We start from the raw sequence: 115,343 nt of genomic DNA, 5'->3' as shown, positions 1-115,343 counted from the left end.
GCTCGGGGTGCTGGGCTTCAGCGTCCAGAAGGTCTCCGACATGGAGTGGGTCGTCGAGTCGTACAAGAACGCGGTGAAGGAGGCGGAGCCGATCGGCGGCTTCGTCAACGACAACGTGATGGTGACGTCGACGGCGATCTGCGCCGAGACGCACGAGAAGGCGGTCGGGATCGCGGTGGGCGGCGGGCTGAACTACCTGCAGTCGCTGCTCTTCCGCTACCACGACACGTTCCCGCGGCCGGAGGGGATTCCGGAGTGGCCGGAGCTGCTGCCGGAGTACTCGGCGGAGATCATCGAGCTGCTCATCGCGGAGGAGCTGATGATCTGCGGGGATCCGGACGAGGTGCTGCGGCAGTGCAAGCGGTGGGAGCAGGCGGGGGCGGACCAGCTTTCGTTCGGGTTGCCGATCGGGGTGTCGCCGGAGGACACGATGACGACGATCAAGCTGATCGGAGAGCACGTCATCCCGAAGATCGACACGGACCCGGTCCACCGGACGACCCGGTTCCGCCAAGCGACGCGTGGCTGAGCGCCGCGGTGGGTCGCTGCGGGAGGGGCGCGTCCCGGGTCCGGGAAGGGGCGGGTCGGGGAAAGCCCCGCGCAGCGGCACCCGCACCCACCCGCACCCGCACCCACCCGCACCCACCCGCACCCGCACCCACCCGCACCCGCACCGCCCGCAAGGCCACCCACCCCCCACTTCCCCCCCGCTACCCCGAAGGGACTCGCATGCTCGACCACCTCATCCGCGGAGCCACCGTCGTGGACGGCACCGGTGCCCCCGCCCACGTCGCCGACGTCGGCATCCGGGGCGGCCGGATCGCCGTGATCGCCGCGCCCGGCAGCGTCGAGGAGCCGGCCCGTACCGCCGAGAACGCCGAAGGCTTCGTACTCGCCCCCGGTTTCGTCGACCCCCACACCCACTACGACGCCCAGCTCTTCTGGGACCCGTACGCCACCCCGTCCCTCAACCACGGCGTCACCACCGTCGCCGGCGGCAACTGCGGCTTCACCCTCGCGCCGCTGCACCCCGACCGCCCCGAGGACGCCGACTACACGCGCCGCATGATGTCGAAGGTCGAGGGCATGTCCCTCGTCGCCCTCGAAGAAGGCGCCCCCTGGAACTGGCACAGCTTCGGCGAGTACCTCGACGCCCTCGAAGGCCGCATCGCCGTCAACGCCGGCTTCATGGTCGGCCACTGCGCGCTGCGCCGCCACGTCATGGACGAGGCGGCCGTCGGCGGGCACCCCACCGAGCCGCAGATGGCGCGCATGGTGCAGCTCCTCCACGACGCGATGGACGCCGGCGCGTGGGGGCTGTCCACCACCCAGTCGTCCACCCACTCCGACGGCGACGGTCAGCCCGTCGCCTCCCGCCACGCCACGCCCGCCGAACTCATCGCCCTCTCCCGCGCCGTCGGCGAACACGAGGGCACCCAGCTGGAGGCGATCGTCGCCGGCTGCCTCGACCAGTTCACGGACGACGAGATCGACCTCCTCGTCGACATGACCACCACCGCCGGCCGGCCCCTCAACTGGAACGTGCTCACCATCGACGCGGCCGTGCCCGAACGCGTCCCCCGTCAGCTGGCAGCAAGCGAGAGGGCCCGGCAGGCCGGCGGCCGGATCGTCGCCCTCACCATGCCGATCCTGACCCCCATGAACATGTCCCTCGGTACGTTCTGCGCCCTCAACCTCATCCCCGGCTGGGGCGACATCCTCTCCCTCCCCGTCTCGTCCCGCATCGAGAAGCTGCGCGACCCGGACGTACGGAAGGAAATGCTCCGCCGCGCCGACAGCAAGGAGGCCGGCGTCTTCCGGCGCCTCGCCAACTTCGAGCGGTACGTCATCGGCGACACGTACTCGGACGCCAACGAGGGCCTGAGCGGCCGTGTCGTGCGCGACATCGCCGCCGAACGCGGCCAGGACCCCTTCCACTGCCTCGTCGAAATCTGCGCCGCCGACCGGCTCCGCACCGTCCTGTGGCCGATGCCCGCCGACAACGACCCGGCGAGCTGGGCACTGCGGCAGCGCACCTGGCAGCACGAGGACGTCCTGCTCGGCGGTTCGGACGCCGGGGCGCACCTGGACCGGATGTGCGGGGCGCCGTACACCACGCGCTTCATCGGCGACTGCCTGCGCGGCCGCGAGCTGATGCCGCTGGAGCAGGCCGTGAAGATGCTGACCGACGACCCCGCCCAGCTCTTCGGGCTGCGCGAGCGCGGACGTATAGCGGAGGGCTTCCACGCGGACCTCGTCCTGTTCGACCCGGAGCGGATCGCGGCGGGCCCGGCGACGCTCGTGCACGACCTGCCCGGCGACAGTCCGCGCCTCGACTCGAAGGCGATCGGCGTCGTGTCCGTACGCGTCAACGGCGTCGAGGTGATACGCGACGACCAGGTCACGGGTGCGGTGCCGGGCACGGTGTTGCGCTCCGGCCGGGACACGAGGACGGTGGCGACCAATTGACTCCTCCCCCTCCTAATGGAGGGGGATTCCTGGCTCACGTCGCCTGCGGACCGGCGGTCCGTCAGGTCTTGCACGATCAGCACCAGCCGGGTTGAGACCAGCCCGGACCAGCATCACGCGGGCAGAGTTCTTGTCTCTGGGCGAGATGGCTCCGCACGCGGTGCAGGCGTAGGTACGTTCCGAAAGAGGTAGTGCGTGCTTGGTTCTCGCTCCGCACTGCGCACAGTCCATGGTGGTGTGCGCGGGGTGCACAAGATGCACGATGCGCCGGTGTTTGCGCGCCATGCTGATCAGCTCGCGCTTCGTCGCGGAGATTGCCGCGTCGGCCGCCTTGCGCGCCATGGTGGACTTGGCGAGGAACTTCGGACGGAAGTCCTCCACGGCGATCTGGTCGAAGTCGCGGTTGACTGCCTTGGCCCATTTGCGGGCGGTGTCCTGGCGCTGCAGGGCCACCTTCTTGTGCAGCTTCGCCGTCAACTTCTGCGCGGCACGGTAGCCCTTCGATGCCGCCTTGCCTTTGGGGGGTTTCCTGCGGGCCATCATCCGCTGGTGGTGCGCGAGCTTCGCGGCGGCTTGCTTGCCGTGCTCGGCATGTGGAAGGTCGTGGGCGTCGCTGGTGGTGGTCGCGGTCTCCTTCACGCCCCAGTCGATGCCCAGCACGTTGCCCGTCTCGGGAAGCGGTTGGACTTCGGTGGGCACGACGAACGAGGCATACCAGTGCCCGAGGCTGTCCCGGTAGACCCGCACGGACGTCGGGTCGACAGGCAGTTCCCGCGACCACACCACCGTCAAGGCGATTCCGCCGGCGAGACGCAGCTTCCCGTCGTTGATGCGGAAACCGCGCCGCGTGTAGTTCAGGCTTGGGTCCGCCTTGTCCTTCTTCTTACACTTCGGCATCCCGGCCCGCTGCCGCATGGGCAGCCGCGCGTTGATGTCCTTGAGGGCCTTGGCCCGGGACTTTCCGAAATCACGTATGCACTGCTGCTGCGGAACGCTGCTGCCCTCGCGAAGCCACACCAGACTGCTGCGAGCTTCGGTCAGCATCTTGTCCAGCCGCGCCGGACCGCACTTTTCCTCGTCCCGGTGAGCTTTCGTAGACCGGGCGCAGCATTCGTTCCAGATCCACCGGCACCGGTCCCACTCTCCCAACAGCTTGGCGAGTGCGGTCGACGACACGCGAAGCCGGTAGGTGTACCGGGCGTACCCGACCTCCTCCACTTCCTGTGGTGTCGCTATGACACCATCCTGCCACTACGATTGGACGCATGGACCATGAAGTACGCATCACGCTCAGACTCCCCGCAGACCTCCACGCGTGGCTGGCCGCTCAGGCCAAGTCCGCCCGACGGTCCCTCAACTCCGAGATCGTGCACCGCCTGGAGGTCGAGCGCGGCTCTCCCTTGGCAGACGGCGAATCGTCCTGACAGCGATTCACCTCTTTCTGCCACGCCCCGCAGGAGTCAGATTCCTCCCCGGCCTGAGGGTCGGGGCATCCTCGGGGGAACCCGGTGAGCCATTGCGGCGCCGAGCGGCTGTTCATCGGCGGCGCGTGGACCGAGCCCGACGGCGGCCACTACGAGGTCATCGACCCGGCCACGGAAGAAGTGGTGGGGCTCGCCCCCGAGGCGAGCCGCGAGCAGGTGTACGCCGCCGCTTCCGCCGCGCGGGACGCCTTCCCGGCCTGGTCCCGCACCGCTCCCGAGGAACGCGCCGCGCTCCTCGACCGCGCGGCAGACCTGATCCAGCGCGACTGCGCCGCGTACGCCGGACTCGCCCGCGCCGAGACCGGCTCCACCGCCGCGACCGCGCTCGGCATGCAGGTCGCCGTCGGCGCCGCCCGCTTCCGGCGGTACGCGCGGGGGGCGCTGGAGCCGGTCGAGACGGAGCTGCCGCCGCAGGTCAATCCGGCGGGGGCGATGGGGAAGGCGGGGGTGTTCGGGGCCGTGGCCGTACGCCAGCCGGTGGGCGTCGTCACCTGCGTCACGTCGTACAACAACCCCTGGGCCAACGCGGCCGGCAAGGTCGCGCCCGCGCTCGCCATGGGCAACACCGTCGTCGTGAAGCCCGCCCCCCAGGACCCGCTGTCCGTCTACCGCATGGCGGCGGCGCTGGCGGAGGCCGGCGTACCGCCCGGGGTCGTGAACGTCGTCACCGGCTCCGGGCCCGCCGCCGGTGAGGCCGCCGTCGACTCGCCGGACGTCGACATGGTCAGCTTCACCGGGTCGACGGCGGTGGGGCAGCGCATCGCGGAGGTCTGCGGGCGCGGCATGAAGCGTCAGCTCATGGAGCTGGGCGGGAAGGGCGCGGCGGTCGTCTTCGACGACGCCGACCTCGACTCCGCCGTCCTGGGCATCGGTACGACGTTCTCCTTCTACAGCGGGCAGATCTGTACGGCGCCGACGCGCGTGATCGCCCAGCGCGGGATCTACGACCGGCTCGTCGAGAAGCTGACGGGCTACCTGCGTGTCCTGAAGGTCGGCGACCCCGGCGCCCCGGACACGGTCGTCGGCCCGGTGATCTCCGCCGCCCACCGCGACCGCGTCGAGTCGTACATCGACCTGGGCCGGAAGGAGGGCGCCCGGCTGGTCGCGGGCGGCGACAGGCCCTCGTACGAGAAGGGCTTCTACGTCGCCCCCACCCTCTTCGCCGACTGTACGAACGACATGCGCGTCGTCCGGGAGGAGATCTTCGGCCCGGTCGTCGTGGTCGTCCCCTTCGACGGTGACGAGGAAGAAGGCATCGCGCTCGCCAACGACAGCGACTACGGGCTCATCGACTACGTCTGGTCGGGGGATGCGGCCAAGGCCTTCCGGGTCGCGCGGCGACTGCGCGCGGGCGGCGTCGGGGTGAACACCGTCGGGCGCAACATGGAGGCGCCGTTCGGCGGGTTCAAGAAGAGCGGAGTGGGCCGGGACGTCGGCTCGTACGCCCTGCATGCGTACAGCGAGACTCAGGCGATCGTGTGGACCGGATGAGCCCTCCAGAAAACGTTTGGGAAACTTTGGAAACGGGCAAAGCGGACAGCGTTGCGATTTCCGCACCTCGGAAGTATTGGTGTGCAGCCTGGCAATGGCCGCCCTTGGTTCAATGGGAACCTTCAATCCGCAACCATTGAGGCGCTCGACCCGCGAAATTCAAGGATCTCTGAGCGGAGCGTTTGCCTCCGGATGTGGAAAACGCACGGGCTAACGTCCCGCTTATGACTCAGGTAGACATGCGGCCCCAGGCCGGAGACACGGTAAGCGGCGCCTCCTCGGTGGAGAGTGGCGTACGCGAGAAGGGCCTTGGCGGGAATTCCGTCGGGCTCGTGGGCAACGCCGTCATCGGCATCTCCACCGTCGCACCCGTTTACTGCCTCACGGCCACGCTGGGCCCCACGGTCGGTGAGGTCGGGCTGCAGATGCCCGCGATCTTCCTCGCGGGGTTCCTGCCCATGCTGCTGGTGGCCTTCGCGTACCGCGAGCTGAACAAGGCCGTACCCGACTGCGGCACGTCCTTCACCTGGTCGGTGAAGGCCTTCGGCCCCCGCGTCGGCTGGATGTGCGGCTGGGGCCTGCTGGTCGCCACCATCGTGGTGCTCTCCAACCTCGCCGGCGTGGCCACCTCCTTCTTCTACCTGCTTCTCGGAGAACTGCCCGGCGGCGCCGGCCTCGCCGCGCTGGACGACAACAAGTTCGTCCACATCCTCACCACGCTGGCCTTCATCGCCGTCGCCACCGCGATCAGCTACCGGGGCATCACCGCCACCAAGTGGGTCCAGTACGCCCTGGTCGGCCTCCAGCTCGCCGTGCTCGTGATGTTCGTCTACATGGCACTCACCAAGTCCGACGAGGTCGCCAACTCGATCGACTTCTCCTGGTCCTGGATGAACCCGTTCGGCGTCGAGTCCTTCGCCGCCTTCACCGCGGGCCTCTCCCTCTCGATCTTCATCTACTGGGGCTGGGACGCCTGCCTGTCGGTCAACGAGGAGAGCACCGGAAGCGCCAAGACGCCCGGCCGCGCCGCGATGCTCGCCATGGTCGTGATCGTCGTGTCGTACCTGATGGTCGCCATCGCCGCCCAGATGTACGCCGGCGTCGGCGAGAAGGGCACCGGCCTCGGCAACCCGGAGACCTCGGACAACGTCTTCGCCGTCCTCGCCGAGCCGATCATGGGCTCGGGTATGGGCATCCTGCTCTTCGTCGCCGTGGTCGCCTCCGCCGCCGCGAGCCTGCAGACCACCTTCATCCCGGTGGCGCGCACCGCCCTGGCGATGAGCACCTACCAGGCCATGCCGGCCTCCTTCGCCAAGGTCCACCCGCGCTTCAAGACCCCTGGCCGTGCCACGGTCGTCGCGGGCGTCGCGACCGGCGTCTTCTACTCGGTGATGACGCTTGTCAGCGAGAACGTCCTCGTCGACACGATCTACGCGCTGGGCCTGATGATCTGCTTCTACTACGCGATCACCGCCTTCGCCTGCGTCTGGTACTTCCGTGGGGAACTGCGCCACTCCCTGCGCAACCTGATGATCAAGGGGATCTTCCCCGGCGTCGGCGCGCTGATGCTCACCGCGGTCTTCGGCCAGACCCTGTACGACATGTGGGACCCGGCATACGGCAGCGGCAGCTCGCTCTTCGGAGTCGGTTCGGTCTTCGTGATCGGCGTGGGCCTGCTGCTGCTCGGCGCAGTGATCATGATCGTCATGCAGCGCCGCAGCCCGGCGTTCTTCCGCGGCGAGGTGCTGACGACGGACACCCCGGCGCTGGTCGTCGAGGACTGACCCGTCCGAACCCCGCGACATACCTGAGTCACGAGAGGGCCGGGGAAGCCGAACGGCTTCCCCGGCCCTCTGCCGTCGGACCTCATGCTCAACCGGCCGGCCCGCGCCGCGCGCCGCCTGGCGTGAGGCTTTGGATCAGGGCCTGCCAGGTGGTGGGGGTTGTGCTGAGTACGGCGTGGGCGGGGTCCGCGCTCTCGGTGAGGAGGACGGTGCGGCCGTTGGCGGCGACGTGCAGGCAGGACTCGCCTTGTCCGCAGAACGAAGACTTCTGCCACTCAGCGGTTTGCATCAGTTCCCCTTCACAAGTCGTGGGTCAGATTGTGGATGAGGTCGCGTGACGCGGAGGGCCCCAGGGCTACGGCCTCCATGCGTGCCAGCAGCACCCGGTACATCTCCAACTGGGCCTCGGCGTCAACAAGCGCCGGACCGTGCGACTGATCCAGCGACACGGTGTCGAGCTGGGGCACGGGTCCGTGTGCGTACAAGATCGTCTGCCCGGAGCCCGGGTAGGCGCCGATGGTGAACGGGATCACCTGGATGGTGATGTGCTCCCGTTCGCTCTGGTCGAGCAAGTGCTCCAGCTGCCGCTTGGCGACAGACGAGCCGCCGACGGGCATGCGAAGAGCGGCTTCGTGGATGACCGCGTGGAACGGTGTCGGATCTGTTCGGTCAAGCAGCGCCTGTCGCTGGAGCCGGTGGTTCACGCGGTGCTCAACCTCGGCGCGCGAGAACTCTGGGACGACCTGCCGGAAGATTTCGCGGGCGTGATCGGTGATTTGCAGCAGACCCGGAATGTGCGACGTGGTGGCGGACTGCAGCCGGGTCGCGTGGTGTTCCAGCTCGGCAAGGTCCAGCAGTGGCGTCGGGAGTACCTCCCGGAACGTCTCCCACCAGCCACTCTTGCGCTCGGTGGCCAACGCGACGAGGGCCTCAATATAGGCGTCGTCGGAGCAGCGGTAGTTGCGTGCCATCGCGTGCAGACGCTCTGGGCTGACGCCGAACCGGCCGGCCTCGATATTGCTGAGCTGGGCCTGGCTGATGCCGAGCAGTCCGGCACCCTCGGTGGCCGACAGCCCTGCTCGCTCGCGGAGCCGCCGCAGCTCCGTGCCCAGGCGTAGGCGCCGTGCCGTTGGAGTAACCCTCGCGGCCATTCCTCAACTCCCTTTTCGTCCGAGGGTATTCAGTCCGTCACTCACAAGAGGGAAATGCTCACGTAATTGCCGGATCCGCAAACACTTTATGCCGGAAGCTCGCTAGCTTGTGACTCAGGCCACTCGCCCGGAAGTACACCGCTCGACGGAGCGGCAACGTCAACGGGCACCGCACCGCACTGCATCGCGCCGCGCCGCACCATCCATGCGTCACGGTTCAACTCCCCACAGCGATCGGAGACTTCCATGGCCACCGTAAACCCGTCCTGGGCCTACACCCTCCACCTTCCGCACGATCCCCGCGCTCCCGGAATCGCCCGCGCGACCCTGCGTGCCGTACTCGCGACGTACGAGCTGGGCGAACTCACCGACACCGCCGAGCTGTTGGCGTCGGAGCTGGTCACCAACGCCCAGCGGCACACAGACAGCCCGTACTCCTTCCGCCTTCGCCCGGTCGGTCCCGACCGTCTGCGCCTCGCCGTATGGGATGCGGACCCGTTCCTCCCTCCATCCTTCACGGGGACGGCGTCCAGCGAGATGGCGGCTCTCGCCGACGACACCGCCGAAGAGGGCCGGGGTCTCCACCTCGTTCAGGCGTGCGCGGACAGGTGGGGCGGTTACGCGTTCGGCAGTGCGTACTACCCCGGGCGGCCGGGTGGAGGAAAGCTGCTGTGGGCCGAGTGCGGTCGTAAGGCCCGCGAGACGTGGTGAGGCTGCCCGCGCTGTCGGCTGCGGAAGGCGCGCTCTGTCCGTCTTCCGCGTCGTCCGGCGCCATACTGGGGGGTGGGAGCCACGTCCGACTGGAGCGAACCATGAGCGCACAGCCCGAGCACCGCTGGGGAGCGATGCCCCTGCCGGAGATCCGGACCGTGGACGACCTGCGCAGTGCGCTCGATCGCTACGGCTTCCCCGGCGACCGGGAGAAGTTCGAAGCCGAGCTGTCAGCCGCCATAGGGGCATCGCCCACCAACGACTTCGAGGGCGCGGCCGCCGTCGTACGGGCGTACCGTCACCGGGTCCGGATCAGGAATTCGTCCGAGATCATGGCGGCTCTCGAAGACGCACGGTCCGAGGGCAGTGGCTCATGAGCGAGGTCCCGCTGGAAGAGGCCGACTTTGCCAAGAAGGCATTCGCCGACCTCACGGAGGGGGAGCGGGAAGTAGCCCGGGTCGCGCTCGAAGTCATCAGGCGGCATCCTGCGGCCGGGCGGGAGATTCCCGGCTGGCGCCCACCGTCCGTGGAGTACACGTACACCACGCCGATGGCGCGTGATTCGGCCGAAGCGGTCACCGTGGTTTACACGCATACCCCCGGCATGGGCGTGACGGTCGTGTACTACTTCCGTGATCCGCAAGTGGTCGACTGAGCTGTACGTGCCGGGCTCGGCGCCGGGGTCTCGCCCTCGGCTCCCCAGCCTGGGGCGCCCCGCCGCGGCCGCCGGCTGGCTGCACAGAACGCCGAGGCCCCCGAGGAGCTCAACACCCTCTTCGCCGTGCTGCTCGGACCGCAGGTGCCGTTCCTCCCCGAACGCTGGCACGGCCGCCCCGTCTGCGCCGTACTGACCTGCTTCAGCGGCCTCGCCGACAAGGACGACACAGTCCGCGCCCGCCTCGGCGCGCTCGGCCCGGTCATCGGCCAGTACCTCGACCGCATGCCGTACCCCGTGATCAACACCCTGTTCGACGAGGACCTGCCGCCGGGCCTCTACCACTACTGGAAGGGCAACTTCAGCCGCGAACTGACCGACGGAGCCATCGATGTCCACATGAAGTACGGCGCGACCATTCCCTCGATGGAGAGCGACACCGTCATCTTCCCCATCGACGGCGCCTGCCACCGCGTCGGCGGAGAGGACACCGCGTTCGCCTACCGCGACGCCTCCTACTCCGCCGCCTTCGGCGCCAGTTACAAGGACCCCGCCGACACCGGACACAACGTCGCCTGGACCCGCGCGTACGACGCGGCCCTGCGCCCGCACACCGAGGAAGCCGGCTACATCAACTTCATGGACGCCGACGACCAGGCCCGGGTGCGCGCCAACTACCGGCAGAACTACGACCGCCTGCGTGCGGTCAAGCGCCAGTACGACCCCGAGAACGTGTTCCGCATAAACCACAACATCGCACCCTGACCCCTTCAGCCACGGCCGCCGCCGCCCAGGAACACCGGGTTGGTAAGCGCCGCCAGGGCTCCCGGCAGGCCGGGCACCTTCGGCGCATGGCGGACCTCCGCGCGTACGTACGACGCGTATTGCGGCGTCGTACGCCATTCCACCGTGCCCGCCCCGGACTCCGGCAGCGGCGCGGTGTGCAGCGTGCCCTGGTCGGTGACGAAGTGGGCGGTGCAGCCGGGTGCGCCGGTGACCTCCAGGCGGACGGTGACGGGGGTGCCGGCGTCGACGTCCAGCCGGTCCCCGATGCCCGCGTGGCGGGCCCGGCCGCCCGAGGCGCCGAAGGTGAGGGACACGGCGGAGGACTCGGTCATGTAGGAGTGGCCGGCGCGGATGCCGTCGAGGATCGCCTCACGGGTGAGGTCGTCGGCCCGTACGACCGTCTGCGGCATGCCGACGAGCTGCGGCTCGCGGTGGGCGTCGCTGCTGCCCATGGCCGGGGTCCAGCCGCGGCCGCCGGTGAGCGTGTTGTCCCAGGACGCGAGTGCGATCTCGTCCTCGGGGGTGTACGGCCCGTTCCACACCTCCACCGCGTCGGCGTCCCCGAACCCGAACTTCCAGTTGCACCCGATGCAGGTGGCGTGCGGATGCGCGGGTACGACGAGGCCGCCCGCGCGGCGGATCTCGCGGGCGTAGTGCCCGAAGCGGTTCTCGCGGGCGCGGTAGCGCCAGTCGACGAAGGTGCCCGGGTCGGTGCCGACGGCGACGACATGACCGTTACGGGTGGTGACTTCCTCGCCGGTGAGGATGAGCAGGTCGTCACCCCACAGGCCCTGCCAGGCGCTGTGCGCGGCGTGGGTGTTGTGCTCGCTGGTGTTGATGAAGTCGAGCCCGGCGGCGCGGGCGGCGGCGGCGATCTCGGCCGGCGTGCGCTTTCCGTCGGAGAACACGGAGTGCAGGTGGCAGTCGCCCCGGTACCAGGCGCGCCCCCGCCCCTTGGCGCGCTCGGGCGGATGGACGGCGGCGGGGGTCTTGCCCGGGGCGCCGTACCGGAGCGTGATGGTCACGGCGTACGGCAGTCCCTCGGGGGCGGTCGTGTACGGGCCCAGCGCGATGTTCCAGGTCCCCGCCCGGACGGGGCCCGGGATGTACCCGGGCGTCGCCGCGTCCGCGCGGATGAAGAACTCCGACCGCGCCCCGCCGGACCAGCCGCGGAAGCCTCGGCCGCCCAGGCCGGTGCCGCGCTCGTCGAAGATGCCGATGTCGAGGGCGTTGCCCTGGGTGCCGGGGGGTACGGGAATTCTCTCGTACGCGTACGAGACGGCGATCTCCCGTACTCCGCGCGGCACTTCCACGGGCAGGTAGACGTAGTCGGGGGACCCCGGCGGGAGGGTGCCGCGTACGGTCCGGGTCTCCTCGCCGCCGGGGGGCGCGGCATTCGCGAAGCTCACGCTGCCCAAGGTAAGGGCGGCGGCGGCGCCGGTCACGAACAGTCCGCGCCGGCCGATGGATCGGTCGGATCCACTCGTCGGTCCAGTCATGTCGGCATCTCCCAGGGCGGAGCGTCGAGAGGGGCAGGGGGACGGAACTCCATCGGTGGTGCGTCGTGCGTGCGTACGGAGACCCTGGTATTGAGCAGTGAACTCCCCTGTAACGGAAGGGTTCGGCACGACGTAGTTTTGTCGCTCAGCCGGTCACGACGATCATGATGAGGAGCTCCGCATGCGGATTGCCACCACGATCTTTCTCACCGACGAGACGATCACGCCGGTACGGCTCGCACGCGAGCTGGAGCAGCGAGGTTTCGCCGGCCTGTACCTGCCCGAGCACACCCACATCCCGGTGTCGCGCGAGTCGGTGTACCCGGCGGGCGGTGAACTCCCGCGTGAGTACGGCCGCACGCTCGACCCCTTCGTCGCCCTCGCCCAGGCCGCCGCGGTCACCGAACGGCTCGGTCTCGGCACCGGCATCACGCTCGTGGCGCAGCACGACCCGATCGACCTGGCGAAGCAGGTGGCGACGCTGGACCATCTCTCCGGCGGTCGCTTCACGCTCGGTGTGGGCTACGGCTGGAACAAGGAGGAGGCCGCGGACCACGGCGTGGAGTGGACGACCCGCCGTGAGCGGACGCGGGACCGGATGGCGCTGATGCGGGCGCTGTGGTCCGAGGAACCGACGGCGTACGAGGGCGAGTTCGGTGCGGTACGAGCGTCGTACGCCCCTCCCAAGCCGGTGCAGAAGCCACGCGGCCCGGTGACGGGGCCGCGCACGCTGGTGGGCGGGGCGGCGGGTCCGAAGCTGTTCTCGCACATCGTGGAGCACGCGGACGGATGGCTGCCGATCGGCGGCCGGGGCCTGACGGAGTCGGTGCCGGTGCTGCGTACGGCCTGGGAGGAAGCGGGCCGCGATCCCCAGTCGCTGCAAGTGGTCCCGTACGCGGTGAAGCCGAGCCCGGGCAAGGTGGCGCACTACGCGGAGCTGGGCATCGAGGAGCTGGTGCTGCAACTGCCGCCCGCGGGCGAGGCGGAGGTTCTTCGCGTACTGGATGAGTACGCGAGGTTTATCTGACGTTTATGTGGCCAGTACGGTCCGTCCCTCTGTGCCGGGCGCCCGGGCGCCGCTACCTTGGCCTTTCGGCATGGACAGCGCCCGGCCGCCCCGGCCGGACCTCGGGGGAGAGGGAACGCACGTGCAGAAAAGCCCGTTCAGCATTGTCGCGATCATTTTCGGCGTGGTCGCACTGTTCTTCTGCCCGCCGCTCTTCGGCGTCCTCGGCCTGGTATTCGGCGGGATCGCCAAGTCCAAGGACGAGCCTCTCGCGGTTACGGGCCTGATCGTCGCGGGAGCCGGCCTGGCCCTCGGCATGGTGCTGGGGTTCCTGGTCTTCAGCTCGATGTCGACGCCGTGAGGCCCTGAGCCCCGGCCGGGCATCACCGCTCACCGGGGCAGGGCTGGGCCGGACCACCACGGGACGGAGTGCCTGTCCGCGTCGCTCGTATGCTCGGACGCATGACGACGAGCGCGAGCGCACCGCGGGGAAACGGGAACGGGGACGGAAACGGGGACGGACCGAGGTCCGGCTCCGATTCCGTTTCCGCTTCCGGGAGCGGGCAGGAAACCACCGGAGCCGCCACCTCAACACCCCACAGCCACGCCCCTACCCCCAACAGCATGCGGCGCGCCCTGAAACGTGCGCGGGACGGGGTCGCACTCGACGTCGCCGAGGCCGCCGTACTCCTCCAGGCACGCGGTGACGACCTCCTCGACCTCGCCGCCTCCGCCGCGCGCGTACGCGACGCCGGGCTGGACGCCGCCGGGCGTCCCGGCGTCATCACGTACTCGCGCAAGGTCTTCATCCCGCTGACCCGCCTGTGCCGCGACAAGTGCCACTACTGCACCTTCGTGACCGTTCCCGGGAAGCTCCGCCGTGACGGCCACGGCATGTTCCTCTCGCCCGACGAGGTACTGGACATTGCCCGTCGCGGCGCCGCGATGGGCTGCAAGGAAGCGCTGTTCACGCTCGGCGACCGCCCCGAGGAACGCTGGCCCGAAGCGCGTGAGTGGCTGGAGGCCGAGGGGTACGACGACACCCTCGCGTACGTCCGCGCCATGGCCATCCGCGTGCTCGAGGAGACGGGGCTGCTGCCCCACCTCAACCCCGGCGTCATGTCATGGACCGATCTCCAGCGGCTCAAGCCCGTCGCCCCCTCCATGGGCATGATGCTGGAGACGACCGCGACGCGCCTGTGGTCCGAGCCCGGCGGCCCGCACCACGGCTCCCCCGACAAGGAGCCCGCCGTACGCCTGCGGGTCCTCGAAGACGCCGGCCGCTCCAACGTCCCCTTCACCACCGGTCTGCTCATCGGCATCGGCGAGACGTACGAGGAGCGCGCCGACTCCCTCTTCGAGCTCCGTAAGACCGCCCGCGCCTACCACGGCATCCAGGAAGTCATCGTCCAGAACTTCCGCGCCAAGCCGGACACCGCCATGCGCGGCATGCCCGACGCCGAGCTGGAGGAGCTGGCCGCCGCCATCGCCGTGGCCCGCCACATCCTCGGACCGAGCGCCCGCATCCAGGCCCCGCCCAACCTCGTCGACTCGGAGTACGCCCTCCTCATCGGCGCCGGCATCGACGACTGGGGCGGCGTCTCGCCGCTCACCCCCGACCACGTCAACCCCGAGCGCCCCTGGCCGCACATCGACGAGCTCGCCGCGAAGACCGCCTCCGCGGGCTTCGAGCTGCGCGAACGGCTCACCATCTACCCGGAGTTCATCCAGCGCGGCGAGCCCTGGCTCGACCCCCGGCTGCTGCCGCACGTACGGGCGCTCGCCGATCCGGAGACGGGGCTGGCGCGCGAGGACGTACGGCCGACGGGCCTTCCGTGGCAGGAGCCCGACGAGGGTTTCACCGGAACAGCGACCGGACGCACCGACCTCCACCGCACCATCGACACCACCGGACGCACCGGTGACCGCCGCGACGACTTCGACGACGTGTACGGCGACTGGGACGCGCTGCGCGAGGCCGCCGCCCCCGGCATGGTGCCCCAGCGCATCGACACCGACGTACGCCAGGCCCTCGCACAGGCCGCCGACGACCCGGCCAAGCTCACCGACGACGAGGCCCTCGCGCTCCTCCACGCCGACGGCCCCGCCCTGGACGCCCTCGCCCGCATCGCCGACGAGCTGCGCCGTGACGTCGTCGGCGACGACGTCACGTACATCGTCACGCGCAACATCAACTTCACCAACGTCTGCTACACCGGCTGCCGTTTCTGCGCCTTCGCGCAGCGCCGCACCGACGCCGACGCCTACACCCTCTCCCTCTCCCAGGTCGCCGACCGCGCCGAGCAGGCGTGGGACGTCGGCGCGGTCGAGGTCTGCATGCAGGGCGGCATCCACCCCGACCTCCCCGGCACGGCGTACTTCGACATCGCGCGCGCCGTGAAGGAGCGCGTCCCGGGCATGCACGTCCACGCCTTCTCACCGATGGAGATCGTCAACGGCGCGACCCGCACCGGCATGTCGATCCGCGAGTGGCTGACGGCGGCCAAGGAGGCCGGACTCGACTCCATCCCCGGCACCGCCGCCGAGATCCTCGACGACGAGGTGCGCTGGATCCTCACCAAGGGCAAGCTGCCGACCGCGACGTGGATCGACGTCGTGAAGACCGCGCACGAACTCGGCATCAGGTCCTCGTCGACCATGATGTACGGGCATGTCGACCAGCCCCGCCACTGGCTCGGCCACCTGCGCACGCTCGCCCGCGTCCAACAGGAGACGGGCGGCTTCACCGAGTTCGTGACGCTGCCCTTCATCCACACCAACGCGCCCGTCTACCTGGCCGGCATCGCCCGCCCGGGCCCCACCGACCGGGACAACCGGGCCGTCACCGCCATGGCCCGCCTCCTCCTCCACCCCCACATCACCAACATCCAGACCAGCTGGGTGAAGCTGGGCGCGGAGGGAGCGGCCGAGATGCTGCGCTCGGGCGCCAACGACCTCGGGGGGACCCTGATGGAGGAGACCATCTCCCGGATGGCGGGCTCCAGTTACGGTTCGTACCGCTCCATCCAGGACCTCGTCGCGATCGCGGACGCGGCGGGCCGCCCCTCGAAGCCGCGCACGACGCTGTACGGCGACGTACCGCAGGAGCGACAGCAGGCGGCGGCCGCGTCGGACGGCCACCTTCCGGAGTTGCTGCCGGTGCTGGAGTGAAGCGGCATTAAGGGCGCGTCAAGATTGCCGGAACCCGGCAATGTTTTCTGTCAGTCGCGCATGAGACGATCCCTCTGTCAAAAAGATCGGCGCACGCGGGGGAGGCGAGCGGGGATGACGGTTTTTCTCGGTCTCGGCATTGCGGGGATCGTGCTGCTGGCTCTCTCGTTGATCTTCGACGGGATTCTGGAAGGGCTTTTCGGGGGAGTCCTCGACGGCCTTTTCGACGGGCTTCTTTCGCTGCCCGTCATTGCCGGGTTCATGTCGATGTTCGGCTTCGGCGGCGCCATCATGCTCGGCACCACGGGTCTGGGAGCCGGTGCGGCCACGGGGGTCGGGGTGGTGGCGGGGGTCGCGGCCGGCTGGCTCGCGTGGAAGTTCAGCCGCGCGCTGATGCGCGACCAGACCGACGCCACCCCGCGCGGCACCGACCTCGTCGGCACCGCCGGGTCCGTTGTCACCGCGATCCCCGCCGACGGGTACGGCGAGGTGCTGCTGCGGCTCGGCGGCCAGCCGGTCAAACTCGCGGCCAAGAGCGCGGTGCCCGTCGCACGGGGCGCCGAGATCTGGGTGGAGGCGTCACTGTCGAGCACCTCGGTGACGGTGCGCCCCGTCGAACGCTGACACCGGTCCGACCAGCCCTACGCGACCCAACAGTCCTGCTTACGTAACACTCCAACTGCTGCCATCCCCTGGGAAGGCAGGGGGGAATTCATCATGAGTCCAGTCATCATCGCTGTCGTGGGAGTCGTCGTACTCCTCGTCCTGCTGGCCCTTGTCGTCATCACGCGCTACAAGGTCGCCGGCCCCAGCGAGGCCTTCATCATCACCGGCCGCCGCGGAAAGACCTCCGTCGACCCGGTCACCGGCCATACCTCCACCGACAACAGCGGCCAGAAGGTCGTCGTCGGCGGCGGCGTCTTCGTCGTGCCGTTCGTACAGCAGAAGTTCACCCTCGACCTCTCCAGCCGGCACATCCCGATCTCCGTGCGCGGCGCCGTCACCCTGCGCGGTGTGAAGGCCAACCTCGAAGGCGTCGCGATCGTCAAGGTCGGCGGCAGCGAGGACGCCATCAGGGCCGCGGCCCAGCGCTTCCTCCAGCAGCAGGACGGCATCGTCGGCTTCACGCAGGAGGTGCTGTCCGGTGCGCTGCGTGCCATCGTCGGCCGGATGTCGGTCGAGGACATCATCCGTGACCGCGCCGCCTTCGCCGGTCAGGTCGCCGAGGAGGCCGAGGCGAGCCTCTCCGGGCAGGGCCTGATCCTCGACGCCTTCCAGATCCAGGACATCACCACCGAGGGCTCCTACCTGGAGGACCTGGGCCGCCCCGAGGCCGCCCGCGCCCGCCAGGAGGCGGACATCGCCGAGGCCATCGCCAAGCGGGCCTCGGAGCAGGCCAGGCTGAAGGCGGCCGAGGAGATCGCCATCGCCGAGCGGACCTTCTACCTCAAGCAGGCCGAGATCCGCGTCGAGACCGAGGCCGCCGCCGCCAAGGCCAACGCCGCGGGCCCGCTCGCCGACGCCGCACGCCAGCAGGAAGTACTCGCCGAGCAGGAGAAGGTCGCCGAGCGCCAGGCCGCGCTGACCGACCGCGAGCTCGACACGAAGGTCCGCAAGCCGGCCGACGCCGCCCGCTACCAGGCGGAGCAGGAGGCCGAGGCCCGTCGTATCGCGCAGGTCAAGGAGGCCGAGGCGGACGCCGAGCGCTCCCGTCTCACCGGTGAGGGCGAGAAGCTGCACCGCGCGGCGCTCGCCGAGGCCGTACGGATCGAGGGCGAGTCGGAGGCCGCCGCCATCGCCGCGAAGGGCTCGGCCGAGGCCGAGGCGATGCGCAAGAAGGCCGACGCGTTCGCGCAGTACGGTGACGCGGCTGTCCTCCAGATGCTCGTCGAGGTGCTGCCGCAGGTCGTCGCCAAGGCGGCGGAGCCGATGAGCGCCATCGACAAGCTGACCGTGATCTCCACGGACGGCGCGAGCCAGCTGTCCCGTACGGTCACCGACAACGTCGCCCAGGGCATGGAGATGCTCAGCTCCACCACCGGGGTCGACCTCGCCGAGCTGCTCAAGGGCATCACGCAGCGGGGCACGAAGCCGGCGCCGGCCGACGCGAACGGCCAGATCCCGATCACGGACTGAGCCCCTGGGGCGCTGCCCCAGACCCCGCTCCTCAAACGCCGGAGGGGCTGAGAGTTGCCGCAAGCGGCAGCCCAGCCCGTCCGGCGTTTGAGGACACGCCCGTAGGGCGTCCGGGCTCTGGGGGCTTGCCCCCAGTTCGGGAAGGGGCGGGGTGGGGAAAGCCCCGCGCAGCGGAGCCGCCCGCACACCCGTCCCCTGAACACCCCGTTCCCCTTCGGTTACAGTGCTGCGCCAGACGCCACGTCGTTCGTTCGTACGCCGGCACACACGCGAAGGGCAGAAGCGGTGAGCGCACCACTCACATCCGTATGGGGCCGTGCCGAGCAGCAGGACTTCCGCAGCCGGGTACGCGGCTGCCTGCTCGGCGGCGCGGTGGGCGACGCGCTCGGCGCCGGCGTGGCCGCCCTGAGCCTGGACGAGATACGCGCGGCCCACGGCATCGACGCCGTCACCGACCTCGTCCCCGCCTACGGCAGACGCGGCGCCGTCACCGCCGGCACCCAGCTGACGCTCTTCACCGTCGACGGCCTCATACGGGCCCAGGTACGCCGCGACACCGGCGCCTGGCACCCGCCCACCGACGTACACCGCGCCCACCTGCGATGGGCCGTCACCCAGCGCGACTGGGGCCCCGACGAGCGCCGCAAGGACAACGGCTGGCTCGCCCGCGAGGAGTGGCTGTACGCCCGCCGCGACCCGTCCCGCGAGTGCCTGACCGGCCTCGCCGACGAGACCATGGGCACCCTCGACCGGCCCAGGAACCCCACGGCCCGCGACTCCGGCGCCGTCACCCGCTCCGCGCCCTTCGGGCTCCTCGTCGGCTGGGAGCCCCAGCTCGTCTTCCAGCTCGCCGTCGAATGCGCCGCCCAGACCCACGGCCACCCCACCGCGTACCTCTCCGCCGGGGCCTTCGCCGTCATCGTGCACGGCCTGGCGCGCGGCGAGACCGTCGACACCTCGGTCCAGCGCGCCCTCGTCCAGCTCGCCGCCCGCGTCGGCCACCAGCCCGTCACCGACGCGCTCAAGCACGCACTCGGCGCCGTACGCCAGGGGATGCCGTCCCCGGCCCGTGTCGAGTCCCTCGGCGACGGCCGCACCGCCGAGGACGTACTCGGCGTCGCCGTCTACTGCGCCCTCGTCGGCGAGGACATCCGCCACGGCCTGCGCCTCGCCGTCAACCACGGTGGTGCCTCCGAGGCCACCGGCGCGCTGTGCGGCAGCCTGCTCGGCGCCCTGCACGGCGAGACCGCGCTGCCGCCGGGCTGGGTGGCGGAGCTCGAAGGGCGCGCCACGGTCCTCGAACTCGCCGACGACTTCGCGATGGAGATGACCCAGGGCCCCGCCCTGCACGGCCCCGCGATCAACGCTCCGGGCTGGCTGTCCCGTTACCCGAGAGCCTGAGCGCGCCCTTTCCCTTCTCCGGCCGGGGCCGGGATCGCCGCACCCGCCGATGAGCCGTCGCCGCCGCCGTCACTGTCCCCGTCGTCGTCCGAGTTGATGCGCGCCAGCACCGCATCGCGCTCCGGAGTGTCCTCCGGCCTGATGAAGCCGATCACAACGAACAGCACCAGCGAGACGACCAGCGGCACCGACACCTGGTACTGCGTCGCCACGCCGTCCATGCCGTAGTTCACCACCCAGAAGGCGAACAGCCCGCTCGCCCACGACACCAGCGCGGCCGTCGGGCCGGACTTACGGAACCGGGGCAGCAGCCCGAGCATGAACGGGATCGCGATCGGCCCCATCAGGCCCGCGACCCACTTGATGACGATCGTGATGATGTCCTTGAACGCCGGCGAGTTGACCTGCGTCGCGATCGCCATCGACAGCGCCAGGAACGCCACGGTCGACAGTCGGGCGGCCACCAGACCGGCCCGCTGCGACCAGCCGCGCGCCTTCGCGGAGAGGGCGGGCGCGATGTCGCGGGTGAAGACGGCGGCGATGGCGTTGGCGTCCGATGAACACATGGCCATGGTGTGCGAGAAGAAGCCGACGATGACCAGACCCAGCAGGCCGTGCGGCAGCAACTGCTCGGTCATCAGCGCGTACGAGTCCGAGGCGTCCGGCTTCTGCGCGTCGACCAGCAGCGGCGCGCACCACATGGGGAAGAAGAGGACCAGCGGCCACACCAGCCACAGGACCGCGGACAGCCGGGCCGACCGGGTCGCCTCGCGTGCGTTGGCCGTGGCCATGTAGCGCTGGGCCTGGTTCCACATGCCGCCGGAGTACTCGAAGGTCTTGATGAAGAGATAGGCCAGCAGGAACATCATGGTGAAGTCGCCGGTCAGCGGGTCGTTGTGGCTCTCCGGGAGCTTGTCCCACACCGTCCACAGCGAGCTGAATCCGCCGAGCTGCCCCATCACCGCGATGAGCATCGCGAGGCCGGCGAAGAGCTGGATGACGAACTGGCCGAGCTCGGTGAGGGCGTCGGCCCACAGACCGCCGACCGTGCAGTAGATGCCGGTGATGACACCGGTGATCAGGATGCCCTGGTTGAGGGAGATGCCGGTGAAGACGGTCAACAGGGTGGCGATCGCCGCCCACTTGGCCGCCACGTCCACGACCTTCAGCAGGACACCGGACCAGGCGAGCGCCTGCTGGGTGGGCAGGTTGTAGCGGTTCTTGAGGTACTCCAGCGGCGAGGCGACATGGAGCTTGGACCTGAGCCGGTTGAGCCTGGGAGCGAAGAGGCTGGACCCGATCGCGATGCCGATCGCGATCGGGAAGGACCATGTCACGAAGGATGTGACGCCGTACTTGTACGCGATGCCCGCGTAACCGGTGAACATGACGGCGCTGTAGCCGGACATGTGGTGGGAGATGCCGGAGAGCCACCACGGCATCTTCCCGCCGGCCGTGAAGAAGTCGCTGACGTTGTCCACGCGCTTGTGCGACCAGACGCCGATCGCGACCATGATTCCGAAGTAGCCGATGAGCACGGCCCAGTCGAGACTGTTCATGCCCCCTCCAGGGGTCCGCCATGTGAACGGGTTCCTGCTTCGTCAGTACGTCCGATTGGGCGGTGCCCCCGTGCGGGAGCGGGGACTTCGGGGATTGAACCGGTTGTTGGGGCGGCCGGTCAAGGCTTTCTATAGTCAAGTATGTGAACTCGGGTCAGAAAGCAGAACCTCTTTGCCCTTTCTTGACCTTCTGGGTCGTTGTCGTGAACGTGGCGGCAGCCACACGATGGGCGGGCGCTTCGTCAGGCGCCTCACATGCGGCAGCGGCCGCGCGGGATGCGGGTCCCGTGCGGCCGGAAGAAGGAGGAGAGGAGGGGGGAGGAGAGGAGAGGGGAGGAGAGGGGAGGAGGCAGGGCAGCGACTTCTACCGCATCAGCTCGCCCGCGTTGACGAGCAGCGACTGGCCCGTGATCGCGCGGGCCCGGTCCGAGGCCAGGAAGGTCACGGCCTCGGCCACATCGCCGTCCGTGGCCGGCTCGGGCAGCGCCATGCGCTCGGTGAGCCGACCCAGCACCTCCGGCTCGGGCACGCCCTCGGTGCGAGCGGTGAACCGGACGTACGCCTGGACCGGCGGGCCCCACATCCACCCCGGAAGCACGGTGTTGACCCTGATCCGGTGTGGCCCCAGTTCGCGTGCCATCGAGTACATCGCCGAGGTGAGCGCGCCCTTGGAGGCCGCGTACGCCGTCTGCTTCACCTGGGACGGTGCGGCGATCGCCGACTGCGTACCGACGATGACGACCGAGCCGCCCCGCACCTTCAGGGCGGGCAGGCAGGCCCGGGTCATCCGCAGCGTGCCGAGCAGGTTGACGTCGAGCACGCTCTGCCAGGCGGCGAAGTCGGCGTCCTCGACACCGCCGAAGTGACTGTCCCTGGCGGCGACATGGGCGACCGCGTCGATCCGCCCGAAGCGCTCGACGGCGAGCGCGGCCAGCGCCTCGCACTGGTCCTCATGCGTGATGTCGGTGGCCAGGTGGGCCGTGTGCCCGCCCGCCGGGTCGATCTCGGCGGCGCACGTGACGAGGTTCGCCTCCGTGCGGGCGCCGAGCACCGCGTTGCCGCCGTCCCGTACGACGGCCGCGGCGATCCGGTGGCCGAGCCCGGTGCCGACGCCCGACACGACGACGGTCTTCCCCTGAAGGGGCATGAGCGGCACCATCCGTCGCCTCCGCGCTCTGGATATCCATCTGACGAGGCGTCAGAGTAGGGCGGTCCGGCGGCGGAAGGAAGGGGCCAGCGGCATGGACGAGGACACGCGCAGTGAGGTGTACGCGGAACTGGCCGGCGTGGGGCCCTACGGGGTGCGGCCCGGACACGCCCTGATCACCATGGTCGAACCGCACCCGGGCCACGAGTACGCGTACAACCGCTGGTACGAGGACGACCACTACATCGCGGGCGCGATGGCCATGCCCTGGATGTTCGCCGGGCGCCGCTGGGTCGCCACCCGCGACCTCCAGCTCCTGCGCTACCCGGCGAAGTCCGCCGTCGCGCAGCCCGTCACCGCGGGCTGCTACCTCTCGACGTACTGGGTGACGCAGGGGCGTTACGACGAGCACATGAAGTGGACCGTCGGCATCAACCGGCGGCTCAACCGCGACGGGCGCGTGTACCAGGACCGTACGCACGTCTTCACGGCCTTCCAGGACCACGAGGCGACCGTCTACCGCGACGGGGCGGCCGGGCCGCGCGACTTCCACGCGCTCGACCATCCGTACCGGGGGCTGGTGCTGGAAGTCGTCGACGCCGAGGGTCCCGAGCGGCGGGCGGAGCTGCTGGAGTGGCTGCGGAGCGCGCATCTGCCGCAGCGGCTGGCGGGGCCGCCGGACTCCGGCTCACCGGCCGCGATGGTCACGGTCTTCCGGCCGACGCCGCTGCCGGGCGACAGGATGAGTTACGTGAAGCAGGTGGAAGGGGTCGACACCCGGCTGACCCTGCTCTGGTTCCTGGAGGCCGACCCGCGCGAGGCGTGGGAGGAACGCTTCGGCGGGCTGGACAGGGAGGTGGCGGCTTCCGGGCTCGGACGGGTCGAGCTGGTGGCGCCGTTCATCCCGACGGTCCCGGGGACGGACCGCTACGTCGGCCAACTGCGCTGAGGGTGCGGCCGTGTCGCGGCCGAGTCGCGGGTACGCCGGAGCCCCCTCGGCCAGGACGGCGGACCGGTCGAGAGGGCTCACTGCGGTCGTGCTCGGCGCCTCAGCCGAGGTGGAACGTCCCCTGGCCGACTCCGCCCACGAACGCGCTCCAGGAGCCGGGGGCGAAGGTGATCGAAGGGCCCTCGGGCGCCTTCGAGTCCCGCACCGCGACAGCGTGCGCGACCGGGGACTTGACCTCTACACATGCGCCGTTACCCCCGGAGTACGAGGACTTCGTCCAGGTGTCCGTAGCGCCCTGATGGATTGCCATGTTCACTCCGTTTTTGCTGGTCGAGGAGAGTGAGACGCCAACGTTCTTGCTGGCTTGATCGACGCTACTCGCGAACTACCTCACGTGAAGCGGCCGTTCACCCGACCGGATGGCATATTCCATAAGGGGCTTCCGCTGCGGGGCGGCCACGGTGTACCGTTCCGGTTTTTCCGCGGAAGCGCTGCTTCAGCGGGCGTATTCCTTCGCGATGTTCGCGATGAAGTGCCGCGAGGCCTCGACGTTCAGCGCCTGGGCGCGCAGATGCTCGTACATCACGCTGTACTTCTGTACGTCGTTCGCCTTCTCCAGGTACAGGTCGCTCGTCACGCCCTCGATGTAGACGACGCTGGAGTCGGCCGCGTCCGGGAACTCCAGGATCGCGTAGTGGCCGCTGATGCCGGGATGCGCGCCCATGTCGAACGGAAGTATCTGGACCGTCACGTGCGGCAGCTGGGACTGCTCCACCAGATGTTCGAGTTGCTCCCGCATGAGCTGTCTGTCGCCGACGACACGGCGCAGCGCGGCCTCGTCGATGACGGCCCACAGGCGCAGCGGCTGATCGGCCGTGAGGATGCGTTCCTGCCGGCGCAGTCTGACGTTGACCCGTTTCTCGACGTCGGAGACGGCCGTCTCGGGGAGCGCGCCCGTGATGAGCGCCTCGGCGTACTGCGGCGTCTGGAGCAGGCCGGGGACGATCTGCGGGTCGTACACGCGCAGTGAGGCGGCGTCCGTCTCCAGACCGATGTAGACGCTGTACGGGATGTCGCCGAAGGCGTGCCACCAGCCCTGCTGGCGGGAGTCCTTGGCCATCTGCATCAGCGAGTCGACGATACGGTGGTCCTCGACGTCGTACACGCCGCACAGGTCGCGTACGTCGCGCTGGCTGATGGAGCGGCGGCCGTTCTCGAGCCGGCTGATCTTCGACTGGGAGACCAGCAGGCGTTCCGCGACCTCCTCGGCCGTCATGCCCTTGAGCTCGCGGAGCCGGCGGAGCTCTTGGCCGAGTCGGCGTCGCCTGACGGTTGGGTTGACGTTGGACGCCACGGGAACTGCACCTCCGGCTGATGCGTTGTGCGTACGTGCCGCTAGCACGCTCTACTGCGCAGCAGACTGCCACCAATGGTCATGTCCGCGCTGGGAAATGCCCACACAGGGTGCCGACGCGAGCGCGCGGGGTGGCGGCCCGGCCTGTCCAGGATGGCCTGGAGGGCCGGGTCCACTGCCCCGCGCGCTCTGGTGCGGCTCCCGAACCGGGTCTTGGGGACGTCGGTGCGGTGTTGGTCGTACGAGTGCTGCTCAGGTGTTGCTCAGGTGCGGCTCACGTGCTGCCGGTGCTGCTGTCCGTGCCGCGGCGGCGCGGCTCAGTGCGCCGCGACGCGCGCCATGCCGTCGCGGCGTGACGGTGCCTGCCGCGATTGCGACTGCATCGGTACGGCCGACTGGGGCCGGCCACCCGTTGCGGGTGCTCGGCGCGGCTGTGCGGCCACACCGTTCTGGACGTCCATCACGGCATGCGCCACGAGTCCGCCCATGGGGTCGTGCCTGATCAGGTCCCGGAGCCGGGAGCGTGATGAGCGCCCCTCGTTGCCGGGGTACAGGTGCTTGCCGAGCCCCACTGCGTGAGCGAGCGCGGCGAGCGCCGCGGTCCGCGGGTCCGGCGGTACGCCGGTGCGGATCGCGTTGTCCAGCCGGGACCTGATTTCCCGGCAGATCACCGATTCCGTCGCCTGGTAGCGAGTCGTCGGCAGTACTCCGCACATCTGACCCGCCACGGCATGCACCATGCCGCACCGTTCCAGATGCGAGAGATACGTCTGGCGGAGCCCCAGTCGGGGTCCGCCGATCCAGTGGACCGCCCGGACCGGGCTGCCGCGCCTGCGCAGCAGTTCCAGTGCGGAGTCCAATGTCGGATCTCCTGTCGGCCGTGCCATCACCACGGCGATACGATCCCCGTCTGGGGCTATCCGTCCTGCCAGAGCCAGCTCTACTAGCTGTGCCCCGGCCAGGCCGAGGTCGAGCGACTGCGGCTGCGCTGTGGTACCCGTTGTCGGGTCCAGAGCGAGCAGCAGAAGCTCCTCCGGAAGTGTTCTGCGGCTCCTGCCCATCCATGCCTCCCCGCGTGGATGAATGACAGAGTGACCCCTCTCACATTCATCTGTCGAGAGCGCCTGGGTGCTTCGTACGGGAACCGGCAGGTATGTCGTTCTCGTCTAGCGAGGGGGGCCGGGGTCTCAGACAGGACACTGGTACATGGTTCGGACATCGGACCGCGGACAGCGGGCGTATGCGCGAGCGCGTATGAAGGAGGCATCGGTGGCGGGCGAGTCCCCCGACAAGTCGGAGCAGCGGAAGTCGTCGGGGGAGACGGCCCCGGGCGAACGCGATCCGCGGCTCGCCGTTTTCCGGGAATCGGCCGCGAGGCCGGAGCTGGAAGGCAGCGACCGCGTGGATCAGCCGACGGCAGTCTTCAAGCTGCCCCCGGAAGAGCCCTCGCCGGACCCGGAGACCCCGGAGACGCCGGAGGCCACGGGGACGACCCCTGAGGGCGATGCGCGCCTCCGGGCGGCGGTGGTGGCATGGGTCGCCACGACGGACGACGAGGGCTCCGGCGAGGACCGGGCGCCCGAGGCGGGCGGCGACGGCCCGCGGGCGGCTGCCGCGGCCGAGGCGGGCCCTGACGACGGCCACTCGACCGCGGCCGCGGAGAAGAGGCCCGACGCCGCCGAGGGCCCGGCGGGCGCGCCCGACCCGGACGAGAAGGCCGACCAGCCGTCGCCGGCCGACGCCGACGCCGGCGCTTCGGGCGCGGGCCGTGCCGGTGGCCGTGCGGCTGCCGGCGCCGAAGCGCGAGGCGACGGGCGTACGTCGGACACGGCTGAGCCCGCCGCCGAGCCGCTGAGCGACGCCCGGCGTGACGACGCCGAGGCGCCGGTGAGCTCGCCCGACGCGGCCGAGGACACTCCCGGCCCCGACACCGGCCCGCGGGGCGGCACCGACGGTTCGGGCGCGGGCCGTGAGGGTGACCCGGCTGCTGCACGGGCCGAGGATGCGTCCAAGGGTGACGCTGGGGCGCGGAGTGACTCCGACGGCTCCGGTACGGGCCGTGAGGGTGACCGGGCTGCTGCCCAGGCCGACGGCGCGCCCAAGGGTGACGTGGGGCTGCGAGGTGGCTCTGACGGTTCGGGTGCGGGCCGTGAGGGTGACCGGGTGACTGCACCCGGTAGCGATGAGTCGTCGGAGATCGCCGTGGCCGGTGGCGACGAACCGTCGAGGAGCGGGGACGCGAAGTCGCGTGGTGCTGAGCAGGCCGGGGGCGGGGTCGATCAGGCCACTGCCGTGTTCAAGGCTGTGCGGCCGCGGCAGGCCGTGGATGAGCCGACCACCGCGCTGAAGGCCGTGAGCAAGCCCGAGTCCGCCGCCGAGCGCACCAGCAAATTCGTTCCGCTGAAGCGGGACGATGTCAGGCCGCCGGCCGGCAGGCCGCGCAGTACCCCTGCCGCGTCCTCCGCCTCTGCTCCAGCCCCAGCCCCAGCCTCCGCACCGGCGCCCGCACCGGCGCCCGCACCCGCACCGGCGCCGGCTCCCGCGTCCGCCGCCCTGCCGGAGGCGGAACGTACCCGGCAGCAGCCGCTGCCGCCCAAGCCGCCGCTCGACCTGCTGGCCGAGCTGACGAACACCCCGCCCCCGCCGGAGACCCCGGTCAGGACCGCCGTGCGGCGGATCAAGATCTGGGCGCCGCTGCTGGTGCTGCTGGTGATCATCTTTGCGGTCGTGCAGTTCCTGCGGCCGCTTCCCTCGCCGACGCTGGCGCTGACGGCGAAGCCGACGTACACCTTCGGCGGTGACGCCCTCAGCATGCCGTGGCCCGAGCAGGGCCAGTCGGCTGTCGAGGTGCAGGGCGTCGGCAGCATCGGTACGCACGGGGAGCAGAAGCCCGCGCCGATCGCGAGCGTCGCCAAGACGATGACGGCGTACGTGATCCTCAAGGGGCACCCTCTCAAGGACAACGAGACCGGCCCCAAGATCACGGTCGACGCGCAGGCCGAGAAGGAGTCCAAGTACACGGAGGAGTCGATCGCCCCGATCAAGGAGGGGCAGCAGTTCACCGAGCGGCAGATGCTCCAGCTCCTGATGGTCCCGTCGGGCAACAACGCGGCGCGGCTGCTGGCCCGCTGGGATGCCAAGTCCGAGGAGGAGTTCGTCAAGAAGATGAACGACGCCGCCAAGGACCTCGGCATGAAGAACACGACGTACACCGACCCGAGCGGCCTTGAGGCCACCACGGTGAGCACCGCGACCGACCAGCTCAAGCTGGCCAAGGCGGTCATGGAGAACGACGTGTTCCGCGAGATCGTGAACCTGCCCGAGGTCGAGATCCCCGGCATCGACGGGAAGATCTACAACAACAACAACATCCTGCTGCAGCCGGGAGTCAGCGGCATCAAGACCGGGTCCTCCACCCCCGCCGGGGGCAACCTGCTGTGGTCGGCCAACACCGTCGTCGACGGCAAGGAGCGCCGGATCGTCGGTGCGGTGATGGGCCAGGAGGACGCCACGACGCTCGACGGCAAGCTGCAGCTCGCGATCAGCAGGAGCCTCAAGCTGATCCAGGCCGCCCAGCGGGACGTCACGTCGGCGACCGTCGTGAAGAAGGGCGATGTCGTCGGTTACGTCGACGACGGCCTCGGCGGGCAGACGCCGGTCGTGGCGACGAAGGACCTGAAGGCCGTCGGCTGGCCGGGCCTGAAGGTGGAGCTGACGATCTCCGACGCCGGGAAGCCGCTGCCGCACGCCGCGAAGGCGGGTGACGAGGTCGGTCAGGTGACCGTCGGCTCGGGACCGGGTCAGGTCAAGGCGCCGGTCGCGCTCCAGAAGGACCTGGTCGAGCCGGGCTTCGGCGACAAGCTGACCCGCGTCGGCTGAGCCGGCGTTGGGCCGATGAGCGGAGTGCTGCCGCCGGACGCGGGAACCGGCGGCAGCACCGCGCGTACCGCGTGTTAGCGTCCGGGCAACTACGGGGCGCGGGGACGGCGTCCTTGCGCATGTCGGGGGCTGTTGGTACCCGGGGGAGACGGGGAGAGCCGTAATGACCACCGCTGAGCCCACGCGCGCCGAGGGCGGGGACGGGGACGGAAACCTGGACGGGCACGGGCACGAGGGCGGCAGTAACGGGCGTGCCTCCGGTGCGCGGAGCGGTATACAGGTCGGTATACGCCCAGGTGCGGAGCCAGATCCGCGGCAGTCGCAGCAGGCACCGCGCACACAGGTGCGCGCGTCGGCCGGCAGCCGGCCCGCGCAGGACGACGACCGCCCGCGCCGCGCCCTGCGCCACCCCGTGACGGTCGCGACGGCCGCCGCCGCGGTGGCACATGTCGTGTGGTTCTTCTGCTTCGCGAACAGCGGCGGCGACCTCGCCGCGCAGGACGCCTGGGCCGAGTTCGTCGGCCGCCACCCCGACTCCGCGTACAACCTCGCCTGGTACGGCGGGATGCACCCGGTGTCGTACAGCGTGGTCTCGCCGTACCTGATGTCGGTCCTCGGTGTCCGTACGACGATGATGATCGTCGGCACCGTGTCGTCGGCCCTGACCGCGCTGATCCTGGTCCGCGTCAAGGCGGTCCGCAACCCCATGTGGTGCGCGCTCGCCGGGGTCTTCGCCTTCCTCTGCAACGCCCTGTCCGGCCGTGTCACCTTCGGCCTCGGAATGATGTTCGCGATCGGCGCGGTCGCCGCGGTGTTCTGCTGGCCGCGCCGCTGGGCGGCCAACCGGTGGGCGAAGGCGGCCGTCGCCGCCCCGCTGGCCGGGCTCGCCACGGCGAGCAGTCCGGTCGCCGGCCTGTTCCTCGGCGTCGTGGCGGCCGCGCTGTTCCTCAACAAGCGCCGCCCCGGCGCCTACGCGCTCGGCCTGGCGCCGGTCCTCGTCGTCGCCCTGTCCTCCTGGCTGTTCCCGTTCTCCGGTACGCAGCCGATGTCCTTCGCGACGGCTTCGCTGCCGTGCCTGTTCGGCGTACTGGTCCTCGTGCTCGTGCCCGGGGACTGGAAGACGGTCCGCACGGGAGCCGCCGTCTACTCCGTCGGGGTGCTGCTTACCTGGCTGATCGACTCTCAGATCGGCAGCAACGTGTCGCGCCTCCCGATGGTGTTCGCCGGCGTCGTGCTCCTGGCCGCGCTGCCGTTCGCCGTGCCCCGCACGGCCAAGTGGTACGCCCTCGTCGTGGCCTTCACCGGCTTCAACGTCTGGATCGGCTTCAAGACCGTCGACGACGTCATCCGTACCGCTCCGGCGGCGTCCTGGACACGTGAGCTGGCGCCGCTGGTCAACCAGTTGCAGGAGGTCGGCGCGGAGAAGGGCCGGGTCGAGGTGGTCCCGGCCAGCAGCCACCGGGAGGCTTCGGCGCTCGCTCCGTACGTCAATCTCGCGCGCGGCTGGAACCGGCAGGCCGACATGGAGCGCAACCCGCTCTTCTACGACGACACGCTCCACTCCGACACGTACCGGGAGTGGCTGGACCGCTGGGCCGTGCACTACGTCGTCCTGCCGACGGGCGGCGCACCGGACTCCGGCGCCACGCAGGAGTACGAGCTCGTACGCGCCGGGCAGCCGTACCTGGAACGGGTCTGGTCCGACGCCAACTGGCAGCTCTTCCGCGTCGACGACCCGACGCCGCTGGCCGACCCGCCCGCGACCGTGGACCGTGCGGGCGCGGGCGAGCTGACGATCCGGGTGAAGAGCGCGGGCCGGGTGCTGATCCGTATCCCGTACTCCCCGTGGCTCGGCCTGGTCGACGCCGAGGGCGAGCGGGTCGAACCGCCCGTCGAGACCCCCGAGTCCAAGCTGCGCGGGGAAGGGGAGGCGACGCGGGAGTTCACCAACGTGAACGGCTGCCTGATGAAGGCGGAGGAGGACGCGGCCGGCGACGAGTGGACGCAACTGCTGGCGCCGCGGCCCGGCGTGTACCGGCTCGCGGCGCCGTACGGCCTGACCAGGGGCACGGCCTGCCCGGAGGAACTGCGCTGAGCCGCGAACCCCGGAGCCCCGCAGGGGCGTCCGGGGTCCAGGCCCTAGATGCGCTTGGCGCTGCGCAGGGTGCTCGCGTAGTAGCCGTTGCCGTCCAGGCGCGACGTGCCGCCCTTGTCGCCGATGGTCGGGCCGTTGACCTCTTCGCGGCTCGACACGAAGATCTTGTGCCCGTCGGTGTCGTGGCCCATGAAGATGCCGACGTGGTCGATCCGGTCCTTGGTGCGCCCGTCGAGCTTGAAGAACACCAGGTCGCCGGGCTGCAGTACGTCGATGGACTTGGGCCGGGACTCGGGGCCGACCCCCTTCAGCTCGATGACGTCGGTACCGAGCTTCTTGCGGGCCATGCCATTGGCGGTGCGCGGCAGGCCGTCGCCCAGCTTGTCGGTCGCCATCAGCGGGAAGCGGGCACGGTAGCCGAGGACGGTACGGATGAAGCCGGAGCAGTCCATGGAACGGGCGCGTATCGCTTCGGGCTGCATCGTGGTGCCGTTGCGGAAGGTGTACGGGATGCCCAGGTAGTCGTAGAAGTCCGACTCCTCCAGGCGGTAGTCGTTGCCCGGTGTGCCTTCGGGGTTGATGGGGCCGAAGTTGGCGTCACCGGCGTAGGCGATGCCCTCGGAGTCCTTCTTCACGGGCGCCTGGTCGACGTACTGGAAGGCGATCGCGAAGAGGTCGTCCTCCTTGCTGCCGAAGAACTCCTTGAACCAGTCCTTGAACCACTGCTCCCGCTCGGCGCCCTTGCGCCACGGCTCCGGCATCAGCCGGACCCAGTCGTCGGTGACGACGCGGGACTTGGTGCTCGCGGGCTCGGTGAAGGAACGGCTCGGGCCGGTGAGCGTGGCGGTGCGCGCCCCGTCGGTGTCCTGGACGTAGGCACGCGACGGGGTGGAAGGCGCCCCCGCCCGCCCTACTGGACCGCGCCGTAAAGCCCGCCCTGCGGCGCCGCGCAGACCGACGGGACGCGGGGCGTGAGCAGTTCGCGGTGCCGGAGCGTCTCGTCGTCGAGCTGCTGGAGCAGGCCCGACAGCAGCTTCTTGTCCGCCGGCGCCGCGAGGAACTCCAGTACGGCGCGGTGGAAGGCGTCCCGTATCCCCGGCGGCATCGCGTCCGACGCGTCCGCGCACAGCCGCCTCGCGCCCGTCAGCGTCTCGTTGACCGCCCGGTTCGCCCAGGCGTCGCCGTATGACCCGACGGAGACGGGGAAGAACGGCCGGTTGCGCTCGGACACCGCCTTCGCCCAGGTGGCGCGCGCCTGGTCCCCGGTGAGGAAGGTGAGGAGCGCCCGCGCGCCCTCCGTGTCCCGGAACAGCGCCGCCATGTCGCCCGCGACCTCGTACGCGCCGCGCTCGTTGTCGAGCCCGGCGACGGCCTTCGAGGTCGGGACGTACGTGATGTCCTTGCCGTACAGCCGCCGGATGAAGCTGCCCTGGTGCTCGCGCCGGCATCCGTCACCGGACCGTTTCAGCAGCCCCTTGTGGTCGTTGCCGTCGTAGTCGTTGCTGAGAGCGGCGTCGGCCTGCCTCCCGCCGCCGAGCAGCCGGCCCCAGGTCTCCCAGGCCGCGCGGACCTCCGGGCTGCCCCACGGCAGTTCGCCGGTCGCCCACTGTTCGTAGACCGCCGGGCCGGACTTCTGGAGCAGGATGTCCTCGATCCAGTCACTGCCGGGCCACCCCGACGTCGCCCCGGAACCCATGCCGACGCACCAGTCGCCCCGTTGGGCCGAGCGGCCCGGGTAGTGCCACACCACGCTTTTGAGGTCGACCTTGACGGGGGTCCAGTACGTGTTCTTGCGGCCGCGTACGGTGAGTTCGGGAGCCCACGGCTGCGGGGAACGCTCGCGGACCTTCTCGGGAAGCGGTACGAGCACACCCTGGTGCGCGTATTCGGTGAGCTCTCCGAGGCTGTTCAGAATGGCGATGTCGGGCGGCGATCCGGCCTGCACCTGGGCGAGCAGCGTCTCCCTCAAGGACGTCGTTCCCTGGTAGTCGTACGTGATCCCGGACTTCAGCGTGAACTCGTCGAGCACCTTCTCGAAGCTCTCCTCCTCGTCGCCGGTCCAGGGACCGAGCACGCTCACGACCGGAGGCGGCTCCTCGGCGCAGGCGGCTGAGGTCAGCGCGAGCCCCGCGAGGAGGCTGAGGGTCAGCAGCAGCCGGGTGGCCCGGCGGCGGGCGCGGCGCGGGCGGTTCACCGGGGGCCTCCCGTGCGGCGCCGGGGAACGGCGTACTCGTCGAGCAGCGACTGGAGCGTCCACAGGATGACCCCCGCCATCAGCACGGCCGCGAGCGGAATGAACACCGTGCCGCGGGCCCAGACCTCGGTGTTCCCCTCGCCCACGGCCTTCTCCATGCCGGACTCGGCGTCGGTGATGGCCTTCACCTGCGCGTCGGCGGAACCGGTCGGTGTCAGCGGGCCGGCCGCCTCCTGCATCCGGGTCTGGCTCGCGTGCGCCTGCCACGTCCCGAAAGCGAGCACGGGAACGGCCGCCAGCAGCAGCGTCACCGCCGCCAGCGGGATGCTCAGCCGCAGCCGGAAGCGCTGCCGCAGGAACACCTGGATGCCCACCAGCCGTACGCCGAGCAGCACACAGGCCGCGACCGCCACCGGCCAGGCCAGGAGCGGCGCGGCGCCCCAGTCCTCCTGGCGGTCCAGCGCGGCGCTCTGCCGGGCCTGCAGCGCGGCGATCCGGGCGAGGATGCCGGTCTCCCGGGCGTACATCATCCCGCGCGCGTACGCGAGGTTGGCGCTGCTCAGCTTCGGCTGGTTCGACTGGGCCAGCGCCCCGTCGATGCGCAGGACGTAGCTGTCGACGATCCCGGACGCGATGCGCAGCGTCTGCCGGTCCTCGCGGTTCAGGGCGCCGGTGGCGGCGGCCCGCGCGAGGCTGCTCTTCGCCTCGGCGACCTGGGTCCGGTACTCCTCGCCACGCGGCAGGATGTCCGGCCATTGGTGCTTGTGCTTCGCGGTCCGGTAGTCCAGGTGGTCGTCGGCGGTCAGGTGGGCCTTCAGGAGGGAGGCGCGGGCCTTGGCCAGTTCGACGACGGCGGGCCCGGTGCGGTCGCGGATCGCCACCGAGTCGCTGTGGACCTCGTCGTACGCGCCGAAGAGCGCGCCCCCGCCGACGACGGTCAGCGCGACCAGCCACACGAGCTGACGGCGCAGGTACCCGACGGTGCTGACGCCGTCGGCTCCGGTGGCGGAACGCCAGAACTGGCGCGGCAGGTGTCTCATGACTCGCGGTCCTGGGACTCGGGGCCCTGCGGCTCACGGTCCTGGGGCTCGGTGGCCTGCGGCTCGGTGGCCTGCGGCTCGGGGTCCCGGGACTCGCGCCGAGGCTTGCGCCGCTGCGGCAGCATCGTGCTGTGGGCGCGCAGCACCATCGCCGACTTGATGTCGAGCGGCCGGATGTCCGGGCGTACCTCCACCTCACCGGCCGCCGCGTCGATGATCCGCACGACGTCGCCGAGGCGTTGCAGCATGGGCTCGTTGCCCATCGCGTGAGCCCGGCGCACGGCCTCGCCCCAGGCGGCGCGGGCGCGCGGCTCGTCACCGGCGCGCTGGGCGGCGCGGCCCTCTTCGAGGCCGCGGACGAGGGCGTCGTGGTGGGCGTAGTGCGCCACCTTGGGGTCGTACGCGCTGTAGAGGTCGCGATGGCGGGTCCAGTGGACCAGCAGGGGGCGGGCCGGCGGAAGCCGCGGTGACGGCGCGGCCCCGTCCTGCGACGGCTCCTGGACCACCTTCAGGTCGGCCAGCCACAGTGCCCGGTCGACGGGCTCCTGCGGCGTACGGGAAGCGGCGACGCACACCAGGTACTCGCGGGTCTCGTCACCCCACGGCGGCGTACGGAACTCCAGGCACCGCTCGCCGGCCGTCACGCGCTCGGGCAGCAGGTCACGGCGGGTGGGGTGGACCTGCTGGACGGTCAGGGGGGCGCTGCCCGGGCGGTGGGTGAGGCGCAGCCGCAGGCCGGTGAGGTACCGGCCCGCCGACTCGGCGGTGACGGAGCGGAACTCGCCGGGCAGCGCGTCGAGGTCGCGTACGGCGTCGGCCCTGCCGTCGAGGCGGTCGGCGACGAGCTGGAGCTCGTCGGGGTCCCAGTCCTCGCCGATCCCGATCGCGTCACAGGTGAACCGCCCGGCGCAGGCGGTGAGTTCCGCGGCGAGCGCGTCCGGCTGCTCGTGTTCGTTACGGCCGTCGCTGAGCAGCAGCGCGTGCCGGATGGCGGGTCCGGGGCGGCGCCCGAAGAGCTCACGGGCGAGTTCGAGCCAGCTGCCGATCGCCGTACCGCCGCCCGGCACGAGGCGTTCGATGGCGTCCTGGGCCTCCTTGCGGGTGGTGGCGTCGGCACGTACGAGAGACGCCGACTGGCGGGGGCCCCTGGGGTAGACCGGCTCCGCGGTGTGGCGTCCGGCGACGATCGCGAAGTACGTGCCGTCGGGCAGCGCGCGTACCGCCTCCGCCGCCGCGTCCTGGGCGGCCCACAGCTTCTCGCGCGGGTAGCCCATGGAGGCGGAGCAGTCGAGCAGCAGCACCTCGGCCCTGGCCGGGGACGACGGGGGCGGCGCCCCGTCCTGTTCGGCGCCCAGGTCCACCGTCACGGTCACCACCGCGCACATGCGCGTCCCGCCCTCGGCCCCGCGGTCCACCGAGACGTAGGGCTGCTGGCTCACTTCGAGGGAGACGGTTCCCGCCGCTGAAGCTCCTGAGGTTCCTGAGGCGCCTTCCGTGTGTCTCTCGTCTTTCGGATCTGCTGTGCCGTCCTGAGCCATGCGTGCTCCTTGTGTGTCCAGCGCAGTGGCCGAATCCCGTTGGCCAGGTCGAGCAGCGCGTGCGCCCGCACGTCGCCGGCCTGCTGGGAGAGGCTCCGGTACGCCTCCTCCAGGCGTCCGCGCAGCCTGTTCTCGCTGAGTTCCTGGTCCTGGACGCGTTCGCGCAGTTGCTCCAGCCGCCGCGCACTGCCGCCTACGTCCGGGCCGCCGGGCGTCCCGCGGACCCAGTCGAGGACGACCTCCCTGATGTGCGTCTCCAGCCGCAGTACCGCGTGCCGGTCCGTCAGCCCTTCCTCCTCCCGCAGCTGCGTGACGCGGGCGAGCGCGGTGACGATGGAATCCAGCGGCGGCGGCGAACCGTCCGGGGGCCGCCTGCCCGCCAGGATCCGTACGATCGCGGTCCGCGCGGCGGTGCGGTGCCGCGAGTCCTTGGGCACCTGCTCCAGGATGTCCAGGGCCTTCTCCCGCTCCTCCCGCGCGAGATGGATCCGCGCGAGTCCGAAGGCCGCGCTGCCCAGGGAGTGGTTGCGCAGCCACACCGCCTCGTAGTAGTCCCTGGCGCGGTCCGGCGCGCCGAGCCGTTCGTGGCAGTAGCCGAGGGCGAGCTTCGGGGCGTACTCGCCGGGGAGCGAGTCGTAGACGAGGTCGAACTCCTCGCGGGCGTCGGCGATCCGGTCGTCGTCGAGGTGCAGCAGCCCGGTGTGCCAGCGCAGGCGCCAGTCGTGCGGGGCCATGGTGCCGACCAGGTCGGTGGCGAGGGCGAGTTCGGCGCGAGCCCGCTTGTGGTGGTGGACGCGCCCCCCGGTACGGCGGGCGAACTCCCGGCGGGCCAGGCCCAGGTGCAGGCGGCAGCGCAGGAGGTGCAGCTCCGGCGACGGCCTCCAGTCCGCGAGGAGCTGCAGCAGGCCCGGTGCGTCGTACGAGATGCGGGCGAGGGAGGCCGCGTGGGGGTCGTCGGGGTCGGCCTTCGGCACGGGCAGGCCCGCCGCGACCTCGTGGGGGGACGGCCGGGCGGCGTTGAGGGGGAGGCGGTGGGTGCCGTACGCCCAGGTGTCGAGGGCGGGGGCCTGGCCGAGACCACCGTCGAGCGCGGCCGACGCCGGGTCGAAGAGACGGGACGGCTCGAAGGTCTCCGTACCGAGCCGCAGGGAACGCAGCTCGCGGATGACACCGCGCAGCTGGAGTGACATCTCGGCGGCCGTGGCGAACCGCTTGCGCGGCTCGTCGTCGGTGGCGCGGGCGAGCGCGCGGTGCAGCGACTCGGCGCCGAGGCCGGGCGCCGGGTGGTGCGCGGAGTCGGCGAGCTCGCGCAGGGTCTTGCCGACGCTGTAGAGGTCGGACTGGGGGTACGCCCGGCCGTCCTCCTCGACCTCGGGGCCCCTGTAGGGGTCGGTGTACGGTCCTGGCGCGCCGAACTCCCGCACCCCGCCCACGTCGATGATCTTTATGCCGTCGCCGCAGTGCATGACGTTGTCCGGCTTCATGTCGCCGTACACCTTGCGCTCGTGCGTGTGCAGATATCCGAGCGCGTCGAGAATCCGGATCCCGTAACTGACGATGAACTCGTGCACGCGCGGCCCGGCGAACGGTTCCTCGTCGCGCGCGATCCGCTCGGCGATCTGGTGCAGCGCCATGCCGCCGGCGAACTCCATCACGATGTAGTCGGTGCCGGTGGGGCGGTGCGTCGCGTAGTTGATGACCCGGATGATGTCCTTGTGGTTGAGGTCGGTGAGATGCCGCCGCTCGCGCAGCGCGACCTCGCGGGCCAGTGAACTGTGCGGGTTGCGCAGGCCCTTGAGGGCGACGGGCCGGTTGTAGAGCTGGGCGTCCTCGGCGAGATAGACCCAGCCGAGGCCGCCGTGCGCGATGGGCCCGACGACCTGGTACTGGTCGGCGAGTACGTCGTCGCGGGAGAGCTGGGGCTGGAGCGCGTACGGCGTACCGCAGCTGCAGTGTCCCTCGGACGTCACGACGCCGATGAGCTCCCCGCAGTCGGGGTTACCGCACCGCATGACGTGGGAGGAGGACCGGTCCTCGACGGGCTCGACGAGGAGGGCGGGGTCGGGGACCTCGACGACGGGGAGGTCCATGAGGCGGTCGCCCGCGTCGGACAGGACGAACTGGGCGCTGCCGGCGGCCCTTCGCGGCGCCGCCCCAGCCTCCACCGCCGTCTCCACCCCGGCGTCGACGGGAAGGCCCGTGAGATCGCAGAACCCGGTCTCGGTGACCTGTCCGGTGCAGCCGGGGTGCGGACACGGTCTCATTCGTCCCCCTCCGTGCCGGTCGCGAGCGCCTTGCGGGCCTCCTGTATGAACCGGTCGACCGCCGCCTCCGCCACCCTGAGCTCGCACGGCCCGCCGGTCAGCAGCCGCTGCGCCTCCTGGTGCAGGGAGGCCGCCGCCTCGGTGATGCCGTGGGCGGCGAGGCGCGCCTGGTGACCGTCGAGGAGGCCGCGCAGGTCCTGGTGGCGGGCGAGCTGGCGGGTCAGCACCCGGTGGGCGGCCTCCGCCTCCAGAAGGGCGGTCTCCGCGGTCCGTTCGACGTACGACAGCTTGACGAGGAAGCCGGTCGTGCCCTGCCGCGGATCGGCTTCGAGGCGGGCCGCCTTGAGCTCCAGGTCCGGGGCGTAGCGGGGGACGGGCGGGAGGGGAGTGACGCAGGTGGCCGCTCGCCGGCGTAACTCCCGCGCGAGTTCTTCCGTACGGGCGAGAGCGCCGATGCGGCGGCCGACGCGCTCCAGCCAGCGCTGGGGGCGGGCGGGATCGAGGAGGAGTTCGTACGTACGGTCCAGGGCGGGTGATTCGAGCTGCCGGAAGACCAGCAGGAGGCGCCCGCCGCGCCGTACTAGCGTGTGCAGCAGCTCGACCGTCTCCAGCGGCTGCAGGGCGTCGTCCACACCGCGGGCCACGGTGGTCAGCGGCAGGGCGTCGGCCGCGATGCGCGCGGGCATCGGCAGCAGGCCGGGGCCGTCGAGCGCCATGCCCTCGGCGATCTCCTGGGCGATCTGCGCGGGGGTCTTGCCGCTGACGTCGACGGCCAGGTCGAGGCTGCCCGCGCGGGGGGCGGTGCCGGTGTCGTCGGGGCAGGAGGCCGCGATGGAGGTGCGGGGGGACCGCTCGCGGTCGGCGAGGGTGAGGGTGGTGCGCAGCGCGAGGGCGGCGTCCTGGTCCTCGTCCCGTACGAACGTGATCTCCACGTCGGCCAGGTCTTCCTCGCCCGCCAGCCAGCGGGTGAGCCAGCGCGCGAATCCGCGGTCGGGGAAGGGGCGGGGGGCGGGGCGCGGGGTTTCGTCGGTGAGCCCTGGGTGGGCGGGGCTGCCGGGGCTGGTGGTGAGGGCCGCGGCTCGGCCGGGACCGCCGTTGAGGCCGCCGTCGAGACTGCCGTCGAGGGCGGTGGGACCGGCGGCGAGGGTGGCCGGACCGGCTGCGAGGGTGGCGGGGTCGGCCGTGAGGGTGGGCGGGACCGGGGGCCGGCCGCTGACGAAGCGTTCGCGCACGAGGTCGAGGTGCTTGACGATCGTGCCGGTCGGGATCATGTAACCGTGCCGGTAGTGCGCGCCCTCGCGTTCGGAGTCGAGCTTGCTGACGACGATCCCGATGACGCGGCCGGTGCGGTTGTCGACGACTCCGGCGCCGCTGAAGCGCCGCATGAGGGTGTCGGCTTCCGTGACCGGATCGATCTGCACCCACTCGTCGCCGGGCCCGCCGGGGCCCTTGATCAGCGCCTCGGCCCACTTGCCGCCGGTGATGCGCGAGGGGTAACCGGCGAAGTGGACCCGGCGGTTCCAGATGGTCGGCAGCCGGTGGAGGGTGGCGTGCGAGGTGACGGGTGGCGGCCCGGCGAGCTGGAGGAGTGCGAGATCGCCGCTGTGGTCGTCGGCGCGGGGGACCCAGTGTTTCGGTACGACGGTGGCGCGCAGACCGGCCGGATTACCGCCGCCGGAGCCGGGGAACTCGACGATCACGAACGGCTGGTGGTCGTCGGTTCCGGCGATCCTGATGACATGGGCGCAGGTCAGCACGAGTCCGTCGCCGAGCAGCACACCGGCTCCGAGCACCTGGCCGCGCGGGTCGCCCATGCGCAGCCGGACGCGCCAATTCTCTTGATCAGTACGGAAGTTGGTCTCACTGATCGATGCCCCCATGCTGTACCAGCATAGTCGCGGTAGGTGACAATGGGGCCTCGGCTGCAGCGGGGGATGTGAGCAGGTTGAACATGGACGACGCGGCGCAGGGTGTGGAACTGGCGGACGTGATCAGCCAGGTGCGAGCCGATCTGGAGGAGGCTCAGCGCCGGGGCAGGGAGAGCGGGCTGCGTTTCCGGGTGGAGAAGGTGAGCCTGGAATTCACGGTCCAGGTCCGCCGCGAGACCGGCGGCAAGGGCGGCCTGCGCATCGGGGTGGTCACGGCGGACGTGGGCAGGACGACGGCGAACGACACGAGCCACCGCATCCAGGTGGAACTGCAGCCACGGGGCCGGGACGGTGACGGCTTGGTGGACGTGGGCGGCGAGTTGGCAACGGATCCGGAGGACGACTGAGGAGGGGGCGGGGGCGCGGCGCTGAATACCGCGCAACCCCTGTCTAGCACCCGTGACCTCATGCATAGTTGGCGCCTTGAACTACTGGCCGGCCGACTGTTCAGGTGATCCACAAGCTCCACAAGCTCAATTAGCTCGGGCGCGAGAAGGTCCTCATGGTGTGCGAACGGTGCGGTGGCGGACAAAGGGCAGCGCTGCCGGGCATGGGCTGCCCGGTCTGTGGGACAGTCGCGGGCGACGGCCGGGTGGCGAGCGGGTCCTGGGTCGCCCGCGAGACCGTGGTGGGCCGGCTGTCCACACTTTCCCGCACCCGGAAGGCGCTGCTGGCGACGGCAGTTGTCGTCGTACTGGCGGTGCTCGTCACGTCGGCCACGCTGCTGGCCGACACGGACGGCGACAGCGACGGCGGTACGTCGGGCGGCCCGGCGGGCAACGCGGACGACCTGGCCCGCGGAGTACCGACCCGGATCGGCCCGACCGGCCCGCCCGGCACTCCGGCGAAGCCGACCCCGAGCCGGGACCGGAGCAGCCCGCCCGCCAATCCCCGCCCCCCGGAGAAGAAGCCGCCCAAGCCACCGCCCGTCCAGCATCCGCACCCCTCGTACACGGCATGGGCGGGACCCGGCTGCTCCTCCGGCCACTACGAGGAGTCAGGCAGGTTCGAGAACGGTGACGCGGGCTGGTACACGGTCAAGTCCGGCGGGTGGGAAGACCGTTCTTGCGACGGACGCTTCTCCGCCGTCCCCATGTCGGGCTCTCCCGACAAGGACCGCGACAACTCCGCGACCTGGTCCTGGCAGGTCGGCGACAGCTTTGACGAGTGCGCGCTGTCCATGTACGTACCCAAGAGCCATCGCGACACCGACGTGGCGGGCAACCCCACCTTCTACCGGCTGCTCGCCGACCCCGACGACAAGGAGTCGTCGTACGCCGCCTTCGCCGTACGCCAGACCGCCCACCGGGGCAGCCTGGTGTCCGTCGGAAGCTACGAGGTCAAGGACGGCAGGCTCGCGGTACAGCTCCTCGACCGGGGCCGCGACTGGGGCGACGCCGACTTGGTCGGCGCCCACCACGCGGCGGCCCAGATGAAACTGACCTGCCGCGAGTAACAACTCCAGCCACTACCCCACTACCACCCAACCACCACCTCAGCCACCGCTCCCCAGCTGATGCCTCAGACCCCCGACGTGCCGTCGATGCGCTCCCGCACGAGGTCCGCGTGGCCGTTGTGCCGGGCGTACTCCTCGATCAGGTGCACGTAGATCCAGCGGAGGCTCATTTCCTGGTCGCGGTACTGCACCGTCTCCGTCAGTGCCCGCCCGGCACATATCTCACGACCACGGGCGATCTCGTCCCGCCAGACCCGCAACGCGTCGTCGATGCCCCGCCCCTCGACGAGCCCGAACCCCCTGTCGGTCCCATCGCCGTCCGCGCCGTCGTCCTCCCCGTACACCGCCGGGACGTCCAGACCCGCGACCACCCGCTGGAACCAGTTGCGTTCGACCTCGGCCATGTGCTGGACAAGCCCGAGCAGCGTCAACGACGAGGGCGCGACAGACGCCTCCCGCAACCGCCGGTCGTCCAGCCCCTCGCACTTCATGACGAGCGTGGCCCGTTGGAACTCGAGCCAGCCCTCCAGTGTGGTCCGTTCGTCGGCGTTCATGGGCGGGATCGGACGTCCGCCAAATGTGTCGGCATTCATGCACGCAAGCCTGCCACCCACCACTGACAGTCCATGGGCGGCCACCGACACCTGACCGGTTGGCCAACTCGCTCCAGCCCCCTGCGCCCCAGCGCCAAGGCGCGAGGGCGCAGGGGCGGGCCGGTTCCCTACTTCTCCTCCTACTGACTTCTCCTGCTACTGCACGTCGACGTAGTCGCCGGCTGCCGAGACGGCAGGGGTGGTCGTCGTACCGGCGAAGCTCCAGCGCCAGTAACCGTCCGTGGATGCGGTGACGGTAGTTGTGAGACCACCAGTGCTGGAGGTGTTCACGGTCTTGACGGTGCTGTACGTACTGGTGCCGGCCTTGCGGAACTGAAGCTTGACCGGCTGGGCGGTGTAGCCCGCGTAAGCGCCGGTGTCCCAGTTCGCGCGGGACAGCTTGCCGGTCACGGTGAGCGTCTTCCCGCTGGCCACCGGCTCCGGACCCGCGTTGACGGTCAGCGTGGAGTGCCGCTGTACGCGGGTGGTCGTGTAGGCGTCCCTGACAGCCCAGCTGTCGTCCTCGGCCGACACCTCGACACCGACCTTCCACGTCCCGGCGTCGGCGTTGGTGAGCCACCAGTTCGGCTCGAACGTGAACGTCTTGGAGCAGGTGGAGGTGGTCGAGCTGGCGGCGACGCAGTCGGCCGGAGTGGTGTTCTGGTCGGGCGTGATGTAGCCGTCGGGGTTGTCGGGATCGGAGCCGCGCCACAGGTGGAAGTCGGCGTCCCAGATGCCCGAGGGGTCGGTGGCGGTCACCGAAACCATGACCGTGGTGTCGGTGGTGCCAACCACTATGTTCTTGCCGCCGTTGACGGCGACGCCGTTGATCTGGATGTCGCCGACGGTCTCGTCCGCGTACGCCGCAGGGACGGTGAGTCCACCCAGTGCGGCGGCAGCGGTGAGCACAGCGAAGATTGCGCGCTTGCGCATGAATCTCCCCAGAGTATGAAGACGCACCCGCCGGATGCACGACACGGCGAGCGAATGAGCGGCCCACTGTAAACACCCACCCACGCCACCACAACGCCGGGTCAGCGCTACTCGCGCACTGCAACGGCCGAAGGCCGTGGGCCAACGCTCCCCGTTCTCCCCTGGTCAGGGCGCGCAAGCACCTTTGCGCGCCCTGGGTCAATGCAGCCCTTCGACGGCTTTCACTATCAGCGCGCGGGCTGACGCCCCGTACACCGCCATGCCCCGCAGTTCCTCGAACGCCTTCAAGTACATGGTGATCTCGCAGGGCCCGTGCTCGGCCTGCCTGCCGACCGCCGACGATCCTGACGACCGCGGCCCCCTGTTCTCCCTCCGGGGAGGGTAGGGGGCGCTCACCTGCGTTGGTTGCGCGCACCCGTGAGACCCCGGCGCCGGGGGACCAGCTCCTGCTCCGGTCCCTCGTAGCCGGCGATGTGCATAGCGCCGCTTCGCTGGCACCGGATGCGGCAGACCGCCGCCAAGCAGCGCGCGGGGGGAGTCCTGGGATGAGGGCGGGTACGTCTTCGGCACACGCAACGGCCGACCGGTCGAGCCGCGCAACGTGTGCCGCTCCTTCACCCACGTTGCCGAATCCGCCGGCCTCCGCGTGATCCGGCTGCGTGATGCCCGGCACGGCTGTGCGTCGCTGCTCACCGCGGTCGGGGTGGCTCCCCGTGTCGTGATGGAGATCCTCGGGCACAGCCAGAAGAGGCGGCCCGGTCGTGATTGCCCGATGCCGTTGAGTCGAACGTGAATGTCAAAGACCACCCCTCAACGCTGAGGGGTGGTCTTTTCGTTGGTGCCCCCGGCAGGATTCGAACCTGCGACACCCGCTTCAGGAGCGAGGTGAGGCCAGTTGGGCTGTGACCTGCCGCATGACGGCTTCGGCGGATGTCGGCTGCTGTCCCTGCCAGTTACCGGGGCTCCCCGTGACTCCCCGCCCGATCCGGCGCGGTTGTGGCACGGACTGCAGTTGACGGAGCTCTCGTGAGAACGGTCAACAACGGTGGCCCGTCAGCCTCCTGGGTTGAGGGGCCACCGTGAGCGGGCGAATGTCAGGCAGCCGCGGCGGCCAGCTTCGGGTTCGGGCCGTGCTCATTCTCCTCCGGCTTGCCGTCGCTGGCCAGGAAGACCAGCAGGACGATAACTCCCACCAGCGGGACCAGGGCGATGAGCAGCCACCAGCCGGAGCGTCCCGTGTCGTGGAGGCGGCGGACGCTGACTGCGAGGCTGGGGAGCAGGACGGCGAGCTCGTAGATCACGGCGATGACGCCGGTGCCAAGGAGGCTGATGTCGATGGCCATCAGCGCGATATAGATGATCGAGCTGATGAGCGTGAACATCCAGTATTCCTGGCGGCGGGCGCGCCCGCTGAATGCGGCGTACTTCTTGAGGACGTCGATGTACCAGTGCATGGGTCCCCCCAGGGACGAGCGGTGGGGGCCGGTCCGAAAGAACAAGCCAGCGCGGAATGTAGATGGCCTGATGTACACCGGTCAAAAAGTTATCGGGCAGCGGCCGATCGGTGACCAGGGATGGCCCGATAAGCCCCGAGTTCACCTACTTTGAAATTCGTGATTTCGTGACGGATCAGGCCGGTCCCGGCGAGGCAGCCGTCGATGATCTGCTGCGGTACTGGATCTCGCGCACCCCCGGCCGGCGCCGCCGCGCTGTGCGCGGCACCTCTGATCTCTGCATCAGACAGCACCGCTGTTCAGGAGGCCGGGAAAGCAGACGCCTCAAGCGTCAACTGTGGTGTTCTCCCGAGCTTCCACCGCGGTGCCCCGGTGCCGGTGCCCTGGTGTTGTTGCTGCCTTCCGGGGGCCACTCCGGCGCCTTGCGCGAAGGGGAGGAAGCCCTCCCGTGTGGCTGGGCAGTGCTGCGGCGGGCTGGCAGTCGATCGGCTCGCCGCCCGAACCTGGTCGGGCAGCGAGCACTTGATGAAGTAGGGAAACTTCATGGACCGGCTGCTCAAGAGGCGTCCCGGCCCGCAGTGACCGTGCCCGTTGATGTCATCCGTAGATGTCAAAGACCCCCAGCCATGATCGGCTGGGGGTCTTTTCGCTGGTGCCCCCGGCAGGATTCGAACCTGCGACACCCGCTTTAGGAGATTTCCCTGGGCGGGGCTGTGACCTGCGCAAATGTCTGCTGCTAGCTGTCTGGCCTGGGAAAACTCTACTCGGCAGTTCTCACGTGTTCGCGAGGCTTCCCTGCCTCATGTGTGCCGAATCCGTTCCGGCCGGCCACTTGGTTGGGGGCGGTACCTGTTGACGAGGACGACCAGGCGCACGCCGTAAGAACTGCCGCTGTCGCTCGGCGGCCAGGCTGACGGATGCCCCGCCCTCGTCCCAAAGTTGTGAGCGGGCAGGCGGAAACCCGTAACCTGGGACCAGCAGCAGTACGCAGCCCGATGCACGCGGAGGGGATGCCGATGACCACAGCTCCGAGCGGTGTGCCTCACCCGCCGCGCCCGTCGCCGCATCCGCTGCGGACCATCCGTGACATCCGGGAGTCCCTGCCTGAGGACCAGCGTCGGCACTTCGACGCGGAGCTCGCCGACACGGAGATCGAGGCTCTGCCCGAGATGCTGCACCGCTGGGTGACGCTGAGCAACGACGGCTTCGAGGAATTCCTGCTCTCCCGGCCCTTCGAGGGTCTGGAGTTCGGCGCCCGCTCCTACGATGCGCAGACGGACGCCGAGTGATCTACCTGTTCGACACCAATGTCGTCGCCGAGCTCACGACCCGGGCGAAGCCCGACCCGCGCGTCCTGGCCTGGTTCCGGTCCACGGCCCGCCCCAACCGCTTCCTGAGCGTGATCACCGTCGCCGAGATCGAGGCTGGCGTTGCCGCCGCCCCGGACCCCGTTAGGCAAGCCCGCTACGCACAAGCCCTCGCTGCGGTACGGCACGAATTCCGTGACCGCATCGCACCGATCGGCGAACCGGAAGCGGCCGCCTACCTCACCATCCACAAGACGCTCAAGGCCGCCGGCACCAGCATCGACCCACCGGATGCCCTGTGATCGCCGCCACCGCCCTGGCCAGCGGCTGGACGGTGGCCACATGCAACATCAAGCACATGGCCCGAACCGGGGCTCTGGTGGTCAATCCGTGGGAGCAGCAACTGTAGGTGGCCGCGGCGTCGGTGCCGTATGTGTGCTGCCACCGCAGAGGCCCTCCCGTCCGCCGGACGGAAGGGCCTCTGACCTGGTGTTCTGCTGTGCCCCCGGCAGGATTCGAACCTGCGACACCCGCTTTAGGAGTGGGATCGAATCCGTGCCGGGCGGTTCCAGACCGTGCCGCGCGGTGCTGTTCTGCCTAGTCAGTGCCACGCGGCATGGTGTTCCGTCCGGCGTATGAAGGCTCCTGCTGCTCCGTCCGCTCACGCATCGCTCACGCGTGATGAGGACAAGGGGCTCCCCATCGGTCGGCACAGCGCCCCGCCGCCCCCACGTCCGCTATTCCACCAGGGTCAGCTCGTCAGTTGCTTCGAGGCCCACAGCCCGGACTGCTGCCTGGCAGAACTCCTCCGGCGGGCAGTACTGGTGCTCCAGGATGTAGTGCAGCACCAGGTTCGGCGCGGCGTAGCAGATGCCGTCGGCCCCTGTTATCCGGATTTCCGCTGAGCCGAGCAGGACCTTCGTATCGCCGACTGGTCCGCCGAAGACGAAGGGCCTGCCCGCGTCACAGAACTCGCAGTGATGAATGCCACGCATCTGGTTCTCATACGTGACGCACAGAACCTTCAGGGCGTTCACCACGCGTTCGTCCACGAGCCCCTTGGAGTACCTGTGCTCCGCAGATAGCCATCCCACGTTGAGCATGTCGCGAGGCGACTGATCGTAGGCATACGGGGACAGGTCAGGATAGTAGGTCATCTGCTGCTCCTCAGCGTCGTGGATCGCAGTGCTTCCGGCAGATCGCGAGGTGTACCGGGCCCATGTTGGGCTTGAGGATCTCGCTCAGCAAGGTGTCTCTGCTCACCGTGATCGATCCAGACATCATCCTGAGGTCATCCCCGGGCGCTACTGTGTAGTTCGGGAGCGACTTGCCAGGCCCGACGATCTCTGACGGTTTGATCTTTTCTCCCTTCTCGACCGCGAGGCCCACCGACTGCCGAAGACCAATGCCGTCCTCTACGTAGAAGTATCCCCAGGTTCCGCTGGGCATCCGCGTGTCGCCCGTGCCTCGAACGTACCAACCATGCCCAGCAATGACGGCTTGTCCATCCGCACGACCACCCGGGATGCGCGTCGCCGCAGGACCTACACCCTTGCCGTGCGTGGGAACGTTATGCCCGCGAACTGTGGGATTCACAGCATTCCGCTGCCAGCCGGAGAGCCCACCGAGCCCTGTGAGGGCGATCTGCCCCGCGAGTTCGTCTGCGGCCTTGCTGTAGGCGTCGTACAGCGCCTCGCACCCTTGGCCGCGGAACATCTCGGCGGCCCGGTAGAGGCGGTAGGCGGGTCGGACGGGGAGGTACTTGTCGAGGAAGCCGCCGGCGCCGCCGTTCGCGCCGGTGAAGGCGTTGTAGACGTCTCCGACGAATTCGAAGGGCAGTTTGAGGCCCTGGACGAAGCCTTCGCCGAAGACCTTGAGTCCCTCGCCGAGGGACTCGACGTGATCGTCGGTGGGGTCGTCCGGGCTCCATCCGGTCGGGTCGGTGTACCGGGTGGGTGTGTTGTTGGCGTAGGCGTAGGCCGAGATGGAGGGGGTGCCGGTCGGCAGGACGGCGGGGTCGGTGCCGGTGAATCGTCCGGTGGCCGGGTCGTAGTTGCGGGCGCGCAGGTAGTAGCCGGCCGCGCTGGTGGCGGGCTCGGTGTAGGCGCCCGTGTAGGTGAAGGGGTTGGCCGGCGGGTTGGCGGCGACGTCGGTCCTGGTGGCTTCACCGAACGCGGTGTAGTCGTAGCGGATCCGCGCCGTTCCGGCCGCGTCGGTCACGTCGGTGACGGAGCCGAGCTGGTCATGGTGGAAGTAGTAGTTGCTGCCGCCGGCGGTTTGGGCCTGGACCTGGCCGAGCGGGTTGTACTGGTATTCGGCGGTCATCGTGCCGCTGGGGTTGTACTCGGCCCCGATGGTGGCGAGAGAGCCGTTGAGGTCCCACGAGGTGGTCCGCAGGACGGTGGTGCCCTTGGCGGCCTTGGTCCGGTGACCGTCTGCGTCGTAGGTGAAGGCGTAGGTGCCCGACTCGGTGGTGAGAGAGGTCAGTTGGTTCTTCGCGTCGTAGGCGAAGGTGTTGGCCCCGTCCGAGGTCTGGTTTCCGTCGGCGTCGTAGGTGAAACCGCGGTGGTTGGAGCCGGTGGTGGTGGCGGTGAGTTGGTCGGCACCGTCGTAGGTGTAGGTGGTCGTGGCACCGGGTTTGGTCTGGGTCTTGCGGTTGCCGACGGAGTCGTAGGTGTAGGTGGTGGCGCCGGGGAGGTCGGGGCAGGAGGTGGCCTGGGTGCCCGAGGCGCAGTCCGTGAGGAGCCGGTCGGCGCTGTCGTAGGTGTAGTACTGGTAGCTCGCTGCCTGGCCGGCGCGGGTGACGGCGATCCGGGTGGTGCGCCCTGCGTCGTCGAGGGTGAGCTGCCGGCCGGTGAGAACGTCACCGTTCTTGCTGTTGGTGACAGTGTTCAGGCGTCCGGCGTTGTCGTAGGCGCGTTTCTCGGTGTGGCCGTTGGCTGTCGGGAGCGTGCTGGCAGTGAGTCGGCCCGCGGGGTCGTAGGCGTAGGAGAGGGTGCCTGCCGAGCCCGACTGGCTGGTGTGGCGCCCGTCGGCGTCGTAGCCGTAGGTGACCTTGCTGCCCGTGGCGGGGCCGGTCGCGATGGCGGCGCCTGTCAGGTGGCCCTTGCCGTCGCCGTTCCACGTGCGCAGCCGATTGGCGTTGTCCGGCGCGATGATGTCTTGGTGTGTGGCGGAGCCGAAGCGCCCCACGCTGGGGATTTTGTACGGCGTCCAATCGTCCGGTTGGAGGATGTATGTGCCGAACCCGCCGGTGCCGTTGCCCGGGTAGAAACGCAGCTTGTGGTTGGTGGTGTCGACGGCCAGGAAGTCGGCCTTGTCGTCGTTGTTGAACTCGCCTGGCACGAGCTGCATCGCGCCCCAGCCACCGCCGAGGTCGGTGCGGGCGTTGAAGCCGCCGGTGCCGTCTCCGGGGTAGAAGTACAGGTGGCCGTCGGACGGTTTGATGGCGAGGATGTCGAGCTTGCCGTCGCCGTTGTACTCGATGAGCACGATCCGGTACGCGCCCCAGCCGGAGCCCAGGTCGGTGCGGGCCTCGAAGTCGCCGGCGCCGTCTCCGGGGTAGAGGTACAGCCGGTTGGCGGTTGAGCTGATGGCCAGGAAGTCGGCCTTGCCGTCCTTGTCGAAGTCGCCCGGCGTCAATGTCATCGGGCCCCAGCCGGTCCCGAGATCGAAGGGGGCGGCGAAGCCGCCCTTCCCGTCGCCGGTGTAGCGCAGGAGGCGGCCCGTCGCCCGGTCAATCGCCAGCAGGTCGAGCTTGCCGTCGCCGGTGTACTCGATGGTGAGGATCTGCTGGAATCCACTGCCCGAGCCGGTGAGGATGGTGCCGGTGGCGAAGGTGCCGTCCGAACGGCCGAGGAAGGTGCGGATGCCGTTGGTGGCATCCGTCCGGACGACGTCCGTATATCCGTCTGCGTTGAGGTCCCCGGACGTCGTCTGGACGGCTCCGCTCCAGTCCAGTTGCCGGGGAGCGGTGTAGTCGATGCTGCGCGAGGTCAGACGTCCCGCGTCGTCGTAGGTGTAGCCGTACGAGCCCTTGCCCGTGCCCGGAGTGACGCTGGTCGGCCGTCCGACCGCGTCGTAGGTCATGGTCCGGGTGCCGGTGGCGTCCGTGACCGTCTTGCGCCGGCCCAGGGCGTCGTACGTGGCTGAAGCCTGGGGCGTGGCGTCGCTGTAGGAGACGGCGGTGGGCAGGCCGCGGGCGTCGACGGTGGAAGTGGCGGTGATGCCGCGGGCGTTGGTAACGGTGGTGGAGTTGCCGTCGGGGTCGTAGCCGACGGTCGTGGTGCGGCCGAGCGGGTCGGTGACGGAGGTCTGCCGTCCCGTGCTGTCGTACCCGTAGGTGGTGGTGTGGCCGTTAGGGTCCTTGCGCGTGGCGAGGTCACCGGCCGTGTTGTACGTGTAGCCGGTGACGGCGTTGTCCGGTCCGGTCACCTTGGTGATCCGGCCGAGTGCGTCGTAGTCGGTCCTGGTCGTTCTGTCCAGTTCGTCGGTCGCCGTCACGGCCTGGTTCGCCGCGTCGTAGGCGGTGCTGGTCGTCTTGCCCAGCGGGTTCGTCACCTTGGTCTGGTTGCCCGCGACGTCGTAGGCGTAGGCCGTGGTGAACTGCGCCGGGTTCGCGCCGGTGACGTTGCCCCGGGGGTCGACCTCGGTGGCCAGGCGGCCGTCGGCGTCGTAGGTCCAGGTGGTCTTGTGTCCCAAGGGCGTGGTCAGGCTCGTCCGGTTGCCGTCGGCGTCGTGGCCGAAGGACGTGACCTTGCCGAGCGGATCGGTAGAGGTCGCGAGCAGGCCCGTGTCGGTATAGGTGTGGCGGGTGACCTTGCCGCGAGGGTCGGTGCTGGTGAGGACGTTGTCGTTGCCGTCGTACGAGGTCTTGCTGATCTGCCCGAGAGCGTTGGTGACGGAGGTGACGCGGCCCAGCGCGTCGTGGCCAGTGGTGGTTACGGCCCCCGAGGGGTCGGTCACCTTGGTGCTGTTGCCGTTGGCGTCGTAGCCGTAGCTGGTGGTGAAGGCCGCGGCGTTCGCCCCGGGCACGTTGCCGCGCGGCGAGACGGTGCTGATCAGCCGGTTGGCCTTGTCGTAGGTGTGGGTGGTCTTATTGCCGAGGGCGTCCGTCACCGATGCCAGGTTGCCGTTGGCGTCGTAGGTGCGGGTCTCGATCTTGCCGGCCGGGTTGGTGGTCCTGGTGTGCCGACCGGAGGTGTCGTACGCGTAGGTGGTGGTGCGGTCCGCCGGGTCCTTCACCGAGGTGAGACGGCCCGCGTTGTCGTAGCCGTACGTGGTCGTGCGGCCCAGCGGGTCCGTCGCGGTGCTGAGCAGGCCGCGCCCCTCGTAGGTGTAGGCCGTGGTGAAGGCGTCCGGGTCGGCGCCCGCGGCATTGCCGCGCGGGTCGGTCAGCGCTGTGACCCGGCCGGCAGCGTCGTAGCGGAGGGTCGTCTTCTCACCCAGCGGCGTGGTCACCGCGGTGCGGTTTCCGGCCGCGTCATAGGCGTAGGACGTGGTCTTGCCCCGTGGTGTGGTGACACTGCTGAGGGCACCGCGAGCCGTGTACGTGTAGCTGACCTTGCCGCCGGCGGGATCAGTGCTGGATACGATCCGGTTGGCCGCGTCGTAGGTGTACGCCCAGGTCTTGCCCCGGCTGTCGGTATGCCTGGTCAGGTTCCCCGTCGCGTCGTACGTCCAGCTCTCCGTCAGCCCGGCCGAGGACGGGGACTTCCGCGTGGCCATCCGGCCTGCCGCGTCGTACGTCATCTCGGTGGTGTTGTTGTTCGCGTCCGTGATCGCGACGGGGCGCAGGTGGCGGTCGTAGCTGTACGAGACTTTTTTGCCGTACGGGTTGATGCTCTCCAGCAGCACGTTGCCGGAGTAGACATCGGTCCAGACGCCGCCATTGGGATCGGTCGTGTGGGACTCGCGTTTGTTGTCCCGCGTGAAGGTGGTCGTCTTGCCCGAGCTGTCCGTCTGGGAGGTGACCCGCCCTGCCGCGTCGTAGGTGTTGGAGACCTTTCCGCCGCCCCGGCCGGTGGCGGTGGCCAGCCGCTTGTTCGTGTCGTAGGTGTAGACCGATGTCTTGCCGGCCTGGTCCGTCGCGGATGTCAGCAGGCCGCCGGTGTAGCCGTACGAGACTGATGTCCCGTCAGGCAGCGACATCTTGGTCAGCAGCCCCGCCGCGTCGAGGGCGAACGGGATGGTCCGCCCCGCCGCGTCCTTCACGGACGTGAGACGGCCGGAGGTGTAGGTGAGCGTGAGTCCCTGGCCGCTGCGGTCGGTGATGGAGGTCAGCCGGCCCGAGGCGCTGTACGAGCGCCGGGTCTGGTCGGGGCTGGTGACGGTGAACGACGTATCCGCCTTGGCCAGCTTCAGCCCTGAGCCGGCTGGGGCGCTGTAGGTTCCGCCTGCCTGCTCTCTGAAGACGACCCGGGCGCCGTCGGCCGTCAGCAGCGTCGCGCTGGTGCCGGCCGCGATCGTCAGCGTGGAGTCGAAGGGAGTCGACCAGCCCCGGCCCAGGAGGCCGACGGTGGCCGAGTCGGAGCGGTACGTACGCTCCAGCGAGAAGGGGGTGCCGACACCCACCAGCGAGGCGTCCGTGCTCCGGTCGTAGAACATGCCCGTCGCGGTGTTGACCGGGTCCGCGCGGTACGCCTGCCCGTAGCAGGTGCAGAGTCCGGCCTGCGCCCCGGGAATGTCCGGGGTATAGAAAGCCTCGACGAGCGGCGAGGTCGTCCCTCCCGGGCTCGACGAACCGTCAGCTCCCATCAGGAAGATCCAGGCGTAGTACTTCTTGCCGTCCTGGAGATGCCCGCCGAGGAGGCTGGAGCTCCACCAGAAGCACTGGTCGGCGGGGTAGGAGTCGGACGCCCACCAGCCGTAGCACCAGGCCCCGTTCTCCAGGTACTTACCCGACGGGTCGTCGGTGGAGCGCTTGATCTCCTGCTGGTGAACCGGTCTCTGCTGCTCGTCCATGACGTACAGCCACAGCCCGGAGACGGACGAGGCTGAGACCGAGGAGAACTTCGTGTGCCCACCGATCGACAGTGTCGCCGGGTAGGCGGTCGCGTAGGAGGTGACCCAGTCCGGGTTGGGCACTCCTGCCGCGGCGCGCGCCCCGGAACCGGCCGCGGGCGCCGCCGCCGGGCCGTGTTCCAGCGGCTTGTCAGGTTTGGCAGCCGGCTTTGCGGACCGTTGCGGTGGCCTGGGTCGAACGAACTCGCGCATCGGCGAGTGATCGCCCCGGGAGCTGCCCACCTGTGCCCTGCGCTCTTTCAAGGTCATCGCCTTGGGCGGCTTCGGCAGGTCCTTCGCTGTGCGCATCTGCGCAGCCGGTACCGTGCGTTGCTCCCCCCGTTCGGCCGCTGGCCGGGCCCAGGCGGGATCTGCTACCCCGACAGTGGTCAATAGCGCTGATGCCAGGACGAAGACGATCCCGCGACGCGCGGATCCGAACATGTCTCACTCCACCCTCAATTGGAAACAGAAAGATCGTCTGCCACAGGGGGAAGCCGCAGGGCGGAACTCGAACAAATGGCGGAAACTTGCGTACTGCCCTCCCGGGCGCACCGATCACCTGCAGGGTTTGGATGGTCCTCGGGGCGTGGCGATCCGGATTGTCCGGACGGTCCGGCCCTCGGGAGTGTCCGGATGAAGCAGCGCCACACGCCGCGACAGCATGGGACCCCACAGAGGACCAAACGACGAAGAAGGCCCTGGTCTCCGACCAGGGCCTTCTTCGCGGAGCGGGTGACGGGAATCGAACTCGCGAAGTTGCCGTGTGATTGAGCAGCCTCTGGCAGGGGTGTCCTCAACCCACGCCTCCGCGCCAGAAATAGCGACCCCAAGGCCGACGCCGGCCCAAGGCCGACGCCAGCGCGCACCACTGCGCTGGGCTCCGACATGGTCCAGGCCCTCAAGCGGCTCCGTGTCCAGCAGGAAAGGGCCGCGAGAAGCGGGGCAGGGCATGGGGAATACTGGGCGCGTCTTTACCCGGAGCCGGCCACTTCTCCTCCCGCCAGACGCGGACCGCTTCCGCGTCCTGCTCGACGGCCCGCTTGTCCGGGCGCTGGAACGACAGGCCCCACCGGCGCAGGTACTTGCCCACCCCTTGCTCGGTCAGCCGCACCCGGTACAGCTTCGCGATCAGATCCCCCACCCCGGCCCGCGTCCACAGCTGCCCCGCCAACCCCAGGTCACAGGGCCGGTGATCCAGCACGGCCTGCCGGATCGCCTGCTGCTCGACCGCGCCGAGAGCCTGATGTTCGCCAACCCGGCGCCCACGCGGCTGGGCCACGAGCGCCTCGCGTCCGCCGACCAGCCACTTCGGCCACCAGTTGTCCACCGCCTTGAGCGAGACCTGGAACACCCCAGCGACATCCTCACGGTCGCGGCCCGCCACCAACGCGGCCACCGCCCGCATCCGCAGTGCCTCCTGCGCTGATGGCGACAACTGCCGCGCGTCCGCCACTAGTTCACTCACGCAGAGATCAACGACCCAGAACACCTACTGTTTCGGATCAATAGGAAGGTCTCCACGAAACGAGGGGATTGACATGGCAGCTCGGTCAGACAGTCGGGGCGAATTGTCCAGGCGGCTCCGCCCAGTGGGACCAGTGAAGGCGGAAAAGATCACGTGGGCACATTCAACGCGGCTGCAACTCCCCGACTGCTCAGCCCTGCGTTGGTGTGGCACCCAGATGGAGCCACTGGCGTCCCAACCCTTCCAGTCGCTGAAGCGCAGTGTGCGCGGAGGCGATTGCTCGGTATCCGCGGTTTGACCTCTCCACGACCGCGAGATGTGCTGATGCCAGAAAGGCGAGTGCGCTCGTCACCTCGTCCGCGTCCACGCGCTCTCCGCGAGTACGAAGTTCACGCCTGAGGTCGGTTACTTCCAGCCATGCACCTTCGTGCAGCGGGTCATCAGCCTCGATGAGGAGGATGTCGAGCAGAACACGTTCAAGCTGAGCGTGACGCAGTTGATCACGCCGAGCTTGGCGAAGCAGGTCGTCGCGCTGGTCGGCTGGCAAAGCGGGGTCGATGAGCGGGTGAAGAGACGCGGGAGTGAGAGGGGCGAGCGCCTGCGTCCGGACGGCTTCGGCCAGAGTGCCGGTATAGACAAGGGCGATTGAGGGTTCATCGTCGGCTTCTTGCTGCAGCCGGGGATCGAAGCCAGGTCCGACGAGCAGGGTGAGGTCGGCACCGACCTTGGCACGATGGACCGGAAGACGTGAGAGGGACTGATAGACGACGCGTCCCTTGGCGGACGTCTTGGCTTCGACGGTGACGACGCGACGGTACACGCCCACTCCAATACGGACGACGCCATCGGCGTTTTCCTGACCGCCGATGTGATGGCCCGGCATGCCGAGGTAGGCGAGGGCCGCGATGACTGCCCGCTCCAGGCGCTCGGGAGACGAACTTTCGTATGCTGCCGACTCCACTTCCACAGCAAGCGCTTCACCTTGCGCAGAAGCTGCTTTCGGCTCGGGCGCAATGGCGGTGTCGGGCTCTGGGGGCACCGCTGGGTCCAGCGGGGACATGTACGGGATTGCCGCCAGAATGGCGCGGCCCAGAGCCGTGACGCGATACGTGGTAGACGAAGGCTTGGCCACCAGGCCGCAGGCCAACAGCAGGTCCAGACGGGCCTTGATTGCGGTGGCGTGCAGTCGGCGACCGCCGGGGGGCGTATACGCAAGTGCCCGATCGGCGAGGCCAGCGGCGGTCGAAGTGGTCACGGTATCGAGTTCGTGAAGGATCTCCGTGAAGTAGAGGACGTGGCCTTGAATGATTCTGACCAGGTCGAGGGGCTCGTTGCTGACCACCCAAGCGGCGCCCGCCTCGGTGGCGGTCCAGCTGGTGGACGAATCGCGTCGGATCAGGCCCAGTGCTTTGGCTGCTTCCCGGGCACTCTTTGCACTCGACGCGGTCTTGATGCCTGGGAACGCCTCTTGGAGCAGTGCGGTGAACGCATCGTCGGTGATCGAGGGAATGGCTGCCTCCGTGAGGAGTCGCAGCGCCTCCAGCCGACCATCGTTGTCCTGCTGTCCCGGCACGTACAGTGCTGCAGCGTGGGGGCGGTCTCGCAATCCTTGCTGATCGAGCCGCTTGAGCAGCCTGGCCACGGCTGGTGGGGGTGTCGGTAGGTTGCCCGGCTCGTCGTCGATCTCCTGAGTGCCAGGGACGAGGAGAGGACGGATTTGCTGCCCCGTTGCGGTCAGATGTACCTGTCCGTCGAACAGGTCGGCCAAACCGAGGGCCCGCAACCAGTTCGTACGATCGCGGACAGGACCAGGTGAGTCCCAGGGGAGTCCGAAGCGTCGTGCAGTGTCCACCAACTCTTGGTGTGTTGCAGGCTGCTCGGCCAGTGCTCCCATCAGTTCTCCGATAAACCGGACATGCCGGTGGAAGATGCCGATCAGATCGCACGGATCACCGCTCTCCAGCCACTGTAGAGCTGACGCGGTTGGCAGGAAACGGTCTTCTACCCTGCTCAGCACTCCTGCTCGGGCGAGATCCGACAGTATGCGACTGGGAGATCGGTCCTCCACGGGAAGCGTGGAGTCCTGAGCCCGGCCATCGGCCGATTTGCGCAGATCGCTGATCAAGTTGCGCAGCTGGCTTTCCCACCCCGACACCGAGCCCGACATCTTGGGCGTTGAACTCGTACGCAACGACCAGGCGAGCGGATGAACCATCTTTCCCATGGGGCGGAACAATATTCACAGTGCTGAAACCAAAGGAAAGATGATAACGAATGATGCTGGATTGCTCGGATGGTTACCTTCGGGGTCTACTGATGACCGATTTCCGCCATCTCTGATCGGTTATGGTCTGGGCGGGCCGACCGGTCAGAGAGCGGTTGCATTGTGGACGTTTGCCCGCGTTGATGTCGTGGACGTACTTGGCAAGGCGCTCGCGGTTCTTGTCCGACAGGCCACGCGCAAGCGCCCACCCTCCGGATGGACGGTGAAGCAATGCAGGGGTACCCCAGTCCGCTCACGCATTCCACCCGCCTGAACGTGAGTCCGCCCGTTAGCGCAGCAACGTTGCGCCGGCCGCCCGCCTACCTGGCTCCCAAGAGACTCGGGCCACCCGCCAGGTGACGGCGAGCTGCTGCTCTGCCAGCCTGAGGGCGGCCAGCTGCCACCTGGGAGCAAGATGATCCTGAATTCAGAACGGTTCCCGAGATTCCGCGATGAGCCTTCCAGATCGCCGCCCCGAGTTGTATGTGTCCCGAACTACCCTGGCGATTCCCTCTACTACGACATCGAGTCGACACGCCGACGGCTCAGCCATGGCTTGGACCTCACCAGCCGTCTCACGGTCGGCGAGTGGCTGGATATCTGGCTGGCGGGCAAGAGGGGGCGGCAGAGCGCGATCAGCCGCGACGAGAGCAACATTCGTGTCCACCTCCAGCCGCGCATCGGACACCTACGGCTGGACCGCCTTCGGGTCACCCACCTGTCGGAGATGTTCGAGGCCATAGCCGAGGCCAATGTCGAGATCGCCGAGGGGAACGCCGCACGACGCAAGGCGTTTGAGGATCTCGCACAGATTCCCTGGAAGGGACGGGAGCCCCGTGCGCGTCGTAAAGCGATGAAAGCGGCCATCGCGGAGATGGATCCCTACCGCCGCATCGTCGGTCCGGCCACGCGCCAACGCGTTCGCTCCACACTGCGGGCCGCTTTGAACGCCGCGATCGCCCAGCAGTTGATCACCTTCAACCCGGCCGCCCATGTCGAGTTGGACGCGGGCAGGCGCCCCAAGGCGCTGGTGTGGACCGAGGAGCGCATCCTCCACTGGAAGCGCACCGGCGAGAAGCCCTCACCGGTGATGGTCTGGACACCGGAGCACACGGGCCGCTTCCTCGACCATGTCGCCGAGGACCGCCTGTACGTGCTGTTCCACCTGGTCGCCTTCCGTGGACTGCGGCGAGGTGAGGCATGCGGTCAGAGGTGGACCGACACGCACCTGGACGCCGGGCTCCTCACGGTCGCCAAGCAACTCGTGGTGAACGGCTGGGAGGTGTACGAGGACGATCCCAAGACCGACGCCGGAGCGCGCACCATCGCCCTCGACTCCGACACGGTCCAGGCCCTCAAGCGGCACCGCGCCCAGCAGGACAAGGACCGCGAGGAGTGGGAGAGCGCGGCTGGGTGGAGACCGGAAGGGTTTTCACCCGCGAGAACGGAGAACTGCTCCACCCCGCCAACGTCACACGGCGGTTCATCGAGCTGTACGAGGAAATCGGTCTTCCGCCGATCCGGCTCCACGACCTCCGTCACGGTGCCGCGACCCTGGCTCACGCGGCCGGTGCCGGCCTGAAGGACATCCAGGAGATGCTCGGCCACTCCTCGATCACCATCACGGCCGACACGTACACGAGCCTGCTCCCCGAAGCGGACCTGGCGATCGCCGAGGCCGCAGCCCGGCTCGTACCGCGAGCCCGTGCCACCTCCGAGAACACCGCTCTCGAAGCGGAGTCCGAGCCTGACGACGCGGAGAAGCCCGACCCGGAGTCCGTGCCGGATGATGCTGATCCGTTGGGCGGTATTTCGGAGATCAACTCTCCGTCCGCTGACGCACCGCTCACGCAAACGGCCCCGGACGAGGAGTCCGAGGCCGACTAGAGCGCCTCCCTGGGGGATAAACCCCAGGTCAGAGCGGTAACGCGTTGTGCCCCCGGCAGGATTCGAACCTGCGACACCCGCTTTAGGAGAGCGGTGCTCTATCCCCTGAGCTACGGAGGCGTGGCCCGGTGGTGTGGGCCGAGGGTTAGCGTACCGGGTCGGGGGGCCGGTGTGGGAATGGGTTCTGCGGTGTGGTGGCGTCGGGGTGGCGGGGGAAAGGTGGGGGATGCATCGACCTTGACCGGGAGTGGGGGCGGGCGTAGCGTCCGGGGGGCTGAGCAAGCGCTTAGAGAGGTTCTTCCGTGCCGAACAGTGATCCGTTGCGCGCCGCCGAAGCCGCGCTGACCGCCCCCGGGGCGCCCTTCGAAGTCGTGCGTGCGGAGGACGGGAGCCCGTTGTACGCCGGTGGGCCGCGGACGCTGCGGGAGTTCGTCGAGGCGGTCTGGGCGTACGGGGATCAGGTCTTTCTCGTCGCGGAGAGCGGGGCTTATACGTACGGCGAGTTCTTTGCCGCCGCCTCGGCTCTGGCTCGGCGGTTCGTCGGGGAGTACGGGCTCGTTCCCGGCGATCGCGCCGTTATTGCCATGCGTAATCACCCTGAGTGGCAAGTCGCCTTCTGGGGTGCCCAGTTGGCCGGGCTCGTCGCCGTGCCGCTGAATGCCTGGTGGACCGAGGCTGAGTTCGCGCACGCGCTCGACGACTGTGCGCCGCGCGTCGTGCTTGTAGATGGGGAGCGGTTGCCGAGGGTTGAGGCGTGGCTCGCGGGACAGTGGGGTGCGCAGGGGGAGGGGTGGCAGGAGGGGCAGCCGGGGCGGCCACGGGTTGTTGTGTTTCACGGGGGCGGTGGGGAGTGGGGTGAGGCGTACGAAGGGATTCGGGTGGCCGATCCGCTCCTCGGGCCGCCCGATGTCGACGTACGGGGCGAGGACGACGCGACGATTATCTATACGTCCGGCACCACCGGGCGGCCCAAGGGTGCCGTCGCCACCCACCTCGCCCAGGTCGGCGCCGCCACCCACCCCCGGTTCCACGCCGCGCTCTCCGCGCTCGGGCGCGGGCAGGTTCCGGGGCAGGGGCCCGCCCCCGTATCGCTCATGACGTTCCCCTTCTTCCATGTCGCCGCCTTCACCGCCCTGTACTCCGTCATGGCGGCCGGCGGCACCCTCGTCCTCATGCGCAAGTGGGACGCCGCGCAGGCGCTCGCGCTGATTCGCGAGCACCACGTCACGCACTACGCCGGTGTCCCGGCCACCGCCCTCCAGTTGCTTGACGCCGCCGAAGCGGCCGGGGACGAGCTGGCGAGCCTCACCATGCTCAACACCGGCGGGGCCGCCGCGCCCGCCGAGCTCGTCGGGCGGCTCACCGCCCGGTACGGCGAGCGCATCGAGCCGCGCAACGGCTACGGGCTCACCGAGACCAGCGGCGGAGTCCTGGCCAACTTCGGGGCGGCGTACCGCGCGTATCCGGGCAGTGTCGGCCGGCCCGCACCCGGCATGGAAGTGCGCATCGCCGGGCCGCAGGGGCAGGCGCTCCCCGAGGGTGAGGTCGGTGAGCTGTGGCTGCGCGGGCAGTCGCTCATCAGGGGGTACTGGAACGACCCCGAGGCGACCTCACAGGCATTCGCCGACGGCGGCTGGTTCAGGACCGGGGACCTCGCGACCGTGCGCGACGGCCGCGTCAGCATCGTCGACCGCATCAAGGACATGGTCATCCGCGGCGGCGAGAACGTGTACTGCGTCGAAGTGGAGAGCGTGCTGCACGATCATCCGGACGTGCTCGACGCCGCCGTGCTCGGCGTCCCGCACCCCGTCCTGGGGGAGGAAGTCGCCGCCGTCGTGCAGGTGCGGCCGGGAGCCACGGCCGGTGCGGACGAGCTGCGCGCACATGTCGGCAAGCACCTCGCCGCGTTCAAGGTGCCCGCCCATGTGCTCGTACGGGACGAACCGCTGCCCCGCAACGCCACCGGGAAGGTCCTCAAGAGGGAGCTGCGCACCACCGCGGGCCTCCTCGTCAGCGGCGGGTGACGCGCACCCGGAAGTTGCCGCGCTCGTCCTCGTCCGTCACCGAGATCCGCACCCCGTACTGCCGGTCCTTGAACGTCTCGCCCTCCCCGAACGGCGCGTCCGACAGCTCCGCGTGCACATTGGGCCGCCGCGTGCAGCCCCCGCTGTCGCGCTCACTGTCGGCGACGGTCACCGGGCCGTTGCCCGTGTCGACGTCGGCGTCGACCCGGTAGATCAGGACGCCCGGCTTGCAGACGGCCTCGTCGTTGCCCGCCCGGGTGCGTACCTCGACCGCGTATCCCGTCTTCTCGGTCAGGGGTACGAACACCAGCTTCGCCCTGCCGTCGCCCCCGCCCCGCGCGGCGAGCGGCGCCAGGATGTGCTCACTGGTCCCGGGCGCGGACGCGCAGCGGATCTGATCGCTGTCGAGCCAGCCCAGCTTCCACTTGTGCCAGCCCAGCAGGTCGTTGTTGGCGCCCCAGTCCTCCGACATGATGTCCCAGTGCCCGACCGCGCCCCCGCCGTCCACGGTGTAGAGGTCCGGCAGCCCGAAGACGTGGCCGTTCTCGTGCGGCAGCACCCGGTAGCCGGTCTCGCCGTACGAGCCGGACCCGTCGTCCTGGCGGCTGTAGACGAACGACGTGTTGGCGAGCGGGACACCGTCGGCGCGCGGCGCGTCGTCGTTGCCGGAGAAGGTGACGGACAGGACGGTGTCCAGGGCCGAGGGGCCGGCATTGGGCGTCACCAGGACGTTGACCAGGTCGTACGCGCGGTAGTTCACCCGGTCGTCGGTCTCCGCGATGATGTCCTGGACGAGACTGCGGTAGCCGGGTTCGTACGGTGAGCCGCGGTCTATCCCGTACGCCGCGAAGGGCATCGGCATCCGCACCCAGTCGGTGAACGGCGTGACGGGCCGGTAGCGCAGCCGCCCGTACGAGCCGGTCGCGAACCACTTCGTCGTCTGCGGGAAGAACTCCTCGAACCGGTCGCGCGCCGGGCCCTTCCCCGGCGCGTCCGAGAAGTCGATCATGAGGGTGAGGGCGCGTACGTCGCCCGTGGAGCGGGCGAATCCGGGCGGCGTCGGCAGTCCTTCCGACATCTGTACGCCCATGGTGCCCGAGATCCTGCACGGCTTGAGGGCGGCTTCGTCGGCCACCGAAACCGCCTGGTCGGCGGCGGCCACCGGTCCGGCCGACGCCTTGGACCCGTCGGCCAGCGGGGAATCAGCGGAGGTCAGGGAGGTGAAGGCGAGGCCGGTGAGGGCGGCCACGCTCACTATGTGGCGGGGCTTGCGTATCCGGGGGCGGGTCTGCTGCATAGATTCGCCTTCGGGTCCGCGGCAGCCGGCCGTCCCTGACTGCTCTCGTTCGATCACCCTGTGCCGGGGGCCGTCCGGGCGCCCGCTGGGTGGCCCGATCGTGGGAATTTCCGGGCGCGGAAGTGATCCGGGTCACAAGTGCGACTTCGGGAAATAACCGGGGACGGTCTCCCCGTTTACGCCTGTGTTCGCCGAAGCGGGGACTCGGTCCCCGGTTCGGTTCGGTCCTCGATTACGTACGAGAGGGAGCGCCGTGGTCACCGAAACCGACACCCGCACCGAAACCGCGCAGCGCACCGAAACCGCGCGGGGCCGGACGACGCGGACGACGCGCCCGCGTGCCGACGCCGTGCGCAACCGGGAGCGGATCGTCGCGGCCGCGCGCGAGATGTTCGTCGAGTTCGGCCCCGAGGTGCCGCTCGACGAGATCGCCCGCCGTGCGGGCGTCGGCAACGCGACGCTGTACCGCCACTTCCCCGACCGCGACGAGCTGATCCACCACGTCGTCGTCTCCGTCATGTCCCGCACCACGGACCAGGCGGAAGCGGCGACCGCCGAAGAGGCCGACGCGTTCGACGCGCTGCGCCGCTTCGTCCACGCGGCCGCCGACGAGCGCATCGGCGCGCTGTGCCCGATGCTCTCCGGCGGCTTCGACAAGGACCACCCGGAACTCCTGGCCGAGCGCGGGCGCCTCGAAGAGGCCGTCGACCGCCTCATGACGCGCGCCCGGCAGGCCGGGCGGCTCCGCGACGACGTGGCCGTCGGCGATCTGATGGTGGCGCTCTCCCAGCTCACCCGGCCGCTGCCCGGCAGCGCCTGCGTGAACTTCGACCAGTTCGTACACCGCCACCTGCAACTTTTCCTCGACGGCCTGGAGGCACCGGCGCGCTCCGTTCTCCCCGGTTCTCCCGCGACCTTGGAGGACCTGCGCCGGGAGTCGTGACGCTCTCCTGACTCCCGACTCCCGACTCCCGCCCCCTGCCCACGTAATTACGTACCTTTTCGCCTCTTCGCACCCTTAGGTGGATACCCCCATGCCAAAAACGCCCGACACCGTCCTCCCTGATCCCAACCGCTGGAAAGCGCTGGTGTTCATCGCCCTCGCCCAGCTGATGGTCGTGCTCGACGCGACGATCGTGAACATCGCGCTGCCGTCGGCCCAGCAGGACCTGGGGATCTCGGACGCCAACCGCCAGTGGGTCATCACGGCGTACGCCCTGGCCTTCGGCGGCCTGCTGCTCTTCGGCGGCCGCATCGCCGACCTGTGGGGCCGCAAGCGCACCTTCGTCGTCGGCCTGCTCGGCTTCGCCGCCGCCTCCGCGCTCGGCGGCGCCGCCACCAACGAGGCGATGATGCTGGGCTCGCGTGCCCTCCAGGGTGCTTTCGGCGCGCTGCTCGCCCCGGCCGCGCTCTCGCTGCTCGCGGTGACGTTCACCGACGTACGGGAGCGGGCCAAGGCCTTCGGCATCTTCGGCGCGATAGCGGGTGGCGGTGGCGCGGTCGGCCTGATCCTGGGCGGCTTCCTCACCGAGTACCTGAACTGGCGCTGGACCTTCTTCGTCAACATCCCCTTCGCGATCGTCGCCGCCGCGGGCGCGTACTTCGTGATCCGCGAGCCCGCCGGCGGCCGCAACCGCTCGCCGCTCGACATCCCGGGCGTCGTGCTCTCCACGCTGGGTCTGGTCGCGCTGGTGTACGGCTTCACGCGCGCCGAGTCGGACGGCTGGGCGGCGGGTGCGACGATCGGCCTGTTCATCGCCTCGGCCGTGCTGCTGGCCGCCTTCGTGGTCGTCGAGTCGAAGGTCAAGTCGCCGCTGCTGCCGCTGCGCGTGCTGATGGAGCGCAACCGCGGCGGTGTCTACGCCTCGCTCGGCCTCGCCGTCATCGCGATGTTCGGTCTCTTCCTCTTCCTGACCTACTACCTCCAGATCGTGAAGGGCTACTCGCCCGTCATGACCGGCTTCGCCTTCCTGCCGATGATCGCGGGCATGATCACGGGCTCGACCCAGATCGGCGCCCGCCTCATGACGCGGGTCCCGCCGCGCCTGCTGATGGGCCCCGGCTTCCTCGTCGCGGCGCTCGGCATGCTGCTGCTGACGCAGCTGGAGATCGGTTCGTCGTACGCCGGACTCATCCTGCCCGCGCAGCTGCTGCTGGGTCTGGGCATGGGTACGGCGTTCATGCCGGCCATGTCGCTGGCGACGCACGGCATCGAGCCGCGTGACGCGGGCGTGGCCTCGGCGATGGTCAACACCTCGCAGCAGGTGGGCGGCGCGATCGGTACGGCGCTGCTGAACACCATCGCCGCCAGCGCCACCACGGCGTACATCGCCTCGCACGCCGCCGGCGCCACCAACGAGCAGCTGCTCCAGGCGCAGGCGATGGTGCACGGCTACGCGAGCGCCATCTGGTGGGCGGTCGGCATCCTGGCCGTCTCCGCGACGATCGCGCTGACGCTGATCAACACCGGCCGTCCCGGTACGACGACGATCGCCGGCGGGGGTGCGGACGCGGAAGCCGAGGACGAGGTGAAGATCCCCGTCATCGCGCACTGACCTCCGGTCACCTTCACCGGCCTTCGTGACCTTCGGTGACCTTCGGTGACCTTCGGTGACCTTCGGGTGCAGAAGAACCGGCCTGCCCTGGCGCCGCCTCAGCGGAGCCAGGGCAGGTCCGCTTGTGTGTCCTTCGGCTGGAGTCCTTCGGCCATGACCTGCATGATCTCGCCGAGCTGCCGCACCTGCTCGGGCGTGAGCCGGTCGAACATCGCCTGGCGGACCGTGGCGACATGGCCGGGCGCGGTCTGCTTCAGGACCGCGTACCCCTCGTCCGTCAGTACGGCGTTCTGCCCGCGCCGGTCGGACGGGCAGTCCTCGCGGCGCACCCAGCCGTTGCGCTCCAGGCGGGCGATGGCGTGCGAGAGCCGGGAGCGGGTGATCTTCGCGGTGCGGGCGAGCTCGGTCATCCTCAGCCGCCGCTGCGGCGCCTGGGAGAGCTGTACGAGCAGGCCGTAGTAGACGTGCGGCATCCCCGCGTCGCGCTGGAGCTGGCGGTCGAGGTGGTCCTCCAGAAGCGTGGTTGCCTGGAGGTAGGCGCGCCACGTGCGCTGTTCCTGTTCGCTGAGCCAGCGGGGTGCCGTCGTCATGCTCACCACTCTACGACCCACTTCTTGAAAGTTAAACTAGATGTGGTTAGGGTCGTATCGAGCAGAGCTTGAAACTTCAAGGAAGGTTCGGTCATGGAGCGTATGCCCGCCCTCTACCTGAGCCACGGCGCCCCACCGCTGGCCGACGACCCCGTCTGGCCCGGCCAGCTCGCCGCCTGGTCCGCCGAGCTGCCGCGGCCCCGGGCGATCCTGATGGTCTCCGCCCACTGGGAGGAGGCCCCGCTCGCGCTCGGCGCGACACGGACGGTGCCGCTCGTCCACGACTTCTGGGGCTTCCCCGAGCACTACTACCGCGTGGAGTACGCCGCGCCCGGCGCTCCCGGACTGGCCGAATCCGTACGGAAGTTGCTGCGCGGCGCCGGCGCGCCCGTCCAGGACTTCCCGGACCGCGGGCTCGACCACGGGGCGTACGTGCCGCTCGTCGAGATGTTCCCGGCGGCCGACATCCCCGTACTCCAGATCTCCATGCCCACCCTCGACCCGCGGCGGCTGATGGACGTCGGGCGCAAGCTCGCGCCCCTGCGGGACGAAGGTGTACTGATCGTCGGCAGCGGCTTCTTCACCCACAACCTGGCCGCTCTGCGGCACCAGGGCGGGGGAGTGCCCGGCTGGTCGGCGGAGTTCGACGCGTGGGGGCGCGAGGCGCTGGCGGCGGCGGACGTGGACGCGCTGCTCGACTTCGAGCACAAGTCCCCGGCCGGCCGGCTCGCCCACCCGCGCACGGAGCACTTCGCGCCGCTGTTCGTGACGCTGGGCGCGGCGGAGGGCGAGCTGGGGACTCAGCGCAAGGTGATCGACGGCTTCTGGATGGGGCTGGCGAAGCGGTCGGTGCAGTTCGGCTGAGGCTGAGGCTGAGACTGAGGCCCAGTCCGTCTGCTGGAACTGGGGGGAGTCCAGGACGAGTTCGGTGCAGCCGACGGGGGCCGTGATGGGGCTTACGCGGCGCCCAGCTCCTTCTCGTACCAGGCCACGTCCCAGTAGCGGCCGAACTTCCGGCCGACCTCCCGGTACGTACCGACATGGCGGAAGCCGAAGCGGGTATGCAGACGGGCGGAGGCTTCGTTGGGCTGGGCGATACCGGCGTACGCCCGGTGTACGTCCTCGCCCTCCAGGGCCTCGAAGAGGGCCTTGTAAAGGAGCGTGCCGATGCCAAGACCCCCGACGTCGGGAGCGCAGTACACGCTGACCTCGACCGAGGTGGCGTAGGCCGCCTTCGCGCGGAACGGGCCGCTCGTCGCATAACCCAGAATGCGGTCGGAACGGACATCGCGAGCAACCAGAAGGCGGTGCGGGCCGTCTTCGGGGTGAGAGCGGAGCCACGGGCGGCGCTGCTCGGTCGTGAAGACGGTGGTGTCGAATGTGATCGCCGTCTCACGGACGTAGTGGTTGTAGAGGTCCGTGAGGTCGGCGAGGTCGGCCTCGGTGCCCGGCCTGACCTGCACCTCTGCGTACGGCTGCGGCATGCGTCTCCCCTCGGCGGCCGACAGGGTACTGCAAGATCACGAAATTGCATGCACTCCATGGGAATTCTGTCCGGATTCCGGTCGTTGTTTCCATCGGAGGCGGGGCACTCGTAGGGAGCCCGGCAGCCAACCAATCGCGACCTACTTACGCAAGGGAGCACGCATGGCAACCCGTGCCGTCGCCCGTCGTCAGACCGCCACCGGCGGATCCGGCGGGGTACGCAGCGTTCGCGCCGCAGGCGGGGAGATCGCCGACCGTGACCTGGTCGGCATGTACCTCGACGAAATCGCACGGACGCCGCTGCTCGACGCCGCCAAGGAAGTCGACCTCTCACAGACCATCGAGGCGGGCGTGTACGCGCAGCAGATCCTCGACAAGGAAGTGACATCAGCCGTCGCCTCGCCGGAGGAGAACGGGGCGGACGGAGCTTCCCGCGAGGAGCTGGAAGCGCTGGTCGCCCAGGGTGAGCGCGCCAAGGACCTCTTCATCCGCTCCAACCTCCGCCTTGTCGTCGCTGTCGCGCGCCGCTATCCGCGCAGTGGCCTGCCCCTGCTCGACCTGATCCAGGAGGGGAACGCGGGCCTGGTGCGCGCGGTCGAGAAGTTCGACTACACCAAGGGCTTCAAGTTCTCGACGTACGCGACCTGGTGGATTCGGCAGGCCATCACCCGGTCCATAGCCGACCAGTCCCGCACCATCCGGCTCCCCGTCCACCTCGTGGAGGAGCTGGGCCGCATCCGGCGCGTGCAGCGCGAGTTCAACCGCATGCACGGGCGCGATCCCGAGCACGAGGAGATCGCGGCCGAGCTGGAAGCCAAGCCGCAGCGCATCAGCGACGTCCTGGACTGGGCGCGCGACCCCGTCTCGCTCAACATGCCGGTCGACGACGCCGGCGAGACGCAGTTCGGAGACCTGCTGGAGGACACCTCGGCGGTCTCGCCCGAGCAGTCGGTGCTCTCGCTGCTGCGCAGCGAGGAGCTGGAGAGCCTCATAGGTCATCTCGACGAGCGCACGGCCTCGATCATCCGCATGAGGTACGGCATCGAGGACGGCCGCGAGCGGACGCTGACCGAGGTCGGCAAGCAGCACGGGCTGACGCGCGAGCGGATCAGGCAGATCGAGAAGCACGCTCTGCTGGAGCTGAAGCGTCTGGCGCACGACACGGGCTTCGAATCGGCGGCGTAAGCGCTCCGGACGAGTTACGTGTCCCTCCCGGGCCGAGCCCCGGCGCATTCCCCCCGGCGCCGGGGCTCCCCGCTGCTCTTGCGCCCCCCTGCTATTGCTCCCGGCTGCTACTGCTCCCGGCTGCTACTGCTCCCGGCCGGTGGTCGCGCGGCTGATCCGGCCGCCGAGCTCAGCCAGGAAGCCGACGAGCTCCGGCGGCTCCGACACCGTGAACTCGCAGTCCACCAGGGCGAGCCGGATGCCCAGCCACTCCATCGAGTCGGTGGAGGTGACATCGATCCGGCAGCGGCTCCCGTCGCCCTCCACCGGCTCCGGTGTCCCGAGCGAGCCCGGCAGCCGGGCCGCCACGAACTCGGCGGGCGCGTCGAACGTCGCCACCACCCGGTACTGCGACTGGAAGCGGTTGAGGGACTGCCGGATGAACTCGGCGGCGTTCCCGCTCGGCAGCCCCCGGGGCGTGAAGCGCGCCCCCGTGGCGAACGGCTCGCTGACCCGGTCCACGCGGAACGTACGCCAGGCTTCCCGGTCCAGGTCGTACGCGACGAGATACCAGCGCCGTCCCGTGCTGACCAGCCGGTGCGGCTCCACCAGACGCTTGCTCTCGGTCCCGTCCCCCGAGCGATAACCGAAACGCAGCCGTTCCTGCCCGGTGGCCGCACCCGCCATCACGGTGAGAGTGTGCGGGTCGATGGTCGCGCCGTCGCCGCTGGTCAGCGGGATGGTGGCGGCCTGGAGCGTCGACACCTGCCGGCGCAGCCTGGACGGCAACACCTGCTCCAGCTTCGCCAGCGCCCGTACGGACGCCTCCTCGATCCCCTCGACCGCGTGCCCGGCCCCCGCCCGCAGCCCCACGGCGATGGCGACGGCCTCCTCGTCGTCGAGCACCAGCGGCGGCATGGCCTTGCCCGCGACGAGCCGGTAGCCGCCGTCCGCGCCCATCGTCGCCTGCACGGGATAGCCGAGCTCACGCAGCCGGTCGATGTCGCGCCGCACCGTCCGGCGGCTGACGCGCAGCCGCTCGGAGAGCTCACTGCCCGGCCATTCGCGGGGCGTCTGGAGGAGCGAGAGCAGTTGCAGCAGCCGGGCCGGGGTGTCGGTTGTCATGTTTCAAGGATGGCGCCCAAGTGGGACATGACTTGTCCTACATCCCGCCTAGTCTCGCTCGTATGACTTCAACAGCCCCGCCCGATCGCCGCCGTTGGTTCGCGCTCGCCATCGTGATGACCGCCGCCTTCATGGACCTCGTCGACGTGACGATCGTCAACATAGCGATCCCCAGCATCCGGCAGGATCTGGGCGCCACCTTCGGCGCGATCCAGTGGATCACCGCGGGATACGCCCTGGCCTTCGCCGCCGGGCTGATCACGGGCGGCAGGCTCGGTGACATCTACGGCCGCAAGCGGCTCTTCCTGATCGGCATCGGCGGCTTCACGCTCGCCTCCGCGCTCTGCGGATTCGCCGGCAACGCGGACATCCTCGTCGCCTCCCGCATCCTCCAGGGCGCGATGGCGGCCCTGATGGTGCCGCAGGTCCTGTCGATCGTCCACGCCACCTTCCCCGCGCACGAGCGCGGCAAGGTCTTCGGCCTCTTCGGCGCGATCATCGGCCTCGGCGCCGTGTCGGGCCCGATGCTGGGCGCGCTGCTCACCGAGTGGAACCTGTTCGGCCTGGAATGGCGGCCGATCTTCCTCATCAATCTGCCGGTCGGCATCGCGGGCCTGATCCTGGGCATCCGTTTCATCAGCGAGTCCAAGGCCCCCAAGGCGCTGCGCCTCGACCTGGTCGGCGTAGCACTCGCGACGCTCGGCCTGCTCATGCTGATCTACCCGCTCATCCGCGGCGAGGAGCTGGACTGGCCGCTGTGGGGCCACCTCTCCATGATCGGCAGCCTGGCGGTCTTCGCGGTCTTCATCGCGTACGAGCGCTACAAGACCCGCAAGGACGGCTCGCCCCTCGTCGAGCTCTCCCTCTTCAAGGTGAAGAGCTTCGCGGCGGGCATCGCGGTGCAGCTGACCTTCGGTGTGGCGCTCGGCATCTTCTTCCTGGTCTGGACGCTCTACATGCAGATCGGCCTGGGCTGGAGTGCGCTGCGCGCCGGTACGACGGGCATCCCGTTCTCCATCGCGGTGTCGCTGGCGGCAGGCATCTCCGTACAGAAACTCGTCCCGCGCTTCGGCCGGAAGGTCCTGCAGGCGGGCGCGCTGACGATGGCGGCCGGACTGCTGCTCTACATCTGGGAGGCCGACCGGTACGGCATGGCCATCCACTCCTGGCAGATGGCGCTGCCGCTCGTGGTGATGGGGCTGGGCATGGGCCTGATCGTGGCGCCGCTGACGGACGTGGTGCTGTCCGAAGTGCCGCGCCAGCACGCGGGTTCGGCGTCCGGCCTGATCAACACGATGGGGCAGATGGGCAACGCGCTGGGCCTGGGCCTGGTGTCGGTGGTCTTCTTCGGCGTCATCGACGACGGCCTGGCGCCGACCGCGGTGGGCCTGGCCTTCGTGGACGCGTTCAAGAACGCGCTGTGGTGGACGACGGCGGTGCTGGTGGCCATCTTCTGCCTGATGTTCGCGCTGCCGGCCCGGCCGCGGGTGGGGGCCGAGGGCGACGCGGTCGCCGACCTGGACACCGCACCGGCCAAGGAGCCGGTGCTCACCCCCTGACGTGTACGTCGCCCGACGGCGCCCGTGTCTCACCGACACGGGCGCCGTCGGCGCTTGAGCCCGAACGCGTCCGCTTCGTTGCCCGAATCTGTTTACATGGCCGAAAACTGGTCGTAGTCTCCCAGTGAAACCACAGGTTCGGGCAGCGAACGGATGTAATCCCACATGTACGCACCGGAGCGCCAGCAAGAAATCCTCCGCCTGGCACGCGAGAGCGGACGAGTGGACGTGCTCTCCCTGGCCGACACCTTCCGGGTCACCGCCGAGACCGTCCGCCGCGACCTCAAGGCCCTGGACCGCGCGGGCCTCCTCCGCCGCGTGCACGGCGGAGCGATCCCCGCCGGCCGCCTGGACTTCGAGCCGGACCTGGCCGAGCGCGAGTCGACCGCCGCCGACGAGAAGGACCGCATCGCACGGGCCGCCCTCGCCGAGCTGCCGGACGCCGGCAGCGTCATCCTCGACGCCGGCTCGACGGTCGGGCGCCTGGCAGCGGACGTACCGCTGGAGTGCGGACTCACCGTCGTCACCCACGCGCTGCCCGTCGCCGCCCGCCTCGCCGACCACCCCGGCATCGACCTGCACCTGGTCGGGGGCAGGGTCCGCCACCGTACGCGCGCCGCAGTGGACGCATGGGCGCTTCGCGCGTACTCCGAGATCCGCGCCGACGTCGTGTTCCTCGCCACCAACGGCTTCTCGCCCGACAGCGGCCTCACCACCCCCGATCTCGCCGAGGCGGCCGTGAAGCGCGCGCTCATCGCGGCCGCCCGCCGGGTGGTGCTGCTGGCCGACTCCGCCAAGCACGGGCAGGAGCATTTCGCCCGCTTCGGTGACCTCGCCGACGTAGACCTGCTCATCACCGACACCGGTCTGAGCCCGGAAGACGCCGCCGCCATCAAGGCAGCCGGCACCGAAGTGCAGTGTGTTTAGGAACGACATGATCCTCACCATCACCCCCAACCCCAGCCTGGACCGGACGTACGAAGTCCCGGCCCTGGAGCGCGGCGAAGTGCTGCGCGCCACCGCCGACCGGATGGACCCGGGCGGCAAGGGCGTCAACGTCTCGCGCGCGGTAGCGGCGGCCGGCCACCGCACCATCGCCGTCATGCCGCTGGGAGGGGCGCCGGGAGCACTGGTGGCCGAGCTCCTCAACGCCGAAGGCATCGATGTCGCTCCGGTGCCCGTAACCGGCCACACCCGCTCGAACATCTCCATCGTCGAGCCGGACGGCACCCTCACCAAGATCAACGCACCGGGCCCCGAACTCTCCGCCGCCGAATCCGAGTCGCTCCTCACCACGGCACAGGACCAGTCGGCCAACGCCCGCTGGATCGCCTGCTGCGGCAGCCTCCCGCCAGGACTCACCCCCGCGTGGTACGCCGAACTGGTGGCCCGCGCCCACCGGGCGGGCGCCCGTATCGCCCTGGACACCTCGGGTGCGTCCCTCCTCGCGGCACTCCGAGAACGCCCCGACGTAGTGAAGCCCAACGCCGATGAACTCGCCGAGGCCGTGGGCCGCCCCCTCACCACCGTCGGCGACGCGCTGAAGGCGGCGCAGGAACTGCGGGACGCCGGAGCACGCACGGTGCTCGCCAGCCTGGGAGCCGACGGACAACTCCTCATCAGCGACGAAGGCACGTACTACGCCACCGCGAAGGTCACCGTCATCCGCAGCAACGTAGGGGCGGGCGACGCTTCCCTGGCCGGCTTCCTGGCGGCGGGAGGCGAGGGCCCGGACGCCCTGGCCTCAGCGGTCGCGCACGGAGCCGCCGCCGTGCAGCTCCCCGGCAGCGTCATGCCGACGCCCACCGATCTGGACCTGTCAGCAGTCACGGTGACCGCGGACATCCCACTGAGCCGCGCCCTGACGGAGCCGGCCCCCACACCTCGTCCCCCGCACTGCGAGCGAAGGAACCCGCGATGAGCCAGATGATCACCGCGGACCTGGTCGATCTCGACCTGTCCGCCCACACGAAGGAAGAGGCGGCGCGTTCGCTCGCCGAGCGCATGGTGGCGCTCGGCCGCGTGACCGACCTCGACGGTTTCCTCGCCGACGTCGCGGCGCGCGAGGCGCAGATGCCGACCGGCCTGGACGGCGGCATCGGCATCCCGCACTGCCGCAGCGAACACGTCACCGAGCCGACGCTCGCCTTCGGGCGCAGCGCACAGGGCGTCGACTTCGGCGCCCCGGACGGCCCGGCGGACCTGATCTTCCTCATCGCGGCCCCGGCGGGCGCGGACGACGCGCACCTGACGATCCTGTCGAGCCTGGCCCGCCACCTGATGGACGCGGACTTCACCGCCGCACTGCGCGCGGCCGGGGACCCGGCATCGACAGCGGCTTTGATCCGCGGCGACACCCCGCCGGTGGAGACGCCCGCCCCCGCATCGCAGACCGAGGTGCCGGGAGGGGACGTGGTGGGGCGCTCCCCGCAGGGTGTCGAACGCAACGAGCCCGAAGAAGACGGCGTGGCCGAACGTTCGGCACCCGAGGAGACGCCCCAGCGCGGCACCGCCCCCGAAGCCACCGCTTCCTCGGGCACCGCCGCCGAAGCCACCGCTTCCCCGGGCACCGCCCCCGAAGCCACCGCTTCCCCGGGCACCGCCGCCGAAGGCACGCCCCGGCCCGCCGCCGCACCGTGCAGGATCGTCGCCGTAACGTCCTGCCCCACCGGCATCGCACACACCTACATGGCCGCGGAGGCACTGGAACGGGCCGGAAGCGATGACGGCATCGAACTGGCCGTCGAGACCCAGGGCTCCGCCGGCTTCACCCGCCTGGACCCCGCCGTGATCGCCGCAGCGGACGGCGTGATCTTCGCGCACGACGTCCCCGTACGCGACAAGCACCGCTTCGCCGGCAAGCCGACGGTCGACGTAGGCGTGAAGGCGGCCATCAACCGCCCGGCCGAGCTCATAGCCGAGGTACGCGCCAAGTCGGAGCGCGGCGAGGTCACTTCGGCAGCGAAGGGCTCACCGGTGGACGAGACCGGAGAACCGGGCGAAGGGTATGGGACCAAGCTCCGCAAGTGGCTCATGTCCGGCGTCAGCTACATGGTCCCGTTCGTAGCGGCAGGCGGCCTGCTCATAGCCCTCGGCTTCGCCATCGGCGGCTACGAGATCAACAAGGCCCCCTCCGTAATAGAGCACTTCGCCTGGACGGACACCACGAGCTGGGCCGCCCTGATGTTCCAGATCGGCGGACTGGCCTTCGGCTTCCTGGTCCCGGTGCTGGCCGGTTACATCGCGTACGGAATGGCGGACCGGCCAGGACTGGTCCCCGGCTTCGTGGGCGGCGCGATCGCCGTGTCCATCAACGCCGGCTTCCTCGGCGGCCTGGTCGCCGGTCTCATCGCGGGCGCGGTGGTGATGGCGATCCAGAAACTGAAGGTGCCCGCCCCCCTCCGCGGCATCATGCCGGTAGTGGCGATCCCCCTGATCTCGTCCATCGTCGTCGGCTTCCTGATGTTCCTGGTGGTAGGCGAGCCGATCGCGAAGCTCCAGCGCGCGCTCACCGACTGGCTGTCCAGCCTCTCCGGGGCCAACGCGATCATCCTCGGCGTCATCCTCGGCCTGATGATGTGCTTCGACCTCGGCGGCCCGCTCAACAAGGTGGCGTACGCCTTCGCGGTCGGCGGCCTCGCCAACCCCAACGAGGGCAGCCTCAAGGTCATGGCAGCCGTCATGGCCGCAGGCATGGTCCCGCCGCTGGCGATGGCGCTGGCCACCACCGTGCGCGGCAAGCTCTTCACCAAGGCCGAGCGCGAGAACGGCAAGGCGGCCTGGGTACTGGGCGCTTCGTTCATCACCGAGGGCGCGATCCCGTTCGCCGCGGCCGACCCGCTCCGCGTGATCCCGGCGGCGATGGCGGGCGGCGCGGTCACGGGCGCGCTGTCGATGACCTTCGAGTGTACGCTGCGCGCCCCGCACGGCGGCATCTTCGTGGTCCCGCTGATCGGCAACCCGCTGCTCTACCTGATCGCCATCCTGGCCGGTACGGCGGTCAGCACAGCCCTGGTCGTACTCCTCAAGGGCCTGCGCAAAACACCGCAGCCGACCGACGCGACGGTGGCCACGCAGCCCAAGGTGGCGGTAGCCGCCTGACCCGCACCGCACGACAACGCCGCCCGGCCAACGCCACCCCCGCTCACCGCACCCGCGCGCGAAGCTCCATCGCTTCGCGCGCGGCGCGCTCCGTCTCGTACACCTCGCACATGTGACGGCCGTCCGGCGTCGCCGTGTGCTCGACCTCCCAGAGGCTGACCTCGCTGCTGTCGCGCAGCAGGAACGCGTGCTCGTACAGCGTGAAGCCGGCGTCCCGGCCCTCCACGCTGCACTGGCGCCCGAAGGCCTGGGTGATCTGGTGGGCGACGGCGGTGCCCAGGCGCAGCGCCGCATCCCGCCCCGGCCGGTCGGCGTTCTCGGCGCGGCGGAGCACCCGGCGGGCGTGGTCGGCGGAGTTGTCCGGGATGAAGATGCGCGGCGTGGGGGACGGCCCCGTGGCCATGAGCGCGGCGAGGATCTCCAGGTCGGCGTCGAGCCCCGCGTCCTCACCCTCCGGATCCCGCCCGTCCGCATCTCCACCGGACGCACCGAACGCGTCGGTGCCGCCCGGGCGCGGCAGTCTGGACGCGGCCAGCCGGACGTCGGCCGCCTCCGTGTACAGCTCGTGCTGCGTGGTGCCGTCGCGTCCCGCGTTGTGCGTCAGCTCCCACAGGATGAGCGAGCTGCCGTCGGACAGCAGGAAGGCGTGCTTGAACGTCTCGCGGTGCAGCCCCGCACTGTGGTGCGAGGAATGCAGAGACGTGCTGTGTGCCAGCGCCGATTCGAGCCGCTCCACCGTCGCGTCGGGCAGGTCGAACGAGTTGAGTGCGCGCCCCAGGAGTCGCTCGAGGTGCTCCTCGGTTGTCTCGTACGGATCGCTCAAGGGTTTCTCCAGGCCGTCGCCGCTTGTTACTTGCCGAGTGCTCAACGTAGCCCCTGGGTCTGACAACGTCGCCGGGGTTGAGCAAAACGAAGGGGGCCCGGGCAAGGTTCCCGCACCCCCTGGCCAACGCACCACGACGGTACGTCAGTAGAGGTCCCGGTACGCCGGGTAAACGCCACCGGGCCCCTCGACCCCCTCCGCCGCGAGCACGGCTTTCACCACCGCACGGGTCAGCGCGTCCGCCCCCGCCCCCAGCACCTCGTTGAGGGCGGCAACCCCCGCCTGCGCGGCGAACGCGGGCTCCGGCGAGTCTGTAGCCGGCAGCGGCTTCGCGCCTGTGGACAGCGCGAAGACAGTGTCGCCGTCGGTGAGCAGATGCACGGGACGCACGGCACGCGCGAGCCCGTCATGCGCAGTCCCGGCGAGCTTCTGGGCCTGCGCCCGCGTCAGCTCCGCGTCGGTGGCGACGACAGCCAGGGTGGTGTTCAGCGGGGGGCCCGCGGAGCCGGCCGAGCGCCGCTCGGTCTCTGCCCGCGCGTCGGCCAGCCTGCGCTGCGCCGCCGCGTGCACCTGCGCCGCCGGATATTCGCTCCGCCCCTGGAGGTAACCCCCGTAGAGGGCACCCGTCAGCGGATCGACGACGGAACCGGCGGCGTTGACGACGACGAGCGCCCCCACCGTGACACCCGAGTCGAGCACCACGGAGGCAGTCCCCACCCCGCCCTTCATCGCACCGGCGACCGCACCCGTCCCCGCGCCCACCCCGCCCTGAGTCACGGGCGCCCCGAGGCCCGTACGGGCGGCATCCTCGACGGCGGCCCGGCCGGTCGCGGCGTCCGGCCTGGCCCGCCAGTCGCCGCCGCGCCCCAGGTCGAAGAGGCACGCGGCCGGGACGACCGGCACCACCTGCGCCGGGTCGGGCCCGACCCGGAAGCCCCGGCCGTGCTCCTCCAGCCAGGCCATCACCCCGGACGCGGCGTCGAGACCGTAGGCGCTGCCGCCGGTCAGGACGACGGCGTCGACGCGCTGCACCAGGTTGCGGGGGTCGAGGGCGTCCGTCTCGCGGGTGCCCGGGCCACCGCCCCGTACATCTACGGCGGCCACCGCCCCGCCCACCGGCGCCAGCACGACGGTGGTGCCGCTGAGTGCCCGCTCACCCGGCACGCGCGCGTGCCCGACCCGCAGTCCGGCCACATCGGTCAGGGCGTCAGCCCTCGTCTGCTGTCCCATGAAGCCCTGCGTATCACGCGAGAGTCCTCCTGGGGGCGCGAGCTGGGGTCACGCAAGTGTCCTGCTGCCGCGCGAGGTGGCGCGGAGGCTGCCGAGGTATCCGGACCGGCCGTCCGCCGTACCCTGGAGTCATGAGCACCGCCCCCGCCCACGGACCGCGCGATCCGGAGCCGACGACCGAGCAGAAGGCCGAGCGCGAGCCGCGGCCGAAGCCGGCGCTGGACTTCGGCGATCCACTGGACCAGCAATCAGCGGACGACACGGACCGAGGGTGGGGCGAGCGGCCTCCCGGCAGTGGCGGCAGCGCGGCCGATCTCGCCCGGTTCCTGGACGAGAAGCCGCCGCACCACCTCTGAGCGACGGGCTACGGCGTGTTGTCGTGGCCCGAGCCGCGCTGGGCGACGAGCGCGTCCCTGATCTGCTTCAGCAGTTCGATCTCGGTGACCTCCATGACCTCCGTGGTGGCCTCCTTCGCCTTGTCCCGTGCCGCCCGCCTCGCCAGGTACTTGGCCATGGGCAGCACCATGAGGAAGTAGACGACCGCCGCGGTGATCAGGAAGCTGAGGGCCGCGCTGAGGACCAGGCCCCAGTTGATCGGGATGCCCTGCATCACGCCGTTCTCGTCCGGCTTGCACGGCTGCTTCAGGCAGGAGCTGTACTTCTCCAGGTCCTGCGTGCCGAACGCACCGACCAGCGGGTTGATCACGCCCTTGACGATCGAGTTCACGACGTTGGTGAACGCGGCGCCGATGACCACCGCGACAGCCAGGTCGATCACGTTGCCGCGCATCAAGAAGGCCTTGAAGCCCGCGAGAACGCTCTGCTTTTTCTCCTCGCTCACGAATGAGCCTCTTTTCACATGTACCGGGGGCGGAGCAAACAGTTCCGAAACCTACGTCAGCGGGTGGCGGCCCTGTCCAATCGCCCTCCCCGTACTCGTGACATGACAGTTCGTCAGTGCTACTCAGCACAGCGTCACCGCCAGTTGGGACGTCGCGCCCACACCGGCCAGTGCTGCGGCCGTGGTGCGCGGTACGGAGAGGACGACGAGCGCTCCGCCGCCCTCGCCCGCGGAGGTCTCGCGCACCTTCGGCACCTCGGCCACGCGCGCACCCGCGGCCACCACCCGTGCGTCCGGAGTCTCTTCGCCCGGCATCGGCGGGCCGCCCGCCGCGGCGATCACATCGACCCGGTCTCCCCTGCGCAGCAGCCGCACCGTCGCGGCGTCCGCGATACGTACCGGAGCGGACACCATCTCGACCGGCGGCCGCTCGCGCCGCGACGACGCCCCTGCCGCGTCGGCCCGCGCCTGATCCGGTGCCTGCGACCGCGCGTGTGCCGCACCCCCCGCGCGCCCCGCGTCACGCGCCCCCGAAGCGGCCAGCGCGGCGGCCGTCATCGCAAGACCGGCCGCCATCGCCCGCCTCCTGCGGCGCACCGCGCGCCGGAGCCGGTGCCTGCCGCCCCGCACCCGCAGCGGGGCGAACTCGGGCACACCGCACGGATCCGGCCCGGGAACGGGCGCCGGGGGAGTGGGGACGTAGGGGTAGAGGGACACGGTGACCACCGCCTGCAACGAGGAGTTCCGCCTGAACGCTCCTCACGATCCACGCTCCGCCCGGATCCCGCCGAGCCCTGTGGACTGCCCCCGCACTGTGGATAACTCGGTCACCCGCACACCCGCACACCCGCACACCCGCACACCCGCACACCCGCACACCGTCACGCACACACACCGTCACGCCCGCCCGCGAACCCCCACTAAGGCAGCGCGATCCCCGTGTCGATCCCGTCCAGCGCGTGCGAGCACAGGCAGTCGCGCGCCGCGTCCGCCGGCAGCCCCGCCACCGCGTCGAAGAGCACGTCGCGCAGCCGGTCCACATTCGCCCCGAACACCTTGAGCACCTCTTCGTGGGAGACGCCCTCGCCCGTCTCCGCCCCGGCGTCCAGATCCGTCACCAGCGTCAGCGACGTATAGCAAAGACCCAGTTCCCTGGCGAGCACGGCCTCCGGGTGTCCCGTCATGCCGACGACCGACCAGCCCGCCGCCGCATGCCACCGCGACTCCGCCCGCGTCGAGAACCGCGGCCCCTCTATGACGACCAGCGTCCCGCCGTCCACCGGTTCCCACTCACGCCCGCGCGCCGCGGCGAGCGCCGCCCTGCGTCCGTCGGGGCAGTACGGGTCGGCGAAGGTCATGTGCACGACGTTCGGCAGCTTCCCGTCCACCGGCGTCTCACCGTCGTAGAACGTCTGCGCGCGCGCCTTCGTGCGGTCCACGAGCTGGTCCGGTACGAGCAGAGTCCCGGGCCCGTACTCGACCCGCAGCCCGCCCACCGCGCACGGCCCGAGCACCTGGCGCGCACCGACGGAACGCAGTGCCCACATGTTGGCGCGGTAGTTGATGCGGTGCGGCGGCAGGTGGTGGCCGCGCCCGTGGCGGGGGAGGAAGGCGACCCGCCGCCCCGCTATCTCACCGAGGAAGAGCGAGTCGCTGGGCTTCCCGTAGGGGGTGTCCACCTCGACTTCGGTCACGTCCTCCAGGAAGGAGTAGAAGCCGGAGCCGCCTATTACACCGATCTCTGCGTTCGCGTTCGCCATGGCGGTCACAGTAGCCGGGCGCGAAAACGCCGAGGACCCCGCCGTCGGAAACGGCGGGGTCGCACAGGAGCGGTGGGGCCTGGGTGTGTCCTAGGCGGCCGAGGTGCTGCTGGAAGAGCTGGACGAGCTGCTGGACCCCGAGGACGACGAGGACGCGCTCGACGACGAAGCGGCCGGCTTCGAGTCGGAACCCGACGACGTGGACGACGTGCCGGCGGCCTTCGAGGACGACGTGGCCGGCGTGCTGCTCGACGAGGAGCCGCGGCTGTCGTTCCGGTAGAACCCGGAACCCTTGAAGACGATGCCGACGGCGGAGAACACCTTCTTCAGGCGTCCCTCACAGCCGGGGCACACGGTCAGTGCGTCATCGGTGAACTTCTGCACCGCCTCGAGGCCTTCGCCGCACTCGGTGCACTGGTACTGATAGGTCGGCACTTGCTCCTCCTGGCACTCTCACTCAATGAGTGCTAACGACGTTCCATAGTGACGTATTCCGCGGGATCAGTCCACCGTCACAGGCACTCGGTGACTCACGCCACGTGCGGTGACCCGTCCGGGGGCCTTGGGCGCGAGCCGCGAGCGCAGTGCCAGCAGGGTGGCCAGGGCGAGCGCGGTGCCCACCAGCGGCACGAGGAATCCGGCGCTCGCGCCGTTCGCGTCCGCCAGCCGTCCCGCGACGGTGACGCCCGCGGCCTGGCCGAGCGCGACCGCGCCGGTCAGCCAGGTGAAGGCCTCGGTACGGGCCGCAGCCGGCACCAGCGTTTCGACCATCGTGTAGCCGGTGATCAGCGCGGGCGCGATGCACAGGCCGACCAGCAGCCCCAGACCCGCGAGCAGCGGCACGGAGTGCACGGCCCACAGCCCGGAGGTGGCCAGTGTCAGCGCGGCGTACCCGACGATCAGACGGCGACGGGGGCCGACCTTCCAGGCGATCGCGCCACACGCGATGCCGGCGAGCATGTTGCCCGCGGCGAACGTTCCGTAGAGCAGTCCGTTCACGCCGGGGTTGCCGATCTCCTCGGAGAACGCGGTCAGGGAGACCTGCATTCCGCCGAAGACGGCGCCGATACCGAGGAAGGCACCCGCGAGCACCCGTACGCCGGGCATGGACAGCGCGGACACACGCGGCCCGTCGGTCATGGACAGGCGGCCCGCCTGCGGCTGTGTACGCCGCTGCACGGCGAAGAACAGGCCGCCGACCAGGGTGAGCGCGGCCTCGGCGATCAGACCGGCCGCCGGGTGCACACCGGTGCACAGCGCGGTCGCGAGAACGGGCCCCACGACGAAGGTGAACTCGTCCGTCACGGACTCGAAGGCCGCGGCGGTCGACATCAGCGGGGAGCCCTCCAGCTTGGCGGCCCACCGGGCCCGCACCATCGGGCCGATCTGCGGAACGGACGCACCGGTGGGAACGGCCGCGACGAAAAGGGCCCACATGGGCGCTCCCGAGAGCGCGAGCACCGTCAGCGTGACGACGGAGGCGGTGTGCACCAGAACGCCCGGAATCAGAACGGCGCTCTGCCCGAAACGGTCGGCCAGTTTGCCGCTCTGCGGCGCGAACAGCGCCATGGAGACGCCGGTGACGGCCGCTACGGCGCCCGCGCTTCCGTACGACCCTGTGGTGTGCTGCACGAGCAGCACGATGCCGATGGTCAGCATCGCGAAGGGCTGGCGTGCCAGGAACCCGGGCAGCAGGTACGTCCAGGCTCCAGGGGTGCGGAGCAGCTGGCCGTAACCGGGGCGGGTGGTGGTGACCGTGTCGGACACGGTCCTTGCCTTTCTGCCGCCTGGTGACGCTCCCCTGTGCACGCGGATGTGTGGGCGTGCGGGAGCCGTCGAGAGCTGTCCTCTTGCGCAGGACCGGCGGTAGATACCAGGACACCCACTGGAGGGGGCCGGCCGCCGTACGGTCGCGCCAGCTCTGCGTCAGGCAGAGTTGGTCGATCAGTAGGCCTTCATGTTACAGGGCATCTGTGCTGACGCACCTGTGATTGCGTACGGATTGCGTCACACCGCCTGTGATCAAGCCGATCAAGGGGATGTCAGCGGGTGTCAGTGACGGGACCCGTTCCCGTTCATCCCCAGCCACCCCGCCAGCTTGCCGCCCTGCCCGACCGCCCGCAGCCGCCGCTCGGCGGCGTCCCGTACCGGATCGGTCGCCACCACGAGGAGCTCGTCGCCGCGCTGCAGCACGGTCGTCGGCAGCGGTACGAAGCTGGTCCTGTCCCGTACGACCAGGGTGACCGCGGCCCCGTGCGGCAGCCGCAGCTCGGCCACCTCCACGCCGTGCATCCTCGACTTCTCAGGGATCGCGACGGACAGCAGATGCCCGCGCAGCCGCTCCAGCGGCGCGGACTCGATGCCCAGGTCGGCGGTCTCGGAGGGTTCGTCGCCGAGCCGCAGCCACTTCGCCAGCCAGGGCAGCGTCGGCCCCTGGACGAGGGTGTAGACGACGACGAGGACGAAGACGATGTTGAAGACCCGGTCGCTGCCCTCGATGTCCGACACCAGGGGGATGGTCGCCAGGATGATGGGCACCGCGCCGCGCAGTCCCGCCCAGGACATCAGGGCCTGCTCCTGCCACGGGATCCGGAAGGGCACCAGGCTGATGAGCGCCGACAGTGGCCGCGCCACCATCGTGAGCACCAGCCCCACCATCACCGCGGGCCAGAAGTCGGCCAGCAGCTCGTGCGGCGTCACCAGGAGGCCGAGCAGGACGAACATGCCGATCTGCGCGAGCCAGCCGAGCCCGTCCGCGAACCCGCGCGTGGCCGGCCAGTGCGGCAGCTTGGAGTTGCCCAGCACCATCGCGGCCAGATAGACGGCGAGGAACCCACTGCCGTGCGCGATGGCTCCCGCGGCGTACGCCGATACGGCGATGGCCATGACCGCGATCGGGTACAGACCGGACGCGGGAAGCGCCACACGCCGCAGTGCGTACGCGCCGAGCCAGCCCATCGCGAGACCGGTGCTCGCGCCGATCGCCAGTTCCAGCACGATCGTGCCGACCAGGACGTACCACGCGTCCACCGGACCGACCGTCGAGAAGGCGACCACCAGGATCACGACAGGGGCGTCGTTGAAGCCCGACTCCGCTTCCAGCACACCGGTGATCCGTGACGGCAGGGGCACCTTGCGCAGTACGGAGAAGACCGCGGCGGCGTCCGTCGAAGAGACGACCGCGCCGATGATCAGTGACTGCCGCCAGTCGAGACCGACGAGATAGTGCGCACCGGCCGCCGTGACGCCCACGCTCACCGCGACACCGACCGTCGACAGGACGACCGCGGCGGGCAACGCGGGTTTGACCTCCTTCCACTTCGTGGCCAGGCCGCCCTCGGCCAGGATCACCACGAGCGCGGCATAGCCGATCACCTGCGTCAGTTCGGCGTTGTCGAACTTGACGTCGAAGAAGCCGTCCTGCCCTATGGCGATCCCGATCCCGAGGTACAGCAGCAGGCTGGGAAGCCCGCTGCGGGACGAGATGCGTACCGCCGCGACGGCGATGAGCAGAACGAGCGAGCAGATGAGCAGGAGTTCATTGAGCTGGTGGACAGTCAGCGGCCGTTCCTTCCCTCGCACGCCTGCCGGATCGTTCCTCCGGCGGCCGGTACTTCGTTACCTTACCTAATCTTTAACGCTTCCTTGACGCGCCCGATCGTCCGTACGATCGCCGTTGGAGGCACCGCGTCCAGGCCGCCGGAGCGCTGCGCCTATGGTTGCTCCAGCACTCAAGGACCACCCTGCCCCTCGAAGGACAGCGATGCCCGCCAACACCACCGCCTCTTCCGGCAAGAAGAAGGGGCGTCGCGCCCGCCTGATCGTGATCGTGCTGGTGTTGGCCCTTGTCGCGGGTGTCGGCTACGGCACGTACTGGAGCATCAGCACGGTGCGCGCCTCCTTCCCGCAGACCACGGGGTCGATCGAGCTCGACGGTCTCTCGGGGCCCGTCGACGTCAAGCGCGACAGTTACGGCATTCCGCAGATCTACGCGGACACCGACGAAGACCTCTTCCGCGCCCAGGGATTCGTCCAGGCGCAGGACCGCTTCTACGAGATGGACGTCCGCCGTCACATGACGTCGGGCCGGCTGTCCGAGATGTTCGGTTCCGACCAGGTCGACACCGACGCGTTCCTGCGCACGCTGGGCTGGCGCCAGGTCGCGCAGGAGGAGTACGACACCAAGCTGACGCCGGAGACGAAGAAGAACCTCCAGGCGTACGCGGCGGGCGTCAACTCCTACCTCGCAGGCCGCGAGGGCAGGGACATCTCCGTCGAGTACGCCGCTCTGGGCTTCGTGAACGACTACAAGCCCGAGAAGTGGACGCCCGTCGACTCGGTGGCCTGGCTCAAGGCGATGGCCTGGGACCTGCGCGGCAACATGAAGAGCGAGATCGACCGTTCGCTGATGACGAGCCGGCTGAGCGCGAAGCAGATCAAGGACCTCTACCCGGCCTATCCGTACGACCGGAACAAGACGGTCGTCGAAGAGGGCGCGGTCGACGAGACGACGGAGAAGTACGACCCGAAGGCCACCGGCACCTCCGGCACCGGCTCAGGCTCCGGCACGGGGACCGGCACCGGCACCGCGTCCGGCACCGGTACGGGCGTGGGTACAGGCAGCGGCACAGGCACCGGCACTGGCACCGGCGCAGGCACCGCGGGCAACTCCGCCGCCGGCGCCACCCAGGGCCTCCAGTCCCAGCTCTCCGGCATCTCCGACGCCCTCGACGAGATCCCCGCACTCTTCGGCCCGAACGGCAGCGGCATCGGCTCCAACTCCTGGGTGGTCTCGGGCCAGTACACGACGACCAAGAAGCCGCTGCTCGCCAACGACCCGCACCTCGCGCCGCAGTTGCCGTCGCTCTGGTACCAGATGGGCCTGCACTGCCGGCAGGTCTCCAGCACCTGCAAGTACGACACCGCGGGCTACACCTTCGCCGGAATGCCCGGCGTGATAATCGGTCACAACCAGGACATCGCCTGGGGCTTCACCAACCTCGGCGCCGACGTCACCGACCTCTACCTGGAGAAGGTCTCCGACGAGGGCTACCTCTACGACGGCAGCACGAAGCCCTTCAAGACCCGCGAGGAGACCATCAAGGTCGCCGGCGGCAAGCCGAAGAAGATCACCGTTCGCTCCACCGGAAACGGACCGCTCGTCTCCGACCGCAGCGACGAACTCGGCAAGGTCGGCGAGAAGGCCCCGGTCACCAACGCCGCTCCCGACCGCGGTGACGGCTACGGGATCTCGCTCAAGTGGACCGCGCTGATGCCCGGCAAGTCCATGGACGCCGTGTTCGAGCTGAACCGTGCCACGGACTTCAAGAGCTTCCGCGCCGCCGCCGCCCACTTCGAGGTCCCGTCCCAGAACCTCATCTACGCGGACACCAAGGGCCACATCGGCTACCAGGCCCCCGGCCGCATCCCGGTGCGCAACGCGGGCGACGGCACCACGCCCGCCGCCGGCTGGGACTCGCGCTACCGCTGGAAGGGCTTCATCCCGCAGGACGAGCTGCCGTACGAGTACGACCCGGAGCGCGGCTACATCGTCACCGCCAACCAGGCCGTGATCGACAAGGAGAAGTACCCCTACCTCCTCACCGAGGACTGGAGCTACGGCGCCCGCAGCCAGCGGATCAACGACCTCATCGAGTCGAAGATCGCCGACGGCGGCAAGATCTCCACCGACGACATGCGCACCATGCAGATGGACAACAGCAGCGAGATCGCCAAGCTGCTCACGCCCCACCTGCTGAAGATCGACGTGTCGGACCCGAACGTCCGCGAGACGCAGAAGCTGCTCGAAGGCTGGGACTACACCCAGGAGCCGGACTCGGCGGCCGCCGCGTACTTCAACGCGGTGTGGCGCAACGTCCTCAAGCTCGCCTTCGGCAACAAGCTGCCCAAGGAGCTGCGGGTCAAGGGCCAGTGCCTCTCCGTCCGGCCCGCCGACAGCACGGGGCCGCTCGACGACCTCAACGAGCGGGTCCGCGAATGCGGCCAGCGCGCCAAGAACGCGGCGCAGCCGGACGGCGGCGACCGCTGGTACGAGGTCGTACGCAAGATGCTCAAGGACGAGAAGAACGAGTGGTGGCAGGCGCCGAGCACCCGCCTCGACAAGGCCACCGGCACCCGTGACGAGCTGCTCGCCCGCGCCCTGAAGGACGCCCGCTGGGAGCTGACCGCCAAGCTCGGCAAGGACGTCGACTCCTGGAGCTGGGGCCGCCTGCACCAGCTGGAGCTGAAGAACCAGACGCTCGGTACGAACGGCCCCGGCCTCGTCCAGTCGCTGCTCAACCGCGGCCCCTGGAACCTGGGCGGCGGCGAGGCCGCGGTCAACGCCACCGGCTGGAACGCGGCGGGCGGCTACGAGGTCATCTGGGTGCCCTCCATGCGCATGGTCGTGAACCTCAACGACCTCGACAAGTCCCGCTGGATCAACCTCACCGGCGCGTCGGGTCACGCGTACAGCGCGCACTACACCGACCAGACCGACAAGTGGGCGAAGGGCGAGCTGCTCGACTGGTCGTTCAGCGACGAGGCGGTCGAGAAGAGCACCACCGACAAACTGGTGCTCAGGCCGTAGAACCGCAGGTGTCAGGCCATGAAGCGCCTGACACCGCCAGGCGTCACCACGGCGCTCACGGGGTGGTCGTGCGGTTCCCTCGGGACCCGCGCGACCACCTCTTCGTCGTACAGGAGCACCACCAGGTGAGGCCGCGCGCCCGCCGCCTCCAGCCTGGCGAGCACCCGGTCGTACGAGCCGCCGCCCCGCCCGAGCCGCGTCCCGCGCCCGTCCACCGCCAGGCCGGGCAGCAGCACCGCGTCGGCCTCCAGGACGGCCTGTACGCCGAGCCGCGCGCCCTGCGGTTCGAGCAGCCCGAGCCGGGCGCGCGCGAGCCGCTCGGCGCCCTCGTACTCGGCCCAGTCCAGATCGTTGTCCGCGAGGAGCACGGGAAGCAGCACCCGTACGCCCCGCTCCCGCAGCGCGTCCAGCAGCGCGCGGGTGCCGGGCTCACTCCCGATGGAGACGTACGCGGCGACTGTCCCGGCGTCCGCGAACTCCGGCAGCTCCAGTGCCCTGCGGGCCAGAACCGTTCCGGCCTCCTCGACGTCATCCCTGGTCAACCGGGACCTCATGCCGAGGAGTTCTTCTCGCAACCCGGCCTTGTCAGGCTCGTCAGACAACACAGCGGCTCCACAAAACGCCTCGTATGAGAATTTATTGACCGGAGCCTAATCTTCCGCCCATACGCAACGGATATCGTTCGCCCATGACTCAGTCGCACCCCGGGATCAGCAAGGCTGTCATCCCTGCCGCCGGCCTCGGCACCAGGTTCCTTCCGGCGACAAAGGCCACTCCAAAAGAGATGCTGCCTGTCGTCGACAAGCCGGCCATCCAGTACGTGGTCGAGGAGGCCGTGACCGCGGGTCTCTCCGACGTCCTCATGGTCACCGGCCGTAACAAGCGCCCCCTTGAGGACCATTTCGACCGCAATTACGAGCTGGAATCGGCCCTCGGCCGCAAGGGTGACGCCGAACGGCTGGCCCGGGTGCAGGAGTCGAGTGACCTCGCCACCATGCACTACGTCCGCCAGGGCGACCCCAAGGGCCTCGGCCACGCCGTCCTGTGCGCCGCGCCGCACGTCGGCGACCAGCCCTTCGCCGTACTCCTCGGTGACGACCTGATCGACCCGCGCGACCCCCTGCTCTCCCGGATGATCGAGATCCAGGGGCAGTACGGCGGCAGCGTCATCGCCCTCATGGAGGTCGACCCCGCCCAGATCCACATGTACGGATCCGCGGCCGTCGAGCCGACCGCCGAAGGCGATGTCGTACGGGTCACCGGCCTGGTCGAGAAGCCCGAGCCGGCCGACGCGCCCAGCAATTACGCCATCATCGGGCGCTATGTGCTGGATCCGGCTGTTTTCGACATACTACGCAAGACCGAGCCGGGCCGCGGCGGCGAGATCCAGCTCACCGACGCCCTCCAGCACCTGGCCGAGGACGAAAAGGTGGGCGGCCCCGTGCACGGCGTCGTCTTCAAGGGCCGCCGCTATGACACCGGCGACCGCGGCGACTATCTGCGTGCCATTGTCAGACTCGCGTGCGAACGTGAAGACCTGGGACCGGAGTTCCGGACCTGGCTTCGCAGTTATGTGACCGAGGAGATGCAGGCACCTTGAGCAGCACGATCTGGTCTGTCGACGAGCACCTTGAGGACATCCTCGCCGCGGTGAGCCCGCTCGAGCCCATCGAGCTGCAACTCCCCGACGCGCAGGGCTGTGTCCTCGTCGAGGACATCACGGTCCAGATCGCGCTGCCACCCTTCGACAACAGCTCGATGGACGGTTACGCGGTCCGTACGAGCGATGTGGCGGGCGCGAGCGAGGAGTTCCCCGCCGTCCTCACTGTCATCGGTGATGTGGCGGCGGGCAGCGGCAAGACGCTCACCGTCCGCCCCGGCGAGGCCGCCCGCATCATGACCGGCGCCCCGCTGCCGCCCGGCGCCGAAGCCGTCGTCCCGGTCGAGTGGACCGACGGGGGTACGGGCGGCGGCCCGGCCGCCACCATGCGCGCCGCGAGCGGTGCCCCCGAGGGCGCGTCCGGCGAGGTCCGCGTCCACCGTCCTGTCGAGGCGCGGGCGCATGTCCGCGCGCGGGGCAGCGACGTCCAGGCGGGCGACCTGGCCCTGGAGGCCGGTACGGTCCTGGGCCCGCCCCAGATCGGCCTGCTCGCCGCCATCGGCCGCGCCACCGTCAAGGTCAGGCCCCGCCCCCGCGTCGTCGTCCTGTCGACCGGCAGCGAACTGGTCCAGCCCGGCGAGCAGTTGGCGGCCGGCCAGATCTACGACTCCAACAGCTTCGCGCTGACCGCCGCCGCCCGCGACGCCGGAGCCATCGCCTACCGCGTCGGCGCCGTCACCGACGACGCCGAAACGCTCCGCGCCACCATCGAGGACCAGCTGATCCGTGCCGACATGATCGTCACCACCGGTGGCGTCAGCGTCGGCGCGTACGACGTCGTCAAGGAAGCACTGTCCTCCGTCGGCGGCGAGGACGAGTCCGGCAGCGGCGTCGACTTCCGCAAGCTCGCCATGCAGCCCGGCAAGCCGCAGGGCTTCGGCTCCATCGGCCCCGAGCACACCCCGCTGCTCGCCCTCCCGGGCAACCCGGTCTCGTCGTACGTCTCCTTCGAACTCTTCGTACGCCCGGCGATCCGCGCGCTGATGGGCCTGAAGGACGTGCACCGCCCGAAGGTCCGCGCCGCCCTGACCGCCGACAAGCCCCTTTCCTCCCCTCCCGGGAAGCGCCAGTTCCTGCGCGGTACGTACGACGAGGAGTCGGGCACCGTCACCCCTGTGGGCGGCGCCGGATCGCATCTGATCGCGGCCCTCGCCCGCGCCGACGCCCTCATCACCGTCCCGGAGGACACGACCGAGGTCGAGCCCGGCACCGATGTCGACGTGGTCCTGCTCGGCTGACCGGGGCCCGGCGGGAGTACCGTGTCAGGTCTCACAGGCCCTGACCGGGAGCGCCACACGTAATGAGTACGCACGAACGGCTCACGCACATCGACGAGGCGGGAGCTGCCCGCATGGTCGACGTCTCGGCGAAGGACGTCACCGCGCGCACCGCGCGCGCCACCGGACGCGTCCTCGTCGCCCCGCGCGTCGTCGAGCTGCTGCGCGGCGAGGGGGTCCCCAAGGGGGACGCCCTCGCCACCGCCCGCATCGCGGGCATCATGGGCGCGAAGCGCACGCCCGACCTGATCCCGCTCTGCCACCCGCTCGCACTGTCCGGCGTGAAGCTCGACCTCACGGTCACCGACGACGCGGTCGAGATTGCCGCGACCGTGCGTACGACGGACCGTACGGGCGTCGAGATGGAGGCGCTGACCGCCGTCACGGTCGCCGCGCTCACCGTGATCGACATGGTGAAGGCGGTCGACAAGGCTGCCGTCATCACCGACGTACGGGTCGAGGAGAAGACGGGCGGCAAGTCCGGCGACTGGAGCCGGGCATGAGTCCCCGCGCCGGAGAGGTGTACAGCCACAGCCACGAGCCGGCCGCCGGGCCCGCCGCACCCGCCCCGGACGCGTCCGCACCCCGGCCGCCGCGCCGCGCCCTGGTGGTGACGGCCTCCAACCGTGCCTCCGCCGGTGTCTACGCCGACAGGGGCGGCCCGATCCTCGCCGAGGGCCTGCGCGGCCTGGGCTTCGAGGTCGAGGGGCCGCAGGTGGTGCCCGACGGTGACCCGGTGGAGCAGGCCCTGCGCGCCGGGGTCGCCGCCGCGTACGACGTCATCCTCACCACCGGCGGCACCGGTATCTCACCGACCGACCGCACGCCCGACGCCACCCGCCGCGTCCTCGATTACGACATCCCGGGCATTCCGGAGGCGATCCGGGCCGAGGGCCTCGCGAAGGTCCCGACCGCCGCGCTCTCCCGGGGGCTCGCGGGCGTCGCGGGCCGGACGCTGATCGTGAACCTGCCGGGCTCCACGGGCGGCGTACGGGACGGACTCGCGGTCCTGGAACGCCTCCTGCTCCACGCGGTGGACCAGATCCGGGGCGGCGACCACCCCGGTTCCGGATCCGGCTCCCCCCGACCCGGGAGCCCGAGCTGAACGTCTCGTCCTGGCCCGTCGAGCTGGTGGACGGCGATGTCACCCTCCGCCCGATAAGGCTGCGCGACCAGCGGGCCTGGCGCGAGGTGAACCGGCGTAACCGCGACTGGCTGCGCCCCTGGGAGGCGACGATCCCGCCGCCCGCGCCGGCCGGCCCGGTGGCCCAGCGCCCCACGTACCGTCAGATGGTCCGCCACCTGCGCTCGGAGGCGAACGCCGGCCGGATGCTGCCCTTCGTCATCGAGTACCGGGGGCAGCTGGTCGGCCAGTTGACGGTCGCCGGGATCACCTGGGGGTCGATGTGCTCCGGGCACGTCGGTTACTGGGTGGACCGCGAGGTGGCGGGCCGCGGCGTCATGCCGACGGCGGTCGCGCTCGCCGTCGACCACTGTTTCCGTACGGTCGGTCTGCACCGCGTCGAGGTTTGTATTCGCCCCGAGAACACGCCCAGTCGCAGGGTCGTGGAAAAGCTCGGATTCCGCGAGGAAGGGCTGCGTCCCCGATACCTCCACATCGACGGTGGGTGGCGTGACCACCTGGTCTACGCGCTCACGGCTGAGGAAGTGCCCGAGGGGCTGCTGAACCGCTGGCACCAGGCACGACCCGGCACCTCGCATAAATAAGATAAGTGTTCGAATTTAATCGCCCGCGCTGACCGCAAGCGAACTCCCAAAGCGGCTCGTTGATCCGATCAGCAACAAAAAAGTTCGAGTTATCAGCCAGATCGTGCGACACACCGGCTCAATTGGCCGATGGGCTTGCGCGAACCCCTCTACGGTGTGGGGTGTGAGCAGCAGCGGCCTGATTTACGCAGTCATCGTCGGGGCCTGGGCCGCCTATTTGGTGCCGATGTGGCTCCGCAGGCAGGACGAGCTCAACGAAGCCCGTCCGACGGAACGCTTCAGCACCGCCATCCGGCTGCTGTCCGGACGGGCGGCAATGGAGCGCCGATATGCCAGGGAGTTGCGGGAGCGCGCCGCGGATGAGGCGGAGCCCGACGCGGACCCGGACGCCGTCACGGACCGGTTGAGTTCCGTGGACGTCCGGGCCTTCGCCGTGCCCCCGACGCAAACGGAGCGCCCGGCCGCACGGCAGGACGCGCGCGAGAGTGCCCGCGAGAGCGTCCGCGAGGAACGGCGTGTGCGCACCGCGAGTGCCGCCGCCGAACGCGCCCGGCGCTCGAAAGTCCTCGCGCGCCGTCGGCGCACCACCGTGATCCTCTTCCTCGCCTTCACCCTCGGTGCGATCGTCGCGGCGGTCGGCGGGCTCCGGTTCCTCTGGGCGCCGGCTGTCCCCGCCGTACTGCTGAGCACGTACATCGTGCATCTGCGGGCCACCGAGCGGCGGCGCTTCGCCTTCACCATGGACCGGCGCAGGGCGGAAGCGGCGGCGCAGCGGCTGCGCGAGCGCCGCCCGCACCCGGGCCGCCGGCCGGTCTCGGCGGACCCGGACGAGGAGCCTGTCGTACGCCCCGAACCCGAGCCGGCGCCCGCGGTGTCGCCGCAGGAGGCGGGCCGCCGCGCGCTGGTGGAGCAGACCGACCACGCGGAGTGGGTGGACCAGCAGCGCGAGCGTGAGCGCGGCTCGGCCCGCGGCGAGAGCTGGGACCCGGTCCCGGTCCCGCTGCCGACGTACGTCACCGCTCCCGTCGCGCCGCGCGCCACCGGCAGCGTCGACTTCGGCGACCCGGGCACCTGGAGCTCGGCCCGCTCCAGCACCGCCGAGCCGACCCCCGCCACCGAACCCCCGCCCGCCGCCGACCCGGCCCCGGGCCGCCGCCCCGCGAACCCCGCGCGGCGCGACCGCGGACACGGTCGTACGCCGCTCTTCGACCAGTACGAGGAAGGCGACCGACCGCGCGCGGCCAACGAGTGACCTGCGAAGGAACGGATTACCGAGCACCCCGATCGAGGTGCTAAAGTTTCACTCGTTGCAAGGGCCTGTGGCGCAGTCTGGTAGCGCACCTCGTTCGCATCGAGGGGGTCTGGGGTTCAAATCCCCACAGGTCCACCGCAGCTCAGAGCCCCAGTCGGAGAGATCCGGCTGGGGCTCTTCGGCGTCGTACAGCAGCGAAGTACAGCAACTACGTCTGATCTTGGGCACCCAGGTGCCCAGCTGCCGAAGTGCCGCCTCCCCGCTCCAGATCAATGCCGCACAAGGCGAGCCGGGGTTAACAGAGGTGTTAACCCCTCTTCACCTGGGCTGATGCACGAGGCGTCAGCGCGGTGGTCCGACTAAGCGGCCGCGAGCATGCTTTTCAAGCGGCTCACCTGGCCTTCGAGGTCGTCGATGCGAACGAGCAGATTCTCATGGCTAGGGCAGGTCCGCTGTTCGTCGAAGCCCAGCTGTTCTGCAGACGAATGGAAGATCGCTGCCAGCAAAGCCTGGTACCGCTCGCTCGGCCTAGTGGTCCTGTGCTCCCAGCGATGTAGCTGTACCTCCAGAGCAGCCTCGGACGCAACCTTCCAGCCCCAACCCTGCAGCAGTCCCCATCGATTCAGTAGAGACGCGTATGCCAGCACGGAACGGCTGCACCTGTGCAGGTAGGCACGACGCGCGCGTATGAGTGGAGCCGTGCGGTCGGTGAGTGAGTAGAAACCTTCTCTACGGGTTCAAGGCGCCGCGCAAGCGCGGCGCGCGCCGCAGCCCCCGGCCGGGGGCTGCCTCTGTCTCCGCCCCGGCTGCCCCCGGCCGGGCGGCGGCGCACCGAGCGCGGACGCCAGGCCGAGAGAAAACGGTCGGCACGGGGTGGGTAGAAACCATCTGTGGTTGGGGCGGTCGGCTCCACGGCTTTAGCCACCTCCCCAGTTCGGGTCCCGCGTCGAGCAAGACCAGGGGGCCACTCGTTCAAATTCCGGGCAGGATCAAAGCCTGCCCGAGTTGCCAGCCAGCGTACGGCCCCCTGATCATGCTCGACCCCAAACCGGGCAGGCCACCGGCCAAACCCGCTCCGCCGACCTCGTCGTCACAGGGATCCCAGTTTGGCCCGCTCCATAAGATCGATCACATAGTGAACAATCTCTACGGGAGAGGTGGCAGCCGCGAAGATGCGCCGATCTACGCCCCGCTCCGGATCAAAGCTTGCAGCATGGATCAACACAGGTAGATCGATGTCGTGGCGTTCCAGTTGCCGCAACATAGTGATGCCGGCCTGCGGGTCGCCATCTCGATCGATGTCACTGAGGATGACGTCGTACGACTGACGCCGCAGATCAGCGAGAGCATCGGCAGTTGACCGAGCGGTGACGACGGTCATGCCGACAGACCGAAAGAGGCGGATCAGCGCGGCATTGTTCTCCGGATGGTCGTCCACCCAGAGAAGCTTTCCGCCCTGCAACACGTCCGCAGCATGCTCCAACCTGCCCAGAGCACCGCGTCTGGCCGCAGGGGTGACAGCTACATGCGCTTCGTCGGCAGCTCGGTCAAGCAGCTCACTAGCCATCTCCACCTCGAAGCCCAACGCGCGAATCGCCGTTAACCGTGGAACCACGGTCCGGATAAGGGTTCCGCGTAATGCGAGGAACACGATGGTCGCGAAGGTCACCCAGAGGACACTCGGAAGAGTGCCGATCACTTTGATCCAGATCGACTCAGTCATCTGGACATCTTCCACTGACATCAACGACGACGAACAGCTGCGACGCTGAACAGTCTTGAGCGGCCTTGTTGTCCCGGAAGCGGGCAACTGCATCAGGCGCCTGGGGTGAACTCCCTTTCGGCGGTCGGCGGCAGGTCCGTACAGCACGGAAGTACAGCAACCACCGCGACCGCCGCCGACTCGTAACGTCCCCAGTGCCTCGGTTGACCAGCACAGCAGGACCTCAGTGACCGTCCCGCCCGTAGTTCGCATCGAGGGGGTCTGGGGTTCAAATCCCCACAGGTCCACCGCAGCTCAGAGCCCCTGCCGGGGAAACCCGGCAGGGGCTCTTTGGCGTTGTGCGGCGGTGGGGTCAGCGGCGCTTGAACTCCACCGGGCCGCCGTTCATCTCGATCGTGCCGTCCGAGTGGAGTACCGGGCGGCGTTCGGTCATGCGGCCGCTGTAGGCCTCGATGTGGTGGATGGCCGCCCCGTCCGGGCCGGTGAAATCGACGAGGGCGATGGCGACCCAGTAGCGGGTCTTCGTGTTCTCGAAGAGGGGGACGGTGACGGTGGAGCCGCGGCCGTCCGTGACGACGACCTTCGCGCCGAAACTGCGGAAGGAGCCGAAGCCGTTGCTGAGCGCGGAGTACGCGCAGAGCAGCACGTAACCCTGTTCGTCGGGGCGGGCGATGTGGAGGGTTTCGCAGCCGGGGACGCGTGAATCGGCGTTCAGGCGGATGAAGGGGCGGCTCTCCAGTGAGCCGAGGCGCTTGTAGTAGACGACGCCGTCGCTCCTTGTTGCCTGCGGTACGCGGCCGGACTTGACGAGGGTGCCGGGTGCGTTGCCGCCGCGTACCGCCTCTGCGGCGGGCACGAACAGCGCGTACAGGTCGAGGTCGGCGCCACGCGCGCGGCGGGCGTCGCTGCCGCCGTCCCACTCCAGTGTCGCGGTGACCACCAGCTCGCGGTCCTGCTTCTCCAGGCTGATCGAGGCCTGGCCGCCCTTGTCGAGGCTGATGTTGCCAAGTGGAGGCTTGAGCAGGCTGGTGGCGGCGGGTGCGGGTGCGGGTGCGGGTGCGGGAGGGGCGGGCGTGGGTTCGGCGCTGCCCGGGTACGGGGCGGGCCGGCCGGTTACGGCGAGTTCCTCGGGCTCCTCCACGCGTACGCCGAAGTCGGTGGCCAGGCCGGCCAGGCCGTCGGCGTAACCCTGGCCGATGGCGCGGAGCTTCCAGGCGGGGCCCCTGCGGTAGATCTCGACCAGGAGCACGGCGCGTTCGCCGTCGGTGAGGGCCGGGGGGCGGAACTCGATCGGCTCGGCACCGTCCTGGGCGGCGCGTACTCTCACGTCCTTCACCGCGCGGAAGGTACGGGCCGGGTCGTCGGGGTCACAGCTGCCGACCAGGACCACTCGGTCCACGTCGGCAGACAGGGCGGCCGGATCCACTTCGACGCGTTCCGGGCCGTCGGCGTCGGCGGCGAGGTGGCGGACCGCGCCGGACTCGGCGGCGGGCTGGTTGTAGAACACCATGTCGTCGTCGGACCTGACCTTGCCGTCCGCCCCGATCAGCAGGGCGCTGAGGTCGACCGGGTCGCCCACGGTGTGCAGTTCGGCGGTGATGCGCCCCGCGCCCACGGCCGTGTTCCCGCCCTTGCCGAGCTCTTGCATGCCCGTCCGCCTCCACGCGTGATTTCCGACCGGCTTCGTGGCTGTCACCTTGTCAGGTCGCGGTGACGTGCGGAACGGCGGGATTCATGGGAGTGGTGGGCGTGGTGGGCGTCACAGGTCCGGGTGTGAGTAGTCGCGGTACAGGATGTAGCGCTGAGAATGATCACGGCTGGCACCGACGAGTGAGCCCGGTCTGACTGTCGGAGCTCGCGTCCGGGCAGCCGGCCAGCGCGGTCGAGACCCGGTCGAGGACGGGTTGCTGCCCTCGTGAGCCTGCCTCGCTACGCGCAACGAGGCAGGCTCACGCAGTTGCTTTCCCTCAGCCGCCGACGTAGTCCGCCAGATGCTCACCCGTGAGGGTGGAGCGGGCGGCGACCAGGTCGGCGGGGGTGCCCTCGAAGACGACCCGGCCGCCGTCGTGGCCCGCGCCGGGGCCGAGGTCGATGATCCAGTCGGCGTGCGCCATGACCGCCTGGTGGTGCTCGATGACGATCACCGACTTGCCGGACTCGACGAGCCGGTCGAGCAGGCCCAGGAGCTGCTCGACGTCCGCGAGATGCAGGCCGGTGGTCGGCTCGTCAAGGACGTAGACGCCGCCCTTCTCCGACATGTGCGTGGCCAGCTTCAGCCGCTGCCGCTCGCCGCCGGACAGAGTGGTGAGCGGCTGGCCGAGGCTGAGGTAGCCCAGGCCCACGTCCGCGAGGCGTTCCAGGATCTTGTGCGCCGCCGGAATGCGGGCCTCCCCGGCGGCGAAGAACCCCTCGGCTTCGGTGACGGACATGGCGAGGACCTCGCTGATGTCGCGGCCGCCGAGGTGGTATTCGAGCACCGATGCCTGGAACCGCTTCCCCTCGCAGTCCTCGCAGGTAGTGGCGACCCCGGCCATCATGCCCAGGTCGGTGAAGATGACGCCCGCGCCGTTGCAGGTGGGGCAGGCGCCCTCGGAGTTGGCGCTGAACAGCGCGGGCTTCACGCCGTTGGCCTTGGCGAACGCCTTGCGGATCGGGTCGAGCAGTGCGGTGTACGTCGCCGGGTTGCTGCGGCGCGACCCGCGGATCGGGCTCTGGTCAATCGAGATGACGCCCTCGCCGGCCGGGATCGACGCGTGGATGAGGGAGCTCTTTCCGGAGCCGGCGACGCCGGTGATGACGGTGAGGACGCCGAGCGGGATGTCGACGTCGACGTGGCGGAGGTTGTGCGACGTGGCGCCACGGATCTCCAGCGCGCCGGTGGGCTCGCGGACGCTGTCCTTGAGGGCGGCCCGGTCGTCGAGGTGGCGCCCGGTGACGGTGCCGGAGGCGCGCAGCCCTTCGAGGGTGCCTTCGAAGCAGACGGTGCCGCCTGCCGTGCCGGCGCCGGGGCCGAGGTCGACGACGTGGTCGGCGATGGCGATTGCCTCCGGCTTGTGCTCGACGACGAGGACGGTGTTGCCCTTGTCGCGTAGCCGCAGGAGCAGGTTGTTCATGCGCTGGATGTCGTGGGGGTGCAGGCCGATGGTGGGCTCGTCGAAGACGTAGGTGACGTCGGTGAGTGCGGAGCCGAGGTGGCGGATCATCTTGACGCGCTGCGCCTCGCCGCCGGACAGCGTGCCCGAGGGCCGGTCCAGCGAGAGGTAGCCCAGGCCGATCTCCACGAACGAGTCGAGGGTCTGCTGGAGCACGGTGAGCAGGGGGGCCACCGAGGGTTCGTCCAGGCTGCGGACCCACTGCGCGAGGTCGCGGATCTCCATCGTGCAGGCGTCGGCGATGCTGATCTGCTTGATCTTCGAGGAGCGGGCTCCTTCGCTGAGCCGGGTGCCGTCGCACTCGGGACAGGTGGTGAAGGTGACCGCGCGGTCCACGAACTCCCGGATGTGCGGCTGCATCGACGCCCGGTCCTTGGACAGGATCGACTTGTGGAGCTTGGGGATCAGCCCCTCGTAGGTGAGGGTGGCGTCGCCGGCCTTCACCTTGGTCGCCTCCCGGTACAGGAAGTCCTGCATCTCCTGTTCGGTGTATTTCACGATCGGCTTGTGCGGGTCGAGGAAGCCGGACTCGGCGTAGGTGCGCACGGTCCACCAGTTGTCGGACTTCCAGCCGGGGATGGTGAACGCGCCCTCGGCGATCGACTTGGAGTCGTCGTAGAGCTGGGTGAGGTCGATGTCGGAGACCGTGCCGCGGCCCTCGCAGCGCGTGCACATGCCGCCGGTGCGGCTGAAGGTGGCCTCGACCGCCTTCTTGTTGCCGCCCTCGACGGTGATAGAACCGCTCCCCTTCACCGAGGCGGTGTTGAACGAGTACGCGCTCGGCGGCCCGATGTGCGGCTGACCGAGCCGGCTGAAGAGGATGCGCAGCATCGCGTTGGCGTCCGTGGCGGTGCCGACCGTGGAGCGCGGGTCGGAGCCCATCCGCTGCTGGTCCACGATGATCGCGGTCGTGAGCCCGTCGAGTACGTCGACCTCGGGCCGCGCCTGGGTGGGCATGAGGCCCTGCACGAACGCGCTGTAGGTCTCGTTGATCAGCCGCTGCGACTCCGCGGCGATGGTGCCGAACACCAGCGAGCTCTTGCCCGAGCCGGAGACGCCGGTGAACACCGTCAGCCGGCGCTTCGGGAGCTCGATGCTGACGTCCTTGAGGTTGTTCTCGCGCGCGCCGTGCACGCGGATCCGGTCGTGGCTGTCGGCAGCGTGCGGCGCAGACGACTGTAACTGCGGCTGCGGGGTGGGCGTGTTCTGAGCCATGCTCGTCGTTCTCCAAGACTGTTGTGGGGCCGGGTTCGTTAGCGGCTCAGGTCCCGGAACCGCTTCACTGCCAGCGGGAAGAACACCGCGATCAGGGCCACCGGCCAGGCCACCGCGAGGAGTTCCGCGTGGGTCGCGGCCCAGGAGTCGCCACCCGCGCCCGGGTTGCCGAACAGGCCGCGTACCGCGGTGGCCGTCGCCGACATCGGGTTCCACTCCACGATCGCGCCCAGCCACGACGGCATCGATTCGGGCGAGGCGATGGCGTTGGAGAGGAAGCTGACCGGCCAGACCAGGATCTGCACCGCCTGCACCAGTTCCGGCTTGCCCGCGACCATCGCCAGGTGGATGCCGATCCACAGCATCGCGAACCGCAGCAGCAACAGCAGTCCCACCGCACCCAGGAAGGAGGCGAATCCCTCGTGCCAGCGCCAGCCGATCGCGTATCCGACCGCGATCATCACGGTCAGACCGACCGCCGACTGCACCATGTCGGCGACGCTCCGTCCGACCAGGACCGCGCCGGAGTTCATGGGCATCGAGCGGAACCGGTCGATGACCCCCTTGCCGAGGTCCTGGGTGACCGAGAGCATCGTCGCATCAAGGCCGAAGGCCATGGTCATGGTGAGCATGCCGGGCACCAGGTAGGCCTGGAAGTCCCCGTCGACACCCTGTCCGCCGCCGATCAGGTAGCTGAACATCAGCAGCATCATCACCGGGAAGACCAGGCCGACGACCACCTGCACGGGCTGGCGCGCCCAGTGGGCCAGCTCGCGCCTGGTCATCGTCCAGGAGTCGGCGGCCGCCCAGCTCAGCTTCGAACCCGTCCCGTGCGCCGTGCTGACATCAGCCGTGCTCGCACCATGGGTCGCAGTCATGCGGCGTCCTCCTTCGTCAGGTGCATGAAGACCTCGTCGAGGGTCGGCCGGCGTACCGCGATGTCCTCCGCCTCGATGCCGGCCGCCTCCAGCGCCCGCACGGTCTCGGTCAGCGCGGCCATCCGGTCGGTGACCGAGGCACTGATCCTCCGCCGGTCCTCGTCCACCACCACGTCACCGGGCAGGAGAGAGGCCGCGCGTGCCAGCTGGGCCGTGTCGTGCAGGACCACGTCGATGCGGTCACCGCCGGTCTTGGACTTCAGCTCGTCCGCCGTGCCCTCCGCGATGACCTTTCCGTGGTTGATCACCGCGATCTGGTCGGCCAGCTGGTCGGCCTCCTCCAGGTACTGCGTGGTCAGCAGGACGGTCGTGCCGCCGCCCACCAGTGAGCGCACCGCGTTCCACACCTCCGTGCGGCCCCGGGGGTCGAGCCCGGTCGTGGGCTCGTCCAGGAAGAGCACCCGCGGCCGGGAAATGAGAGACGCCGCCAGGTCGAGCCGCCGCCGCATACCGCCGCTGTACTGCTTGATGGCCTTGTTGCCGGTGTCCGCGAGCCCGAACCGGGCCAGGAGCTCGTCGGCCCGCGTGCCGGCGCGGCGCGCGCCGAGATGGTAGAGGCGGCCGAACATCTCCAGGTTCTGGCGGCCACTGAGCTCTTCGTCGACGGCGGCGTTCTGGCCGAGCAGCCCGATCCGTGAGCGCACCTCGTCGGCCCGGGTCCTCACGTCGACTCCCGCCACCTCGACACGCCCCTCCTCGGGGCGCAGCAGCGTGGACATGATGCGTACGGCCGTGGTCTTGCCGGCGCCGTTCGGGCCGAGAATCCCCTGGACGGTCCCGGCTCGGACCGTGAGATCGAGGCCGTCGAGGGCCTGCTTGTTCCCGTACCTCTTCCGCAGGCCTTCGACGACGATCGCCAGATCGTAGTCAGACAAAACACCCTCCTTCAGTCAGTGGTCAAACTTGACTAGAGAGTGCAAGGTACGACGCTTCGAGTCGACTAGTCAAACTTGATTACGTGCGGGCATCCGGGGCTGCGCCCGCTAGTCAAACTTGTATAGTGAAACTGGTGAAAATTGCCTAGCGAGGAGATGTGCATGTCAGCGATCCGGCTGCTGATCCTCGGCGCGGTCCGTCAACACGGACGGGCGCACGGTTACCAGGTGCGCAACGACCTGGAGTTCTGGGGGGCCCACGAGTGGTCCAACGCCAAGCCGGGCTCGATCTACCACGCGCTCAAGCAGATGGCGAAGCAAGGACTCCTTGTCGCCCACGAGATCGCACCGAGCACCGTCGGCGGCCCGCCCCGCGTCGAGTACGAGATCAACGACAAGGGAACCGAGGAGTACTTCACGCTGCTGCGCGAGGCCCTGAGCTCGCACGAGCAGAAGACAGACGTGCTCTCGGCCGGCATCGGCTTCATCGTCGACCTGCCGCGGGGCGAGGCCGTCGCACTCCTCAAGAAGAGGATCACGGGGCTCGAGCAGTGGCGGTCCGCGGTCACCGCGTACTACACGCCGGAGGACGGGCCCGAGCAGCTCGGGCACATCGGCGAGATCATGAACCTGTGGGTGCACTCGGCCGACGGCGGCGCGGAATGGACGCGCGGTCTGATCGAGCGGATCGAGGGCGGCGCGTACACGTTCGCGGGGGAGGGTGAACCCTTCGTGGGCGTGCTCGCGGACGATGAGCCGAACCCGTACGCGACGGGACCGCACCCAGAGGACAACCGCTAGCGACGCACCCTGACGGCGGCACGGGCGTCGGTGTCGACGCTCAGCAGTGGTGGGGCATCGGTGCGGACGCGCACGTGGGCGGCCCGGGCTACCGGTCCGCTGTCACAACTCGCTCTCACTCTCCAGACCCAGCTGGACGCGCTGGCCGCTGAGAGCATCCCCCGGGACAAGAGTCTTCACCGTGTACGAGATGAAACGGCTCGGACGCGACGCCGCCGAGCTCACCGCGCTCGCCGACCACCTCGCCGCGCACGACCTGGTCCTGGAGATGCTCGCCGGTCCGCTGGCCGGGATCTACGCCCCCACCGGGCACGGCCGCCTGCTGTTCGCCTTCTTCGCCGCCATGGCGGAGACCGAGCGGGAGAGCATCCGGGAATCGACGCTGGAGGGGCTCGACACCGCCGCCCGCAAGGGCAAGCACGGCGGCCGGCCGCCGGTCATCGCCGATGACATGCTGCACACCGTCCTGCGTCGCCGTGTCGGCGGCGAAACGGTCGAGCAGATCCAGCCCGACCCGATCATCCCCACCGGCAGGCGCAAGGGGCAGAACCCGAGCCTGTCCAGCATCTACCGGGCCCCGGCCGAACACGAGAAGCGGACGACGTACCCCGAAGCCGTCACCGCGGCGCACACCGACTTCGCCGCCCTCCAGGCCGCCGGGAGCGTTCCGGGACAGGCCCCAGGAAGCGCGAAGGAGTCGCCCAGCCTCTCCGGACCAGCTCAGAGACCGTGATCAATCTCAGCGCTACATCCTGTACCGCGACTACTCACACCCGGAGAAGCCCGTAGGTTCGCGAAAACTGAAGGAACTTCGGCGGGAACTCACGGGTCTGTCGCCCTGATTGCAGGGGATGGACCCGTGAGTTCACGGGGAAGTCGCGGGGCCGGGCTTGGTGAATGCTTGCCGGCTGTGCACGAGCAGCTCACGCATCCCTGGGCTGTGCGTGCTCTTCCAGATCAGGGCGAGCAATGCGGGCGTATCGACGTCAGCGATGGTGCGGGCGGTGAGCCGGTCGCTGTAGCGCGCAGCCATGGAGTCGCTGAGGGTGGCGACGGCGAGCCCGCGGGCCGCGAGGTCGGCAATGGCGTCCGCGGCGCTGGCTTGCAGCGCGATCGCGGGTTGGAGGTTCTGTGCGGCGCAGGCCTGGTCGAATACCGTGCGCAGGCCGGTGCCGGGCGGCATGCACACGATCGGGTAGGCGACCAGGTCGCGAAGGGTGACCCGCCGCTGTTTCGCGAGGGGGTGCCCGGCCGGGACTGCCACGACGAGCCGCTCGCTGATGATGGTCAGCGCGTCCAGCCCCTCGGGGGTGGCGGCTGCGGCCCCGATGAGTGCCAGGTCGACTGCACCGGTGCGTACCCCCTCGATGAGCCGGTCCGAGTTGTCCTCCAGCAGCGAGATCTCCACACCGGGATGTGCCTGGTGGAACGCGGCGAGGGCGTCGAACAGCGGGGTGAGGGTGCAGCCGATGACCATCCCGACGGTGAGGCGCCCCCGGATCAGGTCGGTCACCTCGCCCACCGCCTGGCCGACTGCCCCAGCGGCGGCGAGTGCGGCGCGGGCGTGTTCGAGTGCGGCCTTTCCCGCGACGGTGAGGGTGACGGTGCGGGCCGACCGGTCGAACAGCTCGGCACCGAGTTCCCGTTCCAGTTGGCGGATCTGGGCGCTGACGCCGGACTGGCTGATGTGCACCCGGTCGGCTGCCCGGGTGAAGTTCTGCTCCTCGGCGACCGCGACGAAGTATTCCAGCTGCCTCAGCTCCATGACTGCAGATTCTAGTTTTCAGAAGATTCATCTGTTGGACTTCTGATCAGTCGGCGGCCACGCTGGGAAGCGTCGAAGCCGTACGTCAGGAGGAATTCATGCCGGAGTACGAGAAGGCCATGTGCCCTGAGGACATCACCCGCTTGTTCGTCGAACGATCCAACGCCGGTGACGCGGCCGGGGTCGCCGCACTTTACGAAGAGGGTGCGGTGATGGCCTACCCGCCCGGCGACCGGACGGTGGGCCGGGAGGCGATTCGCGCGCTGTGGGAGAAGGTGCTGGCCAACCGTCCCCGTTTCGAGCAGGAACAACCGCTGCCGACGCTGATCAGCGGTGACATCGCCCTCACCTCGACCCCGCCGAAGGACGGGGCCGGTGCCCGGGCGCAGGTCGTCCGGCGCCAGCCTGATGGAAGCTGGCTGCGCCTGCTCGACCAGCCCGAGTTCGTCCCACCCACCCGCTGACCCCTCGCCTCCGTGAGTTCGCGGAACTGGAGGCCGTCGGGCGTGGCCCCGAAGGGGTCGGTGCCCCCAGTGTCAAGGAGTTGATCCGTGGGTTCGTGGTGAAGTTGCGGGGCCGGTTTCCAGGGGCCGTTCCATGAGAGCGCGAGCGGAGTCCGCGTAGCGCATCGCGGTCTTCTCGTCGAAGCCGAAGACCTCTGCGAGATGGAGTGGGTCAGGGCCCTTGACCATGGCCTCTTCGAGTTGGCGGTCGACGCGGAGTTTCTCCAGGGTCGCGTCCTGGCCGCGCATCGCAGCGCTGATCCAGTGGTTGCTGGCGCGGCCGGTGGTGTTGGCGGTCTGGTTGTTGATCAGCAGGTGCAGGTTCGCGGTGTTCGGCCACCGGCTGCGCCGGTGCTCCAGCCAGTCCAGCAGCAGCTTCAGGGTGAGGTCGTCGAGCGGGCGGACGCGTCCGGCGATGGTCAGCCAGCGGTTGCCGAGGTCGACGTCGTCGAGCATGAGGGTAGCGATCTGGTCGACCCGGGCGGCGTGGACCGCCGCGAGGGCGAGGATGAGCCGCGTCGCCGGGGTGGTGGCCGCCGCGACGGAGCGGTCGACCTGTTCGGGCACGAGTGGTTGCAGCACGGCGTACTCGTACTGCCCGACCTTGATCCGGCTGGTGGGGTTGCGGAAGATCAGTCCGTTCCGCTTGGCCCAGGAGAACAGCGCGCGCAGGGCGACGAGTTGGTCGTGTCGCTGGTGGCCGTGCAGTGTCTTGATGTAGGTGAGGACGTCGTCGCGGGTCACTTCCCGCAGATGGTCGTAGCGGTTCGACCAGTCCAGCAGAGCCGGGCGGACTCGGTTGAGGTAGAGCCAGACCGTGCCCTCCCGTCGCGGGAGGCTGCGGGGGCCGCCGTCGCGCAGGATGCGGGTCCAGCGCTCGGTCTCCGAGCGGATGCCGGGTGCGAGGCCCTTCAGCCTCGCGGCGAGCCAGCGTTCGAAGGAGGGTTCGCTGTCGTCCTCGAAGATCCCCATCTCCTCCAGGACCGTGACGGTGTGGCCGACCGGCAGGTCCAGGGCCCGCAGCGGGGTGAAGATCTCCGTGTGCCGGATGACGTCGCCCTCGATGTAGCCGGTGAGGACGAGGGCCAGGCCCCGATTGACGGCGAAGCGGATGTTGCGCCCCCAGCTGCGGGCCTCGGCGAGCTGGTGGGCGAGGTACTTCGCCCAGGTCAGCCAGGGGCCGGCCAGGTCGGCGTCGGCCAGGGTGAGCCGACTGTAGTCACGGGGGATCTGCTCGAACAGCGGCAACTGCTGCCAGCCGGGATCCGGGCGCCAGGCCGGTGCGGGCGGCGGCTTGCGCGGGGCTCCCCACCGTCCTCCGCGCCGCCGTGCCGAGGGCGTCGGCCTTCTGCGGTAGTGCATCCCGACGAAGAACAGCTGGTGGTGCCGGACTGCGGCGAGCCGATCCCGCACGTCCGTCTCGTCTGCCGGCTGGCCGGCGACGGCCTTCGCGCTGAGGCGGGCCTGGCACCAGCACAGGCGGCAATAGTTCCACTTCAGCGGCTGGATTCGGCGGCAGCCGGCGCATGTGGCCGCATCGTGACTGCGACCGAACATGTAGCAGGTGGGGCAGAGGCGGTCGCTGAAGTTTCCCCAGGCCAGGCAGCTCTCACAGGAGTCGGTGGGCTTGACGTAGCCCTTCGGGAACCGTGCCACCGACTCACTCCGGCGGCAGCGACCGGCCGCCCCGGCGCTTGGGGACCACCGCTCGTGCGGCGGTCCCCGCACCAACCGCGGCTCGCTCCGTCCCCTCCGCCTGCCCCGGGCGGCGGACCTTCTCCGGCTCGGGGATCAACAGGTCACCGATCTCGCAGCCGAGGACCACGCAGATGACGTCCAGGTCCTCCAGCTTGAGCGAGACCGGCTGTCCGGACCACAGCCCGGACAGCTTCCCCGCCGAGATCACCAACCCGTGCTCGGCCAGGCTTCGTTGGAGCTCGGACGCCTTCCAGATACCCTTGTTCGCGGCGGTCAGCCGCAGGTTCCACCTCATCGGATCAGCCCTTCCAGCCGCTTCGCGGCCCGCTCGGTCCCGGCGGCCCAGGCGTCCTCGACCCGGGTCTGCTGGACGTGGACGTACCGCATCGTCGTGGCGATCCAGGAATGCCCCAAGACCTCCTGAATTGCGAGCAAGTCCAGCCCGTTCTCATAGAGTTGGGACGCACAGAAGTGCCGCAGGACATGCGGCGTCAGCCTCTCGCCCCACCCCGCCAGATGCGCCTTGGCCGCGTCCTTGAGCCCGCCGCGCAGGGCGTCGTCGCCCACCCGGCGCGAGGAGCCGTCGGCGTTCTTCCGCTCGGAGGGAAACAGCGGGGCGCCCGGGCGGGTGTGGTCATCGTCGAACTGGCCCCACACGTCCTCGATGAACCACCGCAGCGTCCGGTCGGCGCCGTTGATCAGCGGGACCATCCGCTCGCGCGGGCCCGAGCCGCGGGCGCCCTTGCCATGGCGGACGTGGAGTTTGCCGAAGCGTCCCAGGCCCCACTTGATGTCCGTCAGGTCGAGCTTGCACGCCTCGCTGACCCGCAGGCCGACCTGGGACATCAGCTTGGAGGCGGTGTAGTTCCTGGCGGTAGGGGCGAACTTGCGGCAGGTGGCCAGCTCGCCGCCCCAGCCGGTGAACAGCGTCCCGACCTCCGGCCCGGTCGGGGGGATCCGCAGCTGGGCGTCCTTGGCTCCGCGCGGCCGGTTCATCTCGTCGATCGGGCACTCGACCACCCGGCCGGTCATCCGGTGGAGTTCGACCTTGTGCCGCAGCTCCAGGAACAGGAAGTACGTCGTCAGGGCCTGTGACCGGGCCAGTCGGGTGCCGCTGGGTGAGTTCCGCAGCACCTTCCCGAAGTACGCGTCGGCGTCGGCCGGCTCCATGTCCCACAGCGGTCGGCCGAACCAGGTCGTGATCTGCTCCAGGTGCCCGACATCCCCGCGGATCGTGCCGTCCGCCAGTCCCGCCGAGGCCCGTGCGAGAACGAACCCGGACAGCACGTCGATCTCGAACCGCTCCAGCTCCTCCGCTGACGCGGGCGCCGAGTGCTCACGCAGGTCCCGTACGACCGCCAGCGCTGCCAACCCGAGCCTCCTTGCCTTCGTTCCGACTGCGGATCGGTCGGACGAAGTGAGAACGCTTCAAGAATCCCGAAGTTACGTCAGAGAGCGGCAGAGCACCCGAAGGAGAGAGAACCCCCTGGCCACAGGGTCGGGGACTCAGTCGGGCTCAGGGGAACTCACGGGATGTCGCACAGTTCAGCGGCTTGGCGAAGCAGCGGCTGTCTTCGTACTCGCGGAAGTGGCCGAACTTCTTGGCCGGGGCGTAACCGCTCGACGTGTAGAGGCTGATGGCCTCCGGCTGTTGCGTGCCCGTCTCCAGGACCATCCGGCTGCGGCCGGCCGTGCGGGCGTCTGCCTCCAGGGCGGCGAGGATGCGGCGGGCCAGGCCGAGGCCGCGGCACGCGGGGATGACGTACATGCGCTTGAGTTCGGCGTCGCCGTCCGAGTAGCCCTCGTCGTTCTCGTCCTGGGCGCGCCAGGCGCCGGTGGCGACGGGGCGGTCGTGGTCGTCGTACGCGATGAGGAAGAGGCCGCCCGGCGGCCGGAACATGGCGGGGTCGAGCGGCGTCGTGTCGCCGTCGCCGTTGTAGCGCTCGATGTACTCCTGCTGTACTTCGGCTTCGAGCTTGAGGGCGTCGGGGTGGTTGTACGGGCGCGGGCGGATATGCATGCGTGAGAGCGTACTTCTATGCGGTGCGCTGCGGCGAGCGACTTCGGTGTCTGTATTGTGCCGGGATGCTCACTGTGACCTCCGTGAATGTTAACGGCCTGCGCGCCGCCGCCAAGAAGGGCTTCGTGCCGTGGCTGGCCGGGACCTCCGCCGATGTGATCTGCCTCCAGGAGGTACGGGCCGAACCGCAGCAGCTCCCGGAGGAGGTCCGGGACCCCGAGGGCTGGTTCGCCGTGCACGCCCCGGCCGCGGCCAAGGGGCGGGCCGGTGTTTCGCTCTATACGCGGCGGGAGCCGGAGCGGGTGCAGGTCGGATTCGGCAGTACCGAGTTCGACGGGAGCGGGCGGTACGTCGAGGCCGACCTGCCCGGGGTCACGGTCGCCAGCCTGTATCTGCCCTCCGGTGAGGTCGGCACGGAGCGGCAGGACGAGAAGCTGCGGTTCATGGGCGAGTTCCTGCCGTACCTGAAGGGGCTGAAGGAGCGCGCGGCGGCGGACGGGCGTGAGGTGCTGGTGTGCGGCGACTGGAACATCGCCCACCAGGAGGCCGATCTGAAGAACTGGAAGGCCAACCGGAAGTCCTCGGGATTCCTGCCGGAGGAGCGGGCCTGGCTGACGCGGGTGTTCGAGGAGGCGGAGTACGTCGATGTGGTGCGCGCGCTGCATCCGGACCAGGAGGGCCCGTACACCTGGTGGTCGTACCGCGGGAAGGCCTTCGACAACGACTCGGGATGGCGCATCGACTACGCCGTGGCGACGCGGGGTCTTGCTGGCCGGGCGGTCAAGGCGTACGTGGAACGGGCAGCCAGCTATGGCCTGCGCTGGTCGGACCACGCGCCGGTGACCGCGGTGTTCGAGCAGCCGCTCGGGGGTTAGGCGTCCTTCTCGGCCCTGACCAGGCGGTCCAGGGCCATGGAGAGTTCCGCCTCGACGACGCTCTTGGCGAGCGGGCGCAGGCGTTCCAGGGCGGCGGCGGGGGTGACGGGAGTGGCTGGGGTGGCGGGCGCGGTGGGGTCGTCGCTCGTCGCTTCCTCGTTCAGGTGACGGCGGACCAGCGTTGCGAAGATCTCCGCCATGGCCGTCGTGTGCTCCCGCACCTCCCGGCCCGCCTGGAGTACGGCGGCCAGCGGGACGCCTTCGCGCACCAGGGCCGCCGACACGTCCAGCAGGCGGCGGCTGATGTGGACGATCTCCTCGCCGTCGATGGCCAGGTAGCCGAGGTCGAGTGCGGTGGCCAGGTTCTCCGTGGTCACCTCGCCCGCGAAATAGTCCGCCAGGTCCTCGGGGGTGAGGCGGACCGGGGTCTCCTCGGTCCAGGTGGCGGGGGCGGCGTCCTCGCCGAGGCCGAAGAGCTCGCCGACGTCGCGGCCGCTTTCGAAGGTGGTGGCGAGGTCCGCGATGCCGTTCAGGGTGTGGCCGCGCTCCAGCAGGGCGGCGATGGTGCGCAGGCGGGCGAGGTGGCGGTCGTCGTACCAGGCGATGCGGCCCTCGCGGCGGGGTGGCGGCAGCAGTTTGCGTTCGCGGTAGAAGCGCAGGGTGCGCACGGTGATGCCGGCCTTCCTGGCCAGCTCCTCCATGCGGTACTCACGGGCTGCTGCGGCTTTGTCCACGAGGGAACCCTATGTCGTACCGGCGGTAACTTTCTGGCGTCCGACCCCTACCCATGAGTACGGCGCTGCTCTACTCTCCCAATCGTGCCAGTGATTGCTGGCAGAGTCGTGGGACTGTGGGAGGCGTCGGCATGGCCGAGCACGAGCACGTACGAGTGGCGGTGATCGGATCCGGATTCGGCGGCCTGGGCGCCGCCGTCCGGCTGCGCCGCGAGGGGATCACCGACTTCGTCGTCCTGGAACGCGCCGATGCGGTGGGTGGCACCTGGCGCGACAACAGCTATCCGGGGTGCGCGTGCGACGTACCGTCCCATCTGTACTCGTTCTCATTCGCGCCCAACCCCGACTGGCCGCGCACCTTCTCGGGGCAGGAGCACATCAGGGCGTACCTGGAGCACGTCACCGACACCTTCGGGCTTCGGCCGCATATCAGGCTGAACCACGAAGTGAAGATGATGCGCTGGGACGGCGACGAGCTGCGCTGGGAGATCGAGACCGCGCAGGGGACGATCGCGGCGGATGTGGTGGTGTCCGCCACCGGGCCGCTGTCCGATCCCAAGATTCCGGACATCCCTGGGCTCGACGGCTTCCCCGGCAAGGTCTTCCACTCGGCGCAGTGGGACCACGACTACGACCTGCGCGGCAAGCGCGTCGCGATGATCGGGACGGGCGCGTCCGCGATCCAGATCGTGCCGTCGATCCAGCCCGACGTCGCGAAGCTGACGGTATTTCAGCGGACGCCGCCGTGGGTGATGCCGCGCATGGACCGGGCCATCACCGGGCCCGAGCGGTGGCTTCACCGGCAGTTGCCGTTCACCGGGAAGGCGCGGCGCGGACTGCTCTTCGGGATACGGGAGTTGCAGGTCACCGCGTTTACGAAGCATCCGAACCAGCTAGGGGCCATCGAGTCGCTCGCCAAGGCCAACATGGCCAAGGCGATCAAGGACCCTGAGCTGCGGGCCAAGCTGACGCCGTCGTACCGGATCGGCTGCAAGCGCATCCTGCTGTCGAGCTCGTACTACCCGGCGCTCGCGAAGCGGAATGTGGATGTGGTGGCCTCGGGGCTCAAGGAAGTGCGCGGCTCCACGGTCGTGGCGGCCGACGGGACCGAGAGCGAAGTCGACGCGATCATCTTCGGTACGGGCTTCCACGTCACCGACATGCCGATCGCCGAGCGGGTCGTGGGAGCGGACGGCATCACGCTCGCCGAGGCGTGGAAGGACGGGATGGAGTCGCTGCGCGGCGCGACTGCGGCCGGATTCCCCAACTGGATGACGATCATCGGGCCGAATACCGGGCTCGGGAACAGTTCGATGATTCTGATGATCGAGTCGCAGCTGAACTACATGGCCGACTACCTGCGGCAGTTGAGGGTGCTGGGCGGCAGGGCGGCTCTCGGGGCGCGGGCCTCGGCCGTGCACGCGTGGAACCGGCGGGTGCAGGACCGGATGAAGCGGACCGTGTGGAACACGGGCGGCTGCGACAGCTGGTACCTGGACGCGAACGGTCGCAACACCACCATCTGGCCGGGCACGCCGAGCGAGTTCCGGCGTGCGACGCGGGCGGTGAATCTCGCGGAGTACGAGGTCATACGGGTGCGGGCGGCTCGGGAGGCGGGCGGCGACACGGCAGGGGCCGGAAATAAAGCAGGGGCAGGCGCCGAGGCCGCGGAGGTTGTCGCGTGAGCCGGCTGATGAGTGTCGTGGGGCAGCAGCTCGTCGCCTCGCGCGAGCTGACGGCCGTCTCCGCCGACGGATCGCGCCTGCATGTCGAGGTGTACGGGCCCGAAGGCGCCCCCGCGCTCGTCCTGGCACACGGCTGGACCTGCTCGACGCTCTTCTGGTCGGCGCAGATACGCGAGCTGGCCGGTTCGGATGCCGGTGGGTACCGGGTCGTGGTGTACGACCAGCGGGGGCATGGGCGTTCGCCGGCCGTCGGGCGCGACGGTTACAGCACCGACGCCCTCGCCGACGACCTCGAAGCGGTGCTCGCCGCCGCACTCGCGCCCGGCGAGCGGGCCGTGGTGGCCGGGCACTCCATGGGCGGCATGACGATCATGGCTGCCGCTGGGCGGCCAGGGTTCCGCGAGCACGCGGCGGCCGTTCTGCTGTGCAGTACGGGCAGTTCGCGGCTGGTCGCGGAGTCGCTCGTACTGCCGATGCGGGCGGGGCGGCTGCGGACGCGGATCACGCGGGCGGTGCTGGGGGCGCGGGCGCCGCTGGGGCCCGTAACGCCGCTGTCGAAGAAGCTCCTCAAGTACGGGACGATGGGGCCCGGGGCGTCGCCGGAGCGGGTGGCTGAGTGCGCTCGTATCATCCACGCCTGTCCGCGTGCGGCGCGGGTGGCCTGGTCGCATGTGCTCGGGGAGCTTGATCTCAGCGCGGGTGTACGGGAGTTGACCGTACCCACCGCCTTCATCGCGGGGTCCGCCGACCGGCTGACGCCGCCTGTCCACGCCCGCGAGATCGTGGCCGCGCTGCCGCATTCGCTGGGGCTCACCGAGCTGACCGGCGTCGGGCACATGACGCCGGTGGAGGCGCCGGAGGCCGTCACGGCGAAGCTGCGGGAGCTTGTGCGTGAGTACGTCGCCGTTCCGGCTGTGGCGGGTCAAGAGGAGAAGGAGCAGGTCGTATGAGCAGCAGGCGGAGTCTGGAAGGGCAGGTCGCGGTCGTCACCGGCGCGGCGCGCGGTGTCGGCGAGCTGCTGGCCCGCAAGCTGTCGGCGCGCGGCGCGAAGGTGGCGCTGGTCGGCCTGGAGCCGGACGAGCTGAAACAGGTGGCGGGGCGGCTGCACTCCGAGGCGGACTGGTGGTACGCCGATGTCACGGACCACGAGGCGATGGCGCAGGTCGCGCGGGAGGTGAAAGAACGCTTCGGGAAGGTCGACATCGTCGTCGCCAACGCGGGGGTCGCGGCCGGCGGGCCGTTCGTGGACTCCGATCCGGTCGCTTGGCGTCGGGTCATCGAGGTCAACCTGATCGGCGGGGCGGTGACGGGACGGGCCTTCCTGCCGGTGCTCATGGAGAGCCGGGGCTACTTCCTCCAGATCGCGTCGCTGGCCGCGATCACGCCGGCGCCGATGATGACGGCGTACTGCGCGTCGAAGTCGGGCGTCGAGGCGTTCGCGCATTCGCTGCGGGCCGAGGTCGGGTATCGCGGGGTGCGGGTCGGGGTCGGGTACCTGTCGTGGACCGACACGGACATGGTGCGGGGCGCGGACCAGGACGACGTGATGCGGGAGCTGCGGCAGCGGCTGCCGTGGCCGTCGAACCGGACGTATCCGCTCGGTCCTGCCGTGGACCGGATCGTCGCCGGGATCGAGCGGCGCTCGTCGCACGTGTACGCGCAGTGGTGGCTGCGGGGGATGCAGTCCGTGCGGGGGTATCTGCCGGCGGTCATCGGGGCGGTGGGGCAGCGGGAGATGAAGCGGTTCGAGCCTCGGCTGGCGGGGGTCTCGAAGGGGCTTGTGGGGGCGGGGGGTGAGGCGGACGAGAAGGTGCGTACGCAGCGTTACTGATCGAAATGCGCTGAATGTCCGGTCGTGTCAGTCTGGTCGAGCCCAAGGGGGCGTTACGCCCCGCTTCCATCCCCTCACACCCCAGTAGGAGTGAACCTCATGGGTATCAAGGACCAGTTCAAGGACAAGGCGCAGGAGCTCGCGGACCAGGCGAAGCAGGCCAAGCAGGGTAAGCAGGGCGGTCAGCCCTCGCGTGGTACGCAGGACGAGGCGTCGGAGCGGCTGCGCAGGGCGCGGGAGGACCGGGACCTGGGGCAGGGCCGGGACGTGCTTGACGACGACATGGGCGAGGGGCCGGAGCGCTATCGGGCCTGATGGTGGGGCGCGGTGCTTTGCGCTTCGCGCCATCGCGCCATCGCGCTTCGCATCGCGGATGGAAGGGTGCACCCGGTCAACGCCGGGTGCACCCTTTTCGCGTGGCGGGGCGGTGGGGTGGCGTTGGGGTGGGCCGCCGCTGCGCGGGCTGGCTGCGGGCGGGGCTTCGCCCCACGCCCCGCCCCGCGTGCGCGGCGCTGCGCGCCGACGCGACCCCGGCGCTGCGCGCCGGTCCTGCCCCACCCCGCCCACCCGTTGGAGGAGGGCTGCGGGAGGCGCGGGTTTCCGGTGGGTGGCGGGGCGCCGTTGGCGGGTGCGGGCTGTGGGCGGGGTTCCGGTGCTGGGCGACGCTGTGGGCGGGGTTCCGGTGCTGGGCGACTGGGTGCGGCGGGGTGTCGCACCTCAGGGCGGTGTGATGCGCCGTCGGAGGCGGTGCCGGCGTGGCATGCGCTCGGCGGTAGCCGACGTGTGCTCCCACCCCCACCCCCGCCCCGCGCAGCGGGGGGTTCTCTCCTCGGTCACCTCGGCCGGGGTGGTAGGTCCGGGCGGGTTTTGCTTGGGACGTTTGTGTAGGTCGGTGGGGTTGCCGCCGGGTGGGTTGCCAGCAGGTCCAGGGCTACCTGGACCGCGTCGCCCAGCTGCGCCTGGCGCCCCTCCGCCCAGTCGAGCGGTGTGCGCAGTACCGCGATGTCCGGTTCCACGCCGTGGTTCTCCACCGACCAGCCGTACGCGTCGAACCAGGCCGCGTTCATCGGCACCGTGATCACCGTGCCGTCGCCGAGGGTGTGGCGGCCTGTCATACCCACTACGCCGCCCCACGTGCGCTGGCCCACCACCGGGCCCAGGCCCAGGAGTTTGAACGCCGCCGTGATCATGTCGCCGTCCGACGACGTCGCCTCGTCGGCCAGGGCGACCACCGGGCCCCGCGGGCCGTTCGAGGCGTACGACACCGGTTCCGCGTCGCGCGTGAGGTCCCAGCCGATGATGGTGCGGGTGAGTTTCTCGACGACCAGTTCGCTGATGTTGCCGCCCGCGTTGCCCCGTACGTCGACGATCAGTGCGGGGCGCGACACCTCCATCCGCAGGTCGCGGTTGAACTGCGCCCAGCCGGAGCCGCCCATGTCCGGGATGTGCAGGTAGCCGCACTTGCCGCCGCTCAACTCCCGCACCACCTCCCGGCGTTTGGCCACCCAGTCCTGGTAGCGCAGCGGACGCTCGTCGATCAGCGGGACGATCGCGACCCGGCGCGCCGGGCCCGCGCCCTCGGCCGGCTTGAACGTCAGCTCCACCGTCGTGCCCCCGGCCGCCGCGAGGAGGGGGGACGGGCCCGCCACCGGATCCACCGGGCGGCCGTCCACGTGGGTGAGAACCGCGCCCTCCCTGATGCCCGTACCGGCGAGTGGCGAGCGCGCCTTGGAGTCGGACGACTCGCCGGGGAGGATGCGGCGTACCAGCCACTTCCCGTCACGGCACACGAAGTTCGCGCCCAGCAGGCCCATCGCCCGCTGGTAGTGCGGCGGCCCCTCGTTGCGGCGTGCAGCGGCGACGTACGCGTGCGAAGTGCCCAGCTCGCCCAGGACCTCGCGGAGCAGGTCGGCGAACTCGTCGGGTGTCGCCACCCGTTCGAGCAGTGGCCGGTACTGGTCGAGGATTTCGTCCCAGCCGATGCCGCACATGTGCGGCTCCCAGAAGTACGCGCGGACGATGCGGCCCGCTTCCGCGTACGCCTGCCGCCACTGCGCCTCCGGGTCGACCTGGTGCAGGATGCGGCGCAGGTCCAGGTAGACCGTCGAGTCGCTGTCGCCGGTCTCGGTGGCGGGTACGGCGCGCAGTTCGCCCTCGTCCATCACCACCAGGCGCGTGCCGTCGCCGCTCACCGCGAACCAGTCCAGGTGGTCGACGAGTTCCGTCTTGCGCGCCTTGGTGAGGTTGAAGTGTTCGAGGGTGGGGCGGCCCGACATGTCCGCCGGGTTCGCGAACGTCTCACCCAGCGCCCCCGAGATCGGCCAGCGCAGCCACACCAGGCCGCCGCCGGAAACGGGTTGCAGTGCGGAGTACTTGGACGCGGACACGGGGAACGGCGTCACCCGGTTCGGCAGGCCCTCGACCTCCACCAGCACCGTCATGCCGTCGGCGCTCTCGGCCTCCTCGCCCTCCACCGGGTCGAGGCCGCCCGCCGCCGGGCGGCCTTCCGCGGACAGCGCGAAGGGGGACGGCGTCGCCGAGGAGAGCGGGACCAGGTAGGGGCGGCAGCCCAGGGGGAACGACAGGTCGCCGGTGTGGACGTCGTACACCGGGTCGAAGCCGCGCCAGGAGAGGAAGGCCAGGTAGCGGCCGTCGCTCGTGAAGACCGGGTTCTCGTCCTCGAAGCGGCCGTTCGTGACCTCGATGATCTGCTTCGTCTTGATCTTCGCCAGTTTGATCTGGCGCAGGGAGCGGCCGATGCCGGGGTGGGACCAGGTCAGCCAGGCTCCGTCCGGGGAGAAGGCGAGGTCGCGGACCGGGCCGTTCGTGGAGCGGGTCAGCTCTGTGACGGCGGTGCCGGGCTTGGTCGCCCCTGGTTCCGTGACGGCGGTGCCGGGCTTGGTCGCCCCTGGTTCCGTGACGCCGGTGGCCGCCTCGGCTTCTGCTGGTTCTTCGACGGTGTCCACCAGGAGCAGCCGGCCGTCGTGCGAAGCGATCGCCAGGCGTTCGCCCTCGGGGTCCGACACCATTTCGTGTACGCGCCCGAGCTTCCCGGACGCGAGCCGGCGCGGCTCGCGGTCGCCGCTCGCGCGCGGCAGGGACGCGATCTCGATCGCGTCCTCGCCCTCCGCGTCCGTGATGTACGCGACCTGGCCGCCGCCGCCGAGCATCTGGGGCAGACGGGCCCGTACGCCCGGAATGTCCGTGATCGTGCGGGCCGGGCCGTCGCGGTGGGTCAGCCAGTACAGGCTGCCTCGGACGACCACGGCGCTGGCGCGGCCCGTCGTGTCCACGGACAGGCCGTCCACGTTGGTGGCTGCCGGGACGTGGTACTTGCGCCGGCCGGCGCGGGGGCCGCCGAGGCGGACGTCCAGGCGGCGCGGCTTCGCCTCGGGGGACAGGTCGTCCACCAGCCACAGGTCGCCCGCGCACTGGTAGACCACGCGCGTGCCGTCACTGGAGGCGTGCCGGGCGTAGAACGCGTCGTGGTCGGTGTGGCGGCGGAGGTCGGTGCCGTCGTACGCGCAGGAGTAGAGGTTGCCCACGCCCTCGTGGTCGGAGAGGAACGCGATGCGTCCGTTTATGAACATGGGGCAGTCGAGGTGGCCGTTGAGGTCGGGAAGCAGCTGCTTGCCGTGCAGCCACAGGCGGCCTGTGGCGCCGCCTCGGTAGCGCTTCCACGCGGCGGGCTCGTGCGGGGGCTTTCCGGTGAGCAGGAGCGTACGGCGCTCGCCCTCGATGTCCGCGACCGCGATGTCGGAGACCGGCCCCCAGGGCAGCTTCGCGCCGGGGCTGCCGTCGGTGGGGAGGGTGTACGCCCAGGAGAAGTGCGAGAACGGCTGGCCGTGCGAGGCGACGGCGAGGATGTGCGGGGGGTGGTCGGGGGATTCGGGGGTCCAGCCGCAGACGCGGGTGTCCAGCGAGCCCCAGTGGCTGAGTCTGCGGGCGGGGCCGCCGTCCACCGGGGCGAGGTGGACCTCGGGGTCCAGGCTGCGCCAGGTCGTGAACGCGATGTGGCGGCCGTCGGGGGAGAAGCGGGGGTGGGAGACCTTCGTACGGTCGACGGTGATGCGCCAGGCGCGGTCCGGCTGCTTGCCGGCGGGGACGATGGGGGCCAGCCAGAGGTCGTCCTCCGCTGCGAAGCAGAGGAGGTCGCCGCGGAGGTGCGGGAAGCGGAGGTACGCGGCGGTGCGGGTGCCGGTGGGTGCGCTTGCGGGGGCTTCGGGGGCGGTGCCGGGGGGCGCGGTTGCGGTGGCTTCGGGGTCGGTGCCGCGCCGGGGCGTCTCCTCGGGCGTCGAACGTTCGGGTACTGCGTTGGTTCGTTCGCGGTGGTTGCGTTCAACGCCCTGCGGGGAGCGCCCCGGCACGTCCCCTCCCGGCACCGTTGACTGCTGGGCGGGGGCGCTGGGGGAGC

General features: G+C 69.9%; 91 protein-coding genes, 2 tRNA genes and 6 pseudogenes (1 of these 99 running past the window's edge). 50 read left to right on the top strand and 49 right to left on the bottom strand.

Features of this window, described 5'->3' with window-relative positions; genetic code table 11:
* Both J7E91_RS07485 and J7E91_RS07480 read left to right on the top strand, forming a co-directional pair.
* On the top strand, nucleotides 1-529 hold the end of the coding sequence (locus J7E91_RS07485) for an LLM class flavin-dependent oxidoreductase (RefSeq protein ID WP_214900122.1). 599 nt of this gene lie to the left of the window's left edge; only the last 529 of its 1,128 coding nucleotides appear in the window; the start codon falls outside the window, past its left edge; its stop codon occupies nucleotides 527-529.
* Between the two features lie 200 nt (nucleotides 530-729).
* Nucleotides 730-2,469 (top strand): amidohydrolase family protein, encoded by a 1,740-nt coding sequence (locus J7E91_RS07480; protein WP_214900121.1) that lies wholly within the window; start codon nucleotides 730-732, stop codon nucleotides 2,467-2,469.
* Between the two features lie 12 nt (nucleotides 2,470-2,481).
* On the opposite strand, the gene J7E91_RS07475 is transcribed toward J7E91_RS07480, so the two are convergent.
* A complete protein-coding gene (locus tag J7E91_RS07475) occupies nucleotides 2,482-3,645 on the bottom strand; it encodes a transposase (RefSeq protein WP_308376153.1) in 1,164 nt (387 codons plus the stop codon).
* A gap of 89 nt (nucleotides 3,646-3,734) precedes the next feature.
* On the opposite strand from J7E91_RS07475, the gene J7E91_RS07470 reads away from it, so the two are divergent.
* From J7E91_RS07470 to J7E91_RS07460, 3 genes are all read left to right on the top strand, one after another.
* Entirely contained in the window at nucleotides 3,735-3,893 is a 159-nt protein-coding gene (locus J7E91_RS07470; RefSeq protein ID WP_214900120.1) for an Arc family DNA-binding protein, read from the top strand.
* 84 nt (nucleotides 3,894-3,977) lie between these two features.
* Nucleotides 3,978-5,444, top strand: a complete 1,467-nt coding sequence (locus J7E91_RS07465) for an aldehyde dehydrogenase family protein (protein WP_214900119.1) — start codon at nucleotides 3,978-3,980, stop codon at nucleotides 5,442-5,444.
* 224 nt (nucleotides 5,445-5,668) lie between these two features.
* Entirely contained in the window at nucleotides 5,669-7,228 is a 1,560-nt protein-coding gene (locus J7E91_RS07460; RefSeq protein ID WP_214900118.1) for an APC family permease, read from the top strand.
* A gap of 88 nt (nucleotides 7,229-7,316) precedes the next feature.
* Here J7E91_RS07460 and J7E91_RS07455 read toward each other — a convergent pair whose 3' ends face one another.
* The gene (locus J7E91_RS07455) at nucleotides 7,317-7,517 is read right to left on the bottom strand and encodes a DUF397 domain-containing protein (RefSeq protein WP_214900117.1); all 201 of its coding nucleotides are present in this window, start codon (nucleotides 7,515-7,517) and stop codon (nucleotides 7,317-7,319) included.
* Between the two features lie 10 nt (nucleotides 7,518-7,527).
* Nucleotides 7,528-8,379: a helix-turn-helix transcriptional regulator gene (locus J7E91_RS07450; RefSeq protein WP_214900116.1), complete on the bottom strand. Its 852-nt coding sequence runs from the start codon at nucleotides 8,377-8,379 to the stop codon at nucleotides 7,528-7,530.
* Between the two features lie 246 nt (nucleotides 8,380-8,625).
* Between J7E91_RS07450 and J7E91_RS07445 the strand changes: the two genes are divergently transcribed.
* The 4 genes from J7E91_RS07445 to J7E91_RS07430 all read left to right on the top strand — a co-directional run bounded on the left by J7E91_RS07445 (nucleotide 8,626) and on the right by J7E91_RS07430 (nucleotide 10,510).
* The gene (locus J7E91_RS07445; protein WP_214900114.1) at nucleotides 8,626-9,090 is read left to right on the top strand and encodes an ATP-binding protein; all 465 of its coding nucleotides are present in this window, start codon (nucleotides 8,626-8,628) and stop codon (nucleotides 9,088-9,090) included.
* A 101-nt stretch (nucleotides 9,091-9,191) separates the two neighbouring features.
* The gene (locus J7E91_RS07440) at nucleotides 9,192-9,467 is read left to right on the top strand and encodes a hypothetical protein (RefSeq protein WP_214900112.1); all 276 of its coding nucleotides are present in this window, start codon (nucleotides 9,192-9,194) and stop codon (nucleotides 9,465-9,467) included.
* The gene (locus J7E91_RS07435; protein ID WP_214900111.1) at nucleotides 9,464-9,745 is read left to right on the top strand and encodes a hypothetical protein; all 282 of its coding nucleotides are present in this window, start codon (nucleotides 9,464-9,466) and stop codon (nucleotides 9,743-9,745) included. The genes J7E91_RS07440 and J7E91_RS07435 overlap by 4 nt, the downstream gene beginning before the upstream one ends.
* Before the next feature lie 126 nt (nucleotides 9,746-9,871).
* On the top strand, nucleotides 9,872-10,510 hold the full coding sequence (locus tag J7E91_RS07430) for a BBE domain-containing protein (protein WP_308376151.1): 639 nt from the start codon (nucleotides 9,872-9,874) through the stop codon (nucleotides 10,508-10,510).
* 5 nt (nucleotides 10,511-10,515) lie between these two features.
* Here J7E91_RS07430 and J7E91_RS07425 read toward each other — a convergent pair whose 3' ends face one another.
* Nucleotides 10,516-12,030 carry a CehA/McbA family metallohydrolase gene (locus tag J7E91_RS07425; RefSeq protein WP_214900110.1) on the bottom strand — a complete coding sequence of 505 codons (1,515 nt, stop codon included), beginning with the start codon at nucleotides 12,028-12,030 and terminating at the stop codon, nucleotides 10,516-10,518.
* Nucleotides 12,031-12,211: 181 nt separating this feature from the next.
* Between J7E91_RS07425 and J7E91_RS07420 the strand changes: the two genes are divergently transcribed.
* From J7E91_RS07420 to J7E91_RS07395, 6 genes and pseudogenes are all read left to right on the top strand, one after another.
* Nucleotides 12,212-13,057, top strand: coding sequence for an LLM class F420-dependent oxidoreductase (locus J7E91_RS07420; protein ID WP_214900109.1), 846 nt, complete (start codon nucleotides 12,212-12,214; stop codon nucleotides 13,055-13,057).
* Between the two features lie 121 nt (nucleotides 13,058-13,178).
* On the top strand, nucleotides 13,179-13,397 hold the full coding sequence (locus J7E91_RS07415) for a hypothetical protein (protein WP_028810984.1): 219 nt from the start codon (nucleotides 13,179-13,181) through the stop codon (nucleotides 13,395-13,397).
* A gap of 233 nt (nucleotides 13,398-13,630) precedes the next feature.
* Nucleotides 13,631-16,207 (top strand): annotated as a pseudogene (locus J7E91_RS07410) (bifunctional FO biosynthesis protein CofGH); the annotation flags it as partial.
* 114 nt (nucleotides 16,208-16,321) lie between these two features.
* The gene (locus J7E91_RS07405) at nucleotides 16,322-16,831 is read left to right on the top strand and encodes a hypothetical protein (RefSeq protein ID WP_214900107.1); all 510 of its coding nucleotides are present in this window, start codon (nucleotides 16,322-16,324) and stop codon (nucleotides 16,829-16,831) included.
* Between the two features lie 93 nt (nucleotides 16,832-16,924).
* Nucleotides 16,925-18,343 carry a flotillin family protein gene (locus J7E91_RS07400; protein WP_214900106.1) on the top strand — a complete coding sequence of 473 codons (1,419 nt, stop codon included), beginning with the start codon at nucleotides 16,925-16,927 and terminating at the stop codon, nucleotides 18,341-18,343.
* A gap of 285 nt (nucleotides 18,344-18,628) precedes the next feature.
* Nucleotides 18,629-19,744 (top strand): ADP-ribosylglycohydrolase family protein, encoded by a 1,116-nt coding sequence (locus J7E91_RS07395; RefSeq protein WP_214900105.1) that lies wholly within the window; start codon nucleotides 18,629-18,631, stop codon nucleotides 19,742-19,744.
* Here the strand turns inward: J7E91_RS07395 and J7E91_RS07390 are convergent.
* Both J7E91_RS07390 and J7E91_RS07385 read right to left on the bottom strand, forming a co-directional pair.
* Nucleotides 19,729-21,303 carry a sodium:solute symporter family protein gene (locus J7E91_RS07390; protein WP_214900103.1) on the bottom strand — a complete coding sequence of 525 codons (1,575 nt, stop codon included), beginning with the start codon at nucleotides 21,301-21,303 and terminating at the stop codon, nucleotides 19,729-19,731. The two genes, J7E91_RS07395 and J7E91_RS07390, sit on opposite strands and share 16 nt — an antisense overlap.
* A 364-nt stretch (nucleotides 21,304-21,667) precedes the next feature.
* The gene (locus tag J7E91_RS07385) at nucleotides 21,668-22,450 is read right to left on the bottom strand and encodes an SDR family oxidoreductase (protein ID WP_214900102.1); all 783 of its coding nucleotides are present in this window, start codon (nucleotides 22,448-22,450) and stop codon (nucleotides 21,668-21,670) included.
* A gap of 94 nt (nucleotides 22,451-22,544) precedes the next feature.
* On the opposite strand from J7E91_RS07385, the gene J7E91_RS07380 reads away from it, so the two are divergent.
* A complete protein-coding gene (locus tag J7E91_RS07380; RefSeq protein ID WP_214900101.1) occupies nucleotides 22,545-23,399 on the top strand; it encodes a hypothetical protein in 855 nt (284 codons plus the stop codon).
* 100 nt (nucleotides 23,400-23,499) lie between these two features.
* On the opposite strand, the gene J7E91_RS07375 is transcribed toward J7E91_RS07380, so the two are convergent.
* From J7E91_RS07375 to J7E91_RS07365, 3 genes are all read right to left on the bottom strand, one after another.
* Nucleotides 23,500-23,709, bottom strand: coding sequence for a DUF397 domain-containing protein (locus tag J7E91_RS07375; protein WP_028810977.1), 210 nt, complete (start codon nucleotides 23,707-23,709; stop codon nucleotides 23,500-23,502).
* Between the two features lie 186 nt (nucleotides 23,710-23,895).
* Nucleotides 23,896-24,753 carry a helix-turn-helix transcriptional regulator gene (locus tag J7E91_RS07370; RefSeq protein ID WP_214900100.1) on the bottom strand — a complete coding sequence of 286 codons (858 nt, stop codon included), beginning with the start codon at nucleotides 24,751-24,753 and terminating at the stop codon, nucleotides 23,896-23,898.
* 317 nt (nucleotides 24,754-25,070) lie between these two features.
* Nucleotides 25,071-25,814 carry a GPP34 family phosphoprotein gene (locus tag J7E91_RS07365; RefSeq protein ID WP_214900099.1) on the bottom strand — a complete coding sequence of 248 codons (744 nt, stop codon included), beginning with the start codon at nucleotides 25,812-25,814 and terminating at the stop codon, nucleotides 25,071-25,073.
* A gap of 208 nt (nucleotides 25,815-26,022) precedes the next feature.
* Between J7E91_RS07365 and J7E91_RS07360 the strand changes: the two genes are divergently transcribed.
* Complete coding sequence (locus J7E91_RS07360; RefSeq protein WP_214900098.1) at nucleotides 26,023-28,632, top strand: serine hydrolase; 2,610 nt, start codon at nucleotides 26,023-26,025, stop codon at nucleotides 28,630-28,632.
* 163 nt (nucleotides 28,633-28,795) lie between these two features.
* Nucleotides 28,796-30,727 carry an MFS transporter gene (locus J7E91_RS07355; RefSeq protein ID WP_251015305.1) on the top strand — a complete coding sequence of 644 codons (1,932 nt, stop codon included), beginning with the start codon at nucleotides 28,796-28,798 and terminating at the stop codon, nucleotides 30,725-30,727.
* Between the two features lie 44 nt (nucleotides 30,728-30,771).
* On the opposite strand, the pseudogene J7E91_RS07350 reads toward J7E91_RS07355, so the two are convergent.
* The 6 genes and pseudogenes from J7E91_RS07350 to J7E91_RS36675 all read right to left on the bottom strand — a co-directional run.
* A pseudogene (locus J7E91_RS07350) lies at nucleotides 30,772-31,590 on the bottom strand (C40 family peptidase); the annotation flags it as partial.
* Nucleotides 31,591-31,637: 47 nt separating this feature from the next.
* Complete coding sequence (locus tag J7E91_RS35740) at nucleotides 31,638-32,921, bottom strand: extracellular solute-binding protein (RefSeq protein ID WP_308376150.1); 1,284 nt, start codon at nucleotides 32,919-32,921, stop codon at nucleotides 31,638-31,640.
* Entirely contained in the window at nucleotides 32,918-33,961 is a 1,044-nt protein-coding gene (locus J7E91_RS35735) for a hypothetical protein (RefSeq protein WP_251015304.1), read from the bottom strand. The genes J7E91_RS35740 and J7E91_RS35735 overlap by 4 nt, the downstream gene beginning before the upstream one ends.
* Complete coding sequence (locus J7E91_RS07340; protein ID WP_214900097.1) at nucleotides 33,958-35,400, bottom strand: VWA domain-containing protein; 1,443 nt, start codon at nucleotides 35,398-35,400, stop codon at nucleotides 33,958-33,960. Before J7E91_RS07340 ends, J7E91_RS35735 begins: the two co-directional genes overlap by 4 nt.
* The gene (locus J7E91_RS07335; RefSeq protein ID WP_214900090.1) at nucleotides 35,397-37,763 is read right to left on the bottom strand and encodes a tetratricopeptide repeat protein; all 2,367 of its coding nucleotides are present in this window, start codon (nucleotides 37,761-37,763) and stop codon (nucleotides 35,397-35,399) included. The genes J7E91_RS07340 and J7E91_RS07335 overlap by 4 nt, the downstream gene beginning before the upstream one ends.
* Nucleotides 37,760-39,643, bottom strand: coding sequence for a serine protease (locus tag J7E91_RS36675; RefSeq protein ID WP_214900083.1), 1,884 nt, complete (start codon nucleotides 39,641-39,643; stop codon nucleotides 37,760-37,762). Before J7E91_RS36675 ends, J7E91_RS07335 begins: the two co-directional genes overlap by 4 nt.
* A gap of 56 nt (nucleotides 39,644-39,699) precedes the next feature.
* Here J7E91_RS36675 and J7E91_RS07325 point away from each other — a divergent pair, with 56 nt between their 5' ends.
* Both J7E91_RS07325 and J7E91_RS07320 read left to right on the top strand, forming a co-directional pair.
* Entirely contained in the window at nucleotides 39,700-40,038 is a 339-nt protein-coding gene (locus tag J7E91_RS07325; protein WP_308376149.1) for a trypco2 family protein, read from the top strand.
* Nucleotides 40,039-40,193: 155 nt separating this feature from the next.
* Nucleotides 40,194-41,147 (top strand): adhesin, encoded by a 954-nt coding sequence (locus tag J7E91_RS07320; protein ID WP_251015303.1) that lies wholly within the window; start codon nucleotides 40,194-40,196, stop codon nucleotides 41,145-41,147.
* A 65-nt stretch (nucleotides 41,148-41,212) separates the two neighbouring features.
* Here the strand turns inward: J7E91_RS07320 and J7E91_RS07315 are convergent, their stop codons facing one another.
* The 3 genes and pseudogenes from J7E91_RS07315 to J7E91_RS35725 all read right to left on the bottom strand — a co-directional run.
* On the bottom strand, nucleotides 41,213-41,701 hold the full coding sequence (locus tag J7E91_RS07315) for a DinB family protein (protein ID WP_251015302.1): 489 nt from the start codon (nucleotides 41,699-41,701) through the stop codon (nucleotides 41,213-41,215).
* Between the two features lie 195 nt (nucleotides 41,702-41,896).
* A complete protein-coding gene (locus J7E91_RS07310) occupies nucleotides 41,897-42,673 on the bottom strand; it encodes a DUF5707 domain-containing protein (RefSeq protein ID WP_214900080.1) in 777 nt (258 codons plus the stop codon).
* A gap of 198 nt (nucleotides 42,674-42,871) precedes the next feature.
* Nucleotides 42,872-42,982: pseudogene (locus J7E91_RS35725) on the bottom strand (transcriptional regulator); the annotation flags it as partial.
* 156 nt (nucleotides 42,983-43,138) lie between these two features.
* On the opposite strand from J7E91_RS35725, the pseudogene J7E91_RS07305 reads away from it, so the two are divergent.
* Nucleotides 43,139-43,418 (top strand): annotated as a pseudogene (locus J7E91_RS07305) (tyrosine-type recombinase/integrase); the annotation flags it as partial.
* A 349-nt stretch (nucleotides 43,419-43,767) separates the two neighbouring features.
* On the opposite strand, the gene J7E91_RS07300 reads toward J7E91_RS07305, so the two are convergent.
* On the bottom strand, nucleotides 43,768-44,127 hold the full coding sequence (locus J7E91_RS07300; RefSeq protein WP_214900079.1) for a DUF805 domain-containing protein: 360 nt from the start codon (nucleotides 44,125-44,127) through the stop codon (nucleotides 43,768-43,770).
* Between the two features lie 1,016 nt (nucleotides 44,128-45,143).
* Between J7E91_RS07300 and J7E91_RS07295 the strand changes: the two genes are divergently transcribed.
* On the top strand, nucleotides 45,144-45,416 hold the full coding sequence (locus J7E91_RS07295; protein ID WP_214900078.1) for a hypothetical protein: 273 nt from the start codon (nucleotides 45,144-45,146) through the stop codon (nucleotides 45,414-45,416).
* Nucleotides 45,413-45,736, top strand: coding sequence for a PIN domain-containing protein (locus J7E91_RS07290; protein ID WP_251015301.1), 324 nt, complete (start codon nucleotides 45,413-45,415; stop codon nucleotides 45,734-45,736). Before J7E91_RS07295 ends, J7E91_RS07290 begins: the two co-directional genes overlap by 4 nt.
* A gap of 435 nt (nucleotides 45,737-46,171) precedes the next feature.
* Here the strand turns inward: J7E91_RS07290 and J7E91_RS07285 are convergent, their stop codons facing one another.
* The 4 genes and pseudogenes from J7E91_RS07285 to J7E91_RS07270 form a co-directional block, all read right to left on the bottom strand.
* A complete protein-coding gene (locus J7E91_RS07285; protein WP_214900077.1) occupies nucleotides 46,172-46,591 on the bottom strand; it encodes a hypothetical protein in 420 nt (139 codons plus the stop codon).
* Nucleotides 46,592-46,601: 10 nt separating this feature from the next.
* Nucleotides 46,602-52,745 (bottom strand): FG-GAP-like repeat-containing protein, encoded by a 6,144-nt coding sequence (locus J7E91_RS07280; protein ID WP_214900075.1) that lies wholly within the window; start codon nucleotides 52,743-52,745, stop codon nucleotides 46,602-46,604.
* Nucleotides 52,746-53,418: 673 nt separating this feature from the next.
* Nucleotides 53,419-53,844, bottom strand: a pseudogene (locus J7E91_RS07275) (winged helix-turn-helix domain-containing protein); the annotation flags it as partial.
* 250 nt (nucleotides 53,845-54,094) lie between these two features.
* A complete protein-coding gene (locus J7E91_RS07270) occupies nucleotides 54,095-56,128 on the bottom strand; it encodes a hypothetical protein (protein WP_214900074.1) in 2,034 nt (677 codons plus the stop codon).
* A gap of 559 nt (nucleotides 56,129-56,687) precedes the next feature.
* Between J7E91_RS07270 and xerC the strand changes: the two are divergent.
* Nucleotides 56,688-58,054 (top strand): annotated as a pseudogene (xerC, locus tag J7E91_RS35720) (tyrosine recombinase XerC); the annotation flags it as partial.
* A gap of 47 nt (nucleotides 58,055-58,101) precedes the next feature.
* Here the strand turns inward: xerC and J7E91_RS07260 are convergent.
* Nucleotides 58,102-58,174, bottom strand: a tRNA-Arg gene (locus J7E91_RS07260).
* 182 nt (nucleotides 58,175-58,356) lie between these two features.
* On the opposite strand from J7E91_RS07260, the gene J7E91_RS07255 reads away from it, so the two are divergent.
* Nucleotides 58,357-60,078 carry a class I adenylate-forming enzyme family protein gene (locus J7E91_RS07255; protein ID WP_214900072.1) on the top strand — a complete coding sequence of 574 codons (1,722 nt, stop codon included), beginning with the start codon at nucleotides 58,357-58,359 and terminating at the stop codon, nucleotides 60,076-60,078.
* Here the strand turns inward: J7E91_RS07255 and J7E91_RS07250 are convergent.
* A complete protein-coding gene (locus J7E91_RS07250; RefSeq protein ID WP_214900071.1) occupies nucleotides 60,065-61,375 on the bottom strand; it encodes a M6 family metalloprotease domain-containing protein in 1,311 nt (436 codons plus the stop codon). The two genes, J7E91_RS07255 and J7E91_RS07250, sit on opposite strands and share 14 nt — an antisense overlap.
* Before the next feature lie 253 nt (nucleotides 61,376-61,628).
* Here J7E91_RS07250 and J7E91_RS07245 point away from each other — a divergent pair, with 253 nt between their 5' ends.
* Nucleotides 61,629-62,318 (top strand): TetR/AcrR family transcriptional regulator, encoded by a 690-nt coding sequence (locus J7E91_RS07245; protein ID WP_214900070.1) that lies wholly within the window; start codon nucleotides 61,629-61,631, stop codon nucleotides 62,316-62,318.
* A gap of 91 nt (nucleotides 62,319-62,409) precedes the next feature.
* Nucleotides 62,410-63,930 carry an MFS transporter gene (locus J7E91_RS07240; protein WP_214900069.1) on the top strand — a complete coding sequence of 507 codons (1,521 nt, stop codon included), beginning with the start codon at nucleotides 62,410-62,412 and terminating at the stop codon, nucleotides 63,928-63,930.
* 98 nt (nucleotides 63,931-64,028) lie between these two features.
* Here the strand turns inward: J7E91_RS07240 and J7E91_RS07235 are convergent, their stop codons facing one another.
* Nucleotides 64,029-64,520, bottom strand: coding sequence for a MarR family winged helix-turn-helix transcriptional regulator (locus J7E91_RS07235; RefSeq protein ID WP_214900068.1), 492 nt, complete (start codon nucleotides 64,518-64,520; stop codon nucleotides 64,029-64,031).
* A gap of 102 nt (nucleotides 64,521-64,622) precedes the next feature.
* On the opposite strand from J7E91_RS07235, the gene J7E91_RS07230 reads away from it, so the two are divergent.
* Nucleotides 64,623-65,384 (top strand): class III extradiol ring-cleavage dioxygenase, encoded by a 762-nt coding sequence (locus J7E91_RS07230; RefSeq protein ID WP_214900416.1) that lies wholly within the window; start codon nucleotides 64,623-64,625, stop codon nucleotides 65,382-65,384.
* A gap of 92 nt (nucleotides 65,385-65,476) precedes the next feature.
* On the opposite strand, the gene J7E91_RS07225 is transcribed toward J7E91_RS07230, so the two are convergent.
* A complete protein-coding gene (locus tag J7E91_RS07225) occupies nucleotides 65,477-66,004 on the bottom strand; it encodes a GNAT family N-acetyltransferase (RefSeq protein WP_214900067.1) in 528 nt (175 codons plus the stop codon).
* Between the two features lie 163 nt (nucleotides 66,005-66,167).
* Between J7E91_RS07225 and J7E91_RS07220 the strand changes: the two genes are divergently transcribed.
* The gene (locus tag J7E91_RS07220; RefSeq protein ID WP_214900066.1) at nucleotides 66,168-67,190 is read left to right on the top strand and encodes an RNA polymerase sigma factor RpoD/SigA; all 1,023 of its coding nucleotides are present in this window, start codon (nucleotides 66,168-66,170) and stop codon (nucleotides 67,188-67,190) included.
* A 123-nt stretch (nucleotides 67,191-67,313) separates the two neighbouring features.
* Here the strand turns inward: J7E91_RS07220 and J7E91_RS07215 are convergent, their stop codons facing one another.
* Nucleotides 67,314-68,294: a YafY family protein gene (locus J7E91_RS07215; RefSeq protein WP_214900065.1), complete on the bottom strand. Its 981-nt coding sequence runs from the start codon at nucleotides 68,292-68,294 to the stop codon at nucleotides 67,314-67,316.
* A gap of 62 nt (nucleotides 68,295-68,356) precedes the next feature.
* Here J7E91_RS07215 and J7E91_RS07210 point away from each other — a divergent pair, with 62 nt between their 5' ends.
* The 4 genes from J7E91_RS07210 (at nucleotide 68,357) to J7E91_RS07195 (ending at nucleotide 73,954) form a co-directional block, all read left to right on the top strand.
* On the top strand, nucleotides 68,357-69,853 hold the full coding sequence (locus J7E91_RS07210) for an MFS transporter (RefSeq protein WP_214900064.1): 1,497 nt from the start codon (nucleotides 68,357-68,359) through the stop codon (nucleotides 69,851-69,853).
* A gap of 165 nt (nucleotides 69,854-70,018) precedes the next feature.
* A complete protein-coding gene (locus tag J7E91_RS07205) occupies nucleotides 70,019-70,780 on the top strand; it encodes a DeoR/GlpR family DNA-binding transcription regulator (protein ID WP_214900063.1) in 762 nt (253 codons plus the stop codon).
* Between the two features lie 7 nt (nucleotides 70,781-70,787).
* Entirely contained in the window at nucleotides 70,788-71,774 is a 987-nt protein-coding gene (gene pfkB / locus J7E91_RS07200; RefSeq protein WP_214900061.1) for a 1-phosphofructokinase, read from the top strand.
* Nucleotides 71,771-73,954: a fructose-specific PTS transporter subunit EIIC gene (locus J7E91_RS07195; RefSeq protein WP_214900059.1), complete on the top strand. Its 2,184-nt coding sequence runs from the start codon at nucleotides 71,771-71,773 to the stop codon at nucleotides 73,952-73,954. The genes pfkB and J7E91_RS07195 overlap by 4 nt, the downstream gene beginning before the upstream one ends.
* A gap of 43 nt (nucleotides 73,955-73,997) precedes the next feature.
* Here the strand turns inward: J7E91_RS07195 and J7E91_RS07190 are convergent, their stop codons facing one another.
* Both J7E91_RS07190 and J7E91_RS07185 read right to left on the bottom strand, forming a co-directional pair.
* Nucleotides 73,998-74,777 carry a DUF6227 family protein gene (locus J7E91_RS07190; protein WP_214900057.1) on the bottom strand — a complete coding sequence of 260 codons (780 nt, stop codon included), beginning with the start codon at nucleotides 74,775-74,777 and terminating at the stop codon, nucleotides 73,998-74,000.
* A 144-nt stretch (nucleotides 74,778-74,921) separates the two neighbouring features.
* Nucleotides 74,922-76,007, bottom strand: a complete 1,086-nt coding sequence (locus J7E91_RS07185; protein ID WP_214900056.1) for a P1 family peptidase — start codon at nucleotides 76,005-76,007, stop codon at nucleotides 74,922-74,924.
* A gap of 131 nt (nucleotides 76,008-76,138) precedes the next feature.
* On the opposite strand from J7E91_RS07185, the gene J7E91_RS07180 reads away from it, so the two are divergent.
* Nucleotides 76,139-76,363 carry a hypothetical protein gene (locus J7E91_RS07180; RefSeq protein WP_214900055.1) on the top strand — a complete coding sequence of 75 codons (225 nt, stop codon included), beginning with the start codon at nucleotides 76,139-76,141 and terminating at the stop codon, nucleotides 76,361-76,363.
* A gap of 8 nt (nucleotides 76,364-76,371) precedes the next feature.
* Here J7E91_RS07180 and mscL read toward each other — a convergent pair whose 3' ends face one another.
* From mscL to J7E91_RS07150, 6 genes are all read right to left on the bottom strand, one after another.
* Entirely contained in the window at nucleotides 76,372-76,848 is a 477-nt protein-coding gene (mscL, locus tag J7E91_RS07175; RefSeq protein ID WP_214900054.1) for a large conductance mechanosensitive channel protein MscL, read from the bottom strand.
* Nucleotides 76,849-76,971: 123 nt separating this feature from the next.
* Nucleotides 76,972-77,565, bottom strand: a complete 594-nt coding sequence (locus tag J7E91_RS07170; RefSeq protein ID WP_214900053.1) for a hypothetical protein — start codon at nucleotides 77,563-77,565, stop codon at nucleotides 76,972-76,974.
* A 203-nt stretch (nucleotides 77,566-77,768) separates the two neighbouring features.
* Nucleotides 77,769-78,608: an S-methyl-5'-thioadenosine phosphorylase gene (locus J7E91_RS07165; RefSeq protein WP_214900052.1), complete on the bottom strand. Its 840-nt coding sequence runs from the start codon at nucleotides 78,606-78,608 to the stop codon at nucleotides 77,769-77,771.
* A gap of 90 nt (nucleotides 78,609-78,698) precedes the next feature.
* On the bottom strand, nucleotides 78,699-79,043 hold the full coding sequence (locus tag J7E91_RS07160; RefSeq protein ID WP_214900051.1) for an FmdB family zinc ribbon protein: 345 nt from the start codon (nucleotides 79,041-79,043) through the stop codon (nucleotides 78,699-78,701).
* Between the two features lie 66 nt (nucleotides 79,044-79,109).
* On the bottom strand, nucleotides 79,110-80,375 hold the full coding sequence (locus J7E91_RS07155) for an MFS transporter (protein WP_214900049.1): 1,266 nt from the start codon (nucleotides 80,373-80,375) through the stop codon (nucleotides 79,110-79,112).
* A 285-nt stretch (nucleotides 80,376-80,660) separates the two neighbouring features.
* Nucleotides 80,661-82,169 (bottom strand): potassium/proton antiporter, encoded by a 1,509-nt coding sequence (locus J7E91_RS07150; protein WP_251015327.1) that lies wholly within the window; start codon nucleotides 82,167-82,169, stop codon nucleotides 80,661-80,663.
* Between the two features lie 202 nt (nucleotides 82,170-82,371).
* Between J7E91_RS07150 and J7E91_RS07145 the strand changes: the two genes are divergently transcribed.
* Nucleotides 82,372-85,197, top strand: coding sequence for a penicillin acylase family protein (locus J7E91_RS07145; RefSeq protein ID WP_214900045.1), 2,826 nt, complete (start codon nucleotides 82,372-82,374; stop codon nucleotides 85,195-85,197).
* A gap of 11 nt (nucleotides 85,198-85,208) precedes the next feature.
* On the opposite strand, the gene J7E91_RS07140 is transcribed toward J7E91_RS07145, so the two are convergent.
* Nucleotides 85,209-85,799 carry a 5-formyltetrahydrofolate cyclo-ligase gene (locus tag J7E91_RS07140; RefSeq protein ID WP_285439036.1) on the bottom strand — a complete coding sequence of 197 codons (591 nt, stop codon included), beginning with the start codon at nucleotides 85,797-85,799 and terminating at the stop codon, nucleotides 85,209-85,211.
* Nucleotides 85,800-85,885: 86 nt separating this feature from the next.
* Between J7E91_RS07140 and galU the strand changes: the two genes are divergently transcribed.
* From galU to J7E91_RS07105, 7 genes are all read left to right on the top strand, one after another.
* Nucleotides 85,886-86,797: a UTP--glucose-1-phosphate uridylyltransferase GalU gene (gene galU, locus J7E91_RS07135; protein ID WP_214900043.1), complete on the top strand. Its 912-nt coding sequence runs from the start codon at nucleotides 85,886-85,888 to the stop codon at nucleotides 86,795-86,797.
* The gene (gene glp / locus J7E91_RS07130; protein WP_214900040.1) at nucleotides 86,794-88,095 is read left to right on the top strand and encodes a gephyrin-like molybdotransferase Glp; all 1,302 of its coding nucleotides are present in this window, start codon (nucleotides 86,794-86,796) and stop codon (nucleotides 88,093-88,095) included. Before galU ends, glp begins: the two co-directional genes overlap by 4 nt.
* Before the next feature lie 62 nt (nucleotides 88,096-88,157).
* The gene (moaC, locus tag J7E91_RS07125; protein WP_214900038.1) at nucleotides 88,158-88,637 is read left to right on the top strand and encodes a cyclic pyranopterin monophosphate synthase MoaC; all 480 of its coding nucleotides are present in this window, start codon (nucleotides 88,158-88,160) and stop codon (nucleotides 88,635-88,637) included.
* On the top strand, nucleotides 88,634-89,239 hold the full coding sequence (locus J7E91_RS07120) for a molybdenum cofactor biosynthesis protein B (RefSeq protein ID WP_214900036.1): 606 nt from the start codon (nucleotides 88,634-88,636) through the stop codon (nucleotides 89,237-89,239). The genes moaC and J7E91_RS07120 overlap by 4 nt, the downstream gene beginning before the upstream one ends.
* The gene (locus tag J7E91_RS07115; RefSeq protein WP_028810918.1) at nucleotides 89,236-89,862 is read left to right on the top strand and encodes a GNAT family N-acetyltransferase; all 627 of its coding nucleotides are present in this window, start codon (nucleotides 89,236-89,238) and stop codon (nucleotides 89,860-89,862) included. Before J7E91_RS07120 ends, J7E91_RS07115 begins: the two co-directional genes overlap by 4 nt.
* 163 nt (nucleotides 89,863-90,025) lie before the next feature.
* Entirely contained in the window at nucleotides 90,026-91,114 is a 1,089-nt protein-coding gene (gene glpR, locus J7E91_RS07110; RefSeq protein ID WP_214900034.1) for a gephyrin-like molybdotransferase receptor GlpR, read from the top strand.
* A gap of 61 nt (nucleotides 91,115-91,175) precedes the next feature.
* Nucleotides 91,176-91,249, top strand: a tRNA-Ala gene (locus J7E91_RS07105).
* A gap of 955 nt (nucleotides 91,250-92,204) precedes the next feature.
* Here the strand turns inward: J7E91_RS07105 and J7E91_RS07100 are convergent.
* The 5 genes from J7E91_RS07100 to J7E91_RS07080 all read right to left on the bottom strand — a co-directional run bounded on the left by J7E91_RS07100 (nucleotide 92,205) and on the right by J7E91_RS07080 (nucleotide 99,017).
* Complete coding sequence (locus J7E91_RS07100) at nucleotides 92,205-92,837, bottom strand: response regulator (protein ID WP_251015300.1); 633 nt, start codon at nucleotides 92,835-92,837, stop codon at nucleotides 92,205-92,207.
* Nucleotides 92,838-93,189: 352 nt separating this feature from the next.
* Complete coding sequence (locus J7E91_RS07095) at nucleotides 93,190-94,485, bottom strand: TerD family protein (RefSeq protein WP_214900031.1); 1,296 nt, start codon at nucleotides 94,483-94,485, stop codon at nucleotides 93,190-93,192.
* 319 nt (nucleotides 94,486-94,804) lie between these two features.
* Nucleotides 94,805-97,204, bottom strand: coding sequence for an excinuclease ABC subunit UvrA (locus tag J7E91_RS07090; RefSeq protein WP_214900030.1), 2,400 nt, complete (start codon nucleotides 97,202-97,204; stop codon nucleotides 94,805-94,807).
* A 38-nt stretch (nucleotides 97,205-97,242) separates the two neighbouring features.
* Complete coding sequence (locus J7E91_RS07085; protein WP_214900029.1) at nucleotides 97,243-98,082, bottom strand: ABC transporter permease; 840 nt, start codon at nucleotides 98,080-98,082, stop codon at nucleotides 97,243-97,245.
* Nucleotides 98,079-99,017: an ATP-binding cassette domain-containing protein gene (locus J7E91_RS07080; protein WP_214900028.1), complete on the bottom strand. Its 939-nt coding sequence runs from the start codon at nucleotides 99,015-99,017 to the stop codon at nucleotides 98,079-98,081. The genes J7E91_RS07085 and J7E91_RS07080 overlap by 4 nt, the downstream gene beginning before the upstream one ends.
* Before the next feature lie 162 nt (nucleotides 99,018-99,179).
* On the opposite strand from J7E91_RS07080, the gene J7E91_RS07075 reads away from it, so the two are divergent.
* Both J7E91_RS07075 and J7E91_RS07070 read left to right on the top strand, forming a co-directional pair.
* Nucleotides 99,180-99,818 (top strand): PadR family transcriptional regulator, encoded by a 639-nt coding sequence (locus J7E91_RS07075; protein WP_214900027.1) that lies wholly within the window; start codon nucleotides 99,180-99,182, stop codon nucleotides 99,816-99,818.
* A gap of 181 nt (nucleotides 99,819-99,999) precedes the next feature.
* Nucleotides 100,000-100,551 carry a recombinase family protein gene (locus tag J7E91_RS07070; RefSeq protein WP_308376142.1) on the top strand — a complete coding sequence of 184 codons (552 nt, stop codon included), beginning with the start codon at nucleotides 100,000-100,002 and terminating at the stop codon, nucleotides 100,549-100,551.
* Nucleotides 100,552-100,683: 132 nt separating this feature from the next.
* On the opposite strand, the gene J7E91_RS07065 is transcribed toward J7E91_RS07070, so the two are convergent.
* Nucleotides 100,684-101,583, bottom strand: coding sequence for a LysR family transcriptional regulator (locus tag J7E91_RS07065; protein WP_214900025.1), 900 nt, complete (start codon nucleotides 101,581-101,583; stop codon nucleotides 100,684-100,686).
* Nucleotides 101,584-101,681: 98 nt separating this feature from the next.
* Here J7E91_RS07065 and J7E91_RS07060 point away from each other — a divergent pair, with 98 nt between their 5' ends.
* Nucleotides 101,682-102,047 carry a nuclear transport factor 2 family protein gene (locus tag J7E91_RS07060; RefSeq protein ID WP_214900023.1) on the top strand — a complete coding sequence of 122 codons (366 nt, stop codon included), beginning with the start codon at nucleotides 101,682-101,684 and terminating at the stop codon, nucleotides 102,045-102,047.
* Between the two features lie 72 nt (nucleotides 102,048-102,119).
* On the opposite strand, the gene J7E91_RS07055 is transcribed toward J7E91_RS07060, so the two are convergent.
* From J7E91_RS07055 to J7E91_RS07040, 4 genes are all read right to left on the bottom strand, one after another.
* Nucleotides 102,120-103,742, bottom strand: a complete 1,623-nt coding sequence (locus tag J7E91_RS07055; RefSeq protein WP_214900021.1) for a hypothetical protein — start codon at nucleotides 103,740-103,742, stop codon at nucleotides 102,120-102,122.
* A gap of 4 nt (nucleotides 103,743-103,746) precedes the next feature.
* Nucleotides 103,747-104,079, bottom strand: coding sequence for a helix-turn-helix transcriptional regulator (locus J7E91_RS07050; RefSeq protein ID WP_214900019.1), 333 nt, complete (start codon nucleotides 104,077-104,079; stop codon nucleotides 103,747-103,749).
* On the bottom strand, nucleotides 104,076-105,155 hold the full coding sequence (locus J7E91_RS07045; protein WP_214900018.1) for a tyrosine-type recombinase/integrase: 1,080 nt from the start codon (nucleotides 105,153-105,155) through the stop codon (nucleotides 104,076-104,078). Before J7E91_RS07045 ends, J7E91_RS07050 begins: the two co-directional genes overlap by 4 nt.
* Before the next feature lie 145 nt (nucleotides 105,156-105,300).
* Nucleotides 105,301-105,804, bottom strand: a complete 504-nt coding sequence (locus J7E91_RS07040; protein ID WP_214900017.1) for a GNAT family N-acetyltransferase — start codon at nucleotides 105,802-105,804, stop codon at nucleotides 105,301-105,303.
* Nucleotides 105,805-105,869: 65 nt separating this feature from the next.
* Here J7E91_RS07040 and J7E91_RS07035 point away from each other — a divergent pair, with 65 nt between their 5' ends.
* Nucleotides 105,870-106,679 (top strand): exodeoxyribonuclease III, encoded by an 810-nt coding sequence (locus tag J7E91_RS07035; RefSeq protein ID WP_214900016.1) that lies wholly within the window; start codon nucleotides 105,870-105,872, stop codon nucleotides 106,677-106,679.
* On the opposite strand, the gene J7E91_RS07030 is transcribed toward J7E91_RS07035, so the two are convergent.
* Nucleotides 106,676-107,380, bottom strand: coding sequence for a MerR family transcriptional regulator (locus tag J7E91_RS07030; protein WP_214900412.1), 705 nt, complete (start codon nucleotides 107,378-107,380; stop codon nucleotides 106,676-106,678). The genes J7E91_RS07035 and J7E91_RS07030 overlap by 4 nt on opposite strands.
* A gap of 164 nt (nucleotides 107,381-107,544) precedes the next feature.
* Here J7E91_RS07030 and J7E91_RS07025 point away from each other — a divergent pair, with 164 nt between their 5' ends.
* The 4 genes from J7E91_RS07025 (at nucleotide 107,545) to J7E91_RS07010 (ending at nucleotide 111,244) form a co-directional block, all read left to right on the top strand.
* Nucleotides 107,545-109,098, top strand: coding sequence for an NAD(P)/FAD-dependent oxidoreductase (locus J7E91_RS07025; RefSeq protein ID WP_214900015.1), 1,554 nt, complete (start codon nucleotides 107,545-107,547; stop codon nucleotides 109,096-109,098).
* On the top strand, nucleotides 109,095-110,048 hold the full coding sequence (locus J7E91_RS07020) for an alpha/beta fold hydrolase (RefSeq protein WP_374224646.1): 954 nt from the start codon (nucleotides 109,095-109,097) through the stop codon (nucleotides 110,046-110,048). The genes J7E91_RS07025 and J7E91_RS07020 overlap by 4 nt, the downstream gene beginning before the upstream one ends.
* On the top strand, nucleotides 110,045-110,929 hold the full coding sequence (locus J7E91_RS07015; RefSeq protein WP_214900014.1) for an SDR family oxidoreductase: 885 nt from the start codon (nucleotides 110,045-110,047) through the stop codon (nucleotides 110,927-110,929). Before J7E91_RS07020 ends, J7E91_RS07015 begins: the two co-directional genes overlap by 4 nt.
* 99 nt (nucleotides 110,930-111,028) lie before the next feature.
* Nucleotides 111,029-111,244 (top strand): hypothetical protein, encoded by a 216-nt coding sequence (locus J7E91_RS07010; protein ID WP_214900474.1) that lies wholly within the window; start codon nucleotides 111,029-111,031, stop codon nucleotides 111,242-111,244.
* A 518-nt stretch (nucleotides 111,245-111,762) separates the two neighbouring features.
* On the opposite strand, the gene J7E91_RS07005 is transcribed toward J7E91_RS07010, so the two are convergent.
* Nucleotides 111,763-115,296, bottom strand: a complete 3,534-nt coding sequence (locus tag J7E91_RS07005) for a S41 family peptidase (protein WP_308376137.1) — start codon at nucleotides 115,294-115,296, stop codon at nucleotides 111,763-111,765.
* Between the last annotated feature and the right edge of the window lie 47 nt (nucleotides 115,297-115,343).

Origin of the sequence: Streptomyces sp. ISL-99 (assembly GCF_018614005.1) — a bacterium.
GTDB lineage: Bacteria > Actinomycetota > Actinomycetes > Streptomycetales > Streptomycetaceae > Streptomyces > Streptomyces flavidovirens.
The sequence above is the reverse complement of the archived record's forward strand: the minus strand, read 5'-3'. Positions and strand labels throughout refer to the sequence as shown.

Coding starts and splice junctions, on each gene's coding strand:
- J7E91_RS07460 (WP_214900118.1), top strand. CDS start 5,669: ATGACTCAGGTAGACATGCGGCCCCAGGCCGGAGACACGGTAAGCGGC.
- J7E91_RS36675 (WP_214900083.1), bottom strand. CDS start 39,643: ATGGGGGCATCGATCAGTGAGACCAACTTCCGTACTGATCAAGAGAAT.
- J7E91_RS07025 (WP_214900015.1), top strand. CDS start 107,545: ATGGCCGAGCACGAGCACGTACGAGTGGCGGTGATCGGATCCGGATTC.
- J7E91_RS07240 (WP_214900069.1), top strand. CDS start 62,410: ATGCCAAAAACGCCCGACACCGTCCTCCCTGATCCCAACCGCTGGAAA.
- J7E91_RS07235 (WP_214900068.1), bottom strand. CDS start 64,520: ATGACGACGGCACCCCGCTGGCTCAGCGAACAGGAACAGCGCACGTGG.
- J7E91_RS07455 (WP_214900117.1), bottom strand. CDS start 7,517: ATGCAAACCGCTGAGTGGCAGAAGTCTTCGTTCTGCGGACAAGGCGAG.
- J7E91_RS07355 (WP_251015305.1), top strand. CDS start 28,796: ATGACCACCGCTGAGCCCACGCGCGCCGAGGGCGGGGACGGGGACGGA.
- J7E91_RS07420 (WP_214900109.1), top strand. CDS start 12,212: ATGCGGATTGCCACCACGATCTTTCTCACCGACGAGACGATCACGCCG.
- J7E91_RS07230 (WP_214900416.1), top strand. CDS start 64,623: ATGCCCGCCCTCTACCTGAGCCACGGCGCCCCACCGCTGGCCGACGAC.
- J7E91_RS07310 (WP_214900080.1), bottom strand. CDS start 42,673: ATGCGCAAGCGCGCAATCTTCGCTGTGCTCACCGCTGCCGCCGCACTG.
- galU (WP_214900043.1), top strand. CDS start 85,886: ATGACTCAGTCGCACCCCGGGATCAGCAAGGCTGTCATCCCTGCCGCC.
- J7E91_RS35735 (WP_251015304.1), bottom strand. CDS start 33,961: ATGAGACACCTGCCGCGCCAGTTCTGGCGTTCCGCCACCGGAGCCGAC.
- J7E91_RS07220 (WP_214900066.1), top strand. CDS start 66,168: ATGGCAACCCGTGCCGTCGCCCGTCGTCAGACCGCCACCGGCGGATCC.
- J7E91_RS07205 (WP_214900063.1), top strand. CDS start 70,019: ATGTACGCACCGGAGCGCCAGCAAGAAATCCTCCGCCTGGCACGCGAG.
- J7E91_RS07065 (WP_214900025.1), bottom strand. CDS start 101,583: ATGGAGCTGAGGCAGCTGGAATACTTCGTCGCGGTCGCCGAGGAGCAG.
- J7E91_RS07320 (WP_251015303.1), top strand. CDS start 40,194: ATGGTGTGCGAACGGTGCGGTGGCGGACAAAGGGCAGCGCTGCCGGGC.
- J7E91_RS07095 (WP_214900031.1), bottom strand. CDS start 94,485: ATGCAAGAGCTCGGCAAGGGCGGGAACACGGCCGTGGGCGCGGGGCGC.
- J7E91_RS07100 (WP_251015300.1), bottom strand. CDS start 92,837: ATGACTGAGTCGATCTGGATCAAAGTGATCGGCACTCTTCCGAGTGTC.
- J7E91_RS07385 (WP_214900102.1), bottom strand. CDS start 22,450: ATGCCCCTTCAGGGGAAGACCGTCGTCGTGTCGGGCGTCGGCACCGGG.
- J7E91_RS07085 (WP_214900029.1), bottom strand. CDS start 98,082: ATGACTGCGACCCATGGTGCGAGCACGGCTGATGTCAGCACGGCGCAC.
- J7E91_RS07180 (WP_214900055.1), top strand. CDS start 76,139: ATGAGCACCGCCCCCGCCCACGGACCGCGCGATCCGGAGCCGACGACC.
- J7E91_RS07215 (WP_214900065.1), bottom strand. CDS start 68,294: ATGACAACCGACACCCCGGCCCGGCTGCTGCAACTGCTCTCGCTCCTC.
- J7E91_RS07285 (WP_214900077.1), bottom strand. CDS start 46,591: ATGACCTACTATCCTGACCTGTCCCCGTATGCCTACGATCAGTCGCCT.
- J7E91_RS07365 (WP_214900099.1), bottom strand. CDS start 25,814: ATGGGCAGGAGCCGCAGAACACTTCCGGAGGAGCTTCTGCTGCTCGCT.
- J7E91_RS07165 (WP_214900052.1), bottom strand. CDS start 78,608: ATGGCGAACGCGAACGCAGAGATCGGTGTAATAGGCGGCTCCGGCTTC.
- J7E91_RS07405 (WP_214900107.1), top strand. CDS start 16,322: ATGACGGTTTTTCTCGGTCTCGGCATTGCGGGGATCGTGCTGCTGGCT.
- J7E91_RS07480 (WP_214900121.1), top strand. CDS start 730: ATGCTCGACCACCTCATCCGCGGAGCCACCGTCGTGGACGGCACCGGT.
- J7E91_RS07295 (WP_214900078.1), top strand. CDS start 45,144: ATGACCACAGCTCCGAGCGGTGTGCCTCACCCGCCGCGCCCGTCGCCG.
- J7E91_RS07300 (WP_214900079.1), bottom strand. CDS start 44,127: ATGCACTGGTACATCGACGTCCTCAAGAAGTACGCCGCATTCAGCGGG.
- J7E91_RS07120 (WP_214900036.1), top strand. CDS start 88,634: ATGAGTCCCCGCGCCGGAGAGGTGTACAGCCACAGCCACGAGCCGGCC.
- J7E91_RS07380 (WP_214900101.1), top strand. CDS start 22,545: ATGGACGAGGACACGCGCAGTGAGGTGTACGCGGAACTGGCCGGCGTG.
- J7E91_RS07270 (WP_214900074.1), bottom strand. CDS start 56,128: ATGGGAAAGATGGTTCATCCGCTCGCCTGGTCGTTGCGTACGAGTTCA.
- moaC (WP_214900038.1), top strand. CDS start 88,158: ATGAGTACGCACGAACGGCTCACGCACATCGACGAGGCGGGAGCTGCC.
- pfkB (WP_214900061.1), top strand. CDS start 70,788: ATGATCCTCACCATCACCCCCAACCCCAGCCTGGACCGGACGTACGAA.
- J7E91_RS07035 (WP_214900016.1), top strand. CDS start 105,870: ATGCTCACTGTGACCTCCGTGAATGTTAACGGCCTGCGCGCCGCCGCC.
- J7E91_RS07250 (WP_214900071.1), bottom strand. CDS start 61,375: ATGCAGCAGACCCGCCCCCGGATACGCAAGCCCCGCCACATAGTGAGC.
- J7E91_RS07450 (WP_214900116.1), bottom strand. CDS start 8,379: ATGGCCGCGAGGGTTACTCCAACGGCACGGCGCCTACGCCTGGGCACG.
- J7E91_RS07445 (WP_214900114.1), top strand. CDS start 8,626: ATGGCCACCGTAAACCCGTCCTGGGCCTACACCCTCCACCTTCCGCAC.
- J7E91_RS07335 (WP_214900090.1), bottom strand. CDS start 37,763: ATGAGACCGTGTCCGCACCCCGGCTGCACCGGACAGGTCACCGAGACC.
- J7E91_RS07400 (WP_214900106.1), top strand. CDS start 16,925: ATGAGTCCAGTCATCATCGCTGTCGTGGGAGTCGTCGTACTCCTCGTC.
- J7E91_RS07010 (WP_214900474.1), top strand. CDS start 111,029: ATGGGTATCAAGGACCAGTTCAAGGACAAGGCGCAGGAGCTCGCGGAC.
- J7E91_RS07210 (WP_214900064.1), top strand. CDS start 68,357: ATGACTTCAACAGCCCCGCCCGATCGCCGCCGTTGGTTCGCGCTCGCC.
- J7E91_RS07015 (WP_214900014.1), top strand. CDS start 110,045: ATGAGCAGCAGGCGGAGTCTGGAAGGGCAGGTCGCGGTCGTCACCGGC.
- J7E91_RS07225 (WP_214900067.1), bottom strand. CDS start 66,004: ATGCCGCAGCCGTACGCAGAGGTGCAGGTCAGGCCGGGCACCGAGGCC.
- J7E91_RS07390 (WP_214900103.1), bottom strand. CDS start 21,303: ATGAACAGTCTCGACTGGGCCGTGCTCATCGGCTACTTCGGAATCATG.
- J7E91_RS07315 (WP_251015302.1), bottom strand. CDS start 41,701: ATGAACGCCGACGAACGGACCACACTGGAGGGCTGGCTCGAGTTCCAA.
- J7E91_RS07060 (WP_214900023.1), top strand. CDS start 101,682: ATGCCGGAGTACGAGAAGGCCATGTGCCCTGAGGACATCACCCGCTTG.
- J7E91_RS07440 (WP_214900112.1), top strand. CDS start 9,192: ATGAGCGCACAGCCCGAGCACCGCTGGGGAGCGATGCCCCTGCCGGAG.
- J7E91_RS07425 (WP_214900110.1), bottom strand. CDS start 12,030: ATGACTGGACCGACGAGTGGATCCGACCGATCCATCGGCCGGCGCGGA.
- J7E91_RS07195 (WP_214900059.1), top strand. CDS start 71,771: ATGAGCCAGATGATCACCGCGGACCTGGTCGATCTCGACCTGTCCGCC.
- J7E91_RS07050 (WP_214900019.1), bottom strand. CDS start 104,079: ATGAGGTGGAACCTGCGGCTGACCGCCGCGAACAAGGGTATCTGGAAG.
- J7E91_RS07075 (WP_214900027.1), top strand. CDS start 99,180: ATGTCAGCGATCCGGCTGCTGATCCTCGGCGCGGTCCGTCAACACGGA.
- J7E91_RS07145 (WP_214900045.1), top strand. CDS start 82,372: ATGCCCGCCAACACCACCGCCTCTTCCGGCAAGAAGAAGGGGCGTCGC.
- J7E91_RS07470 (WP_214900120.1), top strand. CDS start 3,735: ATGGACCATGAAGTACGCATCACGCTCAGACTCCCCGCAGACCTCCAC.
- J7E91_RS07040 (WP_214900017.1), bottom strand. CDS start 105,804: ATGCATATCCGCCCGCGCCCGTACAACCACCCCGACGCCCTCAAGCTC.
- J7E91_RS07375 (WP_028810977.1), bottom strand. CDS start 23,709: ATGGCAATCCATCAGGGCGCTACGGACACCTGGACGAAGTCCTCGTAC.
- J7E91_RS07435 (WP_214900111.1), top strand. CDS start 9,464: ATGAGCGAGGTCCCGCTGGAAGAGGCCGACTTTGCCAAGAAGGCATTC.
- J7E91_RS07090 (WP_214900030.1), bottom strand. CDS start 97,204: ATGGCTCAGAACACGCCCACCCCGCAGCCGCAGTTACAGTCGTCTGCG.
- J7E91_RS07030 (WP_214900412.1), bottom strand. CDS start 107,380: ATGGAGGAGCTGGCCAGGAAGGCCGGCATCACCGTGCGCACCCTGCGC.
- J7E91_RS07185 (WP_214900056.1), bottom strand. CDS start 76,007: ATGGGACAGCAGACGAGGGCTGACGCCCTGACCGATGTGGCCGGACTG.
- J7E91_RS07280 (WP_214900075.1), bottom strand. CDS start 52,745: ATGCGCACAGCGAAGGACCTGCCGAAGCCGCCCAAGGCGATGACCTTG.